Annotated in this window: 112 protein-coding genes (2 of these 112 cut by a window edge); 39 read left to right on the top strand and 73 right to left on the bottom strand. The window is 63.9% G+C overall.

The window, feature by feature from the left end:
* The 4 genes in view from ACUYMZ_RS04120 to ACUYMZ_RS04105 are tightly spaced (at most 34 nt apart) and all read right to left on the bottom strand, a layout consistent with a single transcriptional unit that may run on beyond the window.
* Positions 1-889, bottom strand: the 5' portion of a protein-coding gene (locus ACUYMZ_RS04120) for a putative bifunctional diguanylate cyclase/phosphodiesterase (protein ID WP_481602193.1). The gene continues 551 nt to the left of window position 1, outside the view; only the first 889 of its 1,440 coding nucleotides appear in the window; the start codon lies at positions 887-889; its stop codon lies off the left edge, out of view.
* Positions 886-1,389: a hypothetical protein gene (locus ACUYMZ_RS04115; RefSeq protein WP_481602192.1), complete on the bottom strand. Its 504-nt coding sequence runs from the start codon at positions 1,387-1,389 to the stop codon at positions 886-888. The genes ACUYMZ_RS04120 and ACUYMZ_RS04115 overlap by 4 nt, the downstream gene beginning before the upstream one ends.
* Positions 1,386-2,564, bottom strand: coding sequence for a GGDEF domain-containing protein (locus tag ACUYMZ_RS04110; protein ID WP_426005824.1), 1,179 nt, complete (start codon positions 2,562-2,564; stop codon positions 1,386-1,388). The genes ACUYMZ_RS04115 and ACUYMZ_RS04110 overlap by 4 nt, the downstream gene beginning before the upstream one ends.
* A 34-nt stretch (positions 2,565-2,598) precedes the next feature.
* Positions 2,599-3,033 carry a SipW-dependent-type signal peptide-containing protein gene (locus ACUYMZ_RS04105; RefSeq protein WP_481602191.1) on the bottom strand — a complete coding sequence of 145 codons (435 nt, stop codon included), beginning with the start codon at positions 3,031-3,033 and terminating at the stop codon, positions 2,599-2,601.
* A gap of 132 nt (positions 3,034-3,165) precedes the next feature.
* On the opposite strand from ACUYMZ_RS04105, the gene ACUYMZ_RS04100 reads away from it, so the two are divergent.
* On the top strand, positions 3,166-3,459 hold the full coding sequence (locus ACUYMZ_RS04100) for a DUF503 domain-containing protein (protein ID WP_481602190.1): 294 nt from the start codon (positions 3,166-3,168) through the stop codon (positions 3,457-3,459).
* An 8-nt stretch (positions 3,460-3,467) separates the two neighbouring features.
* Here the strand turns inward: ACUYMZ_RS04100 and ACUYMZ_RS04095 are convergent, their stop codons facing one another.
* Complete coding sequence (locus ACUYMZ_RS04095) at positions 3,468-4,109, bottom strand: GntR family transcriptional regulator (protein WP_426005821.1); 642 nt, start codon at positions 4,107-4,109, stop codon at positions 3,468-3,470.
* Positions 4,110-4,290: 181 nt separating this feature from the next.
* Between ACUYMZ_RS04095 and ACUYMZ_RS04090 the strand changes: the two genes are divergently transcribed.
* The 6 genes from ACUYMZ_RS04090 to ACUYMZ_RS04065 are packed head-to-tail and all read left to right on the top strand — an operon-like array spanning position 4,291 to position 9,509.
* Positions 4,291-5,643 carry an MFS transporter gene (locus tag ACUYMZ_RS04090; protein WP_481602189.1) on the top strand — a complete coding sequence of 451 codons (1,353 nt, stop codon included), beginning with the start codon at positions 4,291-4,293 and terminating at the stop codon, positions 5,641-5,643.
* 11 nt (positions 5,644-5,654) lie between these two features.
* Entirely contained in the window at positions 5,655-6,449 is a 795-nt protein-coding gene (locus tag ACUYMZ_RS04085) for a carbon-nitrogen family hydrolase (protein ID WP_481602188.1), read from the top strand.
* Between the two features lie 10 nt (positions 6,450-6,459).
* Positions 6,460-7,143, top strand: a complete 684-nt coding sequence (locus ACUYMZ_RS04080; protein ID WP_481602187.1) for a DUF2848 family protein — start codon at positions 6,460-6,462, stop codon at positions 7,141-7,143.
* Positions 7,143-8,609, top strand: a complete 1,467-nt coding sequence (locus ACUYMZ_RS04075) for a 4-hydroxyphenylacetate 3-hydroxylase family protein (RefSeq protein WP_481602186.1) — start codon at positions 7,143-7,145, stop codon at positions 8,607-8,609. Before ACUYMZ_RS04080 ends, ACUYMZ_RS04075 begins: the two co-directional genes overlap by 1 nt.
* Before the next feature lie 2 nt (positions 8,610-8,611).
* Entirely contained in the window at positions 8,612-8,983 is a 372-nt protein-coding gene (locus ACUYMZ_RS04070; protein WP_426005815.1) for a cupin domain-containing protein, read from the top strand.
* Position 8,984: 1 nt separating this feature from the next.
* Complete coding sequence (locus ACUYMZ_RS04065) at positions 8,985-9,509, top strand: flavin reductase family protein (protein WP_481602185.1); 525 nt, start codon at positions 8,985-8,987, stop codon at positions 9,507-9,509.
* Between the two features lie 116 nt (positions 9,510-9,625).
* On the opposite strand, the gene ACUYMZ_RS04060 is transcribed toward ACUYMZ_RS04065, so the two are convergent.
* From ACUYMZ_RS04060 to ACUYMZ_RS04010, 11 genes are all read right to left on the bottom strand, one after another.
* The gene (locus ACUYMZ_RS04060) at positions 9,626-9,946 is read right to left on the bottom strand and encodes a putative quinol monooxygenase (RefSeq protein ID WP_481602184.1); all 321 of its coding nucleotides are present in this window, start codon (positions 9,944-9,946) and stop codon (positions 9,626-9,628) included.
* A 138-nt stretch (positions 9,947-10,084) separates the two neighbouring features.
* Positions 10,085-10,978, bottom strand: a complete 894-nt coding sequence (locus ACUYMZ_RS04055; RefSeq protein ID WP_426005811.1) for a carbohydrate ABC transporter permease — start codon at positions 10,976-10,978, stop codon at positions 10,085-10,087.
* Complete coding sequence (locus ACUYMZ_RS04050; RefSeq protein ID WP_426005810.1) at positions 10,978-12,006, bottom strand: carbohydrate ABC transporter permease; 1,029 nt, start codon at positions 12,004-12,006, stop codon at positions 10,978-10,980. Before ACUYMZ_RS04050 ends, ACUYMZ_RS04055 begins: the two co-directional genes overlap by 1 nt.
* Positions 12,003-13,412, bottom strand: coding sequence for an N-acetylglucosamine/diacetylchitobiose ABC transporter substrate-binding protein (ngcE, locus tag ACUYMZ_RS04045; RefSeq protein ID WP_426005809.1), 1,410 nt, complete (start codon positions 13,410-13,412; stop codon positions 12,003-12,005). Before ngcE ends, ACUYMZ_RS04050 begins: the two co-directional genes overlap by 4 nt.
* A 177-nt stretch (positions 13,413-13,589) precedes the next feature.
* Positions 13,590-14,216, bottom strand: coding sequence for a hypothetical protein (locus ACUYMZ_RS04040; RefSeq protein ID WP_481602183.1), 627 nt, complete (start codon positions 14,214-14,216; stop codon positions 13,590-13,592).
* A 95-nt stretch (positions 14,217-14,311) separates the two neighbouring features.
* Entirely contained in the window at positions 14,312-14,722 is a 411-nt protein-coding gene (locus ACUYMZ_RS04035; protein ID WP_481602182.1) for an MmcQ/YjbR family DNA-binding protein, read from the bottom strand.
* A gap of 23 nt (positions 14,723-14,745) precedes the next feature.
* A complete protein-coding gene (locus tag ACUYMZ_RS04030; RefSeq protein WP_481602181.1) occupies positions 14,746-15,546 on the bottom strand; it encodes a polysaccharide deacetylase family protein in 801 nt (266 codons plus the stop codon).
* 150 nt (positions 15,547-15,696) lie between these two features.
* Positions 15,697-16,122 (bottom strand): CoA-binding protein, encoded by a 426-nt coding sequence (locus tag ACUYMZ_RS04025; RefSeq protein ID WP_426005805.1) that lies wholly within the window; start codon positions 16,120-16,122, stop codon positions 15,697-15,699.
* A gap of 10 nt (positions 16,123-16,132) precedes the next feature.
* Complete coding sequence (locus tag ACUYMZ_RS04020; RefSeq protein ID WP_481602180.1) at positions 16,133-17,056, bottom strand: hypothetical protein; 924 nt, start codon at positions 17,054-17,056, stop codon at positions 16,133-16,135.
* On the bottom strand, positions 17,053-17,607 hold the full coding sequence (locus ACUYMZ_RS04015) for an RNA polymerase sigma factor (protein WP_481602179.1): 555 nt from the start codon (positions 17,605-17,607) through the stop codon (positions 17,053-17,055). Before ACUYMZ_RS04015 ends, ACUYMZ_RS04020 begins: the two co-directional genes overlap by 4 nt.
* A 284-nt stretch (positions 17,608-17,891) precedes the next feature.
* The gene (locus ACUYMZ_RS04010) at positions 17,892-19,148 is read right to left on the bottom strand and encodes an alpha-L-fucosidase (protein WP_481602178.1); all 1,257 of its coding nucleotides are present in this window, start codon (positions 19,146-19,148) and stop codon (positions 17,892-17,894) included.
* Between the two features lie 479 nt (positions 19,149-19,627).
* On the opposite strand from ACUYMZ_RS04010, the gene ACUYMZ_RS04005 reads away from it, so the two are divergent.
* The 3 genes from ACUYMZ_RS04005 (at position 19,628) to ACUYMZ_RS03995 (ending at position 23,413) form a co-directional block, all read left to right on the top strand.
* Positions 19,628-20,764, top strand: coding sequence for an AI-2E family transporter (locus ACUYMZ_RS04005; RefSeq protein WP_442423385.1), 1,137 nt, complete (start codon positions 19,628-19,630; stop codon positions 20,762-20,764).
* A gap of 78 nt (positions 20,765-20,842) precedes the next feature.
* The gene (locus tag ACUYMZ_RS04000) at positions 20,843-21,574 is read left to right on the top strand and encodes a hypothetical protein (protein WP_426005799.1); all 732 of its coding nucleotides are present in this window, start codon (positions 20,843-20,845) and stop codon (positions 21,572-21,574) included.
* A 123-nt stretch (positions 21,575-21,697) separates the two neighbouring features.
* A complete protein-coding gene (locus ACUYMZ_RS03995) occupies positions 21,698-23,413 on the top strand; it encodes a PHP domain-containing protein (protein WP_481602177.1) in 1,716 nt (571 codons plus the stop codon).
* On the opposite strand, the gene ACUYMZ_RS03990 is transcribed toward ACUYMZ_RS03995, so the two are convergent.
* The gene (locus ACUYMZ_RS03990) at positions 23,410-23,643 is read right to left on the bottom strand and encodes a DUF6480 family protein (RefSeq protein WP_426005797.1); all 234 of its coding nucleotides are present in this window, start codon (positions 23,641-23,643) and stop codon (positions 23,410-23,412) included. The genes ACUYMZ_RS03995 and ACUYMZ_RS03990 overlap by 4 nt on opposite strands.
* Before the next feature lie 54 nt (positions 23,644-23,697).
* Positions 23,698-24,285 carry a TetR/AcrR family transcriptional regulator gene (locus tag ACUYMZ_RS03985; protein WP_426005795.1) on the bottom strand — a complete coding sequence of 196 codons (588 nt, stop codon included), beginning with the start codon at positions 24,283-24,285 and terminating at the stop codon, positions 23,698-23,700.
* Positions 24,286-24,382: 97 nt separating this feature from the next.
* Here ACUYMZ_RS03985 and ACUYMZ_RS03980 point away from each other — a divergent pair, with 97 nt between their 5' ends.
* Entirely contained in the window at positions 24,383-25,216 is an 834-nt protein-coding gene (locus ACUYMZ_RS03980) for an alpha/beta fold hydrolase (protein WP_481602176.1), read from the top strand.
* A 71-nt stretch (positions 25,217-25,287) separates the two neighbouring features.
* Here the strand turns inward: ACUYMZ_RS03980 and ACUYMZ_RS03975 are convergent, their stop codons facing one another.
* The 4 genes from ACUYMZ_RS03975 to ACUYMZ_RS03960 all read right to left on the bottom strand — a co-directional run bounded on the left by ACUYMZ_RS03975 (position 25,288) and on the right by ACUYMZ_RS03960 (position 29,928).
* A complete protein-coding gene (locus ACUYMZ_RS03975) occupies positions 25,288-26,220 on the bottom strand; it encodes an NADP-dependent oxidoreductase (RefSeq protein ID WP_481602175.1) in 933 nt (310 codons plus the stop codon).
* 29 nt (positions 26,221-26,249) lie between these two features.
* The gene (locus ACUYMZ_RS03970) at positions 26,250-27,770 is read right to left on the bottom strand and encodes an APC family permease (RefSeq protein WP_442423380.1); all 1,521 of its coding nucleotides are present in this window, start codon (positions 27,768-27,770) and stop codon (positions 26,250-26,252) included.
* Between the two features lie 150 nt (positions 27,771-27,920).
* On the bottom strand, positions 27,921-29,414 hold the full coding sequence (locus tag ACUYMZ_RS03965) for an aldehyde dehydrogenase family protein (protein WP_481602174.1): 1,494 nt from the start codon (positions 29,412-29,414) through the stop codon (positions 27,921-27,923).
* Between the two features lie 49 nt (positions 29,415-29,463).
* A complete protein-coding gene (locus tag ACUYMZ_RS03960; RefSeq protein WP_481602173.1) occupies positions 29,464-29,928 on the bottom strand; it encodes a hypothetical protein in 465 nt (154 codons plus the stop codon).
* 130 nt (positions 29,929-30,058) lie between these two features.
* Between ACUYMZ_RS03960 and ACUYMZ_RS03955 the strand changes: the two genes are divergently transcribed.
* On the top strand, positions 30,059-32,050 hold the full coding sequence (locus ACUYMZ_RS03955) for a primary-amine oxidase (protein WP_481602172.1): 1,992 nt from the start codon (positions 30,059-30,061) through the stop codon (positions 32,048-32,050).
* Between the two features lie 102 nt (positions 32,051-32,152).
* The gene (locus ACUYMZ_RS03950) at positions 32,153-32,755 is read left to right on the top strand and encodes a TetR/AcrR family transcriptional regulator (RefSeq protein ID WP_481602171.1); all 603 of its coding nucleotides are present in this window, start codon (positions 32,153-32,155) and stop codon (positions 32,753-32,755) included.
* On the opposite strand, the gene ACUYMZ_RS03945 is transcribed toward ACUYMZ_RS03950, so the two are convergent.
* Positions 32,752-33,666, bottom strand: a complete 915-nt coding sequence (locus ACUYMZ_RS03945) for a LysR substrate-binding domain-containing protein (RefSeq protein WP_481602170.1) — start codon at positions 33,664-33,666, stop codon at positions 32,752-32,754. The genes ACUYMZ_RS03950 and ACUYMZ_RS03945 overlap by 4 nt on opposite strands.
* A 122-nt stretch (positions 33,667-33,788) precedes the next feature.
* Here ACUYMZ_RS03945 and ACUYMZ_RS03940 point away from each other — a divergent pair, with 122 nt between their 5' ends.
* The 5 genes from ACUYMZ_RS03940 (at position 33,789) to ACUYMZ_RS03920 (ending at position 39,337) form a co-directional block, all read left to right on the top strand.
* On the top strand, positions 33,789-34,211 hold the full coding sequence (locus tag ACUYMZ_RS03940) for a RidA family protein (protein ID WP_481602169.1): 423 nt from the start codon (positions 33,789-33,791) through the stop codon (positions 34,209-34,211).
* A complete protein-coding gene (locus ACUYMZ_RS03935; protein ID WP_481602168.1) occupies positions 34,208-34,879 on the top strand; it encodes a DUF1028 domain-containing protein in 672 nt (223 codons plus the stop codon). The genes ACUYMZ_RS03940 and ACUYMZ_RS03935 overlap by 4 nt, the downstream gene beginning before the upstream one ends.
* Complete coding sequence (locus ACUYMZ_RS03930; protein ID WP_481602167.1) at positions 34,869-36,026, top strand: M20 family metallopeptidase; 1,158 nt, start codon at positions 34,869-34,871, stop codon at positions 36,024-36,026. Before ACUYMZ_RS03935 ends, ACUYMZ_RS03930 begins: the two co-directional genes overlap by 11 nt.
* A gap of 60 nt (positions 36,027-36,086) precedes the next feature.
* Complete coding sequence (locus ACUYMZ_RS03925; protein WP_481602166.1) at positions 36,087-37,505, top strand: aspartate ammonia-lyase; 1,419 nt, start codon at positions 36,087-36,089, stop codon at positions 37,503-37,505.
* Between the two features lie 614 nt (positions 37,506-38,119).
* On the top strand, positions 38,120-39,337 hold the full coding sequence (locus tag ACUYMZ_RS03920; protein ID WP_481601688.1) for an IS110 family RNA-guided transposase: 1,218 nt from the start codon (positions 38,120-38,122) through the stop codon (positions 39,335-39,337).
* 128 nt (positions 39,338-39,465) lie between these two features.
* Here the strand turns inward: ACUYMZ_RS03920 and ACUYMZ_RS03915 are convergent, their stop codons facing one another.
* The 6 genes from ACUYMZ_RS03915 to ACUYMZ_RS03890 all read right to left on the bottom strand — a co-directional run bounded on the left by ACUYMZ_RS03915 (position 39,466) and on the right by ACUYMZ_RS03890 (position 46,807).
* On the bottom strand, positions 39,466-40,218 hold the full coding sequence (locus ACUYMZ_RS03915) for a MerR family transcriptional regulator (protein ID WP_481601689.1): 753 nt from the start codon (positions 40,216-40,218) through the stop codon (positions 39,466-39,468).
* A 386-nt stretch (positions 40,219-40,604) separates the two neighbouring features.
* On the bottom strand, positions 40,605-41,564 hold the full coding sequence (locus ACUYMZ_RS03910) for a chymotrypsin family serine protease (protein WP_481602165.1): 960 nt from the start codon (positions 41,562-41,564) through the stop codon (positions 40,605-40,607).
* A 1,483-nt stretch (positions 41,565-43,047) separates the two neighbouring features.
* Entirely contained in the window at positions 43,048-43,194 is a 147-nt protein-coding gene (locus ACUYMZ_RS03905; protein WP_481602164.1) for a hypothetical protein, read from the bottom strand.
* Positions 43,195-43,384: 190 nt separating this feature from the next.
* The gene (locus tag ACUYMZ_RS03900; RefSeq protein WP_481602163.1) at positions 43,385-43,861 is read right to left on the bottom strand and encodes a DUF4192 family protein; all 477 of its coding nucleotides are present in this window, start codon (positions 43,859-43,861) and stop codon (positions 43,385-43,387) included.
* Between the two features lie 222 nt (positions 43,862-44,083).
* Positions 44,084-45,355, bottom strand: coding sequence for a flavin-containing monooxygenase (locus ACUYMZ_RS03895; RefSeq protein ID WP_481602162.1), 1,272 nt, complete (start codon positions 45,353-45,355; stop codon positions 44,084-44,086).
* 153 nt (positions 45,356-45,508) lie between these two features.
* On the bottom strand, positions 45,509-46,807 hold the full coding sequence (locus tag ACUYMZ_RS03890; RefSeq protein WP_481602161.1) for a cation:proton antiporter: 1,299 nt from the start codon (positions 46,805-46,807) through the stop codon (positions 45,509-45,511).
* Between the two features lie 238 nt (positions 46,808-47,045).
* Between ACUYMZ_RS03890 and ACUYMZ_RS03885 the strand changes: the two genes are divergently transcribed.
* Positions 47,046-48,548: an ArnT family glycosyltransferase gene (locus ACUYMZ_RS03885; protein WP_481602160.1), complete on the top strand. Its 1,503-nt coding sequence runs from the start codon at positions 47,046-47,048 to the stop codon at positions 48,546-48,548.
* An 88-nt stretch (positions 48,549-48,636) separates the two neighbouring features.
* Here the strand turns inward: ACUYMZ_RS03885 and ilvD are convergent, their stop codons facing one another.
* Positions 48,637-50,499, bottom strand: a complete 1,863-nt coding sequence (gene ilvD / locus ACUYMZ_RS03880) for a dihydroxy-acid dehydratase (protein ID WP_442423369.1) — start codon at positions 50,497-50,499, stop codon at positions 48,637-48,639.
* Between the two features lie 85 nt (positions 50,500-50,584).
* On the opposite strand from ilvD, the gene ACUYMZ_RS03875 reads away from it, so the two are divergent.
* A complete protein-coding gene (locus ACUYMZ_RS03875; protein WP_481602159.1) occupies positions 50,585-51,421 on the top strand; it encodes a helix-turn-helix transcriptional regulator in 837 nt (278 codons plus the stop codon).
* A gap of 192 nt (positions 51,422-51,613) precedes the next feature.
* Positions 51,614-52,993, top strand: coding sequence for an MFS transporter (locus ACUYMZ_RS03870; RefSeq protein ID WP_481602158.1), 1,380 nt, complete (start codon positions 51,614-51,616; stop codon positions 52,991-52,993).
* Positions 52,994-53,049: 56 nt separating this feature from the next.
* Here ACUYMZ_RS03870 and ACUYMZ_RS03865 read toward each other — a convergent pair whose 3' ends face one another.
* The 5 genes from ACUYMZ_RS03865 to ACUYMZ_RS03845 all read right to left on the bottom strand — a co-directional run bounded on the left by ACUYMZ_RS03865 (position 53,050) and on the right by ACUYMZ_RS03845 (position 58,014).
* Positions 53,050-54,312 (bottom strand): MFS transporter, encoded by a 1,263-nt coding sequence (locus ACUYMZ_RS03865; RefSeq protein ID WP_481602157.1) that lies wholly within the window; start codon positions 54,310-54,312, stop codon positions 53,050-53,052.
* On the bottom strand, positions 54,309-54,683 hold the full coding sequence (locus ACUYMZ_RS03860; protein ID WP_481605807.1) for a MarR family winged helix-turn-helix transcriptional regulator: 375 nt from the start codon (positions 54,681-54,683) through the stop codon (positions 54,309-54,311). The genes ACUYMZ_RS03865 and ACUYMZ_RS03860 overlap by 4 nt, the downstream gene beginning before the upstream one ends.
* Positions 54,684-54,881: 198 nt before the next feature.
* The gene (locus tag ACUYMZ_RS03855) at positions 54,882-55,700 is read right to left on the bottom strand and encodes an SMP-30/gluconolactonase/LRE family protein (protein WP_481605805.1); all 819 of its coding nucleotides are present in this window, start codon (positions 55,698-55,700) and stop codon (positions 54,882-54,884) included.
* The gene (locus ACUYMZ_RS03850) at positions 55,591-57,234 is read right to left on the bottom strand and encodes an MDR family MFS transporter (RefSeq protein ID WP_481602156.1); all 1,644 of its coding nucleotides are present in this window, start codon (positions 57,232-57,234) and stop codon (positions 55,591-55,593) included. Before ACUYMZ_RS03850 ends, ACUYMZ_RS03855 begins: the two co-directional genes overlap by 110 nt.
* Positions 57,235-57,330: 96 nt before the next feature.
* Complete coding sequence (locus ACUYMZ_RS03845; protein WP_481602155.1) at positions 57,331-58,014, bottom strand: HAD hydrolase-like protein; 684 nt, start codon at positions 58,012-58,014, stop codon at positions 57,331-57,333.
* 71 nt (positions 58,015-58,085) lie between these two features.
* Between ACUYMZ_RS03845 and ACUYMZ_RS03840 the strand changes: the two genes are divergently transcribed.
* The gene (locus tag ACUYMZ_RS03840; protein ID WP_426005726.1) at positions 58,086-58,535 is read left to right on the top strand and encodes an Lrp/AsnC family transcriptional regulator; all 450 of its coding nucleotides are present in this window, start codon (positions 58,086-58,088) and stop codon (positions 58,533-58,535) included.
* A gap of 4 nt (positions 58,536-58,539) precedes the next feature.
* Here ACUYMZ_RS03840 and ACUYMZ_RS03835 read toward each other — a convergent pair whose 3' ends face one another.
* From ACUYMZ_RS03835 to ACUYMZ_RS03825, 3 genes are read right to left on the bottom strand one after another with little or no spacing between them, the layout of a single operon-like run.
* Positions 58,540-59,952 carry an aspartate ammonia-lyase gene (locus tag ACUYMZ_RS03835; protein ID WP_481602154.1) on the bottom strand — a complete coding sequence of 471 codons (1,413 nt, stop codon included), beginning with the start codon at positions 59,950-59,952 and terminating at the stop codon, positions 58,540-58,542.
* A 12-nt stretch (positions 59,953-59,964) separates the two neighbouring features.
* On the bottom strand, positions 59,965-61,374 hold the full coding sequence (locus ACUYMZ_RS03830; protein ID WP_481602153.1) for an aldehyde dehydrogenase family protein: 1,410 nt from the start codon (positions 61,372-61,374) through the stop codon (positions 59,965-59,967).
* Positions 61,367-62,413: a homoserine dehydrogenase gene (locus tag ACUYMZ_RS03825; protein WP_481602152.1), complete on the bottom strand. Its 1,047-nt coding sequence runs from the start codon at positions 62,411-62,413 to the stop codon at positions 61,367-61,369. The genes ACUYMZ_RS03830 and ACUYMZ_RS03825 overlap by 8 nt, the downstream gene beginning before the upstream one ends.
* A 279-nt stretch (positions 62,414-62,692) precedes the next feature.
* Here ACUYMZ_RS03825 and ACUYMZ_RS03820 point away from each other — a divergent pair, with 279 nt between their 5' ends.
* The 3 genes from ACUYMZ_RS03820 (at position 62,693) to ACUYMZ_RS03810 (ending at position 66,168) form a co-directional block, all read left to right on the top strand.
* Positions 62,693-64,138 carry an amino acid permease gene (locus tag ACUYMZ_RS03820; RefSeq protein WP_426005721.1) on the top strand — a complete coding sequence of 482 codons (1,446 nt, stop codon included), beginning with the start codon at positions 62,693-62,695 and terminating at the stop codon, positions 64,136-64,138.
* A 70-nt stretch (positions 64,139-64,208) separates the two neighbouring features.
* A complete protein-coding gene (alr, locus tag ACUYMZ_RS03815) occupies positions 64,209-65,363 on the top strand; it encodes an alanine racemase (protein ID WP_481602151.1) in 1,155 nt (384 codons plus the stop codon).
* A 34-nt stretch (positions 65,364-65,397) separates the two neighbouring features.
* On the top strand, positions 65,398-66,168 hold the full coding sequence (locus ACUYMZ_RS03810; protein WP_442423342.1) for an IclR family transcriptional regulator: 771 nt from the start codon (positions 65,398-65,400) through the stop codon (positions 66,166-66,168).
* Here ACUYMZ_RS03810 and ACUYMZ_RS03805 read toward each other — a convergent pair.
* The 9 genes from ACUYMZ_RS03805 to ACUYMZ_RS03765 all read right to left on the bottom strand — a co-directional run bounded on the left by ACUYMZ_RS03805 (position 66,162) and on the right by ACUYMZ_RS03765 (position 72,986).
* A complete protein-coding gene (locus tag ACUYMZ_RS03805; RefSeq protein ID WP_481602150.1) occupies positions 66,162-66,923 on the bottom strand; it encodes an IclR family transcriptional regulator in 762 nt (253 codons plus the stop codon). The two genes, ACUYMZ_RS03810 and ACUYMZ_RS03805, sit on opposite strands and share 7 nt — an antisense overlap.
* A 63-nt stretch (positions 66,924-66,986) precedes the next feature.
* Complete coding sequence (locus tag ACUYMZ_RS03800; protein ID WP_481602149.1) at positions 66,987-67,727, bottom strand: cyclase family protein; 741 nt, start codon at positions 67,725-67,727, stop codon at positions 66,987-66,989.
* The gene (locus ACUYMZ_RS03795) at positions 67,724-68,188 is read right to left on the bottom strand and encodes a hypothetical protein (protein WP_426005713.1); all 465 of its coding nucleotides are present in this window, start codon (positions 68,186-68,188) and stop codon (positions 67,724-67,726) included. The genes ACUYMZ_RS03800 and ACUYMZ_RS03795 overlap by 4 nt, the downstream gene beginning before the upstream one ends.
* A 213-nt stretch (positions 68,189-68,401) precedes the next feature.
* Entirely contained in the window at positions 68,402-69,691 is a 1,290-nt protein-coding gene (locus ACUYMZ_RS03790; protein ID WP_481602148.1) for an adenylosuccinate synthase, read from the bottom strand.
* 242 nt (positions 69,692-69,933) lie between these two features.
* Positions 69,934-70,467, bottom strand: a complete 534-nt coding sequence (locus ACUYMZ_RS03785; RefSeq protein WP_481602147.1) for a hypothetical protein — start codon at positions 70,465-70,467, stop codon at positions 69,934-69,936.
* Positions 70,464-71,165, bottom strand: a complete 702-nt coding sequence (locus tag ACUYMZ_RS03780; protein WP_481602146.1) for a hypothetical protein — start codon at positions 71,163-71,165, stop codon at positions 70,464-70,466. Before ACUYMZ_RS03780 ends, ACUYMZ_RS03785 begins: the two co-directional genes overlap by 4 nt.
* The gene (locus ACUYMZ_RS03775) at positions 71,152-71,700 is read right to left on the bottom strand and encodes a signal peptidase I (protein ID WP_481602145.1); all 549 of its coding nucleotides are present in this window, start codon (positions 71,698-71,700) and stop codon (positions 71,152-71,154) included. The genes ACUYMZ_RS03780 and ACUYMZ_RS03775 overlap by 14 nt, the downstream gene beginning before the upstream one ends.
* Positions 71,697-72,335 carry a SipW-dependent-type signal peptide-containing protein gene (locus ACUYMZ_RS03770; protein ID WP_481602144.1) on the bottom strand — a complete coding sequence of 213 codons (639 nt, stop codon included), beginning with the start codon at positions 72,333-72,335 and terminating at the stop codon, positions 71,697-71,699. Before ACUYMZ_RS03770 ends, ACUYMZ_RS03775 begins: the two co-directional genes overlap by 4 nt.
* A 36-nt stretch (positions 72,336-72,371) precedes the next feature.
* On the bottom strand, positions 72,372-72,986 hold the full coding sequence (locus tag ACUYMZ_RS03765) for a SipW-dependent-type signal peptide-containing protein (protein ID WP_481602143.1): 615 nt from the start codon (positions 72,984-72,986) through the stop codon (positions 72,372-72,374).
* A gap of 237 nt (positions 72,987-73,223) precedes the next feature.
* Here ACUYMZ_RS03765 and ACUYMZ_RS03760 point away from each other — a divergent pair, with 237 nt between their 5' ends.
* Positions 73,224-73,856: a uracil-DNA glycosylase family protein gene (locus ACUYMZ_RS03760; protein WP_426005703.1), complete on the top strand. Its 633-nt coding sequence runs from the start codon at positions 73,224-73,226 to the stop codon at positions 73,854-73,856.
* A 150-nt stretch (positions 73,857-74,006) separates the two neighbouring features.
* Here ACUYMZ_RS03760 and ACUYMZ_RS03755 read toward each other — a convergent pair whose 3' ends face one another.
* Positions 74,007-75,059, bottom strand: coding sequence for an ABC transporter substrate-binding protein (locus ACUYMZ_RS03755; RefSeq protein WP_481602142.1), 1,053 nt, complete (start codon positions 75,057-75,059; stop codon positions 74,007-74,009).
* Between the two features lie 59 nt (positions 75,060-75,118).
* On the opposite strand from ACUYMZ_RS03755, the gene ACUYMZ_RS03750 reads away from it, so the two are divergent.
* The 3 genes from ACUYMZ_RS03750 to ACUYMZ_RS03740 are packed head-to-tail and all read left to right on the top strand — an operon-like array spanning position 75,119 to position 78,122.
* Positions 75,119-76,249, top strand: a complete 1,131-nt coding sequence (locus ACUYMZ_RS03750) for an iron chelate uptake ABC transporter family permease subunit (RefSeq protein WP_481602141.1) — start codon at positions 75,119-75,121, stop codon at positions 76,247-76,249.
* Complete coding sequence (gene fepG, locus ACUYMZ_RS03745) at positions 76,246-77,313, top strand: iron-enterobactin ABC transporter permease (protein ID WP_481602140.1); 1,068 nt, start codon at positions 76,246-76,248, stop codon at positions 77,311-77,313. The genes ACUYMZ_RS03750 and fepG overlap by 4 nt, the downstream gene beginning before the upstream one ends.
* Positions 77,310-78,122: an ABC transporter ATP-binding protein gene (locus tag ACUYMZ_RS03740; protein WP_481602139.1), complete on the top strand. Its 813-nt coding sequence runs from the start codon at positions 77,310-77,312 to the stop codon at positions 78,120-78,122. Before fepG ends, ACUYMZ_RS03740 begins: the two co-directional genes overlap by 4 nt.
* Before the next feature lie 121 nt (positions 78,123-78,243).
* On the opposite strand, the gene ACUYMZ_RS03735 is transcribed toward ACUYMZ_RS03740, so the two are convergent.
* The 5 genes from ACUYMZ_RS03735 to ACUYMZ_RS03715 all read right to left on the bottom strand — a co-directional run bounded on the left by ACUYMZ_RS03735 (position 78,244) and on the right by ACUYMZ_RS03715 (position 82,861).
* Complete coding sequence (locus tag ACUYMZ_RS03735) at positions 78,244-78,666, bottom strand: DUF3151 domain-containing protein (protein ID WP_426005698.1); 423 nt, start codon at positions 78,664-78,666, stop codon at positions 78,244-78,246.
* Complete coding sequence (gene fbaA / locus ACUYMZ_RS03730; RefSeq protein ID WP_144661880.1) at positions 78,666-79,685, bottom strand: class II fructose-bisphosphate aldolase; 1,020 nt, start codon at positions 79,683-79,685, stop codon at positions 78,666-78,668. Before fbaA ends, ACUYMZ_RS03735 begins: the two co-directional genes overlap by 1 nt.
* Before the next feature lie 177 nt (positions 79,686-79,862).
* Positions 79,863-80,795 (bottom strand): hypothetical protein, encoded by a 933-nt coding sequence (locus ACUYMZ_RS03725; protein ID WP_481602138.1) that lies wholly within the window; start codon positions 80,793-80,795, stop codon positions 79,863-79,865.
* 133 nt (positions 80,796-80,928) lie between these two features.
* Positions 80,929-81,639, bottom strand: coding sequence for a TrmH family RNA methyltransferase (locus tag ACUYMZ_RS03720; RefSeq protein WP_481602137.1), 711 nt, complete (start codon positions 81,637-81,639; stop codon positions 80,929-80,931).
* A gap of 22 nt (positions 81,640-81,661) precedes the next feature.
* Entirely contained in the window at positions 81,662-82,861 is a 1,200-nt protein-coding gene (locus ACUYMZ_RS03715) for a hypothetical protein (protein WP_481602136.1), read from the bottom strand.
* Between the two features lie 293 nt (positions 82,862-83,154).
* On the opposite strand from ACUYMZ_RS03715, the gene ACUYMZ_RS03710 reads away from it, so the two are divergent.
* Together ACUYMZ_RS03710 and ACUYMZ_RS03705 are read left to right on the top strand one after the other, a co-directional pair.
* Complete coding sequence (locus tag ACUYMZ_RS03710) at positions 83,155-83,985, top strand: HAD-IIA family hydrolase (protein WP_426005693.1); 831 nt, start codon at positions 83,155-83,157, stop codon at positions 83,983-83,985.
* Positions 83,986-84,002: 17 nt separating this feature from the next.
* Entirely contained in the window at positions 84,003-84,731 is a 729-nt protein-coding gene (locus tag ACUYMZ_RS03705; RefSeq protein WP_481602135.1) for a tyrosine-protein phosphatase, read from the top strand.
* A 21-nt stretch (positions 84,732-84,752) separates the two neighbouring features.
* Here ACUYMZ_RS03705 and ACUYMZ_RS03700 read toward each other — a convergent pair whose 3' ends face one another.
* The 14 genes from ACUYMZ_RS03700 to ACUYMZ_RS03635 form a co-directional block, all read right to left on the bottom strand.
* On the bottom strand, positions 84,753-85,901 hold the full coding sequence (locus tag ACUYMZ_RS03700) for an alpha/beta fold hydrolase (RefSeq protein WP_481602134.1): 1,149 nt from the start codon (positions 85,899-85,901) through the stop codon (positions 84,753-84,755).
* 105 nt (positions 85,902-86,006) lie between these two features.
* Entirely contained in the window at positions 86,007-86,579 is a 573-nt protein-coding gene (pyrE, locus tag ACUYMZ_RS03695) for an orotate phosphoribosyltransferase (RefSeq protein WP_442423330.1), read from the bottom strand.
* A gap of 5 nt (positions 86,580-86,584) precedes the next feature.
* Complete coding sequence (locus tag ACUYMZ_RS03690) at positions 86,585-86,881, bottom strand: hypothetical protein (protein ID WP_481602133.1); 297 nt, start codon at positions 86,879-86,881, stop codon at positions 86,585-86,587.
* A 163-nt stretch (positions 86,882-87,044) separates the two neighbouring features.
* Positions 87,045-88,973 carry a glycoside hydrolase family 3 protein gene (locus ACUYMZ_RS03685; RefSeq protein WP_481602132.1) on the bottom strand — a complete coding sequence of 643 codons (1,929 nt, stop codon included), beginning with the start codon at positions 88,971-88,973 and terminating at the stop codon, positions 87,045-87,047.
* Positions 88,974-89,096: 123 nt separating this feature from the next.
* Positions 89,097-89,372 carry a shikimate kinase gene (locus ACUYMZ_RS03680; RefSeq protein ID WP_481602131.1) on the bottom strand — a complete coding sequence of 92 codons (276 nt, stop codon included), beginning with the start codon at positions 89,370-89,372 and terminating at the stop codon, positions 89,097-89,099.
* Positions 89,362-90,591, bottom strand: a complete 1,230-nt coding sequence (gene manD / locus ACUYMZ_RS03675) for a D-mannonate dehydratase ManD (RefSeq protein WP_481602130.1) — start codon at positions 90,589-90,591, stop codon at positions 89,362-89,364. The genes ACUYMZ_RS03680 and manD overlap by 11 nt, the downstream gene beginning before the upstream one ends.
* A complete protein-coding gene (locus tag ACUYMZ_RS03670) occupies positions 90,588-91,976 on the bottom strand; it encodes a mannitol dehydrogenase family protein (RefSeq protein ID WP_481602129.1) in 1,389 nt (462 codons plus the stop codon). Before ACUYMZ_RS03670 ends, manD begins: the two co-directional genes overlap by 4 nt.
* A complete protein-coding gene (gene uxaC, locus ACUYMZ_RS03665) occupies positions 91,973-93,373 on the bottom strand; it encodes a glucuronate isomerase (RefSeq protein WP_481602128.1) in 1,401 nt (466 codons plus the stop codon). The genes ACUYMZ_RS03670 and uxaC overlap by 4 nt, the downstream gene beginning before the upstream one ends.
* 4 nt (positions 93,374-93,377) lie before the next feature.
* Positions 93,378-94,304, bottom strand: a complete 927-nt coding sequence (locus ACUYMZ_RS03660) for a sugar phosphate isomerase/epimerase family protein (protein WP_481602127.1) — start codon at positions 94,302-94,304, stop codon at positions 93,378-93,380.
* A complete protein-coding gene (locus ACUYMZ_RS03655; RefSeq protein WP_481602126.1) occupies positions 94,301-95,491 on the bottom strand; it encodes a Gfo/Idh/MocA family protein in 1,191 nt (396 codons plus the stop codon). Before ACUYMZ_RS03655 ends, ACUYMZ_RS03660 begins: the two co-directional genes overlap by 4 nt.
* Complete coding sequence (locus ACUYMZ_RS03650; RefSeq protein WP_481602125.1) at positions 95,488-96,336, bottom strand: sugar phosphate isomerase/epimerase family protein; 849 nt, start codon at positions 96,334-96,336, stop codon at positions 95,488-95,490. The genes ACUYMZ_RS03655 and ACUYMZ_RS03650 overlap by 4 nt, the downstream gene beginning before the upstream one ends.
* Positions 96,337-96,338: 2 nt before the next feature.
* Positions 96,339-97,274 carry a carbohydrate ABC transporter permease gene (locus tag ACUYMZ_RS03645; RefSeq protein WP_426005676.1) on the bottom strand — a complete coding sequence of 312 codons (936 nt, stop codon included), beginning with the start codon at positions 97,272-97,274 and terminating at the stop codon, positions 96,339-96,341.
* A complete protein-coding gene (locus tag ACUYMZ_RS03640) occupies positions 97,271-98,332 on the bottom strand; it encodes a carbohydrate ABC transporter permease (protein ID WP_442423323.1) in 1,062 nt (353 codons plus the stop codon). Before ACUYMZ_RS03640 ends, ACUYMZ_RS03645 begins: the two co-directional genes overlap by 4 nt.
* A 12-nt stretch (positions 98,333-98,344) precedes the next feature.
* Complete coding sequence (locus tag ACUYMZ_RS03635; RefSeq protein ID WP_426005674.1) at positions 98,345-99,703, bottom strand: ABC transporter substrate-binding protein; 1,359 nt, start codon at positions 99,701-99,703, stop codon at positions 98,345-98,347.
* A gap of 175 nt (positions 99,704-99,878) precedes the next feature.
* Between ACUYMZ_RS03635 and ACUYMZ_RS03630 the strand changes: the two genes are divergently transcribed.
* The 5 genes from ACUYMZ_RS03630 to ACUYMZ_RS03610 all read left to right on the top strand — a co-directional run bounded on the left by ACUYMZ_RS03630 (position 99,879) and on the right by ACUYMZ_RS03610 (position 104,331).
* Positions 99,879-100,898 carry a LacI family DNA-binding transcriptional regulator gene (locus tag ACUYMZ_RS03630; RefSeq protein ID WP_442423322.1) on the top strand — a complete coding sequence of 340 codons (1,020 nt, stop codon included), beginning with the start codon at positions 99,879-99,881 and terminating at the stop codon, positions 100,896-100,898.
* A 112-nt stretch (positions 100,899-101,010) separates the two neighbouring features.
* A complete protein-coding gene (gene nadE / locus ACUYMZ_RS03625) occupies positions 101,011-101,832 on the top strand; it encodes an ammonia-dependent NAD(+) synthetase (protein WP_442423321.1) in 822 nt (273 codons plus the stop codon).
* A 237-nt stretch (positions 101,833-102,069) separates the two neighbouring features.
* A complete protein-coding gene (locus ACUYMZ_RS03620; protein WP_481602124.1) occupies positions 102,070-102,690 on the top strand; it encodes a PadR family transcriptional regulator in 621 nt (206 codons plus the stop codon).
* A gap of 75 nt (positions 102,691-102,765) precedes the next feature.
* Positions 102,766-103,524 carry a MerR family transcriptional regulator gene (locus ACUYMZ_RS03615; protein WP_481602123.1) on the top strand — a complete coding sequence of 253 codons (759 nt, stop codon included), beginning with the start codon at positions 102,766-102,768 and terminating at the stop codon, positions 103,522-103,524.
* Positions 103,525-103,704: 180 nt separating this feature from the next.
* Positions 103,705-104,331, top strand: coding sequence for an HNH endonuclease family protein (locus ACUYMZ_RS03610; protein ID WP_481602122.1), 627 nt, complete (start codon positions 103,705-103,707; stop codon positions 104,329-104,331).
* Between the two features lie 91 nt (positions 104,332-104,422).
* Here the strand turns inward: ACUYMZ_RS03610 and ACUYMZ_RS03605 are convergent, their stop codons facing one another.
* Positions 104,423-105,649, bottom strand: coding sequence for an acyl-CoA dehydrogenase family protein (locus tag ACUYMZ_RS03605; RefSeq protein WP_481602121.1), 1,227 nt, complete (start codon positions 105,647-105,649; stop codon positions 104,423-104,425).
* A gap of 111 nt (positions 105,650-105,760) precedes the next feature.
* Here ACUYMZ_RS03605 and ACUYMZ_RS03600 point away from each other — a divergent pair, with 111 nt between their 5' ends.
* Both ACUYMZ_RS03600 and ACUYMZ_RS03595 read left to right on the top strand, forming a co-directional pair.
* Entirely contained in the window at positions 105,761-107,479 is a 1,719-nt protein-coding gene (locus ACUYMZ_RS03600; RefSeq protein ID WP_481602120.1) for an AMP-binding protein, read from the top strand.
* A gap of 24 nt (positions 107,480-107,503) precedes the next feature.
* Positions 107,504-108,013 carry a MarR family winged helix-turn-helix transcriptional regulator gene (locus ACUYMZ_RS03595; protein WP_426005665.1) on the top strand — a complete coding sequence of 170 codons (510 nt, stop codon included), beginning with the start codon at positions 107,504-107,506 and terminating at the stop codon, positions 108,011-108,013.
* Here ACUYMZ_RS03595 and ACUYMZ_RS03590 read toward each other — a convergent pair.
* Positions 108,000-108,875 carry a universal stress protein gene (locus ACUYMZ_RS03590; RefSeq protein WP_481602119.1) on the bottom strand — a complete coding sequence of 292 codons (876 nt, stop codon included), beginning with the start codon at positions 108,873-108,875 and terminating at the stop codon, positions 108,000-108,002. The genes ACUYMZ_RS03595 and ACUYMZ_RS03590 overlap by 14 nt on opposite strands.
* Positions 108,876-109,028: 153 nt before the next feature.
* Here ACUYMZ_RS03590 and ACUYMZ_RS03585 point away from each other — a divergent pair, with 153 nt between their 5' ends.
* Complete coding sequence (locus ACUYMZ_RS03585) at positions 109,029-109,688, top strand: TenA family protein (RefSeq protein WP_481602118.1); 660 nt, start codon at positions 109,029-109,031, stop codon at positions 109,686-109,688.
* Between the two features lie 33 nt (positions 109,689-109,721).
* Here ACUYMZ_RS03585 and ACUYMZ_RS03580 read toward each other — a convergent pair whose 3' ends face one another.
* From ACUYMZ_RS03580 to ACUYMZ_RS03565, 4 genes are all read right to left on the bottom strand, one after another.
* Positions 109,722-110,018 carry a hypothetical protein gene (locus ACUYMZ_RS03580; RefSeq protein WP_481602117.1) on the bottom strand — a complete coding sequence of 99 codons (297 nt, stop codon included), beginning with the start codon at positions 110,016-110,018 and terminating at the stop codon, positions 109,722-109,724.
* Positions 110,019-110,112: 94 nt separating this feature from the next.
* A complete protein-coding gene (locus tag ACUYMZ_RS03575; protein ID WP_481602116.1) occupies positions 110,113-110,886 on the bottom strand; it encodes an enoyl-CoA hydratase in 774 nt (257 codons plus the stop codon).
* Positions 110,887-110,910: 24 nt separating this feature from the next.
* Positions 110,911-111,837 (bottom strand): 3-hydroxyisobutyrate dehydrogenase, encoded by a 927-nt coding sequence (gene mmsB, locus ACUYMZ_RS03570; protein WP_481602115.1) that lies wholly within the window; start codon positions 111,835-111,837, stop codon positions 110,911-110,913.
* Between the two features lie 11 nt (positions 111,838-111,848).
* Positions 111,849-112,379, bottom strand: partial view of an enoyl-CoA hydratase/isomerase family protein gene (locus ACUYMZ_RS03565; RefSeq protein WP_481602114.1) — the 3' portion only. The gene runs 546 nt beyond the window's last position; 531 of the gene's 1,077 nt are visible here — the last part of the coding sequence; its start codon lies off the right edge, out of view; the stop codon is at positions 111,849-111,851.

Here is a 112,379-nt window from a genome sequence, read left to right as displayed (position 1 = left end):
GGAGAGTGCGAACGGCTGTCCGAAGAACCCAGCGGCCCAGCTCGGCGATGAGCCCCGTGGATTCGGCGACCGGAATGAACTGGTCCGGCATGATCAGCCCATGCACCGGGTGCTTCCAGCGGACCAGCGCTTCAGTGCCCTGCAGGCGTCCCGTTTCCAGGTCAACGATCGGCTGGTAGTAGAGCACCAACTGGTCCGAACGGATCGCGTCCTGGAGTTCTGTTTCGATCTGGCGCTGCAGCTGGCGTGCGTGGAGCATGGCGGGCTGGAATGCCTTGAGCTTGTTGCGTCCCTCGGCCTTCGATTCCTCCACGGCCATGCCGGCTTCCTGCAGGAGATCGGCGGCCCGGTGATCCGGCTCCGCGACGCGCAAACCCATGCTGGCGCCGCAGCGGAAGCTGCCCTCGCCGACGTCGATGTTTGGTTCCAGCGCCGCCAGGATGCGGTTCCCGACGGCGGTCGCCCGGCTCAGTGGCGTAGCGGGCAGAAGGATCGCGAATTCGTCGCCGCCCAGGCGGGTAACGACGTCGTCCTCCCTCACTGCCGAGCGGATGCGGGCCGCAACGGCGATCAGGATCTGGTCGGCTGCCTCGTGGCCGGCGGCCTTCCGGAGAGACCTGAATCCGTCCAGCTCGAGGAGCAGCAGGGCAGGTGCACCCGCCCCCTCCGAGGCTGCTTCCTTCGCCTTGAGGTACGCGTCCACCAAGGCGAGGCGGTTGCCCAGGCCCGTCAAGGGATCGGTCAGGGATTCCCTGGACTGCTGCTGCCGGCGGGCCTCATGGAGTTCACCCATCAGGGCATGGACCTGCCCCTCCAGCAGACGGATGCGGGAGTCGGCATCAAGGGATCCATGGCCGGTCTGGGAAAGCGCCGGTTCAAAAGTGCTCAAGTAAGTTCCAAGCGTCGCAAGGTGTCGTCCACAACGGTTTTTGGCTTGGCCATGGGGTTGCTGCGCTCGTCCATGAAAAGCCGGTAGGAGGCGACGTCCAGACGCCCGTCCCTCACCACCGATGTCCCCGAACGGTAAACATGGTTCAACCAGGACCCGCCGAGGATCGCTTCGATCCAGGCATCGCATTCGGCCAGGGACAACTGGACACGGCTGCCGGTGCTGCGTCGATGCCCGGCGATGGAAACCGTAATGCAACTGCCAAGGAGGCCTTTGTCAGCGGTGAACCATGCCAGGCCTTCCACGTCCCCCACAATGGTGAGGTTCGCGTTGCCGTCCTCCACCGACTGCACCGGGCCCATCCGGACCGATCGCCGGGCCGCGTTGAGCGCGGTCGGTGTACCGGCCTGGTAGGGCGGGCTGGTGATGTCCTGGCGGAAACTCGCCAGTTCCTGCGTGTGCTGGACCTGGATCCTGGTGGTGAGTTGTGTGGTGGTCATGGTTTTCCCCCGTCGGCGATGGTGGCCGCACCCAGGCGGTCCGCTCCTACAATCCGGTTTCTTCCTTGTGATTTGGCGCTGTACAGGGCGGCATCTGCCACCTCGATCATGACGTTCAGGTCAGCTCCGGCCGGAATGCTGGAGGTGACCCCGTAACTGATGGTGGGGAAGGCGTGTCCTTCCGGCACCTCGGCGGTGGCCATGCGGCGGCTGATTTCCGCGGCGATGTCCTCCGCCCGGTCCTGGGTGGCACCGGGCAGGAACAGGATGAATTCCTCCCCGCCGTACCTGCCGATCAGGTCCGTGGAGCGTACCGAGGCCGTGCAGGCCTCGGCAAAGGCCTTCAGTGCGGCGTCGCCGGCGCGGTGGCCGTGTTCGTCGTTGACCAGCTTGAAGTGGTCCAGGTCCGCCAGGACTACCGCGGCACCTGAATTGGCGGCCCTAAGCCGGTTGAGTTCCGAGCCGGCGAGTTCCAGGAACGTGCCCCGGTTCAGGAGGCCGGTCAGATGGTCCCGGCTGGCCCTCTCGCGCAGGCCCCTGATCAGGTGGTCGCTGCTGAGCGCCGTCATACTGAACGACACCGTCACCAGGAGCACCAGGGACACCAGGCCTGACGGGCCCGGCCCGAACCATGAGGTGAAGAGGTGGCTTCCCGGCCCTTCCAGCGCGTACACGGTCCAGCGGCCGAGGTAATAGGTTGCCAGCAAGCCCGCGGCCACCGACAGCGCCTTGTGCACCTGCGACTGGGCTGCCTCGATGAACCACAGGTCACGCGCCGCCAGCCCGATCCCCAGCGCCATCATGGCCAGGTAGACGAAGCCTCCGGACCATACATTGGACGCCGGGTTTTCCAGCATGGAGGCAACCGCGGTGACGGCTGGGCCCAAGGCCAGCTGCCAGGGAGTGGCTTTGAGGTCGCGCAAGGTCCGGGCGCCGGCAAAGACGCTGAAGGCTCCGGCCACCACCAGGACGTTGCCGGCGGGGTTGGCCCAGATCTGGTGGGGCGTGCCGTTGAGGAGGAAGGCGGCGTTGCCCAGCATGAACTCCAGCAGTGCGACGCTCCACCACCCCGCGTACGGCGAACGGGTGCGGCGGTAGGACAGGCAGAACAGGACCAGCAGTGTCACTGTTACCACGCCAAGGGCAACTCTTACTGAAAACGCATCGAGCACCATTGATCGCTCCTGCCACGTGGTCCCACGCCAATTTCTAACATGTCAGGGCTCCTGTCAACGCAGCGCCTTTCCACGCATTGGACGTGCCGGGAACCTTGTAATATCCGCGGATTTCATAGGTCCAGGTACCAACCAACTGGATTCCGGAGGTATAAGTCCTTCCGGATGATTTGCTGAGGTCACCGGTGAACTCCAGAGCACCGCTGCGGTTGTACAGCTTGATTTCGTGGTAATTGGTGCGCGGCACCTGGTCGAAGGAGTTGACCACTACCGTCGCCTTGAGGCCGAAGGTGGAACGGGTCATGTGCACGTCGGCAGCGGCCGGTGCAGTGATCCGCAGGGCGCTATAGTGCGGCGCTTCGCTCCGGGTGTCCGAGAAGGCGGCAAACGCACCTGCCGGCGCCATCAGGCATGAACCAGCGACGGCGGCAGAGGTCGCCACGGCGCGCCAGGTATGGTTCCTGTTCATGCCGCCCGCCCCCTTAGCTGCTACCGGCTTTGCCCGTGGTTTCAGTGTGGTGGCTGCGGCTCAACCCTGCTGCGGCGTTTCCTCAAGATTCGATCAAGAAAACCCTGCGGCAGGCCGGTTCATAATAGGACCATGTGGATTGGGTGGATCGAATTCGATGTCCTTCTGGGCGACGTCCACAGCCTGAAGGAGAAGCGGTCCCTGGTTCGGCCGCTCGTTGCTGAACTCAAACGCCGTTTTGACGTTTCCGCCGCCGAGACGGGACTGCAGGACCAACACCGCAGGGCGATGATCGGTGCGGCGATGGTGTCTGCCGACCACGCCCACGTCACGGAGGTCCTGGACGCCGTGGAACGCTTGGTGGCGGCGCGTCCCGAGATTGAACTGCTGACTGCGCGGCGGCGGGACCTCCACAGCGAAGACTAGCTGGGCGTTCAGTAACCTATGACGGCCAACCTGGTGGAGTCGAGGTGTGCGTCGATCGCCTGGTGGGCTGCCTCCAGGCTGCGGCTGCGGAGGGCATCCACAATCAACTGGTGTTCCCGGAGGACGTCCCCGGCCCTGTCTGTTCCCCGGGTGACCGCGCGGACACCGATTCTGAGCTGCCGCTGCCGCAGCGATGAGTAGAAGTCCGCCAGGATGGGGTTGCCCCCGGCGCGGACCATCTGCGTATGGAACTCGGTGTCCAGCTCGATGAACCTGGCAGGGTCGTCTTTGGCCTCGTGCTGCTGGTCAATGATGTGCTGGAAACTATCGATCTGCCCCTCGGCCATGCCCTCAAGGGCCAGGACGGCCCACTTTTCCACCACAGACCGTGCCTGGAGGATGGCGCGCACATCCGGGTCCGAGATCGGCGGCACGTAGGCCCCCTTGTGGGGAATCCTCTTGACGAAACCCTCCGCTTCAAGCCTGAGGAGCGCTTCCCTGACAGGCGTGCGGGAAGTGCCGGTCGTTTTCGCCAGGACTGCCTCGTTGAGGAACGTCTCTTCCTCCCGGGGCAAGGCGGCGATGTAGCTTTGCATCCACTGGTAAGCCACGTCGGGCTGCGACTGCGCAGCTGGTGTCATCTGGATCATGGAGAGCCTTTCTCGCGAAGCCCAGTATACGAGTTGCATTCAGCCATACTCGCTATAGACAGGTTGTATACAACTAGTCTACAGTGATGTTCCAGTGATTCAACTCACTGCCCGGAACCCCTCATCTCCGTGGAGACCGGCTCCCCCTGAATGCCGGCCCACCCGCAAAAGGATCCCCACCATGACCGATTTGAAGAAAGCAGAACTGAGGCAGCAAAAGCACTCGAGCCTCCCCGTAGTTGCTGCTTCGAGCCTGGCCGGCACCGCCGTGGAATGGTACGACTTCTTCCTCTACGGCACTGCGGCAGCACTGGTTTTCAACAAGCTCTTTTTCCCCACCGACGATCCCCTGGTAGGCACCATGCTCGCGTTGGGCACGTTCGCCGCCGGCTTCCTGGCCCGGCCCCTGGGCGCCATTGTCCTTGGCCACTTGGGTGACAAACATGGCCGCAGGGCCACGCTGGTTGCAAGCCTCATGCTCATGGGTGTTGCCACCACCCTCATCGCTTTCATTCCCGCCTATGCCGCGATCGGCATCGCGGCGCCCTTGCTGCTCCTGCTCCTGCGCCTCGTCCAAGGGTTTGCGCTGGGTGGCGAGTGGGGCGGCGCGGTCCTCCTTGTCTCCGAGCACAGCAACGACAGTGCACGGCGTGCCTTCTGGTCCTCGTGGCCGAACATGGGCCCGCCACTTGGAAACCTCATGGCCGCAGGTGTCCTGGCCATCCTGGCCGCCACCATGCCGGAAAGTGACTTCCTGGCATGGGGTTGGCGGATCGCTTTCGGTCTCTCCGCGCTGCTGGTAGTCATTGGTTTGGTATTGCGTCTTTACGTCCAGGAGACACCGCTGTTCAAGGAAGCACAGCGGAAGCGCGAAGCCACGGCCGCCAGCGAGCGCAAGATGCCCCTCGCCATCCTGTTCCGCCGGAACTGGCGGGAAATCCTGATCGCCACAGGCAGCCGAATGGGCGAAAACGCGGGCTTCTACATCTACTCGCTGTTCATCATCACCTACGTCACGCAGATCATGGGACTGCAGCGGCAGACGGGCCTCACCGCCGTCATGATCGGCCAGGCCGTCGCAGTCGTCGCCATCCCTGGCTTGGCCCTGTACGCAGACAAAGTCGGGCGCAAGCCCATCATGATCGGGGCTTCCGTAGCCACAGTTATCTGGGCCTTTGCGTTCTTCGCCCTGCTGAACACCGGCCAGGTCTGGGGAATCATCGCCGCTGCCGTCGGAGGCCTGCTGATCTTCGCAGCCTACAGCTCCGTGATCGGCGCCTTCTTCTCCGAACTCTTCCCCACCGATGTGCGGTACAGCGGAACTTCAGTGGCGTACAACCTCGCCTCCCTGATTGCCGGCTCGCTGTCCCCGATCATCGCACTGGCTCTGTACAGCGCCTTTGGCACCGGGTACGCGATCGGCATCTACCTCGCGGCGATGGGCCTGGTCTCCATGGTCTCCGTGATGTTCGCCAAGGAAACCAAGGACCTGCGGCTCAGCGACCTGGACGACCAGCCAAGCAACGCAAAGTAAGGAACCCACGAATGAAAATCGCACTCGTCCAAGTGGCCAGCCCGGACAACGAAAGCCGCGGGGAACGCCTCGAACGGGTCGAAGCCCTGCTCCGGACCATCAAGGGCGCCGAACTGATCGTGCTCCCGGAACTGTGGAGTGCCGGGTACTTTCACTTTGACCAGTACCAGGACCTTGCGGAAACAGTGGCGGGGCCAACGGTTTCCATGTGCTCCCGCGTAGCCAAGGACCTCGGCGTACACCTCCACATCGGAAGCATCGTGGAGGCCGGTGAGGACGGAGAACTCAGCAACACCTCCATCCTGCTGGGACCGGACGGCAGCGTGGTCCACACGTACCGCAAGATCCATGTCTTTGGCTACAAGTCCAAGGAAGCCGCCCTGCTCACAGCGGGGACATCATTGCCCGTGGCGGAACTTCCCTTCGGAACCACTGCCGGCATCACCTGCTATGACCTGCGGTTCCCGGGCCTGTGGATGGAGCTGAGCAACCGTGGCGCCGAGATCGTGATTGTTCCGGCCGCGTGGCCGGCAGCGCGGCGGGAACATTGGCGGCTGCTCACCTCTGCCCGGGCCGTGGAACACCAGATCTTCGTGATCGCCTGCAACGCCACCGGCACCCAGGAAGGCGTCGAGCTCGGTGGCCACAGCCGGGTGGTGGACCCCTCCGGGAACGTCCTGGCTGAGGCCAACGAGGACGAATCGGTGGTTTTGGTGGAGATCGACCCAGCCCAGGTCAGCACTGTCCGCAAGGAATTCCCCGTCATCAACGACCGCCTCGCGGCCTACGACTCTTTGACCCTCTAAGGAGAAACCCATGCAAACCAACAGGCACGTCCCCCTCACCTTCAGGGTGGTGGGAACAGACAAGACGATCACGGTGGCGGACTTCCACGCGGTGGTGGCAGGCTACACCGGCCGCGATCCCGAGGCGGTGCAGCACCACATCGACGAGCTCGCGGCCATCGGGGTCGCTCCGCCGCCCGAGGTTCCCATGTTCTACCGCATGGACGCGGACCTCTTTGAGACCTCGGGTGAGCACGAGGCCTCCGACAATCTCACCTCCGGCGAAATCGAGCCGCTGTACATCCGCCATGAGGGCAAGTTCTACCTCGGCATCGGTTCCGACCACACCGACCGTGACATCGAGGCCGAGGACATCGGCGATTCCAAGCGTGCTTGCCCCAAGCCCGTCGCCGGTGAGGTGCTCGCCGTCGACTCCTTGGAAGAGCTGGACCTGGACCAATGCACGGCCCGCTCCTGGGTGGACGGCGGGCTGTACCAAGAAGGTTCGCTTGCAGGCCTGCGTAAGCCGGCTGACGTCGTCGAACGCCTTCTGGCGCGAACGGACATCGGTGACGCCGACTTCCTGTGCCTTGGGGGCACCCTCCCGCTCCTGAACGGAAAGTTCATTGACGGAACTTCCTGGAAGTTGGAGCTCTCGTTCCCGAATGGGACCACCATTGAACATAACTACAAAATCAAGAAAGGCTCACTCTGATGAGGACCGGAAAGCAGTACCTGAAGTCCCTGAATGACGGCCGGACGGTGATCCTCGACGGCGAGGTTGTCCCGAACGTCCTGGAGCACCCGGCGTTCGCGAAAGTCGCCCACACCATGTCCGAACTGTTCGACATCGCCGCCGACCCGGCCAACGGCATGCAGTTCCACTCGGACGAAATCGACGGTCCCGCAAACCGTACCTTCGCAGCTCCGCGCAGCCAGGAGGAACTTGTCCTGAGGCGCCAGGCCATCGAAAAGTGGGCCAAGCACACCCACGGCTGGGTTGGCCGCAGCCCGGACCACGTTGGCACGTTCTTCGCTGCATTCGGCTCGCACCCGGACGTCTTCGCCAACGAGGAACGCGACTTCGCCGGCAACGTGGAGCGGTACTACAAGAAGGTCCTGGCCGAGAACCTGTACCTTTCCTACGCGATCATTCCCCCGCAGGTCTCCCGGGCAACCACCGCCTCAGGTTGGGAAGGCGACTACCTGCAGGTCGGCGTCGTGCGTGAAACCGAGGAGGGCATAGTTGTCCGCGGTTCGCAGATGCTGGCCACCGGCGCCGCAATCGCCGACGAAGTCTTTGTCACCTGCATCAAGCCGCTCGGACCGGACGATGTGGACTTCGCCGTCAGCTTCGCCATCCCGGTGGCGACCGATGGCCTCAAGCTGTACTGCCGCCGCCCGTTCGCACCGGCTGCCACCAGCGACTTCGACTACCCGCTCACCAGCCACTACGACGAGCCCGATGCCCTGGTGGTGTTCGACGACGTCCTCATCCCGTGGGACCGCGTGTTCATCAACCGGAACATCGATACCCTCCGCCGCCAGTTCTTCGACACCGGCGCCCACGCCCTCGGCAACTGGCAGGCCCAGATCCGGTTCTCCACCAAGCTGAAGTTCATCGCCTCGGTGGCCCGCAAGGTCACGCAGGTCAACGGAACGGACAAGATCCCCGGCGTGCAGGAAAAGCTCGGCGAGCTCGCCGCCATCGTCCAGTCGGTTGAGTCGGCGGTCCTCGCCGCCGAATACACGGCGACAACCGACGACGCCGGGATGCGGGTTCCGGGGAAAGCGGCACTGTACGGGGCCATGGGCCTGCAGTCCGAAACCTACCCCCGCGTGATCTCCATCCTCCGCGACCTGGTGGGTGGCGGCGTACTCCAGCTGCCCTCGAGCGTTGCGGACATGACCAGCAGCGTGACCCGTCCGGACATGGAACGCTACGTCCAGTCCCCCGGTGTTGCCAGCGAGGAACGTGTGAAGCTCTTCAAGCTGGCCTGGGACATCATCGGCTCGGAGTTCGCCGGCCGCCACCAGCAGTACGAGATGTTCTACGCCGGGGCACCGTTCGTGGTCCGTGGCGCCTACACCTACCGGAACTACGGCTACGACGCACTGGTGGCCGAGCTGGATACGTTCCTTGGCTCGTACGGCATCAACTCGCAGACGGAAGGGATCTGACCATGGCCAAGCCGGAATTTGAGTTCACCCCCACGGACTCGGTGGAGTTCGCACCCTGCAACCCCCACATCGAGGGCCTGTCCGAGGCCATCCTCGCCCGGGATTCGGACAACGACAGCGTCACCAGGATCCTGAAGTTCGAACCAGGTACGGACACCTCCCCCAACGGCGTGCTGACCCACGATTTCTGGGAAGAGGTCTTCATTTTCGAAGGTTCGTTCGTGGACCAGCGGCTCGGCAAAACCTTCAAGGCCGGCGACTGGGCCACCCGTCCCCCGGGCATGGAGCACGGCCCGTGGGTTTCCGAGAACGGCGCCAAGATGTTCGAGGTCCGGTACTACACCGATCCGGCGCAAACCGGGCGGAGGAACTGACATGAGCCTCGCACCGCTTTTCACGGTTCCCGATGCCATGGGCATGCGCCGCGCCATGGGCCGCTTCCTCACGGGTGTCGCCGTGGTGACCACCAAGCACGAGGACGAGCTTTACGGGATGACCATCAGCTCGCTGACGTCCATCAGCCTTGAACCGCCCATCCTCATGATTTCGCTGAACTTCGGCACCCGTACCGGCGATGCCCTGATGGAGAGCGGCAAGTTCGCAGTCTCGATTCTCGGGTCCAAGCAGGAGTCGATCGCGCGACGGTTCGCAGTGCGCGGCGGGAACCGCTTCGACGAGGGCGATTTCGACGTCACCGAGAGCGGCTTGCCGGTGATCAAAGGCGCCCTGGCCCAGGCGGACTGCACGGTAGTGCAAAAGTACGACGTCGGCGATCACCAGGTCTTCTTCGGACAGGTCACCACCTGCCGGGACCGGGACGGCGAAGTGCTGGCGTTCAAGGCGGGCCGCTTCGGTTCGTTCAGCGACTTCGGCCACGCCGAGATTCCCTGGATGTTCTAGCGGGCCTCAGTGGCTGCGCCTCCAGCACCAACTTTGGCGCGCGAACGCCCCCGACACGCCCATAGCAAGGCGTGTCGGGGGCGTTTCGCGTTCAAAGTGGGTGGTGGCGGTACAGCCTAGGCGATGGTCAGTTCGCCCATCCGGTCCCAGCCGGTTCCCTCGATCTGGCGGCTGACAATGTACGGAGTCGCTGCCAGCGCCTGGGGCATGTCGGCCATGGCTTTCTTGAAGTGTTCGCTGGTGACATGGGCTTCAGCAGCGTCATCCTGGAAAGCTTCCACCAGGACGAATTCGTTGGGGTCGTCCACGCTGCGGGACCAGTCGAACCAGAGATTGCCCGGTTCCTTGCGGGTGGCTTCGGTAAAGTCGGCCACCAGGTCCAGCCAGCGCTCGGACCATTCGGGCTTGACGGGGAACTTGACCACAATGAAAATCACGGGTTGTCGCCTTTCGTTGAACTGCAGATCCTTCCCATTCTGTCACTGCCGTTAAATGCCCGACGGCGGTCCGCACCTTAAGGTGCCGGCCGCCGTCGAACGCTGTTTTGGCTTGGTTGTGCTACTTCCGGGTCCTGCCTATTTGGAGGTCCCCTGGGACACCGAACCCTGCAGCTGGCGCTGGAAGATCACGTAGACGATCAACACGGGAATCACGGTGACGCTGACCGCGGCAAACAGAGCACCGTAATCAACCGCATACCCCATCTGGCCTGCAAAGGCTGCCAGCTCCTGGGAGAGGACCCTGGGCCCGGCGGCGTTGATGGAGACGGGGATGAGGAACTGGTTCCACAGGCCCAGGAAGTTGAAGATGGCTACCGATGCCAGGCCGGGCTTGGCCATGGGAAGCATCACCTGGAAAAAGGTCCGCCACTCTCCTGCACCGTCCAGGGCCGCGGCTTCGGTGATCTCGTGCGGCAGGGATTTGAAGAACGAGAACAGGAAGAAGACCGTGAAGGGCAGGGCGAACCCGACGTACACGATGATCAGGCCGGGCAACGTGTTGAGCAGGCCCATGTTCCTCAGGACGAAGAACAGGGGAACCATGGCCAGGAAGATCGGGAACGTCAGTCCGGCGAGCATCAGGTAGTAGATGGCACGGCTGCCCGGGAAGGTGTAGCGGGCCAAAACGTAGGCGCACATGGCGCCGAGGACCATCACGATCACCAGGGCCGCCGCGACCACCAGGACGGAATTCAGGAAGGCGCTGCCGATTCCGGCGTCGCTCCATGCCTTGACGTAGTTGTCCAGCCGCCATTGCCCGGGAAGCGCGAAGGGCGAGGCGAAAATCTCGCTGGAGGTTTTGAATGACGACATGAAGGTCCACAGGAGCGGCAGGATCACGATCAGGGTCCACACCGTCAATGCCGTGTGCGAGACGGCACCCACCACTTTGTCGCCGGGACTTGTGGCCGGCGTGCGGGGTTGGAAGTGCAGTGACTTCATCTGCCGGGTTGAAACATCCGTTGCCATTAGAGGCTCACATCCTTATCGCCGCCGGTGAGCTTGTTGACCGCGAATACCAGGCCGGAGAAGATCAGCGTGGCGATCGCCAGGACAACGCCCATGGCACTTGCCAGGCCGAACTGTCCCTTGCTGAAGGCGGTGAAGAACAACTGCTGCGCCATGACCAGGGTTGAGTTGTCCGGGCCGCCGCCGGAGTTGAGGGCTGCCATGTACACGAAGGCGTCCAGGGCCAGGATGCCCATGTAGATGTAGGCCGTCTGGATATTGTCGCGGATCAGCGGGATGGTGATGGACACGGCGGTACGGAACCGTCCGGCGCCGTCGATCCTGGCAGCTTCGAACAATTCGGCGGGAATGCCCTTGATACCGGCCACGAACAGGACCATGTAAAAGCCCACGAAGCCCCACACGATCACGAACATGGTGGCGATCATGGCGGTGTTCTTGTCTCCCAGCCAGGCGAAATCCTTGAACTGGTCAAGGCCCAGTCCGGTCAGGATGCCGTTGAGGAGGCCGCCGGAGGGATCGTAGATCTGGCCCCACATGATGCCGATCGCGATGGCCGGGATGGTGTACGGGAAGAAGGACACCACCCGGTAGAAACTGGAGTTGCGGAGGCCCTTGATCTGGCCTTTGCTGCTGCCGCCCACGGTGACCAGCGACGCGAGCACAAGGCTCAGGACTATGGTGATGACCGGCAGGAAGATGACCAGGAGGATGTTGTTGCCCATGGCCTTCATGAAGATGTCGTCCGTGAAGATCCGGGCGTAGTTCTCCAGGCCGATGAAGTTCTGCGTGGGAGAGAACCCTGACCAGTCCGTGAGCGAGTACCCGAACGCCTGCACGAAGGGCCAGATCACGAACAACAGGTAGATCGCCAGGGGAAGGCCAAGGAAGACAGCGAAGAAGCTGATCTTGTCCCACGTCAGCGGTTTGCGCCGCCGCCTGGTTACCTGCGGTGGCGCCACGGCCGGAACGACGGCGGCCGCGAGGCCGTCGCCGCTCCGGCTCTGTTGAGCTTTCACTACGGTCACTTCACTTCAATCTTCTTGACCGAGCTGTCGTTGCGGACCTTGTCGGTGATCTTCTGCAGCTCCGAGGTCAGCGTTGCGACGTCCGACTTACCGTCCAGGAAGGTGTTCCAGACAACCAGCTGGTCCTTGTTGGTGCCGTACAGGTCGATGAAGTTCCAGGTGTAGATGTCCTCCCCTGCGTCCTTGAGGAGCTTGGTCTGGGACACGAGCGCCGTGGATCCGAAGCCGTCTTCAGGGACCGTGTCCTTGACAATGGTCGGTGCAAGCTTGGTCTTGGCGAAGTTGGTGGCTGCCTCCTTGGAGAGCATGACGCGGAGCAATTCCTTGCCGCCGGCCACGTTCTTGCCTTGTGAGGGAACGATGAAAGGTTCACCGGCCGCGCTGTGCAGTGCGGTGTACGGCATCTTGGGGCTGGCGCTCACGGAGGGCACGGGTGCACCCATCATGTTGAAGCCGGCCTTGGTTTGGTCCTTCATCTCGTTTTCGATCCACGAGCCGGACGGGTAGAACACTGCTTCCTGCGCGTTGCTCCACTGCGCCTGGGCGGCTGTGAACTGCGTGCCGGAGCCACCGGGCTTGAAGAAGCCGGCCTTGACGATCTTGTCCAGTGCAGTGAAGACCGACTGGATGGCCGGGTGGGACCAGCAGTTCTCCTTGAGGTTCTCCAAGGCCAGCCGGACTTCGTCGCCGCCTTCCTTGATGGCCGAAGCAATCGCCATCTCCTGGTAATAGGTGGCGGCCTCCTTGCCCCACACGAACAGATACTTGCCCTTGGCCTTGGCTTGCTCGCCGAGGGCATACATTTCGTCCCACGTCTTGGGAACAGTCCAGCCGTTTTCCTTCAGCAGCGCATCCGAGTACCACACGGCGAAGACGGTGAGCACGTAGTTAAGCGCGGCCAACTTGCCGTCAAAGGTACCCGGGGCGAGGACACCGGTGTACAGGGTGTCCTTGATGACCTTCCCTTCGAGGTTCTTGGCTTCCACCAGGCTGGTCAGGTCCTCGAGCTGGGCAAGGATGGTGCTGAAGCCGATGGCCTTGGCGCCGGAGTTGTCAATCAGGTCCGGTGGATTGCCGCCGACGAAACGCGGCTGCAGTTCCTGGGCGATGTCGGTGGACGGGGCGATCTTGGCGGTGGAACCCGAGTGCGTGGACTCGAAGGTCTTGCCGGCAAACTCGACGTAATCGATCCCGTAGCCACCCTTGAAGATCACGGCATCAACGGTGGACTTGTCGGCCATGCCGAACGGGTTGGTGTCGGAGACAGTTCCCGTCGGCCCTGCAGTGGTACCGCCACCGCCTGCTGCACATGACGCAATGGTTCCGCCCATGGGGACGAGCACCGCGGCAGCGAGTGCTCCGCGGAGGAATCCGCGGCGACCAAGGGACTGGTGCTGAACGTTCATTTCAAAACCCTCCAGTGACTCGTTATGTCGACTGTTGCGGCGGGGCGGCCGGAAAGTCGGACAGTCTGGGTTGGCGGCCCTGCAGTGCCAACCTTCGTGTGACATACTTCACCACGAATGATCGAAAATCAATATTTCCTGGGACTTTCGATCAAGATTTGTCAAAGCGTGATCTTTCTACGGACCCTCCGCCAAGGCCTTCCCGCACTCAGTGATTGCTTCCCGGGCGAGCTCCCTCTGGCGCTCAGTTCCCAGTCTTTCCGCCCATTGTTCGGCCAACTGGAACTCCACCATGGCCTCCGTGAAGCGCCCGTTACCGTGCAGAAACCAGCCCAGCCGCGTGTGCAAAACGATCATCCAGCGCTTGCTCCGATCATCATGCGCGGTGGAGGCGTACTCCAGGGCACTCCGCAGCCACGATTCGGCATGGGCGGCGTCGGCGGAAGACAGGGTATGGAGGGCGTCCACGGCGATGAAATCCTCACCAAGGTGGTCCGCCAGTTCTGCTGCCTGCTCCAGGAGGGGGACCGCCATGGCCGGGTGTCCCCCGGCATTAAGCACACGGCCGCGTTCCAGCAGGATGCGCACGCCGACCGTGGGCTCATCCCCGTCGATACCGTCCAAAAGCGCATCGGCTTCCTCGAAACGGCCCTGCAGGCTGATGGCCCGCCCCAGCTGGGTTGCGAGCTCGGCCCGCTCGTCGGGGTCGTAGACGTCCTCAATCATCGCCGCCCGGAACCGGGCCTCGGACGCAGCCGGATCACCGAAGTTCCAGAGTCGGTCCAATGTTCCCTGATCCAGCATCCACCCGCTCCTGACCAGCCCACGGGCTGCAACGTTGGTTTGCACTATCAATCTAGCCCCATGTCAGCGGCGTGGGGAGAGGGCTGCCGGGCGTGTCAGGAGGGACCGGGATTGGCCAGCCGCGCCCAGCCCAGTTGCTCCTGCTGCCTCCGGCTCAGCGATGCCACCACGAGGTCGTACGAGTCTTCCACGAGGTCATGGATCATGGTGTCGGGGAGGCTCCCGTCCAGCCGGACACCGTTCCAGTGGGTCTTGTTCATGTGCCACGCCCCCGTAATTTCCGGATGCGCCGCCCGCAGTTGTTCAGCGAGCGCAGGTTCGCACTTTAAGCTCACGGTCCAGTTGTCCGGGTCCATGGCGGAAAGGGCGAACATTTTGGCCGGCTGCCTGGCCCCACCGGCGACGGCGGCACGCACCTTGAACACTGATAGTTCCGGGCCGAAGGGGAAGTCTTCGAACGCACCGGGGAAGCCGAGGCAGAGCTCGCGGAGGCCGGGAATGTCCATGGGTTCGAGGGTACGCCGCGCTGCTACGCCGCGCCCAGGAAGTCTTCCAGCAACACCACTTCCAGGCCGGCTGCCAGCTGCGCGGCACGGAAGGCGGCCAGGTCGGCAGCGAATTCGGCACGGAAATGCATGAGCACAATGTCGCCGGGCCGGAGCGAATTTCCCACCTGGTAATCCATCTTGCCGGCGTTGGCTTTGGCTTCCCACGTAACGATCGCCTTCATCCCCGCTGCCGCCACCGCCTGCCGCATGAGAGTCGAGTACGCGCCTCCCGGCGGCCGGAACAGCGTCGGCTTCCGCCCGTAGTGCTGGAGGGCGTACTCCTGCATCCCGGCGATGTCATTGAGCTGCTGCTGGTACCCCCACTGCCGCACCATGTTGATGTTGTGCGAGACCGTGTGGTTTTCCACCAGGCTGCCCTGCGCGTGGAATGCCTTGAAGAAGGCGGGGTTGTCCGCGATCGTGTCCCTGGTCAGGAACAGGGAGGCAGGATAGTCGTATTCGGCCATCAGGCGGATGGATTCCGGGGACTTGATGTTGCCGTCGTCGAGCGTCAGGAAGACCACCGGGTGTTTGGTCTCGATTTTGGTGATGACCGGAGCCAGTCCACCCACCACGGGAGGCAACTGGTAGTCGGGGATGAAAGACCGGCGGATGCGCTTGGTGGCCGTTGGCGCCGGGGTTGCGCCGGGAGTAACCGGCGACGTCGGCACCTCGCCTCCCGCGCCCATGGCACCGTTGGCGGCCGGCACCGCAGGTGGGGTCGCTTCCGCACTGGGCGGCAGCTCCGGCGTCGTGCCCGTACCCGGGCTGCATGCGGTCAATCCAGCCAGGAGGGAAGCGCCGAATGCCCCGACAACCGCCCTTCTGCTGGGTGTGGAAAAGGGCGCGGAAGAATGGTCGCCGCACATGGCCGTCCCCCAAGGCTCAAGGAATGATTCAGCTGCAATGTAGCAGAGGAACCGGCCACGATCTCACAAGCCATAATGCCAGCCTTCGCGTGCCGGGCAGGAGTTGACCACAACGTCCAGGCCCGCATCCTTGGCACGCTGGCAGGCCTCGTCGTCAAAAACCCCCAGCTGCAGCCACACGGCCTTGGCGCCAATGGCAATGGCCTGGTCGATGACCGCCCCCACGCGCTGGGAGTTGACGAAGCAGTCCACGACGTCAATCGGCTGCTTTTCCGGGGGTATCGCGTCGAGCGACGTATATCCCTTCTCGCCGTGCACGTCCTCGCCCTTGAGGTTCACCGGGATGATTTCCATCCCCATGCGGTCACGAACGTAGAGGGAAACATCGTAGGCTGAGCGCCACTCGTTGTTGCTAAGGCCCACAATGGCCCAGACACCCTTGGTTCGCATCAATCGGTCAACCACGGCGGGATCGTTGACGTGCATCATGGGAAAAAGCCTACCCCCGGTGCTTCAACCAGCTTTTCAGCTTGTCCACGAACGACTGGAACTGCTGCTCCGAGCCGTTCCCCGTCAACGGCGGGAGCACCGGGCCTGGTTTGTTGACTGCGCCGGGCTTGTCAGGGGATGCCGTAGGCTTGGCCGCTGCCGCAGGCTTGCCAGGTTTCTGTTGGTCCCGCTGTGCCTGTTCCGGGTTGGCTTGGTGTTGCCCTGCCTGGTCTCGTGCAGCTTGGCCGGGCGGGTTGTGGGCCGTTCCGTTCGGGGCCTGCCGGCCTGCTTGGGTCGGCCCCTGCTCCGCAGCCCCGGCCGAGGCGCCCTGGGCAGGAGTGCCCCCTCCGGCAGTGGACGGCACAGCGTTTCCTGCGGCGTTCCCGGCTGCGTTTCCTCCTGTGTTTCCGGCGGAGTCGTTGACTGGAAGCCCGCTGGATTCAGGTGCCGCCGGGGCTGGCCGGGCCGCAAGGGATTCCGGCGCAGGGGTGGTTGCGGGGGCGGGAGGCAGGGCCGACGGATCCACCCCGGCGCCGGGCTCAGTACTGACCTTCGGGGCGTCCGGGCCGGGCAGTGCCACCGGACCGGTGGACCCTTGCTGGGTAAACGTTCCCACCAAACCCTCAAGGAACGCCGGTGTGCGGCTGAAACCGGACGTTGCAGCAGCCACTCCACTGACACCAAGGCCCATGGCCGCCACTACAGCGGCACTGACCACAACGGTGCGGTGCTTGTTGCGCCAGCGTCGCTTGGAAAGTTGGTCGTGTGGACCGGCCAGCATGGCGGCCAACTCGCCCTGCGGGGTGGGCGCCGGAAGGTGCGCGAAAGAGCCCAGGGACAGGAGTGCCTGGTGGACGTCGCGCGAGCCGGCGAGATCGGCGTCGAGCAAGAGCTCGTCCACGATCCCTTCGCGTTCACTATCCCTGTACGTCATGACGACACGTATTCCTTTACTGCCGAATGCTCACGGAGCGTAATCAGTGCCCGCCGTTGCAGTTGCTTCACTGCGCCGGCGCTTTTCCCCATGATGTCGGCCACCTGCTCCACCGTGAGGCCGGCCACGATCCGGAGGGCGATGACCTCCCGTTGGTCGCTCCCAAGGTGATCCAGGAGTTTCATGACCTCCCGGGGTGCCAGCAGGGCCATGGCTTCCGACTCGGCGGAATCCGACTCGCGGGTGTCGCGTTCGGGCTCGAACTCGTGGTGTTCGGGTGCCCGGTTCTGTTTCCGGTGCTCGTCGACCATCCGGGCATGGGCCACCGAGAAGATGAAGGTCCGCAGCCCGGCTGCGCCACCGCTCAGGTCTTCCAACCGTGGCAGCACCGCCAGGAAAACGTCCTGTGTGACAGCTTCAGGATCGGTCACGCCCTTGGCGGTCAGGTAGCCAAGCACCGGTCCCGCGTAGGACTGGTAGACGGCGCTGAACAGTTCCGAGGTGTTGCCCCTGAGTGCTTGAAGCGCGTCGTCGGTCAAGGCGTCGGTCACAGAAGAGACTTTCGATCGGCGGCAGGTCCGTGGCTTGGAGCCGTGTCGTCCGCCTGTTGCTCGACGGGCGACCCCACCAAGATTATCTGCTCTGCCGGGCCGCCCAAAGGACGGTCGACCATGTCCTGCGGAAAAGCCACCGGGACAAGGAAGAGCCGAGCTGGAACATGATGGGGGACAAATTCCAACTCGGCCCTTTCAAAGAGGTAATCGCCCGGGTACGCCAAAGGGTTACGCGGGATACGGATTTTTTTGAAAACTTTTTCCGGAGGGGGTCCCGGCCACTACCCGGGAGCATCTGTGGGGGCTTCGTATCCTTCTGGAATCCGGGGAACGGAGGCGTCCGGCAACCCCGTAAAAACACGGGCAGCCGCGAGCTTGCCGCCCGGCCCCTCAAGCGCCACGGTCAGGCGCTGCGCGGTGGCAGCGGGGACCTGGTGCAGGCGGCGGATTCCCACCGTCATGCCGGCTGCAACATCAACACCGTCGGCCTGAACACGGTGGCCGGTGATCCTCTGCCCGTCCGCCAGGTCCTCCACGAGCTCAAGGTGCCCGAACGTTACCGCAGCCGGGAAGGTCAGGGTGGCTTCGCCGTCGTGGTTTTCCACCACGGCCTCCACCGGGCCGGAGAGGCGGCGGTCCAGTTCCTGTTTCCACTCGCGCAGCCGGGCCCGGTCCCCGTCGGGGATGAGTCCGCGGCTGTCCGGCGGAAGATTCAGCAAAAGGTTGGCACCCATCCCCACGGAGCGGTAGTAGATGGCCAGGAGGTGTCCGGTGGTTTTGGGCTCGTCGTCAGGATGCCAGAACCAGCCCCGGCGGAGGGAGACATCGCACTCGGGCGGCAAGTACCGGGGCCCTCCCACACCGGAGCTCGAGTCCGTGTACTGGCTGTCCGCCGTCCGCTCGACCACGTAATTGACGGGGTCTTCGGCCAGCCCGTTCTCGTTGCCGACCCAGCGGATGGACGGCCGGCCCATGTTGAAGACCATGGCCTGGGGCTGGTGGCGGCTGACCACCGCCATGATCCGGTCCCAGTCGTATTCACGGCCCACGGAGCCAGCGCCGTCGAACCACAGCTCCATGAGCGGCCCGTACCCGGTGCAGAGCTCGGTGAGCTGCCGGACATAGAAATCGTCATACGCGGCAGGGTCCGCGTAGCAGCCGGCGTTGCGGTCCCATGGCGAGAGGTACAGCCCCAGGCCCACCCCCTGCTCCGCGCACGCATCGGCAACCTCCCGGACGACGTCGCCGGCGCCGTTGCGCCACGGCGAGTGTGCCACCGAGTAGCCTGTGGTGGCCGTGGGCCAGAGGCAGAAGCCGTCGTGGTGCTTTGCCGTCAGGACCAGGTACCTGGCACCCGCTTCCTTGGCGGTGCGGACCCAACTGCCGGCGTCGAGCATTGCCGGGTCGAAGGCGGCCGCCGGGACCGTGCCGTCGCTCCATTCCTTCCCCGCGAAGGTGTTGATGCCGAAGTGGATGAACACGCCGAACCCTAGGTGCTGCCAGTCCAGCTGCGCCGGGGTGGGGAGGGGATGGGGCACTGTGGGCTCCTGCCGTAGGCATTGTTGAACCAAGGCTAGCGGGGCCGGGCCTTCCGTCCCAGCACGGCCAAGGACCCGGCCAAGGGGTTGGCCAAGGACCCGGTCAAGGGGCGGACTCGAGCGGCCCCCTTTACTCGTCAGGGATAGTCAGTAGGCTGAAAACACCATTTCCGAGTTCCAAGGAGAGATCATGACGCTTCCTCCGACTCACGAACCAGAGCCATTCCCGCCGGACCCGGGCCCGGTGCCTCCGCCGCCGGATCCCACAACACCTTTCCCGCCCAGCCCCATTCCGGACCCGAATCCGAGTCCCGGCCCCATGCCGGTGCCCGAGCCCGGGCCCGCCCCTCCCCATCCGGACCCCACCCATAATCCGGACCAGCCACCCATGTAGGCGGGCCATTACTGCTGCGGAAAATAATCAGTAGGCTTATGTTTGATCACTCCGGTCCTCCGATGCGTACGAACAGGAGCTGAATATGGCCCGGCCCCACACATCAACCGCCGTTTCCGTCAGCAAAGACCACAGACCGAATCTCTGGGCCGACGCCCTGGGCCGGACCGCCACCCGCGCAGCACAGATACTGCTGATCCTTACGGTTGCCGTGGTGGTGGTGTTCGCCCTGCTGCAGATCCGGCTCCTGGTCATCCCGGTCCTGATCGCGCTCATCCTGGCGGCAGCGATCGGACCATTCGTCAACATGCTCCGGCGGCGCGGCTGGCGGGGCGGGTTGGCCACGGGCGTGGCCTTCCTTGCCCTGCTGCTGGTGCTCGCCGGAGTCATCACCACCATCGTCCTGTCTGTGCGCAGCCAGTGGGACGAACTCATCAGCCAGGCGTCCGCAGGCCTGGACGAACTGGAAAACTTCCTGCTGACGGGGCCCTTCCCCCTGGACCGGGAGCAGCTCAACCAGGCGAGGGAGTCCGTGGTTGAGTTCGCCCAGAGCAGCCAGGTGCGCTCCGGCGCGGTCACCGGCCTGTCCGTGGTCGCAGAATTCCTCGCCGGTGCCAGCCTCATGGTGGTGATCCTCTTCTTCTTCCTGAAGGACGGCGCCAAGATCTGGAACTTTTTCCTGCGGCCCTTCAAAGGGGCCCGGGAAGCCAAGCTCCGCCGCGTGGGAAAGCGGACCATGGAAGTGCTGGGCGGCTATGTCCGGGGCACGGCGATCGTTGCCCTGGTGGACACGGTGGCGATCGGCGCCGTGCTGCTGATCCTCCAGGTCCCGCTGGCGATCCCATTGGCCATCATCGTCTTCATCGGCGCCTTCATCCCACTGGTCGGTGCAACCGTTGCGGGCGTGCTGGCGGCGTTGGTGGCCCTTGTTGCCAACGGCCCCATAGTCGCCCTGATCGTGGTGGCTGTTGTGATCGCCGTCAACCAACTTGAAGGCGACCTCCTGCAGCCCATCGTGATGGGCAAGTCGCTCCAACTGCACGCGTTGGTCATCCTGATGGCACTGACCGCCGGCACGATCCTCGCCGGCATCATCGGCGCAGTCCTCGCGGTGCCGCTCGCCGCCGTCGCCTGGGCCATCGTCCAGGTATGGACGGCTGAGGATCCCAACCTCGAACCCATGAATCCGGACCTGCCGCCGCCGAACAGCCAACCCACCTAGGACACGGGATCCGGTAGTCTTGTCGCGGTTGGCGAAGCAGGCCAACCACTCCACACAACTTCATCCATTGGGGGAAACATGACCAGGAAAGCACTCTTCGGAGCAGGCGCATCGGCCCTGCTGGTCCTCGCGCTCACCGCTTGCAGCAGCGGTTCAGGCACATCGTCAACCGCAACGTCATCACCGTCGGAAACCGCAACGCCCACTCCCACGGTCGCGAAGCAGTACACGAACGACGAGCTCATGGAACTGGTCAAGCAGATCAAGACTGCCGACGGGGCGGACCTGACGGTGATGAGCAGCGAGGACCTGGCCCAGGAGAACCCCATGAAGGCGCTCCTGAGCATGATGACCATTGAACCGGCCGAATGCGCCGACCTCGCTACGCTGGGTGGATCCGAACCGCTTCCCGGCTCCACCACGGCCGCCGGCGCGGACGTAACCTCCGGGGCTGCAGGAGTCATGTCGGTAGTGACACTGACCTCCGGGGTGGACGCGGACGCCCTGAACAAGAGCGTTGAGGACAGCAGCGCGCACGCAGCCAAGTGCGCCACCATGACCCTGACCATGGCAGGACAGTCCCTCACGGTAGCCACGGAAAAGGTCGATGGCATCAGCAAGGTACCCGGAACCGTAGGCTACAAGACGGCGATGTCACTGCCCGACGGCCAGAAGCAATCCACCTACATGGCTTTCGCCATCAAGGACGGCGTCCTGATCTCGGCCACGGCATCGGGAAAGACAGCCGAAACCGAGGGTGCGGCAGCCGCAGGGGCATTGATGGACCAGGCAGCGGCCCTCATCAAGTAGCCCTCCACCACAAGCACACAGGCGCCTCCCCTGCCGTTCCCACGAGGTTAACCTCCCTGCCATCCTCCTTGCCTACCGTCAACCAGGGCTTGGGGAGAGCAAACGAAACAGAGGGAGGCGCCCATGTGCACCGGAGCAGACACCACACCACCCCCCAGCGACAGCGTGAAGCTGGCTGACCAAGAACTGAAGGCCATGGGGATGAGCCGGCGGCGGATCCTCCAATCGGCCGGAATACTGGCTGCAGGTAGTGCTGCCTCCACCGCTTTTGCCCACGCCGCCGGCGCCAACCCGGGCGGAAATGACCCCCAACTGACGTGGCTGGTGGGCGACCATCATGTGCACACCCAGTACAGCCACGATGCCAAGTACCTGATCAACCAGCAACTGGACGCTGCCCGGCGGTTCGGCGTGGACTGGCTGGCCTTCACGGAGCACAGCAACTTTGGCCATGCCAACAACGGCGGGGCGGTCAACTCCAACAAGGAGATCCAGGCGCAGCGGGCAGCACGTCCGGAACTGCTCATTTTCCAGGGCCTGGAGTGGTATATCCCTGCCGCCGAGCACGCCACCGTCCTGGTGGCGCCGGGTCCCCACGAAGTGGAACTCCTGCGGACCTTCGAACTGGTGTGGGACGGCAAGCTGAACCAATGGGAGAAACCCACACCCGGGACTGCCCAGGCAGAGACCTTTGAGCGCAAGGCGGTGGAAGCCATCGCGTGGCTCGCACAGCAGCGCCGCAGCGGCTACATCGACGACGTCGTGGCCCTGGCCAACCACCCGCTTCGCCTCGGCATCGACTCGCCACACGAACTGCGCGCCTGGCGGGACGCCGCCCGCGACATCATGATCGGCATGGAAGGCGCGCCCGGCGCCCAGGGCTCCGGCGTCAGCACCTTCGCCCGGGCCGGTGACCAGCGCGGCGAATACACCAACAATCCCACGCAGTACAGCTACCCGGGCTACCCCGCAGACGCTTTCCGCCCGTATGGCGGCTTCGACTGGGCCACAGCCACTGTGGGAGGCGTATGGGACTCGATGCTCGCCGAGGGCCTGCCGTTCTGGATCACGTCCAACTCCGACAACCACCTCACGGTCAAGGACACCTGGAAGACCGGACCCTACCCCGCGGAGGAGCCCTACCTCAGCCTGCCCAACGAGTTTGACCGATGGTCAGTAACCGGCAAGCGCCCCGACCCTTACGACACCGGCGAACTCCAGGGTGGCAGCGACTACTGGCCGGGCCAGTTCAGCAGGCTCCACACCGGGGTCACGGACCATTCCTACACGGGCGTGCTCGACGCCATGCGCAGGGGACGGATGTGGGTGGACCACGGTCACCTCCTGCAGGGGCTGGAGGTTCGGGTCCGCGAGGTTCGCGGCAACGGCGGCGGACGCAACGGCGTCACCCTTGGTTCGCGCCTCAGCGTCGGGCGGGGTGCCGACGTCGAAATTTCGATCACTGTCACGACGACGGGCTACCGCAACTCCGCGGGTATCCTCCCCGCACTGGCGCATGTGGATGTGATCGGCGGGCCGGTAACCGGCAGCCCGGCCGACCGGGATGCCATGCGGGCACCGGGAACCACGGTCTGGAACCAGATCGACGTGGCCGGCCGCACCGGAACGTTCACCGTCAAGCACACCATCAGGGATCTGCAGGAGTCCTGCTACTTCCGCCTCCGCGGCAGCGATGGGAACCGCCACGGCGCGGGTTACTACGGCGCTTCCGTGGATCCGGCCGGCCCCCTCAGGCACGGCAACAACCTGGGCGACGCCGATCCGTGGACCGACACGTGGTTCTACGCGAACCCCGTGTTCATCGACGTCCGGAGCTAGTCGAAAAACCCCACGATGTAACCGATGAAGTAGAGCAGGGACAGCAGAACCACCACGCCAATGATGGACATCCAGAGAACCTGGGTGCCTTTCCGCGGCGCACCCTCCTCATGACCCTGGGGTCCGGCGGTGGAAGCTTCACCCGGAGGTGTTTCCCCGGGAGGCACTCCCCCGCCGGGTTCCAGGCCAGTGAGCTTGTCTTCATAGGGATCTGGGTTGGTGCCTGACATCTTCACTCCCTTGATCGCGGATGTTTTCAGCCTAAGCGGCAGTGCTGCCAGGGCCTAGGTATGGACAGTGGTCCTCGAGGATCCCGTACCCAGTGCGGCATCGATCAAAACGGATGCAGCCTCCCGGGCTTGGACTGCGGCTTCAGCGGTGCCTGCGATCGCCGCGGTGGTCTGGGCTCCTTCGGCAAGAATCGCGAGTTGTGCCGCCAGTTGCGCGGGCGCTCCGGCGTCCCGTGCCAGCGCGGCCACGTAGCGCTGGAACGACTCCTTGTGCTTGCGTGCGTAGTCGGCCACTTCGGGACTGACGGCGCCAAGTTCGGCGAAGCTGTTAATGAAACCGCAGCCGCGGAAACTGTCCTGGCGGAACCACACAGCAAGGTAGTCGAAGATGGCCAGAAGGCGCATGCGCGGTGATTCCGCCTGCTCTACGGCAGCGCCCAGGCCTTCGGTCCATGACTGGTGCCGCCGCTCCAGCACTGCCATCACGATGCTGCCCTTGGACGGAAACTCCTGGTACAGCTTTTTCAGGGAAACGCCCGCAGCGGTGCGGAGTTCGTCCATCCCGACAGACTGGATGCCCTTGGCGTTATAAAGATCGTCGGCGGTGGCGACGATGCGGGAGCGGACATCGGAAGAATCCATGGAGCCATTCTACTTGAACAGAGAACGATCGTTCTATAGGATGACTTGCACAGAGGGAGAACGATCGTTCTCCCCGTCGAGACAAGGAGTGGTTTCCATGGGCTTCATCAAGGTCGGCACAGAAAACAGCACGGACATTGAGCTCTACTACGAGGACCACGGAGCGGGCCGGCCCGTAGTCCTGATCCACGGCTACCCGCTGGACGGCGGCTCATGGGAGAAGCAGACCGCTGCCCTCCTGGAGGCGGGCTACCGGGTTGTCACCTATGACCGCCGCGGCTTCGGGAAGTCCAGCAAGCCGACCACCGGCTACGACTACGACACGTTTGCCGGGGACCTCAACACCGTTCTGGAAACCCTGGACCTGCAGGACGCAGTCCTGGTGGGCTTCTCCATGGGAACCGGTGAAGTTGGCCGCTACATCGGAACCTATGGCGAAGCACGCGTGGCCAAAGCGGTGTTCCTGGGGTCCCTGGAGCCTTACCTGCTGCAGACGGACGACAATCCCACCGGCGTTCCGTCCTCCGTCTTCGACGGCATCCGCGACGCCGCCATCGAAGACCGCTACGCCTGGTTCAGCAACTTCTACAAGGACTTCTTCAACACGGACAACTTCCTGGGCAACCGCCTGAGCGAGGAAGCCCTGCGCAACGCGTGGAACGTTGCCGCCGGCTCTTCCTGGTACGCCTCCTTCGCCGTGGTGGACACCTGGCTGACCGACTTCCGTGCGGACATCGAAAAGATCACCGTCCCTGCGTTGATCGTGCACGGAACCGACGACCGGATCCTGCCCATCGATTCCACCGGACGCGAATTCACCAAGCGCCTGCCGTCGGCCGAATACGTGGAAATCGACAACGCCCCGCACGGCATGCTCTGGACGCACGGCTCCGAGATCAACGAAATCCTGCTCCGCTTCCTGGCCAAGTAGTTAAGAACGACGGCGGCAGGTCACCGTTGGTTCCTCATGGAACCGCGGGCGACCTGCCGCCGTCGGGCGTTCTACGCGTGACCGTCGTCCACGGCCACGACGATCTTGCCGCGGGTGTGGCCATCCATGTTGAGGCGGAAGGCCTCAGCTGCCTTGGCCAGCGGGAGGACCTCGGCCACCTCCACGTGGAGGTGTTTTTCGTCCACCAGGTCGGCCAGCTCTTGCAGTTCGGAACCGATGGGCTTCACCCACATCCACGTCCCGCCATGTTGCTCCACGTCACTGTCCGCGATGGAGGCATGCCTGCCGTCCCCACGGATCACCTGGAGGGTGGACTCAAGGTTCCCGCCCACGAAATCGGCCACGGCATCCACGCCATCCGGGCTGAGTGCGAGGACCCGCTCCGCCAGGCCATCGCCGTAGGTGACAGGCTCCGCGCCCAGGGAGCGGAGGAACCCGTGATTCTTGTCGGAAGCGGTGGCAATGACGTTGGCTCCCAGGGCAACTGCGATCTGCACACCCAGCGAGCCGACTCCGCCCGCGCCGCCGTGGATGAGCACGGTGTCCCCGGACTGCACCCCCAACCTGTTGAGGACCTGGAAAGCCGTCAACCCGGCCAGGGGCAGTCCCGCCGAGGCGTTCCAGTCCAGCGAGTGCGGCTTCCTGGCCACCAACCGTTCCGGCAGGGCGATGTACTCCGCGAAGCTGCCGCCATGGACAAAGTCCTTGCGGCCATAAGCGATCACTTCATCCCCGGGCTGGAACTGCGCCGCGTCGATTCCCACCGACTCCACCACCCCTGCAACGTCCCACCCGGGTATCGCAGGGAACTGGATATCCATCAAAGGGTCCAGGTAGCCCGCCATGATCTTCCAGTCCACGGGGTTGACTGCCGCTGCCTTCACTTTGACCAGGACCATGCCTGGGCCAACTTTGGGCATTGGCTGTTCGGTCAGTTCAAGGACGTCAGGGTTTCCGTACCCGTTGTAAGTAATAGCCTTCATGGTTAGCGACAACTGCCTCCGCGGTGGAGCTATTCCGGGATTCCCACCCGGACAGGTTCCGGCGATACAGCCTCGCGGACCTTACGGCCCCGCACGTACCCGGCCACGCCCAAGGCAAGGATGCAGCCCAGGGTGCCGAGGGCGAAGGCCTCGAACGTGAACTGGGAGACACCCCACGTTGCCTCGAAGTCATAGGGAAGCCCGAACACCATGTCCAGGGTTCCGGGGAAGATCGCCACCCATGAGCCGATCAGGATCCAGGCGAAGCACACCGCTCCGAGCACGCGGAAGCCGGCGTCTGAGACAGGAACCTTGAAGGGCCGGTCAGCCGAGGGGTACTTGCTCCGCAGCTTCACGGCGGCCGGGATGGCAAACAGGTAGCTGAGCAGGAAGGTGGAGATTGCGATGGACAGGACCACGCCGAACAGGGCGCTGCTGGTTCCGCTGAGCTGCATGGCGGCGAGCATGAAGAGAGTCGCCACGACTCCGGAGAGGGTATTCACCCTGATCGGAGTGCCCAGTTTCGGGTGGAAGCGGCCGAAGAAACCGCCAAAGAAGGAGCCATCGGCTGCGGCCATGGCCTGCATGCGGTCGCTGATGATCATCCAGGCTGCACCCTGGGAGACCAGGACGAAGCAGAACACGATCGCAGATATCGCGAGCATGGCCTCCGCTGCCGGACCAAAGACCGTGTACACAGTGGCCACGGCGCCGAACAAGCCGCCAATGCCCGTGATCTGGTCCAACGGCACCACCAGGAGGATCGCGAGGACCGGCAGGAGGTAGCTCGCTGCGGCAATCATGGAGGATCGGGCCACGGAGATGGGAACGTCCTTGGCCGGGTTCTTCATTTCGCCCGCGGCGCTGTTGCCCGATTCGAACCCCAGGAACGAGAACAGCAGCAACGGGGTAACCCCGAGGAAACCCGCAAGCGTGGGCGAGAAGAATCCCAGGTCCAGTCCGTTGAAACCGTGCTGCAGCCCGTAGACCAGGGTGACGATGATGAAGAAGGTCAGGAACACGACTTTGAGGATGGCCCCCAGCGACGGGAGCCATTTGCCGTGCTTCAGGCTGATGATCGCGGATGTCACCGTGATCCAGATGAACAGCAGCTTGAAGACGTAGTCGCCCACGCTGCCGGCCTCCACGTGACCCACGTACTCGGACCAGGTTTCCACGGCCACGAACGCCATGGCCCCACCCACCCAGACGGGCTGGGTGACCCAGGTAAAGAGCGAGGTAATGGCCGCCACCATCCGGCCGAACGCCATTTTGGTCCACACGTAGACGCCGCCTTCTTCGGTGAAAGCGCCGCCGGTTTCGGCGAAGATCAACCCGTAGGGAACCATGAACGTGACGGCCAGGATCAGGGTCCAGGTGAACGTTTCGCCGCCGAAACCGGATACCTGCCCCAGCACCTCCACGGAAATGACGGCGGCAACCACCAGCAGGAGGATGTCGAAGCGGCCGAGGGATTTTTGCAGATGTTTGCTCTGCTCCTGGGCAAGCTGTGTCTGCGCCTGCCCTGTGGCGGCTGATGGTTGGTCCATGATGGGGTCCTTTGCTACGGCTTAAGTCTGCTACCGCACTGGAGGCGGTGGAAGCGTTGGAAGGGGATGAGCATCAGCGTAGGCCTGTGTTTCAGATCACGTAAAACACTGAATGCCGATACCCATCCCCGGATTTATTGATGAACCAACTCAGCCGTGCTGGATCCAGGTGGTTTTCGGCGCGGTGTAATTGTCAAAGGCGTAAAGCGAAAGATCACGCCCGAATCCGGACTGCTTGAAACCACCAAAAGGTGTACTGTTCCCCAAGGCATCCACGGTGTTGACGGACACGGTTCCCGCCAGGAGCAGTCCGGCCACCCGGTGCGCCCGCGACAGGTCCGACGTCCAGACGGACGCTGCCAGGCCGTAGTCCGTATCGTTGGCCAGGGCCACGGCTTCATCCTCCGTATCAAACGGGTGCAGCACGGCCACCGGGCCGAAGATCTCCTCCCTGTGGACGTCATGGTCCGCGGCGAGGCCACCGAGCACAGTGGGTTCCAAATACGCGTTGGACCCCTTGATGGTCCGCCGGTCGCCGCCGAACAGGACGCGCCCCTCCGTCCTTCCCCGCTGGATCCATCCTTCGACGTCGTCCGTATGCGAAGAACTGATGAGGGCACCGTTGCCCTCCACTCCGGCCAGCGGATCGGCCGGGCGGTAGTCCGCGGCTGCCTCGGCCAGCAGCCCGGCAAAGTCATCATGGATAGTGCGCTGGACGAGGATCCTGGAGTTTGCCGAACATACCTGCCCCTGGTTGTAGAACGCCCCGAAGGCAGCCTTGGAGGCGGCCGCCGAAAGGTCTGCGGTGTCCGCGAAGATGATGTTGGAACTCTTGCCGCCGGCTTCCAGGCTAAGGCGTTTGAGGTTGCTCCGACCGGAGGCTTCCAAAAGTGTCCGGGAGACCGCGGTGGAACCCGTGAAGGCCAGCGCATCCACGTCCATGTGCATCGCCAGGGCGGCACCTGCCACGCGGCCCGTGCCGGTCACGATGTTGAGCACGCCGTCGGGAAGACCCGCCTCCGCTGCCAGGTCGGCCACCCGGAGGACGCTGAGGGATGTCTGCTCCGCGGGCTTCAGCACCAGGGTGTTGCCGGAGGCTAGTGCCGGAGCAAGCTTCCACATGGCGATCTCCAGCGGAAAGTTCCATGGCACGATCGCCGCAACGACGCCCAACGGTTCACGGGTCACCAGCGCTGTGGCCCCGGGCGGTACGGACGGCAACTCCCCGGATTGCTTGTCTATGGCTTCGGCATACCACCGCAGGGTGGAGATGGCTCCGGGGACATCAACCGTGGTGGTCTGCAGGATGGGTTTGCCGCTGTCCAGTGACTCGAGCAGGGCAAGCTCGTCCGCGTGGTTCTCCATGAGTGCGGCCAAGGCCAGCAGCACGCCTTTCCTGCTTTCCGCGCCGGCCCGCGACCACGCGGGAAAGGCGCGCCGGGCCGCGGCCACGGCAGCATCGACGTCGGAAGCGCCGCAGGACGACAGTTCCGCGAGCACGCGACCGTCGATAGGGCTGGTGGTGGGCCGGGTGCGGTGCCCGCCGGCGGCGGTGCGGCTTCCGGCAATGAAGGCCCTGCCGTCCGGCACCACGCTTTCGGCGCGGACATGCCAGTCAACAGGGGCCTGAATGGTGGTGTTCATGCTGTCTCCAATGCGTTCGGGTGGTGGTTTGGTGGGTGCCAGCCGGCGTTCAGCCCACGACGGCGGGACGGTCGGCGGTTTGTTGGCTCCGCGGCGGCGCGGTCCGGGTCAGGCGCAGGGCTGCGGAGGCAGCAGCCAGGCACAGGATTTCGATGCCCATCACGGAGAGCATGGCCTCTGCGTGCCCGGCCGCGGATCCTGATACCGGAACACCGTGCAGATGGGATGGCCCGGCCGGGAATCCGTTCAGCAGGACCACATGGGCCAGGACCATGGCGGCGCTCATGGCCATGAGGTGTCCTGCCGCCTTCCGCACGCAGAACCGGCCGGGCGCCAGGGAGCGGAAGCAGGCCAGGCACGCAAGGCCCATCGCCGCCATGAGCCAAGCCATGGCTCCCGCAGGTCCGCAGAGCGCTGCAAAGGCGTGCCCTAGTGCGCTTCCCATCGCGGCACCGCCCACCAGGCAGGCGGGCAGGGCCGGGCGTGCCGGGCGGCGGCAGTCGGTATGCTCCATGGGTTTTTCCTCCGTGGGTGGCGCGGTGGTTTTTCTCCGGCCAGCGACTTTACGTGCAGCTTGTGAGGTGGGTAACATCAAAGCGTTGGTTGAACAGTTGTACCATCAAAAATCGACTTCAGGAAGTGTCATGACCCTTCACACCACCTCTTTGGCTTCCCCCCTGCAGGCCTCGCGGCCGCAACACCCCAGGCCGCAGCACCCGCTGGAACAACTCACCGCCGAGGAAATTCAGCAAGCCCGCCGCATCCTGGCCGACGCCGGGCTCGTCGCCGACACCACCCGTTTCGCCTACCTCGGGCTGCTGGAACCACCCAAGTCAGCCCTGCGGGGAAACACCGGGGAAGCCGGACGCACAGTCCGTGCCATGCTCTGGGACGCGACACGTTCCCGGTCCCTCGACGTCCGACTCTCCCTGACCACCGGGCTGGTGCAGGAACAGCGTGAGCTGAATCCCGCCGTCGACGGCCAACTCCCGGTCCTGTTGGAAGAATTTGGCCTGATTGAAGAGATCCTGGCCGCAGATCCGCTGTGGATCGCGGCGCTGGCCAGCCGCAACCTGACTCCGGACCAGGTGCGCGTGGCCCCGCTGTCGGCGGGTGTCTTCGAATATCCCAACGAGGAAGGCAAGCGGCTGCTGCGTGGCCTGGGTTTCCGCCAGGACCACGCGGCCGACCATCCCTGGGCGCACCCGCTGGACGGTTTGGTGGCGTTCGTGGACGTGGAAAACCGCCGGGTGGATCACCTGATCGACGACGGTCCCGTCCCCGTCCCGGAGGTCAACGGCAACTACACCGATCCTGCCATCCATGGCGAACTGCGCAGCGACCTGAAGCCGATCGACATCACCCAGCCGGAGGGACCCAGCTTCACCCTCGAAGGAAACCTGCTGTCCTGGGCCGGATGGGACCTGCGTGTCGGCTTCGATGCCCGGGAAGGACTGGTCCTCCACCAGCTCCACCACACCCTGGACGGCAGGCGCCGCCCCTTGATCCACCGGGCGTCCATCTCCGAGATGGTGGTCCCTTACGGTGATCCCGCTCCGTACCGCAGCTGGCAGAACTACTTTGATTCCGGCGAATACCTGGTGGGCCGGGATGCGAATTCCCTCAAGCTCGGCTGCGATTGCCTGGGCGACATCACGTATATGTCCCCCGTGGTGGCTGACGACTTCGGCAACCCCAGGACCATCCTCAACGGCATCTGCATCCATGAGGAAGACGCCGGGATCCTCTGGAAGCACACGGACGAGTGGGCCGGTTCCAACGAGGTGCGCCGCAACCGCCGCCTGGTGGTTTCCTTCTTCACCACCGTGGGGAACTACGACTACGGCTTCTACTGGTACCTGTACCTGGACGGCACGATCGAATTCGAAGCCAAGGCCACAGGCATCGTGTTCACCGCGGCCCTCCCGGACAGGGAATACGCGTACGCCTCGGAGATCGCCCCGGGCCTGGGCGCGCCCTACCATCAGCACCTCTTCAGCGCACGACTGGATATGGAAATCGACGGCGACGCCAACCGGGTTGAAGAGCTCGACCTGGTGCGGCTCCCCAAAGGCCCGGGCAACCCCCACGGCAACGCCTTCACCCAAAAGCGCACCATCCTGGCCCGCGAGTCCGAGGCAATCCGTGACGCGGACGGGTCCAAAGGCCGCGTCTGGCACATCAGCAACCCAGGATCACTCAACCACCTGGGCCACCCGGTGGGTTACACGCTGTACCCGGAGGGCAACCCCACCCTGGCCATGGCCGATGACTCCTCCATCGCCTCCCGGGCCGCCTTCGCCCGCCACCACCTCTGGGTAACCCGCCACGCCGACGATGAGCTGTACGCCGCGGGAGACTTCGTCAACCAGCACCCCGGGGGCGCAGGACTTCCTGCTTTCGTGGCGCAGGACAGGGATATCGACGGCCAGGACCTGGTGGTGTGGCACTCTTTCGGGCTCACCCACTTCCCCCGTCCGGAGGACTGGCCCATCATGCCCGTTGACACCACCGGCTTCACCCTGAAGCCCCACGGCTTCTTCGACGTCAACCCCACACTGAACGTCCCGCCGTCCACGTCCGCCCACTGCGCCGCCGCTGAACGCAGCGCAGCCACGGACCACTGCGCACACTGACGGGGCTGCGGGGACGTCCACCGGGCGTCCCCGCAGTGGTAGGGTGCACACGGCCCCGCCGCCACCCTGCAACGCCTACCTGCAACACCTACAAGGAGCAGCATGCCCCGCTTGGTCGATCACCACGAACGGCGACGTTCGATCATCGAGACCACATGGCGGCTTATCGCTGACCAAGGCATCGAGAATGCCAGCATGCGCGACATCGCCCGTGAATGCGGGTACGCCGCCCCCGGTGTCCTTGCCCATTATTTCCCCAGCAAGGACGCCCTCCTGTTGGCGTCCTACGAGCTCATCTGCGAGCGCACCAATGAGCGCATCGCCAAGCACACGGCCCTCAAGCGTGGGCTCTCCGCCCTGCGCAGCCTCTGCCTGGAAATCATTCCTGCCGATCCGCTCACCGTGGTGGAGGCGAAGGTGGCTGTCTCGTTCTGGCAGCGCGCCCAAACGGAGGACGCGCTGCGCGCGGTGGGACGCGAGGCGCTGCTGCATTGGCGCGGACTCATCATGGACTTCCTCACCCAGGCAGGGCACGACGGCGAGTGCGCGCCTTTGGTTGATCCGGATGCGGTGGCCGATGAGCTGCTGAATATCATGATGGGCCTGCATGTGACCTCCATGCTGGACCCTGACGCAGTGACCGGTTCACGCCAGCGGCATCTGGTGGAGAGGGCGCTGGCCAGGCTGGGCCGGAAAGAATCCTAGTCCCGGGCGGCTTTCGCTGCGACGATCTGTTGCCGTACCGCCTGTGCCACCGCGCGCACCCGCGCCGTGGGGCGATGGGATTTCAGATGGGCCAGGACCGTCTTCAGTTCCGGCACGTCGTCGCGGATTTCCACGGCAGCCAGCCTGCCGCCGTCGTAGGTCAATGGGTGCTGCGGACGTTGGTGGAGGATCGAATAGCCAAGTCCCCTGGCCACGAACGTGCGGACGGTCTCGTAACTGGCCGAGCGGAACCGGATGTCCGGCTCGCGGCCGCCCAGGCGGGCAATGGAGAGCATCAGGTCGCGTGTGTGCGGGAGATCGAGCAGGACGAATGACTCCTCCGCCAGGGACGACAACTGGATCTTTTTGGACTGCGCCAGCTTGTGCTCCGGGGGCAGGGCAACGTAGGGCCGGACCGTGTCCACCACGGACCGGGATATGGCATCCGGAAGGTCAAGGTCGTAGCAGAGTGCCACGTCGGCCTGGCCCGTCAGCAGCGCGTTGATGCATCCGGCGGTGTCTGTTTCGATGACCTCGGTCTCCAGGGCAGGGTGGTCCTCGCGCAAAGTGGTCAGGACCCCAGGCAGGAGGAACGGCGCCAGGGTGCTGAAGCACGCAATCCTGATCCTGCCTGCGACGCTCTGGTGTTCGCCACGGGCGTGGTCGATGCTCTCTTCCACCTGGGCCAGGATGGCCTGCGCGTCCCGGACGAAGAGCTCGCCCGCAGGCGTCAGGACCAACCCCTTGGAACGCTGCCGGATGAAGAACTGCGTGCCCACATGCCGTTCGAGCTGGGCAATGGCGGCTGAGACAGCAGACTGCGCAACATTCAACCTCAAGGCGGCCCCGGTCATGGACAGTTGCGCCGCCGCTTCCACGAAATAGCGCAACTGGGTAAGCGTGACGTCCATGCATCGAGGATACACCGCACATCAGAAATATCGATGCAATCGTTCTAAAAGAACTGTTAGACAGATTCAACCGCTGACAGGAAGCTGAAAGGTACAAGCTACCTGCCACTGAAAGGCATCCCGTGAAACACCAGCGCATCCGCACCTTCAACACCAAGGACACCTACCCGGAACAGAACCTGGACAACGACCTCTGCCAGGCTGTCGTGGCCAACGGAGTGGTGTATCTCCGCGGGCAGATCGGACAGGACCTGGAAACCCGGGAATCCGTGGGGATCGGCGACGTGGAAGCCCAGACCGAGAAGGCCATGGCCAACATCGACATGCTGCTCAAGGAAGCCGGGAGCAGCCTCGAGGACATCGTCAAAGTGACCGTATACCTCATCGATCCCCGCTACCGGGAGACGGTGTACCGCACCATGGGCCGTTGGCTGAAGGGCGTTTATCCGGTGTCCACGGGAATCGTGGTCCAGGCCCTGGCCCGCCCGGAGTGGCTCGTGGAAATCGACGCCACCGCAGTGCTCTCCACGGAGGGACAGCAGTGACGTTCAGCATCGCCGCCACGGACGGAAAGGGCAGGTTCGGCCTGGCCGTTTCGTCGTCCTCTCCCGCTGTCGCAGCCCGCTGCGCCCACCTGCGCGACGGAGTCGGCGCTGTCAGCTCCCAGAACATCACCGATCCCAGGCTGGGCGTTGCCCTGCTGGACCGGCTCCAGGCCGGCTATTCCGCGCAGGAGGCCCTGACCGCCGTCGTCCATGAATCACCGTCCGTGAACTTCCGGCAACTGGTGGTCCTGGACGCCCACGGCGGATCCGCGGTCTTCAGTGGGTCCGGGACGCTGGGCATCTTCGGGGAAGGACGCGGCGCCCGCAGCGTTGCTGCCGGGAACATGCTGGCGCATCCCCACGTCCCCCAAATACTCTGCGATGCCTTCGAGTCCTCAACCGGGGAACTGGAACTGCGGTTGATGCAGGCACTCCGCGCTGCGGAGGCTGCCGGCGGCGAGGCGGGACCGGTGCGGTCCGCCGGCATGTCCGTAGTGTCCGGACACGGCTGGAGGGACACGGACCTGCGCGTGGACTGGCATGATGACCCGATCGGCGAGCTCGAACGGATCCTGGAGGTCTGGCTGCCGCAGCGGCGCGATTACGTGATCCGCGGGCTCGACCCCGCTTCCTCCGTGAGCTACGGGGTGCCCGGCGATGACCGCTGAGCGGGTTGTGACGGTGACGCCAGCCACGCAACGCGACCGGGTGCTCGGCGTCGTCAGGGCGCAGCAGGCTGCCCTGGTCCAGCTGTCGGAAACGCTGCATGCCAACCCTGAAACGGGCTGGCAGGAACACCGTGCGGCGGAATGGACCGCGGACTACCTGGCATCGCTCGGCTTCGACGTGGAGCGTAGCTACCTGGGATTCCCGACGGCGGTCCGCGCGGTTTTCGGTTCCGGCTCCCGCCGGGTGGGACTCATGGCTGAATACGACGCCCTGCCGGGCCTGGGGCATGCCTGCGGCCACAACATCATCACCGCCATGTCCTGCGGTGCCGCGGCCGCCCTGGCCGGGTTTGCCAAGGAGCACGACCTCACCGTGGAGGTCTATGGCACCCCCGCCGAGGAAGGCGGAGGCGGCAAGATCGAACTGCTCAAGAAGGGCGCCTTCCACGGACTGGACCTTGCCATGATGGCGCACCCCAGTCCCGTGGATTCGGCCGAAGCCCGGCCCTTCGCTGTGGCGCATAACCACGTGGAGTACAAGGGAAAATCGGCCCACGCCGCGGCCTACCCCGAGCAGGGAGTGAATGCCAATGACGCGTTCATCGTCGCCCAGGTGGCACTGGGCCTGCTCCGCCAGCAACTGCCTGCCGGCACGCGGGTGCACGGTGTCCAAACCCGGGGCGGTGCGGCGCCCAATGCGATTCCGGAAAAGACCGAGGGCCGGTGGTATGTGCGGGCAGAATCCCTGGCACAGCTGGGGGCACTGGAGGAACGGGTCAATCAATGCTTTGAAGCAGGCGCCGTGGCGACAGGCTGCGAGCTTTCCATCACACCGGAATCGGAACCATACTCCGAGTTCCGGACGGAAGAGCGTGCCCTGGAGTTGTACAAGGAGCATGCGAATTCCTTGGGTCGCACCTTCGATGCCCCGCCCGGGCAGGCCACCATGAACAGGGCTTCCACGGACATGGGCAATGTGTCCCAGGTGGTTCCCGCCATCCACCCCTACATCGGGCTCGGCTGCTACCCGGCAGCCAACCACCAACCCGAATTTGCCGCGCACTGCGTTGGTGAAGCTGCCAACCGGGCCATCCATGACGGCGCTGCAGCCTTGGCTCTGACGGCATTGGACTTCCTGGCCGGATAGCGCCGGTCCCCCCGTCAGCGAAACCCGTCCATCACAAACAAACGACAACTGAACAGGACCATGACACAACCATCAAACATCCCCGCCCCGGAGTTGCGGCGGGAACATGACAGCCTCGGGGACCGCGATGTCCCCGGGGCTGCTTATTGGGGCATCAGCACCGCCCGGGCCGTGGAGAACTTCCCCGTCAGCGGGCGCACCATCGGCACCCTCCGATCCCTCATTTATGGCCTGGGCGCAGTGAAACTATCGGCCGCCCGGGCCAACGAGGACCTGGGTCTTCTGGAGACCGCCAAGTCCGCGGCCATTCAGCAGGCCGCCCGCGAGGTGATGGACGGGAGGCTCGACCGTGAATTCGTGGTGGATGCCATCCAGGGTGGGGCGGGCACCAGCACCAACATGAACGCCAACGAGGTCATCGCCAACCGCGCGCTGGAGTTGTTGGGCCACACCAAGGGTGACTATTCGGCACTGCACCCGATCGATGACGACAACCGGAGCCAGTCCACCAACGACGCCTACCCCACGGCCATCAAGATCGCCCTGCAGCGTGATCTTGCTGCCCTGTGCACCGAGCACCATCGACTGGTGGGGGCCTTCGAGTCCAAGGCGGCAGAGTTCGCCGGCATCATTAAGGTAGGCAGGACCCAGCTGCAGGACGCCGTGCCCATGTCCCTGGGCCAGGAGTTCGGCGCCTTTGCGGAGACCCTCCGCGAGGACGGGTGCCGGCTGCAGGAACTCCTCCCGCACCTGGCCGAATCGAACCTCGGGGCCACCGCGATCGGGACGGGCATCACCGCTCCCCCCGGGTATCGGGAGGCGGTCATCCGTGAACTGGCGTCCGTGACCGGGCTGCCTCTGGCCCCGGCTGCCAATCTGGTGGAAGCCACCAGCGACACCGGCGTCTTCCTCCTGGTATCCGGCGTCCTCAAGAGGGCTGCGGTGAAGTTGTCCAAGATCTGCAACGACCTGCGCCTGCTCTCCTCGGGCCCCCAGGCAGGTTTTGCCGAGATCTTCCTGCCCGCTGTCCAGGCAGGATCATCCATCATGCCCGGCAAGGTGAATCCCGTCATCCCGGAAATGGTGAACCAGGTGGCGTTCCGGGTGGTCGGTGCCGATGCCACGGTCACCATGGCGGTGGAGGCCGGTCAGCTGCAGCTCAACGCCTTCGAGCCGGTCATCATCGACTCCCTCCTGGAATCCATTGCCTGGCTGGGCGTGGCGTGCAGGCAACTTCGGACACACTGCGTCGACGGAATCACCGCGAACACTGCCATGTTGCAGCACCGCATGCTTGATTCCATCAGCGTGGTCACCGGGCTGGCACCGCTGATCGGTTACGCGGCAGCCGCTGAGCTCGCCAAGGAAGCCCTTGCCACCGGGCGGGGCATTGCCAAGCTGGTGGCTGAGCGTGACCTCCTGGACCAGCACCAGATTAAGGAAGCACTGTCTGCCCGGACGTTGGCAGGCCTGGACTGACCGGAGCTGAGTAAAACAACGGGGACCATGCCTTGGGCATGGTCCCCGACGCTTCTATTTTTCGTCAAGCGTTAGGAATGAGTGTGAGCGCTGACCGGCGGCCTTGCCCCGGACCTGGTTTTGTTGGTGGGTGGGGCGCTCGTGGTGAGTGGCCAGCCCCCATCTCCCCCGTTCGTTGTTTTGGCTGCTGGCGAAGCTGGCGGAGCTGTTTCCGACGGAGGCCTGTCTACCCTTGGGCAAGGGCGGGGAAATTCCTGGAGGGGATAAGCGACGCAGGAGCGCCGGAGGGAAATTCCCGGGACGCAGGCCCCGGAGTTCACGGAGGGGCTAGACAGGCCGGAGCGGGAACGTACAATCCCTTGGGACAGCAGCCAAAACGGTAATACTGGAACAGTCCTTGAGCCGGCGTGACCCAGCCAAAAACTGACGTACCAGGCGGCACTGTCTTCCCGACGATCTGTCCGCCGGCTCAAGGTCCGTTAAAAGGGGTGTCGAGCCAGGCGGACATGACCTCATAGGAGCCTGATACGACCAGTCCCATTACCGTTTTGTCTGCCCACCTGGCCCGCGCCCGATCAATCAGCATTCGACGCGACTGAGGGGCAATTTCCATCTTGGCAAGCCAACCAACAAAAGTCATTGCGGGTATCGACACCCACGCGGACACACACCACGTTGCCGTCATCAACGAACACGGCAAACCCCTCGCGGACAAGGAATTCCTCGCCGTGGGATCCGGATACCGGAAAATCATCGACTTCATCACCTCTTACGGCACAGTCACCGCCGTCGGTGTCGAAGGAACCGGATCGTACGGTGCCGAGCTCGCGCGAACCCTTCGGGGTGAAGGGCTTACCGTGCTGGAGGTAAACCGCCCGAACCGGGCTGCCCGTCGGCTCAAGGGGAAGTCCGACCCGTTGGATGCGTATCAGGCCGCCAAGTCGGTGCTTGAGGGGCGGACGAAGGCGATCCCGAAGGCCAAGGACGGCCCGGTGGAATGCCTGCGGATCGTACGTTCCGGGCGGGCATCAGCCATCAAGGCTCGGACCGCGGCTATCAACCAGATCAAGGCGCTCCTCGTTTCGGCGCCGGACAAAATCCGGGCGAAATACCGAACACTGGCCACCTCCGCGCTGATTCCTGCCCTGCAGCGCACAAGACCTTCAGGCCATATGGCTGACCCGGAGTACGTGACCCTGATGACCCTCAAGGCGTTGGCAGCCCGCTGCCAAGCACTGGGAGCGGAAATTGAGGCTGCTGACGCGGCCCTCAAGGAAATCCTCGATAGCTACGCTCCGCTGCTCTGTGACCTCCCGGGAGTCGGGACTGAAGTAGCCAGCCAGCTTTTGATCACCTTCGGGGACAACCCGGACCGGCTGGGCAGCGAAGCCCAGTTCGCTTCGCTCGTCGGCGTCGCCCCAGTACCAGCCTCATCCGGCAAGACAACCCGCCACCGGCTCAGTAGAGGCGGCGATCGCAGCGCCAACAATGCCTTGCATCAGGTAGTCCTGGTTCGCATGGGCTCGTGCCAGCGGACTAAGGACTACGTGGCCAAACGCACGACCGAGGGCAAGGGAAAACGCGAAATCATGCGCTGCCTCAAACGCTACGCAGCCCGGGAAATTTACCGCCAGATCACCAACCCCCGGCCCGCACCGGACAACTCAGACCTCCGCCGCATGCGGACCGAACTCGGGCTCACCATCACGACCGTAGCCGGCGAACTCGGCCAATGGGTATCCATCCTCTCGCGTCTGGAACGCGGACACATCCGAAACGACGAGCTCGCTGCGACCTACCGACAATGGCTCACCGAGCAAAAAGCAGCCTAGGCCATTAGGCCCAGTAACGCCGAGAGTCGAACACATAACAGGACGTAAGCCATACTCACCCGTCAACCATTTGAATAACAGACAGCTGGATTTCGAGGACGGATGAATGCCAAGCGAGAGTGCCCGCTCTAGCCAGCGTCCCGGACCCGCTGGAGATACGTGACTAATTCCTGGAGCCGGTCCGCGGGCCACGGCAGCCGGGCGCTCAGCTCTGGGCTGTTGTCCTGCCACATGCCCCGCGCAGCAGCCTTGGTCGCGTCATTGCTGTGGAACTGGGAACCGAGGCCATCCCAACGCTTCGCAAAGTCCCGTACCGCGGGGTCGTCCACAGCCGTATTTGCCGACAGATAGCCCAGGCCTTCTTCGACCAGGCTTGCAAACGTGGCCTTGGCATCTTCGACCGCGGCTGGGCCGAGTTCAGCTCGGCGTTGCGCCAGTTCGATGCGCTGTTCCTCGGTGAAGTATTTCTCGTACATGGTCATCCCTTCCAGAATTGATATGAAGTGATCCACGCCCGGCATGGTGCTGCCCATGTTGTCCAGCAAGGTTTGGATCTGGTGCTGAAGACGCAGCGCCTGTTCGGCTTGTTGATGTAGTGCCGACAACTGGGCGGTGAACAATTGCCGCACGGCGCCGACGTCGTTCGGTGATGACGCCAGGACCTCGCGAACCTGATCCAGAGACAGGCCCAGCGCCCGGAGCGCCCTGATGCGGTAGAGGTGGCGGACGTCTTCCTCCGAATACCGCCGGTGCCCGGAGTCGGTTCGCCCTGTCGCGCGTAATAGTCCGATCTGGTCGTAGTGGTGCAAGGTCCGCACAGTGACCCCGCACAACCTGGCCAGTTCGCCAATGCTCCACAACTGCCCGACCGTCTCCAACATGTTTCCCAGCCTAGGACCTGACGCAGCGTCAGGATCAAGCCCCGTGCGCACTGGTCCTGATAGAACCGCCGCCCAATTTGACGCCTATAGGAGCATCGTCGTAGACACACCAGGTGGTGACGGGCAGGAGCCCTGCGAGGGACCGTCACCCCCCAACAGCCGGCCACGAAGTGGACGCCGTCTCCCCGGTTCGCCCCGCGAACCGGCACAAAAGCACCCCATGCTGCCTTCGGCTACAAATCTTTATCCTGCTCCGTCACAACAACGAAAGGGCCTCGTCTGGAGAATCCAGACGAGGCCCTTAATAGTTGCCGCCTCACACAGCACTAAATTGCTGACGGTTAGGTTTTGGTCGTTTGTTCCAGGGCGTGGAACGCGGGATAGAACTACCAGGTCACCAAATTCATGCCCAAATTGTTCGCAATGGTGCGCGTAGAGGTGAACCACACGTAGCGACTGCAGTAGTTCGCTCCGCCGTCTCGCACACTTCCGCAGTTGCCGTAGTTGTACAGAGGGCCGGCGACAGCCTGGATCATGCCTGCGGCGCCGACGCTGCCGTTGCCGTAGGGAACAAGTACGGGTCCGCCGCTGTCGCCCTGGATAGCCGCCCGTTGCCCGTCCACGGTCTGGTAGCCCTCGATTTGAGAGGCATAGCCGTACCCGTCATTCCAGGAAAAGTTGGTGTACAAAACAGAGATATTGCAATGAACACCGGAGTTCCCCCCACTTGTGCAGATCCAGTCGCCCAATGAGAGATCGTGGAAGCCAGCGACTGGCTTGGAATAGCCTGCCGTGTTGTTCCACGCTCCGTCAAACATCCACAGACTCCCACCTTCAGACAGCAGAGCGGCTTGGCCGTCCGGAGAATCCCGCCACTGCATTCCGGCTGAGGAGGCGGAATTGTCGCGAGCGGTCCACCAGCCAGTTCCTTCACAATGGCGAGCAGTATTGGTCCAGTTTCCTGTTCCTGTCGTGGCCTTCAGGGCAAACCCCGTCGAGCAGGATGTGCCGTTGCTGTTGAGTATGTAGGCACCTGAGTTGAAGGGACTGTAGTCGTTCATCCGAGTGGCGGGGCGTGCAGGGACACCATCGATGACCTTGATGGGCAACTTGGTGATATCGCGGGCTAGACCCTCCACCGCCACCCGCTCAGCTGAACCGAGCTGGCCGTTCTCATTCTTGGGTGCGTACCCGCGGATGGCTATTTCACCGGCATCGTCACCGACGCCTCCTATGGAAGATATCTTGAATCCCAGCGGCTCAAAAGCTTTGTCATTCCTTATTAGGGCTTGAGTTGCGGAATCGATTTCAGGAACGGAATATGGACGCTCGGAAAAAGTCACCATGGTGCCTCGCTTCCCTCCTTCGTTGGCGACGGTTTCGCGGAGCGGGGAGGAGCCCTTCCATAAGGCCTTCACGGAAAGGCTTTTAGCGTCATTAACCTGTTCAACGTAGCCAGCATCGTAAATTCCAGGGACCTGGGTGATCCAGTATTTGAACTCTGAGAGTTTTTTCTGGTTCTCCAGGAAATCGAATCCGACGATCTTGGAGTATTCCTCGATGGCCTCCTCGCCCGGAGGTGTGGCCGGGGCGTCCTACGCGGCCGCGGCCGGGCTGACAATGCCAAGCAGCAAGAGGAATGTACCTGCCGCAATGGGTAGCGCTTTCTTCAATGAATCCCCCGTCATAGTAGTAGCCCGATGAGTATCGGCCCATGTTTGATGAATCGTTCCAAGGCGAGATGGATGGGTTGGCCACTTATGTCTTAGCTGCGGATTGGACCTAATGCCTGAGTCAGGAACGGTTCACATCGCGCCGAACGTCAGTGAGTCCTGACCTCTCGTCCATGTCAATACACCATTTGCGTAGTTGAGCTGGACTCCATCCTGAAGGAACTTGAGAGCCCAGGTCTGCTGGTCGCCCTTTGCGGCGTCAACGCATCCGGACGCGCCTACTGCAAGCTTCCCGGAGAGTGTCATGTCAGAGCCGTTGATGGTGACCGGGGTATTCACAGGCCCACACGGAAGAACAGCTGTCAGGTAGGTTTCCTGACCGACTCGATCCAACTGTGCTGTTACGTGCCCTCCGGTCACCCATGAAATCGGCTGGCCGGCAGCAGTACCAGCTGTACTTTTGAACTGCCCGCAGGGGGCATCGGGCAGGAACTTCGCGCACTCACTTGACGGTGACGGCGTTAGGGAGGACTGTCCGGGACCGGCTTCCGGCGTTCCACCAGTTCCACAAGACGTCATGGTCATTGCTGCTAGCCCGACGGCAGCAATACCTACGAGCAATCGATGCTTCCCCATAACTCCCCCAAGCTAAATGTTGATTAGAAGCTGATGTCCACTGGGTAAACATGGACCAGCAGCCTCCTCAGGCCCCACATCGGCGGAGCTTGGATCACTCTCGAACCATACGGTTGTTTTGAATATTTCGCAAGAAGTTTTTTAGCAGGCCTTTGCACTGTAATTCTAAGGGTGCTGAGAATTATCTATTCAGTATGAGTACCTTCAAAATGAGAGAAGGGCTTTTTCGTGGCTTTACTCGTCCTTGTTTCCTTCGAAAGGAACGTCTTTGGTAAGAATCAATTCACGCCTCGCCCGCACTTAGGTCGACGCCCACCCACCACGGTCACAATGCCGGGACCTCCCCATCGTCCATGACATCGGGCTTTCAATTGCTTTGGTCCTGCATCCCGCGGGTTGGTATCGCGTTGCGCGTTGACGCGGGATGGCGGAAGAGCCGGCACCCTGGTGGTTGTCGGCTCTTCCTGCTTTTCCCTCAGCATAAGGAAATTCGTGGGTGCAGCGTCGTCGCTGCAGGGGGTTAGAAGTCTTGTGGGGTTTTCTCCCAGGAGACGTCCACGACGGCGCTGGCCTGGTCAATGGTGAGCATGCTCAGTTCCAAGAGGTCTTCGGCGTGGGTGTTGCCCGAGGATGCGTCGTCTTCGGTGAGGACGTAGTCGTGGCTCATGGGGTGCTGCTCCCTGGCGTTTTGTGGAACCGGTGGTTCTTCCACTGTAGCCCGGCGGCAGGATGGCTGGTGTTTGGTGGGTTACGTCGCCCGCGGCAGCGTTGATCGGCGGCCGGAGGAGCGCCAGCGGGGGAGGCCGCCGACGCGCCGGTGCGGCCGGAACCGTTTGCCGGTCCCGGCCCTCTGCGGGTTAGCGCTTCTTGAACCCGGTGGTCCCATCGGCCGCGACGGGGGCGATCTTGCCGTGGCTGATGAGTTCTTCCATCAGCTCGGCGAGCCGGTACCCGGGCACGTCCTCCAGCGCCGCGTCGAAGTGCTCCGCTGCTACGGATGATTGGCCTTTGAGGTAGTAGGGCCAGCCGATCACCGTCAGCAGCGGCGCCCGGTAGATCTCCGGGGCTGCGGCGATCAATTGCCGGGCCGCTTCCTCGGCGCCGTCCACGCGGGTCCAGTCGGGGCGGATTCCCTCACCGATGAGCAGATAGCCGTTGCTCTCGGCGGTGGTGCGTTCGGGTTCGATCACCGTGCACATCAGCACATCCCGCAGGGTCGGGTACTGGAAGCAGGCCAGCAACTGTACGGTCGATTCCTGGCTGATCCGTCCGCTGCAGGCGATGGTCTCTGCCCAGAGTTCGATGGCATAGATCTCTTCGCTGCACTGCAGCACGTGCCCCACTTCGAGGCAAAACTGCGATGAGCCACAACCACCAAAGGCTGGGCAAGCTTCTGATCAGGCCACCGACGGGGGACAGGTCAACACCGGCCGCTCCACCAGCGCGGACAAATCGGGGGAAACGCACCCCTAAAAGGGGCAATTGTTCTTTCGCACCAACACTGCCAGCCAGTCCCAAACCAAACCACTGCAAGACCCACAGTTGTTTTTTGGGTCCTAGACGCCGGCTACCAGCATCTCCTGCTCGTTGTGGGCCAGGTAGCTGCGCTGGATGGCGATTTGGTCCGCTACATACTTGGCGTCGTGCCACACGCCCCAAATAAAGCTCGATCCACGGCGCGACTGCCACGGCAAGCCGAGGAAGTAGATACCGGGCTCTGTGGAGACACCACGCTGCTGGAGCGGCCTGCCCCTGTCATCAAAGGCATCCACTTCCAGCCAGCTGTAGTCCTGGACGAACCCGGTAGCCCAGATAATCGACGCCACCCCTGCCGCTTCAAGGTCCAGTTCCTGCAGGGGATTCTTAAGGCACTCCGGATCCGGCCGCATCGCGCGGGCCTCAGGTTCCTCGGGGAGGTCCAGGCCGTTACGCTCCACATAGGCATCCGCCTCGTCCAGCAACTGCAGGTAGTGGGCATCACCGTTCGCGACGTTCTTCCGCAGGTCGTCCGCGAAACGCATGGTCCCGCCGTCGTACGCTTCAGTGCGCCCCACCAGGGTGATGCCCTGTTCGGCGAGCTCCCGGAAGTCCACTGTATGGCCGCCGTCAGCGCCGCTGACGGCGATGGTGACATGCTCGGCACCCTGTGGAGGAGTAGAAGCATCCCACAGGCCCAGGACGCCAAGCCACCAGCAGAAATCCCGGCCGCGGTAGCTGCGCGGGGGACGGTCGTGGGGCCCCACCGACAGGTAGACCTGCCGCCCGGAGCGCTGGATTTCCGCCGCGATCTGCACACCGGACGATCCCGCACCGACCACCAGCACCGCACCCTCCGGGAGTTGGTGAGGGTTGCGGTAGGAACTTGAGTGCAGCTGCTGCACCGCCGCAGAGCCAGGCACGACGGCGGGAATCACCGGCCGCTGGAAGGGTCCGGTTGCTGCCACGACGTAACGGGCGTTGTAGCTGCCTTCGCTCGTTTCCACCTGGAATCCGGGGGCACCTGTGTTCCGGCGAACCGACGCAACCTCCACGCCGCAGCGGATCGGCGCGCCGATCTTCTCCGCATAGGCTGCAAAATAGTCGGCAACCTGGTCCTTTGAGGCGAACTCGCCCGGTTGCAGGTTGCTGAACTCCAGCCCGGGGAACCGGTCATGCCACGCGGGGCCGTTTGCCACCAGCGAGTCCCATCGCATGGTCCTCCAGCGTTCGGCAATCCGGTGGCGCTCCAGGACAACGTGATCGATGCCCCGGTCGTTTAAGTGCTCGCTCATGGCCACTCCGGCCTGCCCTGCGCCGACGACGAGGACCTCCACCTCTTGGCTTGTCATGTGATCTCCCTAAATTTAGGCGGAGTGCTGGCGGCACCATTGACCGCGCACCTCCGCGATGCCCATTTCGTGGCGGTTAATTCATTCTCGCCACGCGCAGTGCATCTGCATAGCGCATAAATTCGCGCAACTGCATCTGAATTCTCGATGTATTTAGATCGCCGTGTGCGGCGCCCTGCTTTCGTCGCCATGCTTCCGCCGGGCCTCGTCAGCGCGCAGGCGGTCCAGCCTCTGCATCAGCGGAGCCGTGGTGGCCCCGTGGACCACCACGGACAAAGCAACAACCAACGCAACCAAGGCCCACAAGGCGTGCTGGTCGCCGTCGAAGTTTCCGTGGCTGAGGGCATACGCCACGTAGTACAGCGACCCTATGCCCCGGATGCCAAAGTAGGAGATGGCCAGGCGCTCGCGCGGTCCAGTCTTGCCTCCCATCAACCCCAGCCAACCCGCTGCCGGGCGGACCAGCACCAGGAAGACCAGCGCCACCAGCACTTCCGCCCAGCCGATGCCGTCCAGGACTCCCCGGGCGATCGCGCCACCCAGGAGGACCAGAATCACGATCGTCATCAGCCGCTCAAGCTGTTCCACATAACCGTGAAGCACCTGGTGATAAGAGTGGTGGCGTTCGGCTGCCCTGATGGTCAGGGCGCACACAAAGACAGCGACGAATCCGTAGCCCTCGATCATCTCCGTAGCGCCATAGGCAAGGAACGTGGCGGCCAGCGCCACGAATCCCTCCGAATGCTCGGACAGGCGGAAACTGCGGATCGGGGAGGCAAAGAAGATCCTGCTGAGGACTTTCCCGGTTCCGAAGCCCACCAGCACCCCCGCAACCACGCGCCAGAGGATATCGAGCGCAGCCCACTGACCCACCGCTTCCGGCGTCACTCCCACCAGGCTGATCGCAATGGCCAGGTAGACAAACGGGAAAGCCAGGCCGTCATTGAGCCCCGCCTCCGAGGTGAGCGCAAAACGGACTTCATCCTCGTCTGGATCCGTCTCGGTGTCCGCCGGCTTTCCCACCTGGACTTCGGAGGCGAGCACAGGATCGGTGGGCGACAACGCAGCGCCGATCAGGAGTGCCGAGGCCAGCCCCAGCCCCAGGACCCACAGCCCCAGCATGGTCATCACCACGATGCTCAGGGGCATGACGATCGCCAACAGCCGCCATGTGGTGGACCACCCCCGCCACCGGAAAGGCCGGTCCAGCGCCAACCCCGCACCCATGAGCGAGATGATGACGCAGACCTCGGTCAGATGCATGGTGAAATCGGCGTACTTAACCGGGTCCGGGTCAGGCAGGTCGGGAAGCAGGGCGAATGCCAGAATTCCGCTGCCAAGGAACACCATGGGCATGGACAGCGGCATACGGAGCAGCAGCTTGGGCAACACCGCGGCAGCGAGGACCGCCAGGCCGGCCGCAAAGAACAGGATGCTGGGGGCTTCGAACAAGGGGGCTTCTTCCTGTGGCACCGGCTTGCAGGGCAGTTGGCTCAACCCGCGCCGGTTCCCAGTAGCTTAGCCCCGGCGGCTGAGGCGGTGCTACGGCTGAGTGGGCGGGGTAGTTATTTCATGACGCGATAAATGAAATGTTTTTCGTACTTTTTGTATTTGACGTTCAAAAAGGACAGACGTGCAATTTTCAACTACTTTTGAACATCGCAAGCAATCAATAATTATGGGGGAACACATGCGTCACGGCTGGGTGGTGGGATCCGTGGTCATCCTGGCGATGCTGTTTCGATTCACCGGTGTTCACCGGGCAAACGACGTCTTCATCGACGAAATCACCTATGCCGATCTGGCCGGACAAATAGCGCAGGGAACCGTTCCCTCAATACTCGGAAATCCTTTTTTCCTGCATCCTCCCGGCTCCTACATCCTTAACTCGTGGGTCATCAACATGTTTGGCCTTGAGGGCCACCCTATGGACCTCGCGTTGCAGTTACGATGGGTCAACGCCGTGCTCGGCGCGGTAACCGTCGGGGTCTGTTGTCTTCTGGTCCGACGCCTGGTGGGGGTGCTGCCCGCAGCAGCAGCCGGCATCATCATGGCAAGTGACCCCTTCATCCTCCGCATGGACGGCCGGTTGATGATGGAAACGCCCGCCGGGTTGGCCGTCGTGTCCGGGTGGCTCCTGGTGATAGTGCTGCTGAACCGGAAATGGCGACGACCGCGTCTATGGCTGGAACTCGGCGCGGGGCTGGTTTTCGGACTGGCAATCGTCATCAAGGACATGACGGTGGTGTTCACCCTGGTCCCGCTCCTTGCGGGCGTGTTCTGGAGGAACACCATTCCACCCCTGACGGCCCTGCGCCTGATGGGGTCCGCCAGTCTTCCATATCTGGCGTACATGGGCTGGGTGGCGGCCAACGGGCTGCTTCCGCAGTGGTTCGACCAGAAATCGGTCGGTGTCCTGCGGATCCTGGGGGCCGTCCAGATGACAGGTTTCAACGCCGTTCCGAGTGCGGATCTTGCGGGACGGCTGATCGAAATGACTGGTCGCTTTGGAACGAGCTACCTGCTGCTGGGGCTTTCCATTCTCTCCGGGGCAGTAGCGGCCACCTCAACAGTTGCCACCCGGCGCACCATCGGATTGTTCTCACTGTTTACGGGCTTCATGGGAATCTACTCCGTCTTCTTCGGAGCAGCAGAGGAGCAGTTCGGTTATTGCGTGGTGCTGGCCGCCCTCGTTTCCACGCCCATCGCCGTCGAAATGCTGATGCGGTGGCGCCCAAGGCTCCGGCGGGCCTTCGTCATCGCCACGGTGGCGGTTGTCATTGTTGGGCTCGCTCTGGGGGTACAGGCAAGGACGGTCACCGACGATGGCCTGGTCCGGGCCCGGGAGTGGATGGTCAACAACATCCCGGCCTCAGCGACCGTTGGGCTGACCTCGGTGACCGGCGAATTCGCGCTGCTGCCCCGCGATCACTGGGAAGTCCTGCCCTCGCTGCTCTCGCTCCGGGACAAAGACGCGCAGTATGTCCTCACCCAGGGCAGGCAACTCAGCCAGGGCTATGGCTTCGCAGCCCCTGAACTCCTGGTGTGGCTGGCGGGCAACGCCGAACCCGTCTTCACGTTCACGGGGCCAACCAACGGGGAAACCGTCGTCTGGAAACTGGACCGGGAAAAACTCGAGGACGCTGTGGAGGCAGGCCGGACGCTCCCGCCGGTATCCGGCGGCTACCGGTGATGTGCTCAACAAAGCGGCGGGCCTCCCGTGGTTCCGTTCGGAACCCGGGCGACCCGCCGCCGTCGTGCGTTAACCCGCCGCAGTACCCCTAGAGGTTCTCCACCAGGGAAACATCGCGCACTGCGCCCTTGTCCGCGGAGAGCGCCATGGCGGCGTAGGCCCGAAGAGCCGGGGAAACCTGGCGGTCACGGTTCTTGGGCTTGAAGCCGCCGTTGACCAGGAGCTTCTCGCGGCGCTCAGCCAGGATCTCGTCGGAGACCTGCAACTGGAGCGAGCGCTGCGTGATGTCGATGCTGATGATGTCGCCGTTCTCCACCAGGGCGATGTCGCCCCCGGAAGCAGCTTCCGGGGAGATGTGCCCGATCGACAGTCCGGAGGTGCCGCCGGAGAAGCGGCCATCGGTGATGAGGGCGCACTTCTTGCCCAGGCCGCGGCCTTTGAGGAACGAGGTCGGGTAGAGCATTTCCTGCATGCCCGGACCGCCGCGGGGGCCTTCGTAGCGGATGACCACCACGTCGCCTTCCTTCACGGTCTTGTTCAGGATCAATTCCACGGCCTCGTCCTGCGACTCGCACACGATCGCCGGGCCTTCGAACTTCCAGATGGACTCGTCCACGCCTGCGGTCTTCACCACGGCACCGTCCACGGCGATGTTGCCGCGGAGCACGGCCAGGCCGCCGTCCTTGGAGTAGGCGTGCTCCACCGAGCGGATGCAGCCACCCTCGGCGTCGACGTCCAGGGAGGTCCATTCGTTCGACTGCGAGAACGCCGTGGAGGAACGGACGCCACCGGGGGCAGCGTGCCACAGGGCCTGGGCTTCCTCGGTCGCCTTGCCGCCGCGGATGTCCCAGTCGTCCAGCCAGCCGTCCAGGTCGTTGGAGTGTACGGAGTGGACGTCCTTGTGGAGGAGCCCGCCGCGGTTGAGCTCACCCAGCAGCGCGGGGATGCCGCCGGCGCGGTGCACGTCCTCCATGTAGTAGGTCTTGTCCTTGGCAACGTTCGGGGCCACCTTGGCCAGGCACGGAACCTGGCGGGACTTGGCATCCATCTCGGCCAGGCCATAGTCCACGCCTGCTTCCTGGGCAGCGGCCAGCAGGTGCAGGATGGTGTTCGTGGAACCGCCCATGGAGATGTCCAGGGCCATGGCGTTGTCGAAGGCCTTGGCGGTGGCGATGGAGCGGGGCAGGACCGACTCGTCGTCGCCGTCGTAGTAGCGCTTGACGAGGTCGACGACGGTCGCGCCCGCCTTCTCATACAGCGCCTTGCGGGCGGTGTGGGTTGCAAGAACGGAACCGTTGCCCGGCAGGGACAGGCCGATGGCCTCGGTGAGGCAGTTCATGGAGTTCGCGGTGAACATGCCCGAGCAGGAACCACAGGTGGGGCAGGCGTTCTCTTCGATGAGGTTGATGTCTTCATCGGAGATGGATTCGTCCACGGCATCGGCAATGGCGTTCACCAGGTCCAGGGAGCGTACGGAACCATCGGTCAGGGTCACGCGGCCAGCCTCCATGGGTCCGCCCGAGACGAACACTACAGGGATGTTCAGGCGCAGCGCGGCCATGAGCATGCCGGGGGTGATCTTGTCGCAGTTGGAGATGCAGACCAGGGCATCAGCGCAGTGTGCGTTGACCATGTACTCCACCGAGTCGGCGATCAGGTCGCGGGAGGGCAGGGAGTAAAGCATGCCGGAGTGGCCCATGGCGATGCCGTCGTCCACGGCAATCGTGTTGAACTCACGCGGGACGGCGCCTGCGGCGAGGATCGCATCGGAAACGATCCGGCCCACGGGGGCAAGGTGGGTGTGGCCGGGAACGAACTCCGTGAAGGAGTTGGCTACGGCGATGATCGGCTTGCCGATATCCGAGTTGGCGACGCCGGACGCGCGCAGCAGTGCGCGGGCGCCGGCCATGTTGCGGCCGTGGGTGACAGTTTTAGAGCGTAATGCAGGCATGAGTACCATCCTGCTGTGTTTGTCAGCCCCGCAGAAGACGGCCCTGATACTAGTAGTAGGAGTACCAGAGTAATAGTATTTGTGGGTGCATGATTCGGAGAGACGCAAGGAGCTGGGCCTCTTCCTGAGGGCCCGCCGGGATCAGGCACTCCGCACCGAATACGGCCTTCCGCCGATTTCCCGCAAACGCGAGCGTGGACTCCGGCGCGAGGAAGTCGCCTTCCTCTCCGGTGTGAGCGTCACCTGGTACACCTGGCTTGAGCAAGGCCGTGACATCAGCCCGTCCCGGCAGGTGCTGGAAGCCATCGCACGGGCGTTGCACTTATCCGATACCGGGCTGGCCTACGTGTTGTCCCTGGGTGGTTATGCTTCCTCGGTTTCCACCGCGCCCGTGGCCGGAAGCGCTCCCCCGCACGTCCAGCGCCTCCTGGATGCCCTCGATCCGAACCCCTCCTATGCCCTCTCCCCCGATTGGGGCGTGGCGGGGTGGAACAAGGCGTACGCGGCGCTGTATCCGAACATCGCCACGGTTCCTGCGGGTGACCGGAACCTGTTGTGGCTGGTCTTCACCGATCCGTACGTCCGCGACCTGCTCCCGGACTGGGACGTCACCAGCCGGCGCTTCCTTGCCGAGTTCCGGGCCGAGACCGGCCAACGCCTGGGAGACCCCGACATGAAATTCCAGGTGGAACGCCTCAAGGAAGCCAGCCCGGAATTCCAGGAAAGCTGGGACCAGTACGACATCCTGGGCTTCGAATCCCGCGAGCGCCTCTTTCATCACCCCGCCGTCGGCGTCCTTCACCTGGAGCATCACCAGGTTTCGCCGTCGGACAGGCCGGACCTGCATCTGGTGGTTTACACGCCAGCGCCGGGGAGCGGGGCGGAGGAACAGATCGCGCGGCTGATGGAGTTGGGCGCGTAGCGTTACGCCTCCGACGGCGGGTGGTTGCCTGAGTACCAAGACGCAACCACCCGCCGTCGTGCTGTATGTCCTTTGACGTAGCGCAGGTCACGTTCTATGATTTATGAATCGATTCAAGATGTAACCCTCCTCACGTTGATGTGCGGGGAAAGCTCTTGTTCCTTGCCAATGACGGACAAAGGAGACTCACGAATGAACGTCATGCACCGGAAGGACGTCCAGCCCACCGCAGGGACTGCACCCCACCACAACGGCCCCGGCCGGAAAGATCCCAAAAAAGCCGCGATGAGCGGGTGGATCGGAAGCGCACTGGAGTATTACGACTTCGCGCTGTACTCGCTGGCAGCAACGTTGCTGTTCCCCACGATCTTCTTCCCTGCGGACAACCCGACCGTTGGCATCATTGCCTCCCTCGCCACCTACGCGGTGGGTTACGTCTCCCGGCCCCTGGGCGCCGTGGTGCTTGGCGCCTACGGTGACAAGCATGGCCGCAAGCAGGTCCTTGTGGTTGCGATGCTGCTGATGGGCTTTGCCACGTTTGCCGTGGGCCTGCTGCCCACCTACGGACAGGTGGGCCTCCTGGCTCCGGTCCTGCTGGTGATCCTCCGCCTGGTCCAAGGGTTCGCTGTGGCGGGCGAACTTGGCGGAGCCAGCGCGATGATCGTGGAGCACTCCCCCGACGCCCGCCGCGGCTTCTTCGCGAGCTTCAGCCTGCAAGGGACCCAGGTGGGTTCCATCCTGGCAACAGCGGTCCTGATTCCGCTGGCGTCCCTGCTTCCTGACGAGGACTTCCACTCCTGGGGCTGGCGCATTCCGTTCCTGCTCAGCGCCGTGGTGATCATTGCCGGCTACGTCATCCGCCGCCGGGTCCAGGAACCGCCCGCCTATCTTGCGCAGTCCGAGGCTGCCCACTCCGGTTCCGTACCGGCCAAGCGCCGCTTCCCGTTCGTCGATCTGCTCCGTACCCACCCATGGGTCCTGGTCCGCTGCATCGCCATGACGTTCACCAACGTCATCGGCATGGCCACGCTCATCTTCGGCGTTTCCTTCGCCACCCAAAAGGGCTACGGCATTGGCTTCTCCAGCAGCGAGTTCCTTTGGGTCACCATGGCAGCGAACGTGGCAGCGGTGGTCACCATTCCAGTCTTCGGGGCACTGTCCGACCGCATTGGCCGGCGGACCCTGATGGTGGCCGGCGGCATCGTCGGTGGCCTGCTCACCATGGGCTACCTGTATGCCATCCAGCTGGGCAGCCTGCCGCTGGTGTTTGTGTGCGTGGTGATCGTCCAGGGCATCTTCTTCCAGATGTGGAACGGCACGTTCGCAACGTTCTTCCAGGAGCAGTTCCCCATGCGGATGCGCGTCACTGGCTTCGCAGTTTCCCAAAACATCGGGCTCATGATCGCCTCCTTCTTCCCGAGCCTCTTCACGGCCATCGCTCCGCCGGGCTCGGCGAATATCCCCTTGGTGATCGGCCTGACGACGCTCGGCATTTGCATCGTCTCCGCCGTGGCCACATTGATGTCCCCTGACACGAAAGGCAAGACGCTGGACGAGTTGGAGGCTCGCTAGGGCCTCCAGTCGCCCGGCAATCAGAACGCAAGTGCCGCCGTCGGAGATGAACGGCCTCAGGACGCTTCTGCCGCGCGTTTCCGCTGCCAGGCGCCACGCAGTTGCTGGCGGAAGGTCACGTGGTTGCGCCGGCTGACAAGGACGACGGCGGCCACGCCGGTCACCAGGACGATCGCACCGCCCGCCGCCACCGACCACCGCGCACCGAACTCCGTGCCGATCCAGCCCATCAGTGGCGCACCGATCGCTGTCCCTCCTTGGAGGATCGCAAGGTAGAGGGCCAGCACGCGTCCGCGGAATTGGGGTTCGACAGACAGTTGGATGGTGGTGTTGCAGCTGTTGAGGAACGTGATGGACGCCAACCCCACCGGAATCAGGACAACGGCATAAATCCAGAACGACGGCGCCACGCTCGCCAGCAGCGTGAAGGCGCCAAGGAACAGGGCTCCGCCGAGCATGAAGCGGAGGCGGGGTCCGGAACGCCGGGCTGCGAGCAGCGCACCGGCGAGGGTCCCGACCGCCATGATGGAACCAAGGACGCCGAATTCCTCGGGCCCCATGCCGAACTCGGCCGTCGCCATCAGGGAGTTGGTCACCGGGAAGTTCATCCCGAAGGCGCCGAGGAGCCCCACCATGACCATGATGAGGACCAGGTCAGGGCGCTCACGGACATAGCTGAGACCGTCAATGAACTGGTGTTTGCCCCGGGCAACGGGGGTCGACGGCTCGAGTTGGGAGACCTTGACCCGGACAAGGGAGAGGATGACGGCAACGAAGCTCACTGCATTGAGAAGGAAGACCGGACCCGTACCGATCCAGGCAATGAGCACTCCGGCGATGGCCGGACCCGTGAGCCTCGCACTGTTGAAGGACGCCGAGTTGAGGGCAACGGCATTGGCGATCTTGTCCGGCCCCACAAGTTCGGAAACGAAGGCCTGCCGGGCCGGCGCATCCATGGCGGCAGCGACCCCCAAGGCTGCCGCAGCGATATACACATGCCACAACTGGGCCACCCCAGTAACCACCAGGAGGCCGACGATCAATCCGCAAATGCCCATGGCCGTTTGCGTCCATAGCAGGATCACGCGTTTCCGGTAGCGGTCGGCAAGGACGCCGGCGTAGGGGCCCAGCAACAACATGGGCAGGAACTGCAGTGCGGTGGTGATGCCCACGGCCGTTCCCGAGTGGTTGGTCAGGACAGTCAGGACCAACCAATCCTGGGCCACGCGCTGCATCCACGTGCCGATGTTGGAGACCAGGGCGCCGCCGGCCCACATCCGGTAGTTGCGGCTTTCCAGCGCCTGGAACATGGCGCTCATTTGGCGCTCATTTCCTGCATGATGTGCGCGGCGCGGCTGAGTATCTGCCGGTCCTCATCGCTCAAGCCTGCTACGCGCTGCGCCAACCAGGCGGTCCGTTGGCTGCGTGCCTCGGCCAGGACTTCCTGCCCTGCGGGGGTGATGCTGATCTGGACCTGGCGTCCGTCGCCCGGGTGGGCCTGCCGTGAGGCGAAGCCCTGTTCGGTCAGGGCGTTGACAATGCGGGTCATAGAGGGCGCTTGTACGTGCTCACGTTCGGCGAGTTCCCTGAGGGTCTGCGACCCGTTGTTGAGGTGGGCGAGCACGGTGTACTGGCCGGGGGTTATGACGTCGCCGGTCGCTTCGATGCGCAGGCGGCGGGACGTGCGCATCACCGCGGTGCGGAGGTCGATGGCGAGGATGTCGGGCTGGACGGTTGTTTCCGGGTGTGTTGCTGCGTGGGCCGTGGTCACTATGGAGGCGCCTCCTGAGGTTGGCAAATAGTTAGCAGTGCTAATTAGCTCCGCTAACTATTATGCTCCCTTCCTCAGGAGGCTGTCCATTGAATGTGATGAGGCGGACGCCGAGGCTCAGGCGCCCGCTGCCGTTGTTGTGGTCCGCAGCCGGTACAGCGAGGACGTCGCCGTGATGTACAGGTCATGGCCGTCCGGTCCCCCGAAGCAGACGTTCGACACCTTCTCCGGTATCCCGACGTCCGCCAACAGAGCGCCGTCCGGCGCATAGACCCGGACCGACGCTCCGGCCGAGGTCCACACCCGGCCTTCGACATCCACGCGGAATCCGTCGGACGGTTTGTCCTCTTCCAGCTCAACGAACGTCCGGCCCGGGCCACACTTGCCCTGCTCCACGGGATACACCCAGATGCGATAGGGAACTCCGCGGGCCGGACCGGCCGTGTCAGCGACGTACAACAAGGACCCATCGTGCGAGAAGGCCAGCCCGTTCGGGTACACCAGGTCCGTGACCACCGGCGTCAATTCTTCCGTGGTCGGGTCGAAGCGGAACACGTAGCAGCCACCGTACTCCTGTTCGCCTTCGTGGCCCTCAACCGTGCCGGGAAGGATTCCGTACGGCGGATCCGTGAACCAGACCGTCCCGTCCCCGGCGACCACAACATCGTTGGGCGAGTTGAGCCGCCGCCCGCCGAACGATTCGACGATCGGCGACACCACGCCGTCGTAATCCCGCTCGACCCGCCGCCGCCCGTGGCTGCACTGCACCACGCTTCCGTCGGCGTCCAGCGTGCGCCCGTTGGTGTATTCGACGGCGGTCGCGTACTCACGCGTTTGGCCCGTCTCCGGGCTGTACTCCAGAATCCTGCTGTTGGGGATATCGCTCCAGCGGACTGTTTGGGACTGGGGAATCCAGACTGGTCCCTCGGCCCAGATGGTGCCTTCGAAGACCTTCTCCACCGCGCCCGTGATCAATTCCATGCTGTGACCCTTCCGTTGTGACCTGCGGGATCGAGCCTAATCCTTGCGAACCCACGGTTTCCGCCGAAGGAGCCGACTCGGGCGCGGCCTTCGCGCCGGCTCCGGGCATGGCGACCACCGCTGCCACCGTCAGTACCGCAGCAACCAGCACGGCAAGGAACACGGCCATCGACGCCGACACCGTTGACTGCGGGTCCGGGCCGCCGCTGTTCGCGTAGATCGCGTTGGCAACCGCACCGAACACGGCCACGCCGATGGAGCTGCCGATGGAACGGGAAAAGAGGTTGGTCCCGGTGACGACGCCCCGTTCGTTCCAGTCGACGCTGGACTGGGCTGCTATCAGGGTCGGTGTGGCCACCAGGCCAAGCCCGAGTCCGACGATGAAACAGGCCACGGCCACCAGGAGCACGTTGGGAGTTGACGCCGTCAAGGCAAGAACCGCCGTGCCGATGACCGTGATCGAGATGCCGATCAGGGCCGTGGTGCGGAACCCGATCCGGAGGTAGAACCTGCCGGCCTGCGATGCACTGAGCGGCCAGCCGAGCGTCAACGCGGCCAAGGCCAGGCCCGCCAGGATGGGCGAGGTTTGGATGGCGCCCTCCAGGAAGGTCGGCACGTAGGAGGTAAGTCCGAGCATGACAGCGCCGACGCCAAAGGAGACCAGCGCAGTGGTTGCCAGAAGCCTTCGGGAAACCACCCACGGTGGAAGGACCGGCTCGGCCGCTTTCCGTTCGACCAGCAGGAACGCTCCGAGCAATACCGCGCCGACCGCAAACACCGCGATGCTCATGGCGGAGTCCCATGCCCAAGCGTGGCCGCCCTCCAGCGCACCGAGGATCAGGAGGCTCAGCGACGTGGTGAGCAGGAGTGCACCCAGGTAGTCGATGCGGTGCCTGGTCTTTTGGACGTCCTCGTGGAAGGTGCGGACCAGCATCCAGCCGGCCAGCAGGCACAGCGGAATGTTGATCAGGAAGATCCAACGCCAGATCTCCAGTGAAGCAAAAATACCGCCGAGCGTGGGGCCGACGACCGACGATATGGCCCAGACACTGGCCAGGTAACCCTGCACTTTGGCACGTTCGGCAAGCGTGTAAATGTCGCCGGCGATGGTGATCGATACGGGTTGGACGGCTCCAGCACCCAGCCCCTGCAGCACGCGGAACGCAATGAGGGCCGGCATGCTCCAGGCAAGCCCACACAGGATGGAACCGAGCAGGAACAGCCCGATGCCGCTGAGGATGATCGGCTTGCGTCCCAGGACATCGGAGAGCTTGGCATAAACAGGAACCGAGACGGCCTGCGCCAACAGATAAGCCGAGAAGAGCCACGGGAAGGAAGAGAAGCCGCCGATGTCCTCAACGATCGACGGAACGGCCGTGGCGACGATCGTCGAATCGATCGCCACCAGGCCGGTGGACAGCATCAGGGCAATCAGGATGGGGCCACGTTTGGATCGGAACCCGACGCCGTCTTCAGTCTCAGTAGTCATGTATCCCGTCATCCCGTCGCGTTCGTGCTGTTCCTCCAAAAAGAGGTAACTCCGGAGGTGGCGGAATTAGTCCCGGGCTTGGGGTGGAGCGAGGTCCTATTGGGCAAGCACTATGGGAACTACATCTTTCGGGTGGACTGCCAAGGCAGCGGCACCGGCCAGCTCCTCCTGGGTGCCGTAGCCCCACAGGGCAAAAACTGTCGGGATTCCAAAGGCGGCAGCCCCCTCGACGTCGTGAATCCTGTCTCCCACCATGACAGGCCTGGCCACGTCCACGCCTTGGAACTGAAGTCGCCGCAGGGACGCTTCGATGACGTCCTTCTTGTGTGATCGATCCAGTACGTCTGAGGCTCCGCAGATGTCAACGAAGTGCTGGCCGATCCCCAGCAGGTCAGCCATCCTGAGGGCTTGGTCTTCAATCTTGGAGGTGGCGACAGCCATAGGGAGGCCGCTTGGCAGTTCTTGGAGGAGCTCGTAGACGCCGTCGAAGAGGCGGGCTTGCCGGACTCCCCATTCGGCGTAGTGGGTCCGATAATGCTTGAGGGCCAAGCGCGCCCGCTCTTCGTCCATGCCCGGAAGCGAACGGAACGACTCGATCATCGGCGGACCCACGTAAGACATCAGTTCCTCCGGCCCAGGCGCTTCGGCCCCGACTGCCTTCAGGGCCGCAGCTGCGCTCCCTGTCACTCCTTCGGCGGAATCGACCAAGGTGCCGTCCATGTCGAAAAGGATGCACGTGAGTTCCCCCGCAGTCGGCTCGCGGAGCTGTGGACGTATCATTTCTTCTTGGGCCTTTCGGTCAAGGCAGGTGCTGTACTGTGCGCCTGCATGCTTATTTGTGGATGGGACGCATGGAACGACCAAGCCTGGACGGTATTGACCAAAGCATCCTCGCGGAGTTGACCAGGAACGCCCGGGTTCCCCACGCGGTACTGGCCAGCAAGGTCATGCTGTCAAGGAACGCGGTACGCCAGCGGATCGAAAGAATGGAGCGGCAGGGCTACATCCAGGGCTACACCGTGGTGGCCGGTGGAGATGCCCGGGACTCCGTTTCGGCATTCCTCATGGTTTACCGGAAGGACCGTATGCGTGGAGCTGACGTTTTGGCTGCACTCCGCGCGATCCCCGAGGTAGTCCTTTGCGATGTCCTGAGCGGTGACTTTGACTTGATCGTCCGGCTCGAAGCCCGTTCCTTGGGCCGAATCCAGGAAATCTGGGAGGAGATAGCCGCCATCCCGGGCGTGGCCGATACGGTCACGGCCATGACGCTCTCCAATGTGATCCGCAGAGGTTCCGTTTAGGGCGCTATCTGCCCGGACGCATTCCCGGCCGGAGTCCGGCGGCATCATCGAGGATGGCCTTGGCCGAATCCCCGTCCAACAACCCCATTGAGGTGATTGACTCCAGCACGGGCGCGTTGTCCCTCAAAGCCTGCTTCGCAACCGAGGCTGCAGCTGCGTATCCGAGCGCCGGGATGAAAGCGGTGGCCAAACCGGCCGAGCTCGCCACCTTCGACCGCAGCAGCTCCTCGTCCGCTTCAACGCCCTCGACGCAGTGGGTCCGGAGGATGCGGGCTCCGTTGGTGAGCCAGGACAGTCCCTGAAGCAGTACATGCCCAATCACCGGTTCGAAAGCATTGAGTTGGAGTTGGCCGTTGTCAGCGGCCATGGTGACAGTTGTGTCCGCGCCTGCGACGGCGAAAGCGATCTGGTTAAGGGTCTCCGGGATGACCGGGTTAACCTTGCCTGGCATGATCGATGAGCCAGCTTGCCGCGGCGGCAGCCTCAGCTCACCCAAACCATTTTGTGGTCCGCTGGAGAGCAACCTGAGATCGCTGCTGATTTTGGACAACTTGACCGCGGAGCGCTTCAGCATTCCGGACAAGTGCATGAAGACACCGACATCGGAGGTAGCCTCTACCAGGTTCAGGGCCGGAACCAACGGGTAACCAGTGATCCCTGCCAGTGCGTCCACTACCCGCTCCCGGTAACCGGTTGCGGCGGTGATTCCGGTTCCGACGGCGGTGGCCCCCAGGCTGCATTCAAGGAGGAGACTGGCAGATTCTTCCAGCCGCTGCCGGTCCTCGGCGATGGTTGCTGCGAAGGCTTGGAACTCTTGACCCAGGGTCATGGGAACGGCGTCCTGCAGCTGCGTGCGCCCCATCTTCACAATGTGGGCGAAGGCCGTGCCCTTGCCTTTGAAGGCCCCGACCAGCCGGTCCAGTTCCTCGCACAGGCCTTGCGCTGCTCCTGCCAAGGCCAGTTTGAGGGCCGTGGGGTACACGTCGTTGGTGGACTGGCAACGGTTGACGTGGTCTATGGGATGGAGGAACTGGTAGCTGCCGAGAGGGTGCCCCAAAGTTTCCAGGGCAATGTTTGCGATCACCTCGTTGGCGTTCATGTTGGTGCTGGTGCCGGCGCCTCCCTGGATCACGTCAACGCAGAACTGATCATGGAACCGCCCGGCCTCGATGGCTTCGCAGGCTTTGCCGATGGCCCGGGCTGTGGCGGAATCAATGACGCCAAGTTGGCCGTTGGTGACTGCGGCTGCCCTTTTGACCCTTGCCAGGGCCACGATGAGCCGGGGGTGCTGCGCCAAGGTAGTTCCGCTAATGGGGAAGTTCCACAGGGCCCGGGCCGTGTGGGCGCCCCAATAGGCATCGGCCGGCACCTCGACGCGGCCAAGGGAGTCTTCCTCCACCCGATATTGCTTATGCAAAGTTTCCCTCCCTCAGTTCTTGATGCAGATGACTTTTGGCTGAGTCATATCCTCGTAAGCGAAGCGCACGCCCTCCCGGCCCAAGCTGCCGTACTTGAAACCCCCGAACGGCATTCCGTCGAACCGGTAGTCGGAGGAGTCGTTGATCATCACGCCACCCGCTTGGATCTGTTTGGCCGCTTCCATGGCATTGCCGAGTGAGGACGTGAAGATCCCGGCATGGAGGCTGAAGTCGATCGAGTTGGCAACCTCAACTGCCTCTTGCAGGGAATCCACGGGCCGCAGCATCACGAGGGGTCCGAAGGCTTCTTCCTGCCACATCCGGCTGTCTTCGGGAACTGCCTCAGCTACCGTCGGCTGGACAAGGTTTCCGACGTTCCTGCCACCCGCCAGCAGGACTGCACCGGCGTCAACGGCCAATCGGATTTTGTCCATGAGCGCGCCGGCGGCCGCGGCGGTGATCATCGGCCCGACGTCGGTCTTTCCGTCATTTGGGTCGCCCACCACCAGCGATGCAGTTTCGGCCAGGAACCTGGTCTTGAACTCCTGATAGACGGAACTGTGGACCAGGATGCGCTGCACTCCAACGCAGTTCTGCCCGGCCGCCCAGAACGCTCCGGAAACGCAGGACTCCACGGCTTTCTCCAGGTCGGCGTCGTCCATGACAATGACGGGCGCATTGCCGCCGAGGTCCATGGCCAGCTTCTTGAGCCCGGCGGTCCTTGCGATGTCCTCGCCCGTTGAGAATCCGCCGGTGAAGGACACCATCCGGATGTCCGGCGCGGACAGGATCTTCCGGGCAACCTCGCGTCCACCGTGGACAAGGGTCAGTACGGTGTCCGGAAGTCCGGCTTGGATGAGGGCTTCGGCCAGCAGTTGGGCGGACAGCGGAGTCAACGCCGAAGGTTTAAGTACGACGGCGTTGCCTCCTGCGATTGCCGGCCCCACCTTGTGCGCTACCAGGTTGAGCGGATCGTTGAAGGGCGTGATGGCCAGGATGATTCCCAGGGGTTCACGTGAGAACCACCCGTGGCGGTCCTCGGATCCTTCATAGGCGTCAAAGGGGATGACCTCACCGGCATTCCGGCGGGCCTCCGCGGCTGAGAGCCGCAGGGTGTTCACTGCCCTGAGGACCTCTTTACGTGCCTGGCGGATGGTCTTTCCTGCTTCATCGACTATTGTCCGGGCGAAGATTTCGCTGCGTTCCTCGATGGACTGCGCCGCGCGGTCCAGGATCCTGCCCCGGTCGTTACGGGACAGCGCTGCTGATGCCTCGGCGCCGGCGCGCGCCCCGGCAAGGACATCCTCTACCTCTTCCAGGCTGGTGAGCTTGATGCTGCCAATCCTCCGGTGGTCGTAAGGACTGGTGACATCCTGGACGTCGGTCATGGTTGGAACCTCCGCGATCAAGGTCTCAGACATGGGAATCAACTTTCTTGGCTGCATGCATGGCGATGATGTCGGAGAGCAGGGCATAGGCCGTCTCCATCCGTCCGGCGCCAGGGCCGGAGATCGTTACCGGACCCAACAGGTCCGTGGCGAAGGAAACGGCGTTGGTGGCACCGGAAATACCGGCCAAGCCATGGTCCAAGGGCAGGGCCATCGGTTTGACTGAGGCTGACACTGTGCCGTCGGTATTCCTGCTTGCTGACCCGATCAGTTTCCATCGCCGCCCCTCTGCAGCCGCCTTGGAGATGTCTGACGGGGTTACGGAGGAGATGCCCTCGCGGCTGACGTCTTTGAGCGTGATCCCGGCGCCCAGCAGTTCATTGGCCAGAATCAGTACCTTGAGTTGGACGTCGTATCCTTCGATGTCTGCGGTGGGGTTGGCTTCGGCGTAGCCAAGATCCTGTGCTTCCCGAACGGCGGACTGCAGGTCCAGGCCTGCTTCCATGCGGCCCAGTACGTAGTTGCTGGTGCCGTTCAGGATGCCCTCGAACCCATCGATGGCAAGCCCGGTGAACATCTGCTTTGCGAGCCTGATGACCGGAGTACCGCTCATCACAGCGCCTTCAAACTCGAACCTGGCTCCGTTCGCTTCGGCCAGGCGTGCCAGCTCCGGGCCTTGGAGCGCCACAGGCCCCTTGTTGGTTGTGCAGACACTCTTGCCGGATTCCAGGGCCCAGCGTACGTGGGACACGGCCGGTTCACCGTCTTCCGGGTTGGTGAAGGTGGCTTCGCAGATGATGTCAGCCGTGCAGTTGCGGATCACGGCTTCGTTGTTGGTGTCCCGGGATCCCCCGTGGTCTGCGAATGTTTCAGCAGACGAAAGGTGCAGTGCCATGCCGAGGTCGATACCGCCGGGGACCATCAGCGATCCCAAGCGCAGGTCTGTAATCGCAACAATGCGCAGTCCGAACCCGAGCTCGGCGCGGAGTTCTTCACCGCGTATGTGGACGATTTCCGCAAGGGTGCGGTTGACTCCGCCGAAGCCAATGAGGGCGAGATCGTAGGTGGTCATGGTGCTCCTTCAGGTGGGGTGGCCTTTGATGACTCAATCCTGCGGGGGCCCGGTGTCAGCGCAGCCATGTCATACCGGCAGAGAGCATGGTCATTTTGACCATTCGCCGGACATCAAAGGTCATCCGGGAGATCTATGCGTGCGTTATATGCATTCATAAATGTTTTTAATGACTGCTTTGCGTTCTTTTGTGTTACCTTCATCACTACGGACTCCAGCGGGTGAAATTCGACCCGCCCGGCTCTTCCCCTTCGCATCCGTCACCGACCGGAGAATCACATGGAATCTTCAACACCCCTGCAACTGGACCACCGGCCGGAAGCAGCCGGCGCCGGGCCTGCCCCGAGCGGACTTCGCAGATCAATGGGCACCAGGCACCTGATCATGATCGCAATGGGAGGTGTGATCGGGTCCGGACTCTTCCTGAGTTCCGGCTATACGATCTCCCAAGCCGGTCCGCTGGGCGCAGTCATCGCCTATCTGATTGGTGCGTTCGTCGTATACCTTGTCATGGCGTGCCTCGGCGAACTGGCCATTGCCTATCCCGTATCCGGGGCCTTCCACATCTACGCAGCCCGCTCGATTGGACCGGCCACGGGATTCACCACCGCTTGGCTGTACTGGCTCTGCTGGGCCGTGGCCATCGGTTCGGAGTTCACGGCGTCAGGACTTTTGATGCAGCGCTGGTTCCCGGATGTCGAGGTATGGGTCTGGTGCCTTGTCTTCGCCGCAATCCTCTTCGGCTTCAATGCAATCTCTTCACGGTTCTTCGGGGAGTCCGAGTTCTGGTTCGCCATCATCAAGGTGGGCGCCATTATCGGCCTCATCATCCTCGGCGGCGCGGCCCTCTTTGGCTTTCACCCGTTGTCCGGTTCCGGCAACCATCCCTTCCTCTTTGAGAACTTCAATACTTCAGCCGGTCTCTTCCCCAATGGATTCACTGGCGTCCTGGTTACCGCGCTGGCGGTCTTCTACGCCTTCTCCGGATCTGAACTGATCGGCGTCGCGGCAGGGGAAACGGCCGATCCCGCGCGAAACATTCCCAAGGCAATGCGAAGCACCGTCATTCGTTTGCTGATCTTCTTCGTCGGTGCAATTGCTGTCATTGCGGCAACGGTCCCCTATGACCAGGTGGGTCTGGACGAAAGCCCGTTCGTCACAGTGTTCTCTTCCGTGGGGATTCCCTATGCGGCGGACATCATGAACTTCGTCATCATCACCGCCCTGCTGTCCGCCGGCAACAGCGGCCTGTTCTCCTGTGCCCGCATGCTTTATTCGCTTGCGGACGAAGGCCACGCGCCGAAGGCCTTTAAAAAGCTCACCCGCCGCGGCATTCCCATGATCGCGCTCTCCGTGAGCATGCTGGGCGGCCTCGCATCCCTCATCAGCAGCGTCGCGGCACCTGAAACCGTCTATCTGGCATTGGTGTCCGTGGCGGGTTTTGCCGTTGTTGGCGTATGGATGTCGATTGTGGCTTCCCATTTCTTCCACCGGCGCGCCTTCGTCCGCAACGGCGGAAACGTAGCCGATCTCCCCTATAAGGCGCCATTGTTTCCGTTGGTGCCCATCCTCGCCTTTGTCCTGTGCCTCGTTTCCTTGGTGGGCATCGCCATGGACCCGTCGCAGATAGCAGCGCTGTACTTCGGGGTTCCGTTCGTGGCCGCTTGCTACCTGTTCTTCCGGTTCCGCTACGGCGGCAGGACCCGCAAGCCCCAGCCGGCCTGATTCCGTTATCCATGCTCAGCGGCCGGGCACTGTTTAGCCCGGCCGCTGAGCCGTATTCAAAGGAACCCCCATGTTGCATCCGGTTCCCCCCGAACCCCGCACTGATCATCTGGCCAGCTGGGTGGAAGTAGACGGAGACGCTTTCGAATCCAACGTGCGTGGAGTACAGGCACTCTTGTGTGACCGTGCCAAGGTCTGCGCCGTGATCAAATCTGACGCGTACGGGCACGGGGCGGAGCTGCTGATGCCTTCGCTCGTGCGGACCGGCGTCCCCTGCATTGGTGTCGGCTCCAACCGTGAAGCAGCTATCGCCCGGAGCGTCGGCTTCACCGGCAAGTTGCTCCGTGTCCGCGCCGCCGCACCACAGGAGGTAGCAGCCGCCGTCGGATATGACGTCGAAGAGCTGGTTGCCGACCCTCAAAGCGCGTGGGAAATCAACCGGATTGCAGCTGATTCCGGGCGCGTGGTCCGCATCCATCTGGACATCAACTCATCCGGCATAAGCCGCCACAGCCTTGACGTATCCGGGGCGTTGGGGAGGGCAACAGCAGCGGGAATTTTGAGTCATCGGCACCTGGAACTTGCCGGTATCATGACGCATTTCCCGCTGGACGACGTTGCGGACATCGAAGCAGGTCTGAGCCGTTTCCTGGAGCAGGCCCTGTCGATCCTTAGTGCGGCCCGGATACCACGTGAGCAGATACTGCTGCACGCAGCCAACTCCTTCGCGACGCTCAACGTTCCTGCAACCTGGCTGGACATGGTCCGGACGGGCGCGCTGCTCTACGGCGACTCGGATCCACGGCATCCGGGCTACCGGCGATGCCTGGCCTTCAAAGCCAGAATCGGCTCGGTAAACACTTATCCCGCAGGTAGCAAAGTGGGCTACGGACTCCTTCATACGCTGCGATCCCACGCGCGGCTGGCCACCGTCACCGCCGGCTATGGCGACGGTTACAGGCGGGCGTTGGCCAAGGCAGGGACTGTGCTCGTCCGGGGACAGCGGGTTCCAGTGGTGGACGCGGTCTCCATGAATTCCATGGTGGTGGACGTTTCCGGCGTCACGGACATCAGCCCGGGAGACGAGGTAGTCCTCTTCGGCCGGCAAGGTGGAGAGGAGATCACGGTGAATGAGCTAGAGTCAGCCAACGGCAGCATCCTTGCCGATCTCTACACAGTGTGGGCAGGGGGTTCCCGCGTCCTCGCGCAGGACACGGCCATGTGAGAATGGCTTGAGCATGCTGAAAGGAGCCCGATCCGTGGATGTTCCATCCGAAGCGTCGTCCTTGGCTCAGGGCCTTCGCTTGGTGCGGTTGGTGGCTGACCGGGAAAAACAGGGCAGGCAGTTGCTGGGTGTCTCACAATTGGCCGCGGAACTGGACATGGAACAGAGTCGCGTATCCCGGCTGGCCCAGGAGCTTTGCGACCTCGAGTTGTTGGAGCGGGAGGACCGCGGGCCGTTCAGGGTGGGTCGGCGCTTCTTTTCCCTGGCCGGTTCCCTCAACGGGAACTGGGTCCGGGAATCCAGAGCCGAGTTGGAAGAGCTGGTGTCCGGGTTTGGCCTCCGCGCCCGATTGTCCGTACGGGACGGCGTGCGGGTGCAGCTCCTTCGGGCTTCAATCAATAACGCCGCTCTGGGCGGTTTTGCCAAGCCCGGGATGGTGACACCGGCCTGGTGCACGGGGGCAGGCAGGGCCCTGCTGTGGGATCACGACACCGGCGCCTTGCATTCGTTGCTTAAGGACGTAAATTTCATCGGCGTGGGCGGACCGGCCGCCGCCCACACTCCAGCCGAGGTGCAGGAGCTGATGGAGCGCGACCGGCCGGGAGGATACGTCCTGGCAACCGAAGAATACGAGCACGCTGTGTGGGAACTGGCAGTCCCTGTGCGCTCACCCCGCGGTGACATCCTGGCTGCACTCAGCGTGCTGGGCAGCCTTTCCGGTGCTGAGCTGGACATTGCTGTGGTGGCCGGGGCCCTGCAGGCGGCGGCAAAACGGTTGGGTTCCGCCCAGGGCCAGGTTCACTGAATTCCACCGACCCGGGTTTCAAGCCAGTCGCGCCATGACGCGAGTGCCAGCGCATGCTGTTCCCGTTGGGGTTCCAGCCGCTCTTTCGGGCCCACTATCTGCAGCGCCGCGGCGACGTCGCCTTTGAAGTCGCGGATCGGTGCTGCAAGCGAATAGAGGCCCGGTTCGGCCTCCTCGTCGACGATCGAGTAGCCCCTGCTCCGGGCACTTTCCAGGCGGTGAAGAAAGTCGTCCACCGACGATGGCGTGTTGGGCCCGTGCCGGACGAACTCCACGTTCTGGAAGATCCGCCGCACTTCCTCCGCCGGAGCGTCCCACAGAAGAGCCTGGCCGGCGTCGCTGCAATAGGCAGGATAGGGGCGGCCCAGCCATGAGCCAACAAGGTTGGCGCTTGCAGGTACGTGCTCGGCAATGGTGACTGTGCTGTTTCCGCTGAGAACGCCCAGGAAGCAGGCCTCGGTGGATTCGGCCGCCAGCCCCTCCAACGCCGCCAACCCGTCAGTCCGCAGCCGTTGCTCGGTCACCAGCTGGGCATCGGTGAGGAGCGACCAGTCGAGGCAGTACGCCCGGTCCGCCGTGCGTGCCAGGAACCCTTCCTGGAGTGCACCTTTGAGGCTGCGGGAGACCTGGCTGCGGTCTTTGTCCAGGCGCGCCGCAACTTCGGCGACCGTACCGCCGTCGTACCCTTCGGCTTGCCGCTCGCCAACGGTGAGGACGGCCATCATGCCGCGGCCCATGCTGGAGGTCTTTGACATTTCTCGATTCTAGCCAGTCCCGGGGGCAGGCCGACGCGGGCTTTACGACGGCGGACTGTCACCTTAGTGGACCGCGAACACGCGGGCGGGGAATCCGCTTCCACCGAGCGGCTTGGCCCAGGTGGCCATAACTGCGCCCCCGGACTCCGGCACGCCCTCCAGGTTGGCGAGGAGTTCGATCTGCCACCTGTCCTTGGCCAGAATGTAGGTTTCGAGGCTGAAGTCCTGGCGTGATGTGGCGCTGCCGGGGTCTGTATCGGTCTGTTCGTGCCCGATCGCCGCTACGTTGCGTTCCTCGACCAGCACCTCAAGGACTTCCCGCGACCATCCCGGCGTGTGGCTGATGCCTTCCGGATCACGATTGGCCATTGCCTGGGCATCGGGCCACCGCAGGCTCCAATCCGTGCGGAGCGCAACGAAGGATCCCGCCGGGATCCTGCCGTTGCGTTCCTCCCAGGCGTCGACGTCGGCCAGCGTCGGCGTAGCGTCGTTGTCGGTCGCGGCGCGGCTGCTGATGTCCAGGACCACCAAGGGCAGCACCATCTCCTGGACCGGTAGCTGGTCAAGGGTTCGGCCGCCGCGGATGAAGTGCGACGGCGGATCGACGTGCGTGCCCCACTGGCCGACGATCGAGTACCTGTGCGCGGTGAATCCGTCGCCCTTGTCCATGTCAAAGAGGGCTTCGCGTTGCTCATCGGGAAACGCCGCAAAGTGCGGCTGGCCCGGATGGAAGGCGTGTGTCAGGTCGGTGAAGGTCCTGTTGGCGAGCAGGGGCGCCAATTCCTGCCACAACGGAGCTTTCACGAGGCGATCCTTTCCTGAAGGATGTCCGCGGCCTTGGAGGATACGGCGCCGCCGGTGGAAACGCTGAGCGGCGCGGAGACTTCAATGACGGGAACCTCCCATGGGTGGATTTCCACAATGCGCTGCACCAGTAGCTGGACGGATGGTTCGTCCAAGGCGGCATCGAAGTAGGACGTGAAGACAAAGGTGGGCGAGATGGTCCGCTGGCCGACCTTACCCAGCGTTGGATTTGCGCCCTCTGCCACGGTGAAACCCTCAAAACCCGCCGTGGATTCGAAGACGTGGTGGTAGTTGCCGAACCCGCCGAGCTCAGGGGTGGCCTTCAGTGTGTCCAGGAGGCGAGCGATGCCGGTGTCCGATTCGAGGGCGCTGGATTCGCCTTGCCCCATACGGGTCATCGTCTCAACAGATACAGGCCAATGGATGCGCAGCTTGCGGACGCTTTTGAGTGCAATATTCACGAGGAGGTTCCTTGGTCGGGAGTGGATGCCAGCATCATCGTGCCATACGTCACCGTGCATTACAAGCATGCAAACTTGTGAATAACGCACATATCTATTTTCGTTGTTTCTCAGTCCGAGACGGCTGCCAGTCCAGAAACAACAAACGGCGGGCCGCCTTCAAGGTTCCATTCGAACCCTGGGGCGACCCGCCGTCGTCGTAATTCTGTAAAACTAGCCGTCGATCAAATCATGCACCACGATCGTCTGGTCGCGGTCCGGGCCGACGCCGATCGCCGAGAACCGTGTGCCGGAAAGCTTCTCGAGCGCCAGCACGTAGTTGCGCGCGTTCTCGGGGAGGTCTTCCAGGGTGCGGGCGCCGGTGATGTCCTCGGTCCAGCCGTCGAAGTACTCGAAGATCGGCACGGCGTGGTGGAACTCGGTCTGCGTCATGGGCATTTCATCGTGGCGCACGCCGTCCACGTCATAAGCGACACAGACGGGGATCTGCTCGATGCCCGTCAGCACGTCCAGCTTGGTGACGAAGTAATCCGTGAAGCCGTTGACGCGCGAGGCGTGGCGGGCCAGGACGGCGTCGTACCAACCGCAGCGGCGGGGACGGCCGGTGTTCACGCCGAACTCGCCGCCGGTCTTCTGCAGGTATACGCCCATGTCGTCAAAGAGCTCCGTGGGGAACGGACCGGCGCCAACACGGGTGGTGTAGGCCTTGATAATGCCGATGGACCGCGAGATGCGGGTGGGGCCGATGCCCGAACCGACCGATGCGCCGCCAGCGGTGGGGTTCGAGGAGGTCACGAACGGGTAGGTGCCGTGGTCCACGTCCAGAAACGTGGCCTGGCCGCCTTCCATGAGCACAACCTTGCCCTCGTCCAGGGCGTTGTTGAGGACAAGAGTGCTGTCGATGACCAGCGGGCGCAGGCGCTCGGCGAAGGAGAGGAAGTACTGCACGATCTCTTCCACCACAATGTCGCGACGGTTGTAGACCTTGACCAGGAGCTCGTTCTTCTGGCGCAGCGAGCCTTCCACCTTCTGGCGCAGGATCGATTCGTCGAACACATCCTGGACGCGGATACCCAGGCGGGCCACCTTGTCCATATAGGCCGGGCCAATGCCGCGGCCGGTGGTGCCGATCGCGCGGCTGCCGAGGAAGCGCTCGGTGACCTTGTCCAGGACCTGGTGGTACGGAGCCACCAGGTGGGCGTTGGCGGACACACGGAGGCGGGAGGTATCGGCGCCACGGGCTTCGAGGCCGTCGATCTCCTGGAAGAGCGCCTCAAGGTTCACCACGCAACCGTTGCCGATAATCGGAATGGCGTTAGGGCTCAGGATGCCTGCGGGAAGGAGCTTGAGCTCGTACTTCTCACCGCCGACAACCACGGTGTGCCCGGCGTTGTTGCCGCCGTTGGGCTTGACCACGTAGTCGACGCGGCCACCGAGCAGGTCGGTTGCTTTGCCTTTGCCTTCGTCGCCCCACTGGGCTCCGACGATCACGATAGCGGGCATGGGATCCTCCCCCATTCTTTCGGGCAAGACCCGGCTGGAAAGCCAGGCCTTGGCGCCGTACATGAGAATGCCCCGACGGTACTTGGTACAGCCTGCCGCGGGCGCGGCAGACGCAAGAGTTTCGGGGCTCTTACCAGCCAAGTTTAGCCGATGGCATCTGAAAGTCTGGTGTCAAGGAGCGTTCGACGGCGGTCGCGTGAAGTTTTGTGGGCGGCCCGGTTGCAGCGGGCGCACACGGTGGATCACGTGCCGGGCGGAAGATTCCGGCAGTTGCCCCCAAGCCCGGCGATCAGCCCGGCGTTGCTGGCCACGGACGCGGGCTTTGACGTCCACGACGTTGCCGGGTCCCTGATCACAATGGCGATCTGCAGTTCCGTTCCCAGCCCCAGGAGACCGCCCAAGAGGTTGGTGGGTACGTCCGTAATGTAACCGGCGGCCGCGCTTCCGGTGGTGTTGGTGGTGAGGTTGTATCCGGTGAGCGGTGCGAGCGCGGAGCCCAGTCCGCTGGTGGATGCCTGCACCTCGGCCTGCGACAGGGTGTAGCCGGAGGGCGGGAGCCAGAAGATCCGCACGTAGGCACCCAACCCCAAAACACCCGGATTGTAGGTGCATTGCCCGTTCAGGGTCGGGGCGGGGATTGTCACGGTGCCGAAACTGCCTGATGCGTACGTCCCACGGGCCCACGAAGCCTCCGTGACGGCCGGCGGGTTCGAAGCCGTCAGCATTATGGCTACGGGGAGGGCCACTGCGCCCAGGGCGGCCAGGTACTTCCTCATCCCCGCCCACCCCGCCATCGTGAAGCCGCAAAGCCGCCGCCCACGGCGAGCACACCGAGCAGCAGGAAGCCACCCAGGCGGGCGCCGGTGTCCGCAAGGGATCCCGACGGCGGCTGGCCGGGCTTTGTTGCTGCCGCACTGCCGGGACCATCGCCCGAGCCGAATACCCCGATGACGATGCTGGTCCTGGTCCCTTGCACGTGTTTTGGGGCATCGACCGCGAGCGCTGCTGTCAGGAGGACATAGGTGGTATCAGGTAGCGGGGAGCCGGAAGCGGCCCGCGAAGACTCACCCAGGAGATCCAGGCGCGTCCCCTCGGCCTCCCTCAACGCTGTGGATTCCAGCACAGTGTCTTCTCCAGCACCGCAGGTACTGCCGGCCGGACCGCCCTCGTCCCAGGGCTGGCCGCAGGTCCTCAGGGTGACACTGAGGTAGTCCCGGAGGATCCCGGCCCCGGGTTCCAGCCGCAACTCCAGCGCCGTGGCGGGTTCGCCCCGGACCCCCACCGCCACCGCCCAGTCAGCAGTCCCGCCCGGGGTGAGCCTGTGCACCTTCCCGGCCGGACCGGCGTCGAGCTCCAACCATCCGGAGGGTTCCTCCCGGGCGGGCTGCCGATCGGACGTCAGGGCGTGCGCTGGCGCAGGCTGGAGCATCAGGGCGCAAAGGAACAACAGCCAGCACCGCTTAAGCCGCGACATGCTGCCCACGCCTGCGGCCGCCATGCTTGTTGCCGCCTCTGCCGGGGGTTTCACCACGCGGCCACAGCACCCAGGTGACCAGGCCGGAAACGGCCACAGTTGTTGCCCCGAGCACCACCGGGTTGGCGGCTGCGGCAAGCGGGTACGCGAGCCCCGGGACGGACCACAGGACAACCCGCACCCGTTCCACCACATAAGGCGCAGGGTCCGGAGCGGTATTGGCGTCGCCCTTCATGGTGATGGTGCGGGAGGCACCCTTGGCATCCTCCACGGTCTGCACCCGGTGCGTAATGGGCAGTTTGCCGGGACGGTCAACGGTGACAACGTCGCCCACCCGGATGTCAGCGGCAGGAATTTCCCGCACCAGGGCCAGGGATCCGGCGGGGATGCCCGGGGCCATGGAGCCGGTCTTGAACAAGATGAGCGTGATGTTGAATGCCAGCGCCAGGATCACCGCCACGATGCACACCGCACCGCCGGCAGCGGCGAGGTTCAGCAGCCATTCGCGGACGCGGGACGTGAAAGCGCGGCTCATGGGCTGGAGGTGGCAGTGAACTGCCAGGTTGCGGTGGCCGTTTGTCCCTGCAGGGCGTTGTTGGCGCCAAGGGGCAGGGTCACTTCAAAGCAGAAGTGCGTGGGCGCCCCCGGCAGTGTGGCCGTGGCCGCCTGCAATGGATTGACGACGCCGGCCGCCTGGCCTTGGGTGAACGGCTTGGCTCCGTCGCTGCCCACCACGAACACCGGTGTCCCCGTGAACGCGGTGGCATCGCAGGTGGCTGAACGGACCACGCGGTACCGGAGTGCAGCCCCCAGGTCCGCTGTGCCCGTGCCGCTGCTCGTGACCGTCGGTGCCCCGAGCACCACTTCTCCGCCCACGGACCCGGCCCGGGTACGAATGGCCAAAGGCGCGTAGGCCACCGAGCCCGGGCTCATGGCCGTGGCGTTGAACACCAAGGCGGCACCCGGGGCAGCGTCGTTGGCACTCCATGTCCCGGACGCGTTGTAGGGTTTGCTGGCGTTGGACTCCGTCACAAAGACACTCGCGCCAAAGGTCCCTCCGGCGAAGTCACTGTCGGTCCAGGACGCGAGCGTTACCGAGCCGCCAAGGCCCAGCGCCAGGGCCCCGGCCAGGACCGCACGCAGCCGCAGGTACTTTCCGGGCGGCCTCACCGCCCGGTGCTTCGTGGAGCGTCGCGTGCCCATGGACTACTGGGATTCGGCCGCGAATTCCCAGGTGGTGGAACCGGTCTGGGACTGGACCAGGCCGGAGCCGGCAGTGATCCGGAAGCACAGGTTAACTGCGGCTCCCGCACCGGCACCCCCGCCGTCATCCAGCGCGAAAGTGGTGCTGCCCGGCGTCGTACCCAATCCGGTCCCGGGGTCCACCAAAGTGTCCGTGACCGGTTCGCCGCAACCGAAGGCGTCCGATTGGGTGAGCGAGTATGTCAGGCCGGTCAGTGCGCCGGTGGATGATTCGGTGGAGACCGTCACCGTGGCACCGCTGGTGGTGTCTTCGTCAAGCCGCACCGCGAACGGTGCAGTGACAACATCACCGGGCGCCAGGTTGTTGGGCGCGGCCGTAAAGGAGAGGGTCACCGGCGAGCCAACGGGGTGCTCGGCGAATGCAGTGCCGTCGGTGCTTCCCTCAAGGTTGAAGGACCCCGCTGTGAAGGTGCCCTGGGCGAACTCCGAGTCGTTCCAGGCAGCAAGGGTGATCGCGGCTCCAACTCCCAGGACGAGGCCGCCGGCCAGGATCGCCCGGATCCTGGGTGCCTTCCGTGGACGCTGGGTCGATTCGGGCGAAGAGTCTGGTGCAACCACTGTTTACCCCCAAGGTAGTTGATGATGGTGCCCCTCCATCTTCTGCCGTCGTCAAGCCGGCGGCCCGGGAACTGCACTTAAGGGTTAATCCAGGCCGTTGCAATTGGTCCGGCGAAAACAGAGCCCTCCTTGGTCCGGTAAGGTTAACCAGCCCCCAACTGCACCCTGACGGATCCGCTGCGACATGCCCGCAGCCCTTGTGGTGCGCGCAGTAACACCTAGGAGACTTAACCCCCGATGCAAGACCTGGCGACCGACTCACCCGAACAACTCCTCTGGAACCGCCGTTACGAAGACCACATCGCCGAGGTCAACACATTGTGTGACTCGATCAAGGATCAGAAGCCGGGCAGCGAGGTCCTCTACATCGACCCCGCCCACAGCATGGACGACTGCCGCATCGTGAGCCTCTTCTCCAACCAGCGGGTCACCTCCGGCGAAGGCTTCATCAAGCCCGGTGACGACGAGGCCACCACCCGCATGCTCGGCATGCAGTGGCAGCTGGGCCTCCGCCCGGAGTACGTGATCCCGTGGAACGTTTACCCGTGGATCGAGCCGGCCGGCGAGCCGGGCAAGCTCACCCCCGCCAACATCACCGAAGGCCTCAAGCCGCTCCTGCGCCTCCTGCAGCTCCTGCCGCGCACCTCCGCCCTGGTGGCACACGGCAACGAGGCGCACCGTTTGGCCGACCAGCTCATGAAGTCGGCTCCCGCCAGCATCGCCCGCCGCGGGTTCAAGACGTTCAAGGTACGCTCCCTGGGTGGCCGCTCCTTCGCGGGCACACCCGAGCGCCAGCAGGAATACCTGGACGCCATCCACGGCGCATACGCCGAGGCCATGGCCCGGACCGGCATCCCCCGCAAGGCTTAGTCTTCCCCAACTGGGTAGCAATAGTGCGCGTTTTGAGCGCTCAAAACGCGCACAAATGCGACCTAGTTGGGAGGTAACGCACGACGGCGGCCCCCACCTTTCGCGTGGGGGCCGCCGTTTTGTTGGGGCTTGTTGGGGGGGTGATGGTACTTAGCCGACCAGCAGGGCGCGGAGGTCCTTGAGGATCAGCTGGGCGCCTGTGGGGCCAAGACCGAGGAACCAGACGTCGTCGTTGACGGCCTTCGCGTGGCCCTCCTTGACGGCGGTGAGCTTGGGCCATACGGCGCCCTCCACCACGGACGTTTCACCGGTTGCTGCGGGTTCGCCGTAGCTGCTGTAGAAGATCCAGTCGGCGTCGGCCTGCTCGATGTTTTCGGCCGAGATTTCCGCGGCAAGTTCATCGATATCCTGGTTCTCCGGCCGGGCGAGGCCTGCGTCCTTGAGGATCACGCCGATCAGGGACTTGTTGGCGTACAGGCGGATCTTGCCGGGGAGGAAGCGCACCAAGGAGATCTTGGGGTCGCCCTGGACGTCCTTCTTCAGGGCGTCGGCCTGCTCCTGGTAGTCGTTGAGCGCCTTGACCGCCTTGTCTTCCTCGCCAAGCGCCTTGCCCACCAGGAGGAAGTTCTCCTTCCACGGGAACCCGGGACGGATGCTGAAGACCGTGGGAGCGATCGCAGACAACTGCTTGTAAAGTTTGTCGGCGCGGAGCTGGCTGCCAAGGATCAGATCCGGCTTGAGGGCAGCGATGGCCTCAAGGTTGAGATCCTGGATGGTGCCGATCGAGGCAACGTCCTTGACCTTGTCCGCCAGGTAGCTGGGAACAGGGTTGGCGCCTTCGGTGGTGGCCATGCCCACGGGGGTGATGCCCAGGGACACCACGTCGTCCAGCTCTCCGGTGTCGAGGACCACCACGCGGGCGGGCTTCTTCTCCAGGGTGGTTTCACCGTTGGCGTGCTTCAGGGTGCGGGGGAAAACGCCGGGGGCAGCGTCCGTGCCAAGCTTGGCGGTTTCCTGGTCGGCAGTGGTGAACTTGGAGCCGCCAGTGGCTACATCGGCGTTGCCGGCGGCGGAGCCTGACCCGCCACTGGTGCCGCAGCCTGCCACGAGGCCCATGACCAGGGCGACGCCGGCCACTTTCAGTGCGGCACGGCGCAGACGCGGGGCCTTGCGCGGCTTTATTACAGAATCGTCGTTTTTCACGGAGTAAGGCTAACCTAATTAGGGCACACTTCTGTGACGTTGTGACAACGGTCACGGAAATGCCCTCATCACCGCTTAGCTTTCCGGAATGGTTTTCTGTCGTGTCCCAAGTGACGGCCCCCGTGCCACCACGTGCCCAGCCGCACACCGCCGCCCCGCCGGCCGGCAGCGCGTCCGATCCTTCCGGCGTCGTACGCAAATCAGGCTGGCGCGTCCTGTTCCTGCTGCTGGCAGCGGCAGTCCTGCTGGGTGCTGTGCTCCTGAGCCTGGGCGTGGGAGCCAAGTTCATCCCGGCGGGCACGGTCCTGCAGGCCTTCCTGGACCACCGGGACACCGCAGACCATGCAATCATCCTCCAGAACAGGCTGCCGCGAACCCTCATGGGCCTGGGCGTCGGGGTCGCCCTCGGTGTGGCCGGCGCCCTGATCCAGGCTATGACCCGCAACCCGTTGGCCGATCCCGGAATCCTCGGCGTGAACGCGGGCGCGTCCTTTGCGATCGTGGTGGCCATTGGTGTCTTTGGGATAGCATCCCTCAGCGGATACATCTGGTTCGCCTTTGCCGGGGCCATCCTCACCACCGCCGCGGTGTACCTGATCGGCACCTCCGGCCGGAATGTGGTCAACCCCATCCGCTTGACGCTGGCGGGTGTCGCACTGGGGGCCGTGCTCACGGGTATCGGCTCGGGGCTGACCATGCTGAACCCCAAAGCATTCGACCACCTGCGCTCCTGGAGCATCGGTTCCCTGGACAGCCGCAGCATGGACGCCGTGGCAACCGTTGCCCCGTTCATGGGGATCGGACTCCTGGTGGCTCTCTTCTGTGTCCGCGGGCTCAACGCCGTGGCGCTGGGTGACGACCTCGCGACCTCCTTGGGGGCCAACGTCAACCGGACCCGCATTCTTGGCATCGCAGCCATCACGCTCCTCAGCGGTGCCGCCACTGCCGGCGCCGGAGCCATCGGTTTCGTGGGACTCATGATCCCGCATGTTGCCCGCTGGATCGTTGGCCCCGACCAGCGCTGGATCCTCGCATCCACCGTGCTGCTCTCCCCCATCCTTGTGCTCGTAGCGGACGTGGTGGGCAGAATCGCTGCGCCAGGGGAACTGCAGGTGGGCGTAGTCACGGCGTTCATCGGGGCGCCGGTACTGATCGCACTCGCGCGCCGCAGGAAGGTCAGCGGACTGTGACCCGGCCAAAGACGGTGACGAACCCCATTGATTTCGGCCGGGCTGCCCTGCCGGTCCGCAACCGCGTCTTCAGTGGCCTGGTGGACGTACGCAGCATCCTCGTCTGTATCCTGCTGCTCCTTGCCGCCCTGACCGTTTCCGTCGTGTCCCTGGCCACCGGGGATTATGAGGTCACCGTGCCCCAGGTGCTGCAGGCTTTCACCGGAGACGCTCCCGGACTGGCCCAAACCATCGTCATGGAATGGCGTCTGCCACGGGTGCTGGGCGCGCTTCTGTTCGGTGCGGCGCTGGGGATGGGCGGCGCAATCTTCCAATCCATGACCCGGAACCCGTTGGGCAGCCCGGACATCATCGGCTTCAACACCGGCGCCTATACGGGTGCGCTCGTTGTGATGCTGACTGTGGGCGGCGGGTACCTTGGGGTGGCTGCCGGTGCCTTGGTTGGCGGCATCCTCACCGCGATCGCCGTTTATCTGCTGGCGTATCGGCGCGGTTCACAGGGCTTCCGGCTCATCATCGTGGGCATCGGCATCAGCGCGATGCTCGCGGCCTTCAACCATTGGCTCATCCTGCAAGCCGAGCTTGAAGCGGCCCTCGCCGCCGCCGTCTGGGGAGCCGGGTCCCTCAACGGCATCACGTGGGAGCAAGCGGCGCCTGCCGCCGTCGTTGTTGTTGCGCTCGGGGCAGCCACGCTGGGAGCCGCGCGCCGCATGCAGCTTCTGGAAATGGGCGACGACGCCGCACGCGCCCTGGGCGTCCGGGCCGAGCCAACCCGGCTGCTGCTGCTGGTTCTGGGCGTTGGTCTGACCGCTGCGGTCACTGCCGTTGCGGGGCCCATCGCATTCGTGGCACTCGCCGCACCGCAGCTTGCCCGCCGGCTGGTCCGCAGCGCGGGCATCACCTTGGTCCCGTCCGCGGTGATGGGCGCCTTCCTCCTGGCCGCCAGCGACCTCGCCGCGCAGCGCCTGTTCGCGCCGATTCAGTTGCCCGTGGGCGTGGTGACCGTGTGCATCGGCGGCATCTACCTCGTCTGGCTCCTGGCCAGGGAAGCAAGGAAATCATGAGTATCAGCACCGCCGCTCCGCAGTTGAAAGCCGAATCGCTGACCATCGGCTACGAACAACGCGTTATCTCGGAGGACCTGAACGTACAGATCCCCGAGGGCGCGTTCACGGTGATCGTTGGCCCCAACGCCTGCGGCAAATCCACCCTGCTGCGCGCCCTGGCCCGGCTTATCAAGCCGCGCAGCGGACAGGTGCTCCTGGACGGCAAATCTGTGACCTCGTTGCCCGCCAAGGAACTCGCCCGGCGCCTGGGTTTGCTGCCGCAGTCATCGATCGCGCCTGATGGCATCACGGTGGCCGACCTCGTTGCCCGCGGAAGGTACCCGCACCAGAAACTCCTGCGCCAATGGTCCCAAGCGGACGAAACCGCGGTGGTCGAGGCCATGGAAGCCACCGGCGTTTCCGCCTTGTCCGGACGCCTGGTGGATGAGCTGTCCGGGGGCCAACGGCAGCGGGTCTGGGTGGCCATGGTGCTGGCCCAGGAGACACCGTTGCTGCTGTTGGACGAGCCCACCACCTTCCTCGACATCGCACACCAGATTGAACTGCTGGAGCTCTTCCGCGAGCTCAATCTGGACAAGGGACACACCCTGGTGGCCGTCCTGCACGACCTCAACCACGCCAGCCGCTACGCCGACCACATCATCGCCATGAAGGACGGTGCCGTGGTGGCCGAGGGCGCGCCGGCGTCCGTGATTACCGAATCCTTGGTGGAGGACGTGTTCGGCATGGCGTGCCGGATCATCGACGACCCCGTCACCCACACTCCCCTGGTGGTCCCCCTAGGCCGCCCCCGCCTGCCCAAGTAGGTCGCATTTGTGCGCGTTTTGAAGGCTCAAAACGCGCTCTGCTGCGACCTGGTTGGGGTTAACGGACGACGGCGACCCTCGCCTTTTCGGTGAGGGTCGCCGTCGTTGTTGCTTGAGGCGCTTAGCCCGCTTCGATAGCCGCCTTGGCCTTCGGGTCCGAGTCGTTCAGGAACTTCTCGATCCGCTCCGGCTCCTCAGCCTCGCCAATGGCTGAGGCTGCGCGTCCCAGCGCGTACAGGGCGCGCAGGAAGCCCTGGTTTGGCTCGTGCTCCCACGGGACAGGCCCGACGCCGCGCCAACCGTTCCGGCGCAAAGCGTCCAGGCCGCGGTGGTAACCCACACGGGCGTAGGCGTAGGACTCGATGGTGCGACCCTCGGCCCATGCTTCCTCGGCGAGGATCGCCCACAACAGGGACGACGTGGGGTTCTGCGCCACGAGGTCCAACGCTTCCTTACCGAGGGCGAGGTGCTGGTAGACCTCGGTTTCGGCGGGCAGGAGCGTGGGCTCCGGCCCCATCAGGTTCTTGCGGAATTCGTCGGACATCAGAACGTCTTGCCGGCCGATCCGAGCTGCTGTGCTGCCTCCACAATGCGTGCGGCCATGCCGGCTTCAGCCGAAGCACCCCAGACGCGGGGGTCGTAGGTCTTCTTGTTGCCCAGGCCGCCGTCGACCTTCAGCACGCCGTCGTAGTTGGAGAACATGTGGCCGGCCACCGGGCGGGTGAACGCGTACTGGGTGTCGGTGTCGATGTTCATCTTGATCACGCCGTAGGAAACGGCGTCGGCGATTTCCTGCTCAGTGGAGCCCGAGCCGCCGTGGAAGACGAGGTCGAAGGGGTTGTCCTTGCCGATCTTGGCACCGACCTCAGCCTGGATCTGCTTGAGCAGTTCGGGCTTCAGCTTGACGTTGCCCGGCTTGTACACGCCGTGGACGTTGCCGAAGGTCAGGGCGGTCAGGTAGCGGCCGTTTTCGCCGGCACCCAGGGCCTCGATGGTGGCCAGTGCGTCTGCGGTGGTGGTGTAGAGCTTCTCGTTGATCTCGTTCTCCACGCCGTCTTCTTCACCGCCGACGGTGCCGATCTCAACCTCGAGGATGATCTTGGCAGCCGCCGCGCGCTGCAGCAGTTCACGGCCGATGCGCAGGTTGTCTTCCAGGGTTTCGTGCGAGCCGTCCCACATGTGCGAGTTGAAGATCGGGTCCTTGCCGGCCTTCACGGCTTCCTCGGAAGCCGCCAGCAGCGGGAGAACGAAGCCTTCCAGCTTGTCCTGCGGGCAGTGGTCCGTGTGCAGTGCGATGTTGACGTTGTAGTTCTTGGCGACCTCACGGGCAAACGCGGCGAAGCCGAGGGAACCGGCCACCATGTCCTTGACGGAGGCACCGGACCAGTAGGCTGCGCCACCGGTGGAAACCTGGATGATGCCATCGGATTCGGCCTCGGCGAAACCGCGGATCGCAGCGTTCAGAGTCTGCGACGACGTCACGTTGACCGCGGGGAAGGCGAAGCCGCCAGCCTTTGCGCGGTCGATCATCTCGGAGTAAATCTCTGGGGTTGCAATGGGCATGGTGACTCCTATGCTGAATTCGTCTGTGGGCTGGTGACCCTGGAGTAGACCGCTTACGGCTAGCACCATCCTAGCGACAACCGTCCGGGGCCCGTGTTTCCGGTCACTTGGGCTGGTAACACTGGCGCCGAGATGGCATTTAATGGCAATCCCGTGCGCCGGGATTGCCATTAAATGTCACCTCGGTGACCAACCCCGGCTGACGAGCGCTCGCCGAACCTTATGTACGACGGCGGGCCGCTCACCTTCGAGGTCCCGCTTGGAGATGCGGACTTCCAGCCACCCGAGGGAAAGGGATCTTTCCTGGCGTTCGATGTCCCGGACATGCTGCTCCGTGCCAGCGTGGTGTTGCCCGTCGTATTGGAGTGAGACCTTGAACTCCCGGTACGCTCCATCCGGCCACAGGACTGCCTGCCCGAGGTTGTTGCGCACCACGTGGTTCAGTTCGGGCTCCGGCAGGTTGGAGTTGACGAGTGCCAGGCGCATCCGGGTTTCCGGGGCAGAGTCAGCACCAACCCTGATGAGGTCAAGCGCCGCCCTCGCGGCCCTTACTCCCCGCATGCCCGGGTGGCGGCTTACCATGGCTGCCAGCTCACCAGGGGTGCATACGGCGGTCTTGGGGACGGGAAACTCCGCGCCGTGCGAGCACACCAGGTGGTCACCGGCAGCCACCAGGTCCTCTACGCTCAACAGCGCGGCCAAGTCCAACCACGTGCGGGCAGGCGAGGTGAGCTTGACGCCGTCGTACTCGGTTGTTTCCCCGGGGAGGAAGGTGAGGAGGTGACCCACCACATTGACCCGGCGTGGAACGCTGAACCCCCGGCGTCGGGCAATATGAATGCGCCAGTCCCCCATCCGATGACCGGGCAAGGGAATGCCCCAGACCCGCGCCGCCGACAAGGAAACCAGCACCGAGGTGTCATCCAGGTCTGTGTAGGCGCGCAGGGCTGACGCTCCGGAAGCACCGGACGAGGCCGGGACCCGGATTCCCCTCGATACCAGCACAAGATCCCGGGCATGGGTGCGGGAGCGGGTTACGCCGGCCTTGTCCGATGCGCGCACAGAGAATGAACCTGATGTGAGGTGTTCCGGTAGTTCTTTCCTGCGCATGCCACATTGTTACTGCTCCGCGAGGGACCCGGAGGCGTTATCCACAGCTTCCGCCGCACCCACCCCGCCGAGAAGGCATTTAATGGCAATCCGGGGCGCTGGGATTGTCATTAAGTGCCATCTCGGCGGGGCGCTAGGACACGGGTTGCTTGAACACGTGGCGCCGAACCCAGGCGTGCATTGCGATCGCGGCTGCGGAGGCTGCATTCATGGACCGGGTTGAGCCGAACTGTTCGATGGACAACGTGGCTACAGCGGCGTCGTGGACCTCCGGGGTGAGGCCAGGACCCTCCTGCCCGAACACGAGGACACACTTTTCCGGAAGGTCGTAGGTCTCCAGCGGCACCGAATCCGGGAAGATGTCGATCCCGATCACCGCCAGCCCCTCGCCCTCCGCCCACTGGACAAAATCGTCCACCGTGGGGTGGTGGCGCACGTGCTGGTAGCGGTCGGTGACCATGGCCCCGCGACGGTTCCATCGCCGTCGTCCGATGATGTGGACCTCCTTGGCGAGGAACGCGTTGGCGGTCCGCACCACGGTGCCGATGTTGAGATCGTGCTGCCAGTTTTCAATGGCCACGTGGAATTCGTGGCGCTTGGAATCCAGGTCGGCAACGATCGCCTCGTGCTTCCAGTAGCGGTACTGGTCCACAACGTTTCGGCGGTCACCGTCACGCAGCAGGTCCGGGTCCCAGTGGTCGCCTACCGGCCACTCGCCTTCCCAGGGCCCGACGCCGACCTCCGCCTTCGCTTCTATCTCCCCTTCGGCCGTGGTTCCCGTGGGAGTTTGGTCGCGCGGGTCGGCAGCGTGGGGCAGGGCGGTGTCGGGGGGAAGGTCAGTCACCCCTCAACTTTAGCGGCGCGCCCTAGGTCATCTTCCACTTGTTGATGCGGTACGAGTTGGCCAGCTGCTCGAACAGGCCCGGGTGGGCGTCCCAGTATTCCTTGTGTCCGCTCACGCCAAGCATCTGCGGCGTTCCCCAGGGCGTCACGGAGAACAGGTTGACGGCCTGGATGTGTTCACCGCGCGCGTTGGTGCACGTGAAGCCAACTACCACAGCCGCTCCACGGCGGAATTCCCGGATCTCCGGCATGGTGGTCTTGAAGTCGGACGCGCATTTGTGGCCCACCAGGTTCTGCGGCAGTTCCGTGGCGGTCATGCCCTTGTAGCGGGTTTCGATGTCCTCGATGGCCTTCTTGACGTCCGCAGGTTCCTTGCCGAACTTGCCCTCTTCTGACTCGGCAAAGAACGCGTAGGCGAGCGCAATGCCGTCGCCATCGGTTTCCACTGTGCCTTGGGCTTTTTTCTGGATTTCCTCGCCCGTGGTGGGGTCCTTGGTGATCCCGAAGGACTCATCGTGGGTCCACTCGGCCAGGTACTGGAAGGACGATTCGCCCGTGACCCACTTGCTGAACAAGGGATCGCCGTCCGCAGGGACATTGGACGGTCCCGCGAAGTCCTCCCATACTGCCGGGAGCGGGATGGCACCTTCAGGCACGCCGGACGCCCCGGAGCTCTGTTCCGGGTCAGCGGAAGGTTCGTCGGAGGACCCGGCGGCGTCTTCCGACGGCTGCTCCGAAGCACTTGCCGACGGCACCGGGGTGTCGACGGCGACCGGCTTGGTCACGGAGGGAATCAGCCACGCGAACACCACCACTACGGCAATGATGACGACGACGGCGATCCCGCCGAGGATGAGGAAGAGCGCCTTTTTGTTGTGGTCGCCCGGGGTTTGGGGAGGGTAGGCCTGGGGTGGAAGTCCCTGCGCCGGGAAGGCCTGGGTCGGTTCGCCGGGCTGCGCGGGGAAGGCCTGCGTCGGCTCGCCCGGCTGGTGCTGGGCACCCGGCTGGGGCTGGGCACCCGGCTGGGGCTGGGCCCCGGGCTGGCTGCCCGGCTGCTGCTGGGCTTCCGGCTGGTATAGCGGCTGGGTCTGCTCTGGGTTGTACTGCCTGTATTGTCCTTGCCCGGTGTCGTAGCGGGGCTGCGGAACGCCGTCCGGGTTATAGGCCTGGGGCGCGCCATTGGGATTGTAGGGAGGCTGCGGCGCTCCGTTGTTGTTGCTCAAGACAGGCCCTTTCAGGGTGCTGGAATGCGGCGGCTCGAAAGCAGCCGTGCGGCGTACCGGGGACCTCTTGAAGCCGCAGGCGGCGATGAATCCACCGCGTCGATCCCCCGACCCGCGTTGTCTGCACGCCTGCGCAGCAACCACAGTAGTGCAGCCAGGCAGCGTCCTTGCAAGTCAAAACCGGTTTTCCACATGGGTACCTCTATCCACATACGCCGCCCCCGGGGTGTCTGGCCGCCCGAATAATGAAAGACTGGGACGCAGTGAATGAACAACCCCAGCCGGAGGCAAACATGGCAGAAGAAACCACGCCCCAGACGTCCGAATCCCTGTACCGCAACGGCCATGAAATCGAGTGCTGGCTCACGGACATGGACGGGGTGCTGGTTCACGAAAACCAGGCCATTCCCGGAGCGGCCGAGCTCATCCAGCGCTGGGTTGATACGTCCAAGCGCTTCCTCGTGCTGACCAACAACTCCATCTTCACTCCCCGCGACCTCGCGGCACGCCTGCGCGCGTCAGGCCTGGAGATTCCGGAAGAGAACATCTGGACCTCGGCTCTGGCCACCGCGCAGTTCCTCAAGGACCAGGTAAGCTCCTCGGACTCCGGCAACCGTGCCTACACCATCGGTGAGGCCGGGCTTACCACCGCCCTGCATGAGGCCGGGTTCATCCTCACCGATACGGATCCGGACTTCGTGGTGCTCGGCGAAACCCGTACCTACTCGTTCGAAGCCATCACCATGGCGGTCCGGCACATCCTGGCCGGGGCGCGCTTCATCGCCACCAACCCTGACGCCACGGGCCCCTCCAAGGACGGGCCGCTGCCTGCCACCGGTGCCATAGCGGCCATGATCACCAAGGCCACCGGGCGGGAACCATACATCGTGGGCAAACCTAATCCCATGATGTTCCGTTCCGCCATGAACCAGATCGACGCCCACTCGGAAACCACGGCCATGATCGGCGACCGCATGGACACGGACATCGTTGCGGGCATGGAAGCAGGCCTTCACACCGTCCTGGTCCTCAGCGGCATCACCCAGCGCGAGGAAATCGTGTCCTTCCCGTTCAGGCCCAACCAGATCCTGAACTCCGTGGCGGATCTCAAGAGCCAGATCTAGCGGACCGGTATCAGACCATGGCTGTGCTCAATCTGCGACCCCTGGCCGGTGGCCGGATTCTCAGGGGGAGCCAGCCCTTTGGCCTGGATGCGGCCGGCACGTCGGAGTTCCTGACGGAGCACGGCGTCCAGACGATCATGGACCTGCGCAGTGAACTCGAGCGGTCGTTGGTTCCGTGGCAGGTACCGGGCGAACCCGGCGCGCCCATGCCTGGCCGGCCCAGCCCCGGAAACTCCCAACCCGCCGTCGAGCTGATCCACAATCCTCTGGATCCCAACGCGATTGCGGGTTCGCTGCAAGCCGTGGAAACGCCTGAGGATCTTGGCGACCTCTACCTCGGCTGGATCCGGATCCGACCGGAGTGGGTGGCCGACGCCCTGCGTCCTGCTGCCCATGGGAAGCGGACCCTGATCCACTGCTCGCTGGGCAAAGACCGAACAGGCGTCGTCTCCGCGGTGGCGCTCATGGCGGCGGGCGCCCCGGACGAGGCCGTGGTGAAGGACTATACGGCCACCACGGCCAACCTTCCCACTGTCCTGGAGGTCATGGCAGAAACCTGGCGCCTGCACGTCCCATCGACCCCGGCCCAGTACTTCAGTCCGGACCTCATGATCCTTCAGAGCCCGGAGGCAGCCATCCGGCAGTTCCTGATCGGTTTCGCGCGTGAATTTGGAGACGCGGCGTCGTTCCTGCGGGAGGCGGGCATGACCGCCGTCGAGGTTGAAGCCCTGCGCACTGCGGCCTAGGTTCCGCCCCACTTATCCCATCTAAACGGGCCTGATGATCCGCCCGTTCGGTTCCTCGAACAGGGGCTCCTCCCGCTCCGCCGGCAGCGGATCCAATTGGTTCTGGACGTGCTCCACCAACGGCCGGTACACGTCCGGATTCCACTGCGGGCTGGCGTGGGCCGGCCGCGCACCCTCGGTACTGAGGATCGGTAGCTTCATGTTGTCCGCGAAAACCTTGCTCCACCCTGCACGCGCGGTGAGGTAGTTGACCGTGGCGTCTCCGGAGTTTCCCATGTAGGCCATCTTCGCCGGACCGAGTTTTCCCATGTAGCGGAGAGCATCGAAGTGGTAGATGTAGGCCGACTCCGTTTGGACGAGCACGCTGGACGGCGCGATGGGCGACAATTGCTCTGCGGTTTGGTCGAGGATCTGCCGCCACGAGCGCTCATCCTTATGGACCAGCCGCTCCCCCAACTCGTAGCCGCCCCGCAGGACCGACGGGATGCGGAAGCCATTTTCATAGAGGAACACGACGCCGTCGAACCAGCTCTGGTCCAGCACGTCCGCCCGGCTGAAAGGGCTGGAGTCCAGGACGATCAGCTCGGTCTCCACACCGTGCAGTTCCAGCAAACGGGCAGCAACCTGGGTAGCCAGCATCCCGCCAAAGCTGTGGCCGTAGAAGTACAGCTTTTCCAAACCTAGTTCACGGACATGCAGGACGACTTCGCGCACCACCTCGTCCACATCCAGCCCCAGGTTCGAGTAACCAACAGCAGCCAATCGTCCGCGCTGGTGAAGCGCCGGGCGCAGGGAGTTGAGGATCCACTGGGCCTCTTCCCAACTCGTCTTGTACCCAGGGAAGAGGATCCAGCTGGCCTTCGGGAAGTAAAGGTCGGAGTAGGGATCAGGGACGCGGAGAATCTTCGGTGCGCGGCGTTCGGCCTGGACATGGCGGGTGAAGAGCATGTCCCCGGCCAAGGCGGCGGAGGCCCCGGCGGCCACCAGGAAGTTACGGCGCGACGTCTTTTTCAGCCGGGCAGCGTAAGGCAGGATCCGGGCCCATGAACCCGGATCCTCCGCTGGCTCCGTCCCTGCACCGGGCATGGCGCCCGGGTCAGGCGTGGCGGGCAGCGGGAGGTCTTCTTCCACGTCCGGCGGTGCCGGAAGTTTCCCTACCTGAACGCCCACGCAGCAAGCATAGGCTTCGAAGCCAGTGCCTTACAGCCCTGTGGAAACCGCACCGCCGATGCCCTTAAGATGCTCCCTTGAGGGCACCGGCGAAGCATGAAGTCCTTAGTCGAGGCCCAGCTCGTCCTTGCCGAAAGCAAAGAGGTATGGGACACCCGTTTCGGCTTCGATCTTCTCCTTGGCGCCTGTGTTGCGGTCCACGATCACAGCGACGGCAACTACATTGCCGCCCGCCTTGCGGACACCCTCGACGGCGGTCAGTGCCGACCCGCCCGTGGTGGACGTGTCTTCGAGGACTACAACATTGCGTCCTTCAACCGAGGGGCCCTCAACCTGGCGGCCCATGCCGTACGACTTCTGCGCCTTGCGGACAACGAATGCGTCCACGGCCCGGCCGGCATCGGCGGCAGCGTGCATCACGGCGGTTCCTACGGGGTCGGCCCCCATGGTGAGGCCGCCGGCGCACTCAACCGGGATCCCGGCGTCGTCGATCATGGACAGCATGACCTGGCCCACCAGCTTGGACGCCTCGTGGTGGAGGGTGATGCGACGCAGGTCAATGTAGTAGTCGGCTTCCTTGCCGCTGGACAGGATCACCTTGCCGCGGACCACCGCCAGTTCTTTGATCAGTTCAAGAAGGCGGGCGCGGGCAACTGAGGTGTCAGGCGAGGAAGTCATGGCTCCTATTCTACGGAAGCGTCCGGGCGGCTTCGGGCCGTGCTTGGATTCACGGGGGTGCCGGCTTTGGTCCGTGCCCGCCACCTCCCGCTCTGCCAGAGGATCCCGAAGAGAAGCACTCCTCCAGCCAGCGGCCCGCCGAACCACATCATGGGCCATAGTGTGCCGGCAGGATCGATTTTCTGTTCGTCGATCGCGTACCCGCCGGTCTGCATCGCAACGATCCATGCCAGCATGAGCACACCGCCCACGATGATGGTCGCGGCGGGCGCGGTTCGGTATCTGCCGTTCGACAGTGACATTGTTCGCCCCCGGGTTCCCTGTGAAAGTCAGCTGATTGCTGCATATACCTAGTGTCAGCGGCCTCAGAACATGACGCACGCAAAAGAGCCCGGCACAGCCTCGTGAGCCGTGCCGGGCATCCCGTGCGTCTACCGCTACGAGCCCGCCCCCGGGGTGGGAGGACTACAACCGGGTGTCGAACGAACCGCTGAACACGTTCTCGTTATACGTGCCCTGAAATTCGGACTTCCCCTGGATTTTCTGGATGGTGGCGCGGATTGCCTCGCGGGTACCGGCATGGGCGTGGATGGCGGTTTTGACCATGGGCACGTCGATCAGGTGGTTGGGCTGATTGAGGGAGACAAAGACGGTGGGCACTTCGGTGGCGTACCAGGGAATCTCGGCAGCCATCGGAGATGACCACTTGATGCGGATGGCTGCTTCCTGCGCAAAACCCTTCACATTGGCGAAAACGAAAGCGGCATCGTAACGATCGGCGTAGTCCGCTGTGGCTTCCTCAGACAACACCCGCATGAAGTTCATGCCTGCCTCTCCTGCGGCCTCGCGCTGTTCGGCTGTCTTGAACACGTCCACCGCAAACCCTGCGGCTTCCAGCTCTTCCTTGACGGTGTCCAGATAGGCCAGGGGGTCAGCCCGGGTGAAGTCGGCCCCACCCGAGATCCCATATAAACGGATGCGTTTGTTGGTCTTGGGCGTGATGGGCAGGTTCCCCGCGGTGTCCTTCACCAACGTCACCGTCTTGTCCGCGATCTCCGCCGCAATGGACCGGTGTTCGTCGCTGCCGATAACGGCCAAGGCATCGGCGGAAGGAACCAAGGATTCCCGAGGCTTAACGTGCAGACCCAGGCTGGCCTTCAAACCGAGGATCCTCCGCAAGGCATCGTGCAGGCGCACATCGGAGATGACCCCTGACTTGTAGCCGTCCAGCATGAACTGGAAGTCCTCCTCCGGGTTGCGGAAGAACAGGAACATGTCGCACCCGGCAGCGATGGTGGCCGGGACGAGGTCGCGCCGTTTCATGGCCTGGGTCAGTCCCACCATCAGCGAGGCGTCGGTCAGCACCAGGCCGTTGAAGCCAAGTTCACCCCGGAGCAGGTCCTGCAACAATTCAGGGGCCAGGGTCGCCGGACGGATCTCAGAGTCGGCGAGGCCCGGACGGAAATGACGCGACACCTCAGGCGCACCAATATGCCCCACCATGATCGACTGCACGCCATGCCCGATCATCTCGCGGTACACGTGCCCGTACGTCCGGTCCCATTCCTCGTAACCCAGCGTGTTGTAGGAGGTCACCACGTGCTGGTCGCGCTCGTCGATGCCGTCGCCCGGGAAGTGCTTCATGGCGCACACGGTGGGCGATTCACTGATGCCGTCGAAGTACTCTTTGGCGCGCTCCACCACGATCTCCGGCGTGTTGCCGAAGGCCCGCGTGGAAATGACTGTGTTCCGCCAGTTGTAGTGGATGTCCACGATCGGCGCGAACGCCCAGTTACAGCCCAAGGCAGCGGTTTCGACGCCGGCCACCGCGCCCATGAGTCGGGCAATCGACTTGTCCGGGTGCGAACCGGCCTGCAGGTGCGTGGAGACGAACGTGCCGTCGTCGCAGCTTCCCGCGCCGCCCATCTCGGGATTCGAGGCAACCAGCAGCGGAATACGCGTCCTCGACTGCGCGTACCGGATGTGCTCCTGCACCGCAGCCGACGGACCCGGACGGTACCGCATTCCGCCCACGTGGAAGTTCTCCAGCACGTTGTCCAGGTACTCCGGAGAGTAGTCGTTGTTGTGGTTGATGAAGAGCTGTCCGATCTTCTCCTCGAGAGTCATGGATGCGATGGTGGATTCGACCCAGTTCAGCGCGGCATCGTCGAGACTGAACGGGGCGGCCGTCAAATCCACGAGGTACTGCGGCGCGGACGCTTCGGCCTGGACCTGATGGCCCGAGATAGCCGATACGACGTGCTCCACGATGTCCTCCACGGATTGGTCGATATCCACGATGATTCCAGCTTCATCGTCCTGCAGGGGTTCCAACGTAGCCAGTTGCGAGTCCAGCAGCGACGGCGGCATGAAGTGGCCAGGCCGCGAGGTCATGCGCGCGCTCAACAGCTCCCGCGTGCCGTGCAAGTGGACGAACACCACGGACGGGTCGCCGCTGCGGATGATGTCGCGGTAGCCGCGCTTGAGCGCGCTGCACGCAATGACCAGAGCAGTGTCCTACGCCGGGAACCGCCTCCCGATTTCGGCCAGCCAAGGTGCCCGGACGTCGTCGTTCAGCGGAGTACCCGAGGCCATCTTGTCGATGTTCGCCTGCGGGTGCAGAGAATCGCCGTCGAGGAACCGGGCACCGAGCCGTTCGGCGAGGGCGATCCCCACCGTGCTCTTGCCGCACCCGGCCACACCCATCACCACAAGATGGTGACCGGAAGGACCGGGGAGGGTGCCGCCGTCGTGAGTGCCGCCGTCGTGCTTTGTCCCGGGTTTACCAGTCATGGACGGTGCCGTCCACGAGGCGGTTGTAGGGCAGGTAGGCCTGCTGGTAGGGGTAGGCTGCGGCGGCTTCTTCGTTGAATTCGACGCCGATGCCGGGGTTGTCGCCCGGGTGCAGGTAGCCGTCCGTGAAGGTCATGGACTGTTCGAAGACCTCGTTGGTCTTGTCCGAGTGCTGCATGTATTCCTGGATGCCGTAGTTGTGGATGGCCAGGCCAACGTGCAACTGCGCGGCGAAACCTACCGGGGAGATGTCCGTGGGTCCGTGGAAGCCGGACTTGATCTGGTACTGCGCGGCGAAGTCCATGACCTTCTTCAACGGGCTGATCCCGCCGAAGTGGGTGGATGCGGCACGGACGTAGTCGATCAGCTGTTCCTTGATGAGGGTCTGGTAATCCCACACGGTGTTGAAGATTTCACCGATCGCCAAAGGGGTGGTGGTGTGCTGGCGGACCAGGCGCAGGCCTTCCTGGTTCTCGGCCGGGGTGCAGTCTTCCAGCCAGAAGAGGTCGTAGGGTTCCAGGGCTTTGCCGAGCTTGGCGGCCTGGATAGGGGTCATGCGGTGGTGGCCGTCGTGCAGCAGCGGGATTTCGGGGCCGAACTCGTTGCGCACGGCTTCGAAAACGGTGGGCAGGTGGCGGAGGTAGGCGCGGGTGTCCCAGTCCTCCTCCAGCGGGAAGTTACCGCGCCCGGCGGGTTCGTAGTCGTACCGCTCCCCCGAGGCCTGGGCCTGCGCGGCCACACCGTAGACGGCCTTGATGCCGGGAACAGCGGTCTGGATGCGGATGGACTTGTATCCCAGTTCCAGGTGCTCCCGCACGGAATCGAACAGCGAGGGAATGTCGGAGCCCGAAGCGTGCCCGTAGGCCCGCAGCCCGTTGCGCGAGGCACCGCCCAGGAGCTGATACACCGGCATGCCTGCCATCTTGCCCTTGATATCCCACAACGCCATGTCGACGGCGGCAATCGCCGCCATCGTCACCGGGCCACGGCGCCAGTACGAGGACCGGTAAAGGAACTGCCACGTGTCCTCGATCCGGTGCGGGTCCTTGCCGATCAGCAACTGGGCGACGTGCTCCTTCAAGTACGCGGCGACGGCGAGTTCCCGGCCGTTGAGGGTCGCGTCACCGATGCCGGTCACACCGTCTTCGGTGGTGATCCGCAGGGTAACGAAGTTGCGAGACGGGCTGGTCACGAAGACTTCGGCGGCGATGATTTTCATGATTGTCCTTTCAGTACGGGATCGGCGACGTGGCTGCCCGCGGGTTCAAGAGTGGAATCGTCAGGGACCGCGGCCGCGAGTTCTGCCTGCAGGGCGGTCAGGCTCTCTAGCAAGTCGGTGTCGCGCACCAGGTCCGGGCTGAGCAAGCCCAAGAGGGCTCCAGTCCGCGCAGTGCCGGTGAGCAGGTTCGCCTGTTCGATGGCCTCTGCCTGTGGGTCTTGTCCGCCGGAGTACGCAGCCACGTAGGCGGACCACGCAGCGATCATCCGGGCTGCCCCGCTTCCGTTTCGGCCGGCCGCACGTTCGGCGGCAAGCACGGGAATGGCGCGCATTCCGAGCTTCGTCGTTCCGTCCGCGGCGATTTGGCTGAGGTGGTGGGCGATCCGTGAATTGCCGAAGCGCTCCAACAATGCGGCCCTGTACTCCGTGATGTGCAGGTCCGGGCCGGTCAGGTGTTTCGCTGCTTCGTCCCAGAACTTCTCAACGGCCTCCCTGCAGATGGAATCGGCAAGGGCCTCGGCCACGGTGGTGTGCCCCCGGACCAGGCCTGCGTAGGCCAGGATGGAGTGCGCGCCGTTGAGCAGCCAGAGCTTCCGGTTCTCGTAGGGTTCGATGTCGTCCACGAACACTGCCCCGGCGTCCTCCCACCGGGGCCTCCCGGCAGGGAAATCGCCGGACAGGATCCAGTTGTGGAACGGCTCGGTGACCACGGGCGCCTCGTCCTGGTACCCACAGGAAGAGGCCACCAGGGCGATGTCTTGCGGTGTGGTGCGCGGGGTGATCCGGTCAACGGACGTGCTCACAAAACTGACGTTCGCTTCGATCCACCCCGCCAGGCCGGCATCGAATTCACGTGCCAGGGACAACACACCGTTCCGGGCCACGGTCCCGTTATCGGAGAGGTTGTCGCAACTGACCACAGCGAGCGGCCCGCCCTCGGCGTCCCTGCGGGCGGCGAGGCCCGCGACCAAGCGGCCCATCGGCGTCGTGGGTTCCCCACCGGCGAGCAGAACGGGCACGTCGGCGGCGCCCAGACCGTACGCCGCTTCCGTGATGGTCAGCGTGACGATGGCCGTGGAAGACGCGGCGAGTAGTTCAACCAGGCGGCCAACATCAGCACCATCGACGGCCTCAACAATGCTGCTGACAACCTCGAAGGCATCCCCGGCGTCCGAGCGTTCCACCACCGTGAACAGCCCATCCTGCGCGGCAAGGACAGCAGCGGCGTCGGGGCGGCGGCCGGTAAACGACGCGATCCCCCACTCCCCCGCATCGCCGGCGTGCTGGGTGTACCAGGCCTGGTGCGAGCGGTGGAAGGCACCCAACCCAAGATGGACGATGCGGACCGGAGCGGCCGGAGCCGTCCTGTGCAATAGGGAGCTCACAGCTTGAACACCCTCCGCGGCGACCCGTCAACGACGTCCACAATCAGCTCATGCGCCCGGTCCTCGCTGACGCGGTGCTCGGCCACCAGACGCGCCAGGAACGAGGCCTCGATCCTGCGCGATGCATCATGGCGTGCCGGGATGGAGCAGAAAGCGCGGGTATCGTCGATAAAGCCCGAGGACCTCGAGAAACCGGCCGTCTCGGTCACGGCCGAGCGGAAACGCAGCATGGCGTCCGGGGCATCGAGGAACCACCACGGCGCGCCCAGGTACACGGACGGATAGAAGCCTGCCAGCGGCGCCAATTCACGCGAGAACACGGTCTCGTCCAGGGTGAACAGCACCAAGTGGAAGTCCTTGGCCGTCCCGAAATCCTGCAGCAACGGACGGATCGCCTCGGTGTAATTGACGGCAATCGGGATGTCATGGCCGGTGTCCGCGCCGAAGGCCTCGAACGTAGGCCCGTGGTGGTTGCGGTACGAGCCCGGATGGACGGTCATCACCAGCCCGTCCTCCACCGACATCCGCGCCATCTGGTACATCATGTGCGCCTCGAACGCATCCCGGTCCGCAGCCGTGGCGTTACCCGCGCGCGCCTTCTCGAACAGGGCCCCGGCCTCGGCGGCCTCCAACTTGAGCGTCGCCGGAGTGCGGACGCCATGGTCCGCGGACACAGCGCCATGGTCCACAAAATAACGACGGCGGTTTTCCAGGGCCGCGAGGTAACCGGCGTAACCTGTGCCGCCGTCGGCCGCGGTTTCGATCAGCCGCTCCACGTTCGAGGCCCACGACGGGTGGGCGATGTTGAGGTAGGCATCCGGACGGAACGTCGGCAGGACACGGCCGTTGAAACTGGGATCCTCGGTCAACGCCTTATGGCTGGCAAGGTCATCCAGGGGATCATCCGTGGTGGCCAGGACCTCAATGTTGAAGTCCTTGAACAACTGCCTCGGGCGGAAGCCAGGCTCCACAAGCTTGGCCGAAATCGCGTCATAGCTGGTATCGGCGGACAGCTCGCCCAGGTCCGCACCAAGCTTGAACACCTGCTCGAACTGGGTACGCAGCCAATAACCGGAGGCCGTCCCCTCAAAAAGCGGCCACGCCTCCACGAACCGGCGCCAAACTTCCCGGGAATCCCGGGAGCCGCTTGCACGGAGCTGGTCCATCGGAACACCATCGGCATGAATCAGGCGCGTCACGTAATGGTCCGGGCTCACCAACAGCGCGGCGGGATCCGGAAAGGGCGTGTTCTGCTCAATGACAGCAGCGTCAACGTGGCCGTGCGGAGAGATAATAGGCAGGTCCTGAACCCTGGACAGCAGCGAGCGGGCGATCTCCCGGGTTCCAGGATCCGCGGGAAGGAGCCGGTCAGGGTGGGCTGCAATGGAGGAAGGCATCAGTTCAACCTTTCGCCAGTGAGTCAGCGGCATTGCTCTCGCTGACGGTCAACCCCGCCGCGGAGGCAGCGCGGCGAAGGAAGTCCAGGTTGCCCGCGGTACGCTCTGCCAAAGGCACTTCGGTGGAAAAGTCCTCTACCGTGACCCAACGGTCGTAGCCCACCGATTCGAGTGCCTGGAAATATGCCAGCACGTTGCCTTGTCCTTCTGCGAGCGGCGCCCACTCATGTGCCCATATGGCTGCGCCTGCCGCGTCGCGTTCTTCCGTCCGGACCCAGCGCGCATTCTTCACGTGCACGTGGGCCAGGTAAGGGCCAAGCAGTTCGAGCCCGGGAAGCAGTGATTCCCAGCCCTCTATCAGCAGGTTGCCCAGATCATGGATCACGCCCACATGCTGTGGATCAAGGCCTTCGAGGAGCCTTCGGGCAGACGAAGCGGAGGCCGTCACCGTGCCGTGATGCAGTTCAACGAGTGCTTTGACCCCGTGGTGCGCGGCCCTCCCGGCCACCCATTCGTAGTGCTCCCGCGTTGAGGCGAACAGTTCGGGGTAGGACAGCCCGCTTGGCTCCTGGCCCCCCATGGTGGAGTTGCCCAGAGGAAGGACATTGACCCTGACTTGCCGGGCACCCAAGGCGGCCGTGGCTGCAAGAACCCGTTCCACGCCGTCGTGGTCATCACAACGTGCGTAGCCACCCAGGCCGGAGTATTCCAGCCCGGATTCCTTGGTCAGCCGGGCAATCTCAGGGAGGGTTTCCTCAAGCCCGGTCATGGGCCAGGTGGCTTTGTTGCCGGCCCAGAAGCCGGGTTCCGACGCCTCAGCCTGGTCCGTGACCCGCCACTCGATGCCGTGCCATCCTTGCGCGGCCAGAGTCATGGCCGCTTCCTGCGGAGTCCATTCCGGGGTCGATGCCGTGAAAACCGAGAACTTCATGCCGTGACCTCCTCAAAGTGTCCATTGCCGGTACGCACCTGCACGTCGTTGTACTTTCCTGCCATGACATCGGCGATCAGGACGGGCCTGCCCAACGTGGCTGAAACGTAAAGTGCGCGGACAGTGGCCAGGGCCGTGACGGCGTCAGCAACCGTGACGCCGGGTGCCCTGCGGCTGCGGATGGCATCCACCACGTCGCGGTACTGGCGGATATGTCCAGCCGGGTAAACCGTGGGGTCGAGGTTGGTGGCTACTGGTGGCTCGGCGAAGGTGGCAAGCTCGGACTCGGCCTGGTTGCCGCCGCCGCGGACACCCATCGGGTTCTTGTTTACCTCCTCAGGATCCCCTGCGTGGAAATACTCAAGGTTGTCATTGTCGATGACGGCAGAGCCTGTTGAGCCCATGACCTGGAGCCGCACGGTCAGTCCCGGGTAGGCGGCAGTAGTCGCGTGCAATACCGCGAGCGCGCCCGATTCGAACGTCAAGGTGGCCACTGCGGTGTCCTCCACCTCCACGTCCGTGTGCGCCAGGAGGGCGGTCTTGGCGCTGATCTCCACTGGCTTGCCCAGGAACCACAGGAGGAGATCCACAGTGTGCACGCCCTGGTTCATGACTGCTCCGCCACCGTCCATGGCCCACGTCCCGCGCCATGCCCCGGAATCGTAGTAGCCCTGGCTGCGGAACCAACTCACCGACGCGATTGCCGACGTCAGACGGCCGAACCGGCCAGCACGGCGTGCCCGGTCCACCAGTACCGACGCCGGGTCGAAACGATGTTGGCTGATGACGGTGGCAACGAGGCCCTTTTCCTCCGCGGACCCGGCTGCGGCCAGGATTTCATCTGCTCGATCGAGGTTCACGTCCAGCGGTTTCTCGATGACAACGTGTTTGCCCGCGGCCAGTACCTCCAAGGCCTGCTGGATGTGCAGTCCGCTGGGGGTGGCGATGATGACAAGATCGACGTCGGCAGCGGCAAACGCTTCACGCAGGCTTCCGTAGGTGGCTGGACGGGAGGCACCGCTGTCTTCAATGTGCTGCGCCAGGGCAGTGGCAGCTTCCTCAATCTCGTCAACCAGTGCGGTGACGCGCAGTTCAGGCAATTCGCCGACGGCGGCAGCATGCGTCCTGCCGATGCTGCCGCATCCGGCAATGGCAACGTTAATGGGTTGGTTCGTATCAGTGCTCACTTGGTTTCCACTCCAGCTTCGTTCACTACTTTTGCAAAGGCGCGTGCTGCCATTCCGAACGCAGTAGGCCCGGAGAACCCGCCGAGCCCATGGGCACCGGCGAGGTGCGGTTCCAGGCTGGCAAAGCCCACAAAGCCGTCATCCTTCAGAGCCTGGACAGTACGGAGGAGATCGCCGTCGCCTTCTCCGGCAGGAACCACGACGCCGTCGGCGAACCGTGCGTCCTTTACCTGCAGGTATTCAAGGTGCGGACGGAGCTTGGCATAGCCTTCATCGAACGGTTTGACCCCCACCTGGACAAAGTTGGCGGGGTCCCAGGCCACTTTCAGTGCCGGTGACGCCACTGATTCGATGATGTCCAGCACCCGCTCAGGAGTATCTCCGAAGATGTCCTTCTCGTTCTCGTGCAGCAGCACCACTCCGGCTTCCTCTGCCACGGCTGCCAAAGCCCGCATCCGGTCAATGACGTCGTCGCGGATGCTCTCTACGGCAACGTCGTCGCCGTAGTAGAACGAGAAGATCCGGATATAACGGGCGCCCAGCACCTGGGCGGCGTTGACGGCACGCCGCAGCCGTTCAACCTCGTGGTCCACTGGCAGCGTGACATCCACCTTGCCGATGGGCGACGCAATGGCGGATACCCCCATGCCTGCAGCGTCGAGGAGTTTCCTGAGTTCACCCAACTGCTCCGCAGTGAGTTCCACGATGTTGGTTCCCCATGCACTGCGGACTTCGATGTGGTTTGCACCCAAGGCCTGGAGCACCGCGATCTGCAGCACGGGATCGTCGTCGATTTCGTCTCCGAAGCCCGAGAGCGTCCACTCCACTGTTGCTGAACCGGTCATTGCTACTTGACTCCTCCGGCGGTCAGGCCGCCCACTAGGTAACGTTGGAAAATCAGGTACAGAATCACGACGGGTGCCGCGCACACGAGCGACGCCGCCATCATTTGGCCGTACAGGGGGATGGCTCCACCTTCTTGCGAGGCGCCGAAGATCTGCAAAGCGACTGCCGCGGTCTGGCTGTCCGGCCTGGTCATGACCGAGGCGAACAGAACATCGTTCCAGCCGAGCAGGAAGGCGAAGATTCCCGAGACCACAATTCCGGGCCAGCTGAGAGGCAGGATGATGCGCATCAGCACCCCAAGGTTGCTGGCGCCGTCGATCCTGGCAGCCTCTTCCAGTTCGCGGGGCAGGCCGCGCAGGTAGGTAACCATCACCCACGTCGAGAACGGCATGGCGAACGTCAGGTAGGTGATGAACAGGCCCCATTGCGTTCCGATGACCTGGACTCCCAAATAGCTGGCCGCGGACGAGAAGAGTACGAACACCGGCAAGACCATGAGCGTCCCGGGTACGGACTGGAGTGCAAGCAGGCTTCGCAGGATAGTGAGCCTGCCACGGAACTGGTACCTGACCAGGACGTAGGCGATGGAAACGGACATTGCGGCGGACACCACAGCTGTGGCTCCAGCGACGAGCACACTGTTGGCAAGGCCCTTGGCCAGGCCAACGCTGGACCAGATCTTGGTGTAGTTCTCCAGGGAGAACGTCGAGGGCCAGAACTCACCGTTGGCCACGCCGATGTCCGAGTTCACGGACGCCAGGAAGATATAGGCGACCGGAATCAGCACAATGGCACTCAGGAACGCCAGGATGATGGCCAGCAGGGGGCCCGGAAGGAGTCGGGTTACTTCAAGCTGCCGTTTGGAGCCGGGCCGGAATCCGTTTCCGGACGAACTCCGGTCGGCCGTGCCGCGGACTGAGGTGGTTGGTGCGCTCACTTCTTGCCTCCCGGCGTATCGGCGTCGTCCAACTTGACGGCGCGCAGGTAGATGAACAGCGGAATGGCGATCAGCACAAGGGACACGAATGCCATGGCGGCGCTGAGGCCGAACCGGAAGCTCTGGAAGCTGGTGACGTACGTGAGGATCGGAAGGACTTCGACGTCGGCAGGGGCCGGAACGCCGAACAGCACGAACGGGAGCGTGAAGTTGTTGATGTGGTGCAGCATGCCGATGAGGAAGGCCAGTGCCAGCGGACCCTTCAAGTACGGGAAGATGACGTACCGCAGCTTGTTCCACCACAACGCACCGTCCAGGGCCGAAGCCTCGTGGACCTCGTGGTCCACGGACTGCAAGCCGGAGAGGGCCAGCAGGTAGATGAACGGCCAGGAAGCCCAGATCTGAACCAGGATGAGCGTCCAATACGTTTGCGGGCCGTTGAGCCACAGCCCGCCGTCCATGCCGAAGGCGCCCAGGGCTGAATCCACCACGCCGTCCGGCTGGAACATGGTCCGCCACACCGTGGCAACCACAAAGGATGGGAGGACGTAAGGGATCAGGAAAATCGAACGCACAAGCGCCCTGCCCCTGAACGCGTTCTGCGTCGCGACGGCAGCTGCGATACCCAGTGGCAAAGTGACCAGCATTGCGATCAGCGAATAGCTGACGCTCAGCCATACCGAATGCAGCAGGGGTGAGTCAGTCAGCGCTTCCACAAAGTTGTCGACGCCGATGAACGGTGCGCTGACCCACTTGCGAAGGGTGTACTGGTCCAGGTTGAGGGCCGACATATAGATGCCGAGGAAAAGCGGAACCACGATGATGACGAACATCAGCAGGCCGCCCGGGATCAACATCCACAATGGCCGGTTGCGTTCGCTCATGCCTTTCCGGCGGGAGGGTTTCCTGCCCCGGCCCGCAGGACCCATGGTGCTGGTGCCCGGGGTCGGGGCGGTGCCGCCGTCGGACATTTTTGCTGAGGTGCCGGACCGGACCGGATGCCCTCCGGCAGCCGGGCCGGCAACGGCCTTCATTTCCCTGAAGGAATCAGTGGACATGGGGAACCCTGCCTAGGACTTTGCGGCCCGGTCGAGGGATGCTTGGCCCTTGGACTGGGCGTCCTTGAGCCGGGACTCCAGGGCAGCGCTATCCACGGCGCCGTTGGCCAGGTCCGGAATGGACTGGACGGTGACGTTCAGGAGGCCCAGCTGGATGTCGCCCCAAGCACCGGTAAACGGAGTTGCTTTTGACTTGCCTGCGGCCTCGGCGATGGGCTGAAGCTTGGGATCAGTCAAGGAGGCCAGAGCCTCGGCATTCGCCGGCAGCTCGCCGAAGATCTTCTGGTAGTTCAACTGCTCTTCCTTGGAGGTGATGAGCTCGATGTAAGCGAACGCCAGGTCCTTCTGCTGGGAGTAGTCGGCAACCACGACGTTGTCGCCGGAGAGGATGCTGGCGGCCTTATCGCCGTCGCCCTTGGGTGAGGTCTCACCGGGCGCCGTGGTGGGCATAATCGAGTAGGCGTATTTGCCGGCGATCGGCGACTTGTCCAGGGTGGGAACCGAGCTGGACGTCGTCATCATCAAGTAGCCCGCCTTGCCGGACGCGAAGGCAGCCACCGCGTTGCTGTTGCTCCAGCCGATCGCTGCAGGATCCACGACCTTGTCCTTGGTGAGCCAGCCGAAGTAGGTCTCGTAGGCTTTCTTGACCGTGGGGTCGTCCATCTTCAGCTGGTCGCCGTCCACCAGCGGGTTTCCGGCCTGGACGGACATGGCCCAAATGAACTTCCATGGGTCGAAGTTGTCCTTGTAGCCGGTGGCCAGGCCATACGTGCCGGTGCCGGCGTTGGTCATCTTCTTGGCCTGCTCAGCGAGTTCGTCCCACGTGGTTGCCGGCTTCTCAATGCCGGCCGCCGCAAGGAGGTCCTTGTTGTACGCCATGACGAACGGGCGGCTGACGAACGGAATTCCCGCCATGTGCTCCGCATCCGGTCCGGAGATCCCCAGGGCAGCCTGGTTGAACCTCTCTTTCCCGCCCACCTTTTTCCAATCGTCGTCGGAGAGGGTCACGAAGGCTTTGGTGGCGTAGGCCGTGGGTGTGAAGGTGGTGCCGAGGCTGTAGACATCCGGGCCCTGGCCTGAAACAACAGAAGTCTGGATCCGCGTCAGTTCGTCGTTTGCGGAGGCGAAGGTCTCGAACTCAACCTCGGCGCCCGTCTTGGCCTTGAACTTCGCGGCGATGTCCTTGAACCATTCCTTCTGCTGCTCGGGATACTGGTTGTTGACTCCGGTCAGGACGCTAAGTTTCTTCCCGGTGCCATCTACGGGACCACTTGAAGCGGATGAACTTCCGCCGTCACCTCCGCAGGCTGTCAGAGCGAGTGCGGCTGCTGCGACTACAGCCGCCAGCTTTGCCGATGGTGCAAACCTCATTGTTTCCTCCTTGGTTGGCCAGCCCGCAATGGTGGTCTATGTCACAGGGGCTCGGAGTTGAGTCTAGGAGTTGGCAATCCCTGCGGCAAGCGGTTGCCAAAAGTTGCCAAAACTGCTCAAATGTTGGCAGGACGCGCCCACCGGGATGGGCGGACGCCAGCTGGAAGGAACCGACATGGCAGACTCGACCGTTCGAGGCACGGGTGCTCCTCCCACGATCCGCGACGTCGCCGAACTGGCAGGCGTGGCAACATCGACCGTCTCCAGGGCACTCTCCAACCCGGGGCGTGTGAACCGGATAACCCGGGAACGGATTGAGCAAGCGGCGGCGACCCTGAACTATGTGCCGAGTTCGCAGGCCAGGGGGCTCAGCTCAGGGCGCACCAACGCAATTGCCCTGCTTGTCCCAGACGTAACCAACCCCTTTTATTTCGACATCATCCGCGGCACCCAGAACCAGTTGAAAGCTGCCGGATACACCCAGTTGCTGGTGGACACGGAGGAATCGGCAGAGATGGAGGCAGACACGCTCAAGAAGATGCAGCGGACCGCTGACGGATTTATTCTGGCTGCCTCCAGGCTCACCGATACCCAGTTGGCTGCGGCGGCTTCATCCCAGGCGATTGTCACGATCAACCGTTCGTCCTCCAATGCACCAACCGTCATGATCGATACGCCCGGGGCAATCGTCCAAGCAATCGACCACTTGTCATCCCTCGGCCACACCAACATCTGCTACGTCGGCGGCCCGGCGTCGTCGTGGTCCAACGCCAAGCGATGGAAAACCTTCGAGGACGAAAGCCGCGAACGTGGATTGAACACGTCACGAATCGGCCCCTTTGCTCCCAAGACCACGTCCGGAGCCGCGGCTGCAGACGCAGCTGCGCGGACGGGAGCTACCGCATGCATCGTGTTCAACGACCTCCTGGCCATCGGAATGCTCCAGCGGCTGAGGGAGCGCGGAATCCGGGTTCCCGAGGACATGAGCATCGTGGGCTGCGACGACATCTTCGGCGCCGACTTCTGCAACCCGCCCCTGACGACCATCGCCTCGCCGATTGAGCAGGCAGGCCGGGTGGCTGTCTCCATGCTGCTGGCCCAGCTGGATCCCTTGCATGCTGGTTCAAGCCGGCGGCTTGCAGTCATGCCCACCCACCTCACCGTCCGCCGCTCCACCGGCCCGGCACCCAAGTAGGTCGCAGCAGAGCGCGTTTAGCGGGCTCAAAACGCGCACAACTGCGACTTAGTTGGGCAACGGGAGGCGAAATGGTTGAGCGGTCACAACTGCCCTGACTAGTGTTGACCACATGCGCGAACTCCAGGCCAAGATCATCGAGGAAATGGGCGTCCAGCCCCGGATCACTCCAGCAGAGGAGGTGCGCAAGCGGGTTGCCTTCCTGAAGGACTACCTGAAAGCCACGGGTACCAAGGGCTTCGTCCTGGGCATCTCCGGCGGACTCGACTCCACGCTGGCCGGCAAACTCGCCCAGTTGGCGGTGGAGGAACTGGAAGCCGAGGGCGTCGACGCCAACTTTGTGGCAGTCCGGCTCCCCTACGGTGTCCAGCACGACGAAGACGACGCCCAGGCAGCGCTGGACTTCATCAACGCCAAGACCGAGTGGACCTTCAATATCTCCAATGCCGTGGACGGCTTCGAGGATGAGTTCAAGAAAACCACTGGCGCAGAAATTTCCGACTTCCACAAGGGCAACACCAAGGCCCGCGCCCGCATGATCGCCCAGTACGCCCTGGCGGGCGAGCACAACTACCTGGTGATCGGCACGGACCATGGCGCCGAGTCGGTCACGGGCTTCTTCACCAAATATGGCGACGGCGGTGCAGACATCCTGCCGCTGTTCGGCCTGAACAAACGGCAGAACCGCGAACTCCTGGCGGAACTGGGCGCGTCGGCCCGCCTGTGGCAGAAGGTTCCCACGGCAGACCTCCTGGACGACAAGCCTGGGCGCACGGACGAGGACGAGCTCGGCATTACCTACGACCAGATCGATGATTACCTCGAAGGCCGCGACGTTCCCGACGGCGCCGCCGAGCTCATCGAGCAGAAATACCTCCGGACGCGCCACAAGCGCACGGTACCGGTCACCATCTTCGATACCTGGTGGAAATAGCCACCAGCCTCCCAAAACCGCGACGGCGGGTGCGGACTTAGCGATAAGTCCGCACCCGCCGTCGGGCGTTAACGACCCTCTCTCACCTAAAGCCCTTTCCAGCCGGACCCTCTCTCACCTAAAGCCCTTTCCAGCCGGACCCTCTCTCACCCGTCTTGACGACACGATAGTTACCGATATATCGTTAACTATCGCCGATACTCCATCGGTGAACCCTACCGAAAGGACGATGCTGTTATGAAAGGCATCCACGAACACGAACACCACTCTCCCGAACAAGGTCCGGGCTTCCCCGGCCGCGGACGGTTTGGCCGCGGCCGAGGACGTCGGGGTCCCGGCGGTCACGGCGGCGGATTCGGCCCAGGCTTCGGTCCGGGATTTGGACCCGGCGGCTTCGGTCCCCGCGGCTTTGGTCCCGGCGGACCGCGCCGCAACCGCGGCGACGTCCGCGCGGCAATCCTGTCGCTGCTGGCCGAATCCCCATCGAACGGCTATGGCCTGATCAAGACCATCGCGGAGAAGACCTCCGGCGCGTGGCGTCCCAGCCCGGGATCCGTCTACCCGACCCTGCAGCAGTTGGTCGATGAGGACCTCATCACCGCTACGGGCGAGGGGCGGCGCACCGAGTTCACCCTCACCGAAGCCGGCCGTGAATACGTGGCCGAGCACGAAGAGGAACTCGCCAACGCCTGGAACACGGGCGTGGACGGGACCGACCACGAGTTCCACCAGAGCATCGGGAAACTCATGGGGGCCATCCACCAGTTCCGCGCCACGGCCACCGAGGAACAGCGCAAGGCAGCCATCGAGAAGCTCGATGAAACCCGCCGGGCGCTGTACCTGATCTTGGCCGACTAGTACCGCACTCATCCCCTTGACCTTGACGTAACGTCAACCTCTACTGTCAAAGGACAGGCACGGGACGGAGGACGGATGGACTGGTCAATCCAGGAAATCGCAAGGATGGCAGGAACCACCAGCCGAACGCTGCGTCACTACGACGACATCGGGCTGCTCAAACCAAGCCGGACCGGACATAACGGCTACCGCTATTACGACGGTCCGGCCTTGGTTCAGCTCCAGCGCATTCTCCTGCTGCGGGAGCTCGGGCTCGGGCTGCCGGCGATTGCCGAGGTCCTGGTCCGGGAAACGGACACCGTCAAAGCCCTCAGCGGCCATCTGGAATGGCTCGGGCAGGAACAGGACCGCTTGGCCAGGCAGATCGCTTCCGTGCGGCAAACCATCGAGACAATGAAAGGGGATGGAAAGTACATGGCACAGGACATGTTTGACGGCTTCGACCACACTCAGTACAAGGACGAGGTAGAGGAACGATGGGGCAAGGACGCCTACGCCGCGAGTGACGCGTGGTGGCGTGGCATGAGCCCTGACGAAAAGCAGGAATGGAAGGACCGTTCACAGAAGCTTGGCAGCGACTGGATTGTGGCCGCTTCCTCAGGGGCGTCACCCGACAGCGCGGAGGCCCAGGATCTGGCCCGGCGGCACGTTGAATGGCTGCGCGGCATTCCGGGAACTCCCTCGGCAGCGCCCGGTGGAGATGCGAAGGGGTATGTTGTGGGCCTCGGCGAGATGTATGTTGCTGATCCCCGTTTTGCGGCCAACTACGGAGGGGAATCGGGGGCTGCGTTTGTGCGGGACGCGTTGCGGTTTTACGCGGAGGCGAACCTTTAACGAAGCCCAGCTAATTACAGCCTTGTAATTCGGACGACTAGAATCCCTGGGGGCGTTTTCCCAAAAGCGCCCCCGCCGGCCGTTGACTCGCGGCCTGATGTCATGAAAAGGGGATTATTTTTGCCGGCTTTGCCCACACACGTCCTATCCGGTTGGCGACGCCCAGGCGCCCTTGTCCTGGTGGTATCGCTGGCCTTCTTATTGGGAAGCTGCGCGCCCGGCCCGGTCGAAGCCACTGGCGTTCGTGGAGCCTCACAGGCACTCGATACCCTGACAACCCTCCCTATCAAGGGTCGCGCCCCGAAAACGGGATACGACCGCGACCAGTTCGGGCAAGCCTGGGCGGACGTCGACCGCAATGGATGCGACACCCGGAACGACATCCTCAAACGTGACCTCACAGCCGTCAGCTACGTCAACAGCGTCCCCTGCAAGGTCAAAAGCGGTACCCTCGCCGACCCTTACACGGCCAAGACCATCGCCTTTGTCCGCGGCACCACCACAAGCTCAGCTGTACAAATCGACCATGTGGTGCCCCTCAGCGACGCCTGGCAAAAAGGGGCCCAGCAGCTGAGCTTCGAAAAGCGCACCGCCCTGGCGAACGATCCGCTGAACCTGCAAGCCACCGATGGGCCCACCAACCAGCAAAAGGGCGACGGCGACGCCGCCACCTGGTTGCCGCCCAGCAAAGCCTTCCGCTGCGAATACGTTACGCGGCAGATCTCCGTGAAGGCCGCTTATGGCCTCTGGGTCACGCAGGCTGAACACGACGCCATGGCACGGATCCTCGGAGATTGCCCGGCTTAGGTGACCCGGGAAGTGAAGGGACCACAGCGTGGATCTTTTCACCTAGTCCTCGAAGTGAAAAGATCCTTATTCACACAGCAGCCAAGGCCCCCTAAACAAACGCCGACTTCCCCGTCACAGCCCGGGCCACGATCATCGAGTTGATCTCGTAGCTGCCCTCGTACGTGTAAAGAATCTCCGCGTCGCCGAAGAGCTTGCCCATTTCGTAGTCCGTGGTGATGCCGTTGCCGCCCAGCAGGGAGCGTCCCATTGCCACGGATGAACGGGCCAGGCGGGTGGTGGTCGCTTTGGCCATCGCCGCCTGGACCATCTCCAACTTCCCGGCCTCCTGGATGCGGGCCAGTTCCACCATCAGGGACAGCGATGCGTGGGCGTTCCCCAGGATGTCCGCGAGTTGCTGTTGGACCAACTGGAAGCGCGCCAACTCCCTGCCGAACTGGAAACGGCTCAAGGCATATGACCGGGCGACATCGAAAGCGGCCAACTGGATCCCTGCAGCCTGCCATCCAACCCACGCCCGGGAGTCGCGCAGGAGGTCGTTGGCCCGGGAAAACTCGGTGGCGCCAGGCAGCAGGTTGTCCAGGGGGACGCGGACCTCATCCAAAACAATGTCGGCATTCTGCATGATCCTCAGGCCGATCTTGTGCGAGATCTTGGTGGCGGAATACCCGGGCCGGTCCGTCTCAACGATGAAGCCTTTAACGTGCCCGTCGGCCTCGTCGCGCGCCCAGACCAACGCGAAGTCGGCAATCGTGCCAGCCCCGATCCAGCGCTTGGCACCGTTGATGACCCATTCACCGCCGTCGCGCCGCGCCGTCGTCGAGAGTCCTCCGGCGATGTCGGACCCATGATCCGGTTCGGTCAGCGCAAAGGCGCCCAACTGGGTGAAGGCTTCGAGGCCCGGCAGCCAGCGCTGCTTCTGTTCGGACGAGCCCAGTTCATGGATCATCCCGACGATGAGTTCATTGTGGATCCCCACCAAGGCCGAGAGCGAAACATCGGCCCGGGCGACCTCTGTGTACATGAGACCTTTAAACAGCTTCGACGAACCATCCGTCTGCAGCCTGCCAAGCCCGAACTTGGCCATGTCGGCGAGCAGGCCATAAGGGAATTCTTCCCTGTTCCAGTAGTCGATACTGGCGGCCCGCACGTGCGATTGGAGGAACTTGCGCACTTCAACGTAGCGCGCGTGTTCCCCGGCAGGGAGCAGGTCCACTACGTGCATCAGGTCCGCCTCCGGGTAAGGAGGGAGGACATTTTTGCTGCTTGCCCCGTTGGCGGCTCCGCTTGTGGCAGTGCCGGCTTTTTCGTCGAGCATGTGACCCCTTCGTCATGTCCCGCGCAGGCTCTTCCAAACCCTTGGATGTCCTAGTATATTGCAAGGTGATGTGGATCACTAGGGCGGCGATGCCCCAGCGAAAGGCGGACTATGACAGTCACTGACGACTTCCGTGCGGCCCGCGACCGCTTGCTCGAGCTTCGGGAGGACTATCGGCAGGCCCACAGCGAATTCCAGTGGCCTCGCTTCGAACACTTCAACTTCGCCCTGGACTGGTTCGACCACCTCGCAGCAAACCCGGCGCGAATGAACCAACCCGCACTGGTCATCGTGGAGCAGGACGGCAGCTCCACGCGCCGCAGCTACCAGGAACTGTCACAGCGTTCCTCGCAGCTGGCCAACTGGTTGCGGGACCAGGGCGTCCGCCGTGGCGACCATATGATCATCATGCTCGGCAACCAGGTGGAACTGTGGGAGCTCATGCTGGCCGGCATCAAACTCGGCATCGTCATGATCCCCACCACCACCCTCATGGGCGCCCGCGATCTGCAGGACCGGGTGGAGCGTGGCGGCGCCTCGTGGGTCGCCGTCGGCAGCGCCAACATCGGCAAGTTCGACGACGTCGAGGGCACCTACACGCTGATTGAAGTCGGCCAGGAAGCCACCAGCAAAGCGGCAAAACAGTATAAAGATTCTTACGACGCCGGCACTGACTTCACGCCCGACGCCCCCACCCGCGCGGATGAGACGCTGCTGCTCTATTTCACCTCCGGCACAACGTCGCGGGCCAAGCTCGTGGAGCACACGCATACCTCCTACCCCGTAGGCCACCTGTCCACGATGTACTGGATCGGCGTGGAACCCGGCGATGTCCACCTCAATGTCGCCTCCCCTGGCTGGGCCAAGCACGCGTGGTCCAACGTCTTCACGCCGTGGATCGCCGAGGCCTGCGTCTTCATCTACAACTACGAGCGGTTCGACGCGAAAGCCCTCATGGAACAGATGGACCGCGAAGGCGTCACGAGCTTCTGCGCCCCGCCCACCGTGTGGCGCATGCTCATCCAGGCAGACCTGACGCAGCTTAATAATCCGCCGCGGAAGGTGGTCTCCGCGGGCGAGCCCCTGAACGCCGAAGTGATCGGCCAGGTCGAGGAAGCCTGGGGCGTCACCATCCGTGACGGCTTCGGTCAAACGGAAACCACCGTCCAAATCGCCAACACTCCGGCCCAGCCGGTCAAGATCGGTTCCATGGGACGCCCCCTCCCCGGGTACGACGTCGTCCTGGTGGACCCGGTCACCGGCCAGGAAGCCGACGACGGCGAACTCTGCTTGCGCTTGGACCCACGGCCCGTGGGGCTCATGAAGGGCTACTTCGGCGATGAGGCGAAAACGGCGGAAGCCTTCCGCGACGGCTACTACCACACCGGCGACATGGCCAGCAGGGACGTTGACGGTGTCATCACGTACGTAGGCCGGGACGATGACGTCTTCAAGTCCTCGGACTACCGTTTGTCGCCCTTCGAACTCGAAAGCGTCCTGATCGAACACCCCGCAGTGGCGGAGGCCGCCGTCGTACCTTCTCCCGACGCGGTCAAGCTGTCGGTGCCCAAGGCATTCGTGGTGCTGTCCGCCGGCTATGAACCCGGCCCGGCGGTCGCCGAGGACATCCTCCGGTACGCCCGGGAACACCTGGCACCCTTCAAACGGATCCGCAGGATCGAATTCGGGGAACTGCCCAAGACCATTTCCGGCAAGATCCGCCGGGTCGAACTGCGCGGAACCGAGGTGGCCCGCCACGGTGCCGGCCCGCTTCCGGCGGGCCTCGGCGTCGAATACACGGAGGAAGAGTTTCCGAATCTGAAAGACTAGGCACCCACCACGGAAAGGACGTACATGGGCACCCCGCTCCCCCGCGACCCCATCGCCGACGCCCAACGCAACTGGGAACGGCATGGGTGGGGCGATGTCGCGGCTCCCATGGCAGCCATCACCGCAATCATGCGGACCCAGCAGATCCTGCTGGCCCGCATCGAGACGGTGCTCAAGCCGTTCGGCCTGACGTTCGCACGGTATGAACTTCTGGCCCTGCTGAGCTTCGCCCGCAGCGGTGCGCTGCCCATGAACAAGGCGAGCGCCCTGCTGCAGGTGCATCCCACGTCGGTGACCAACGCGGTCGACCGCTTGGAAAAAGCCGCGCTGGTGGCCAGGTCACCCCACCCTACAGACGGCCGCACCACGCTGATCGAACTCACCCCGGAGGGCCGCACCCTCGCAAAAAAGGCGACGGCGGCGCTCAACACCGAGGTTTTCGGCAAGTCGGGATTCAAGGACGACGACGTCGATCACCTCATCCGCGTCCTCGGCGCCTTCCGCAGGGATGCCGGAGACTTCACCGGGGAGTAGCGCTGGGCGGCTCGGCGCTGCGGCGGGATACCAGGACGGGACCGGCGGCGTGATGCATGACTGCATGCGCGGTTGACCCTATGGTTCCTTTGATGAGTCCGTGCCCTTTGGTGCCGACCACGACGATCCGGGCGTCCTTCGCGGCCTCGAGGATCGCCCGCGGCGTCGAGTGGTCGACCAACAACTGTCCGGAAACCTCCACGTGCGGCACCTCCCGGCGTGCCTTGAGTACTGCTGCGTCGATGAGTGCTTCCGCTGCCGGGTAGGCGTCCACGGGGTCCCGCAACCGCCGGTAGCCGGACGGCTCGTGAACGACGTGGACGATCTTTAGGGTGGCGCTTTCGGCTTCCGCCATGGCGCACGCGTCCTCGAGGGCCGTCGGTGAACCTGCATCATCGATCGCCACCACTACGGGGCCATCAGGATGCTCAACGGATCGGATGACCGCCACCGGGCAGGAGGCGGTGGCCGCCATCTCCAAGCTGACGGATCCGATGAGCAAACCCATGAACCCGCCGATTCCCCGGCTGCCCAGGACCAGCATGTCCGCGTCGGCTGACATCCTGGCCAAATGGTCCCTCGGCAAGCCATGGAGCAGCGTGGTGTTCACCTCCAGTGCGGGCGCCGCGTCTTTTGCGAGCTCCCGGCCCTCCTGCAGGACAAGCTCGGCCGCCCGCTCAAGTCCGCTGTCGGCCACACCGGGGACCGGAGCGAGATCGGGGGCGACCAGAATCCATAGGGAGCAGTGCACCAGATGCAGTGGACGCTTCCGCAGCAGCGCTTGGTTGGCAGCCCAGGACACGGCCAGCTTCGCTTCTGTGGAACCGTCATATCCAACGACGATGGGTCCGGACTCCGTCATGGGCCCGAGCTTACGCGGGCACGGAGACAGGAACCAGTGCCGGTTGGCCTCGCAACTTCTTCGCGTCTCCTAGGTCAGGGCCACCCTGCGCCCTGTCCGTCTCTTATGCTGGTTCAGTCCCCCTACGCCGACCACCATGAGGAGCACCCAGCCGTGGGCTTTGCCGAAGACCTAAGGACCAGCTGCGCCGCTGACTGGGAAGCCGCCATGCATCACGCCTTTGTGGACAAGCTGCTGGATGGCAGCCTTTCGGACCACCACCTGCGCCACTACCTGGTGCAGGACTACCAGTTCTGCGATGCCTTCACTGCGCTGCTGGGCCAAGCTGTGGCGTCGGCCCCTGCCCTTCCGTCGCGGCTGGTGTTTGCCGGCATTCTGGGCGCCTTCGCCTCGGATGAGAACACGTACTTCCAGGACTGTTTCGATGAACTCGACGTGCCTGCCCATGACCGTACCGCTCCGGTCCTTGGCCCGGCAACGGCCCAGTTCGACGCACTGATGAGAAGTGCCCTGGCAACGCGCTCGTATCCGGATGTGCTGGCGGTGCTCCTGGTGGCCGAGTGGCTCTACGGTGACTGGGCTGCACGGGCCGGAGACCCCGCGAACTGGCCTGTGCAGGCCAAGCATTCCGAATGGATCCGGCTCCACAACAATCCCGGGTACAACGCCTGGGTGGATTGGCTGCGGGCAGAGTTCAATGCCGTGGAACCGGGTGATCCGGCGGTTCGCGATCGGGTGGCGGCAACGTTCCGCGAAGCCGTCCGCCTGGAGCGGGCGTTCTTCGACGCCGCGCTGGCGCCGGCAGCTGTTTAGTGCTGCCGGCGTCCGGGCCGCTCCTTGCCAGAGCTACGCGTAGGTTGCCGTGAAGGCGAAAATGAGTGCAGAAACCAAGGACAGGACGCCGATCCCGTAGCCGACGGCCAGCGCGCCCACGGCAAGGGGCCGGCCGCGCTCACCGCGCTCCTGGATCTGGTTGAGTGCCACATGGCCTGCACCCACCACGAATACGGCAATGACTGCCATGCCCGCGAAGAACAAGCCCACCAGGGCCAGGACCGCCATTGCCGCTGCGACGATCGCAAGACGATTGACTTGCTGGGCCGAAACTTCGACCTGACCGGCCGGAACACTCTCCGTTGACATGTTCTCTCCCCCTTTGTCGGTGGCCTTGAGTCTATCCGCCCCGGGGACGGATTCCGTGCAGGAACTACCGGGACAGGAACTACCGGGACAGGAATTACCGGTGCTTGAAGGCGGGCTCGCGTTTCTCCATGAACGCCGCCATTCCTTCCTTTTGGTCCTCGGTGGCGAAGAGTGAGTGGAACACCCGGCGTTCGAAGACCACGCCTTGGGCGAGGCCCATCTCGAACGCGGCATTGACGGCTTCCTTCGCCACCATGGCTGCGGGTTTGGACTTCGAAGCAATGACTTCCGCTGCCTTCAACGCTTCGTCCACAACTTCCGCGGCGGGCACCACCCGGGAGACCAGGCCCGAACGCTCAGCCTCCTCCGCGTCCATGAAACGCCCGGTCAGGACCATGTCCATCGCCTTGGCCTTGCCCACAGCCCGGGTGAGCCGCTGGGAACCGCCCATGCCCGGGATCACACCCAGGTTGATCTCGGGCTGCCCGAATTTGGCGTTGTCGCCGGCGATGATGACATCGGCCATCATGGCCAACTCGCACCCTCCGCCCAACGCAAACCCGGAGACCGCCGCAATGATGGGTATGCGCAGGCGCGTCAGGTCCTCCCAATGGCGGAACCAGTCGGCCACGTACATCTCCATGTAACTGTTGGAGGACATCTCCTTGATATCGGCACCGGCGGCGAACGCCTTCGCGGACCCCGTGATCACCACGGCCCCAACGCCGGGGTCACGGTCCATGTCCGTCACCGCCGCAACGAGCTCATTCATGAGCGCCGTGTTCAAGGCGTTCAAAGCCGACGGCCTGTTCAGCGTCACCAGGCCAACCCGGCCCCGGCGCTCCACCAGGATGTTCTCGAACGTCATACTCTCCCTCTCAGCAACCAAAACTTACGAAGACTTGTCGCGGATGTCGGTAATGATGCCGGAGAAGTCCCGCGCGGCGCCCTCTCCGGCAGCAAAGGCATCGTAGATCCTGGACGCCAGCGGCCCCATCTCCGCTGCGACACCCGTACTTTCCAACGCATTCACTGCCAAGCGCAGGTCCTTGGCCATCAAAGCGCCGGCAAAACCGGGTTGGTAGTCACGGTTGGCCGGACTCGTAGGCACGGGACCGGGAACCGGACAGTTGGTGGTCAACGCCCAGCACTGCCCGGACGCATTGGACGCAACATCGAACAGCGCCTGATGGGTAAGGCCCAGTTTCTCGCCCAGGACAAAGGCCTCGGCAACAGCGATCATGGACACCCCCAGGATCATGTTGTTGCACACCTTCGCGGCTTGGCCGGCTCCGTGGTCGCCGCAGTGGACGATCCTCTTGCCCATGTGTTCCAGGAGCGGCCTGACGGCGTCGAAATCCCCGGACAGCGCTCCCACCATGAAGGTCAGGGTTCCGGCCTCGGCGCCCACTACCCCACCGGACACGGGAGCATCCACAGACCGGTGCCCCGCAGCGACGGCCAGGGACGCTGCCTCGCGGGCCTCGTCCACGTTGATGGTGGAACAGTCGAGGAAGAGGGTGTCCGGCTGTGCAGCCGCAAGGAGCCCTGGACCCTCGACGCCCCGGTACGCGTCCAGCACATGCTTGCCGCTGGGCAACATGGTCAACACCACGCCCGCGTCCCGCACGGCATCGACCGCCGATTCCGCCATGGGGATCCCATGGTCCTTGGCCGCTTCCACGGCGGCCGGCACAGGGTCGTAGCCGATCACCTCATGCCCTGCCTTGATCAGGTTGGCCGCCATGGGACCGCCCATGTGGCCGAGGCCCAGGAAAGCGATGAGTCCCGTGGCCGACCTCGCTGCATTCTCTGTCATGATCGTCTCCCTCAACTCGACTGGACTGGACTTGGCGCAAGCCCCAGTTCACGGTCGCCAAGCGGCGCGAAATAGCCCTCGACGTCGGACGCCGCCACCTCGGCGAGGGTGGCCGGCTTCCATTGCGGATTGCGGTCCTTGTCCACCACCTGGGCACGGATCCCTTCCCGGAAGTCCGGACCCGAGAGGCAGCGGAGACCCACCCTGTACTCCTGGTCCAGGGCTTCTTCGAGGGAGAGCCCCCGCACACGCCGCAACGATTCCAGGGCGACCTTGACCGACGTCGGGGATTTCCCCTCGATCGTGTCCGCGGCTTCGGCCGCGTCCCCACCGGCACTGCGCAGGCGGTGCACGATCTCCTCGGCGTCGCCGCCTGCGTAGCAGGCATCGATCCAGTCCCGTTGCGCCTCCAGGGGTGAGTCCGGCGCGGCTTGGGCAAAGCGCCCGACGGCGGCGTCCGCCGTCGAGCTTTCCAGCGCTTGGGCAAGTGCCGGAAGGCTTCCGGACGGCACGAAGTGGTCCGCAAGTCCGAGGAACAGTGC

It is taken from the genome of Arthrobacter sp. T572, assembly GCF_056780115.1.
The sequence above is the reverse complement of the archived record's forward strand: the minus strand, read 5'-3'. Positions and strand labels throughout refer to the sequence as shown.

Coding starts and splice junctions, on each gene's coding strand:
- ACUYMZ_RS04085 (WP_481602188.1), top strand. CDS start 5,655: ATGAAAATCGCACTCGTCCAAGTGGCCAGCCCGGACAACGAAAGCCGC.
- ACUYMZ_RS03635 (WP_426005674.1), bottom strand. CDS start 99,703: ATGAGGTTTGCACCATCGGCAAAGCTGGCGGCTGTAGTCGCAGCAGCC.
- ACUYMZ_RS03990 (WP_426005797.1), bottom strand. CDS start 23,643: ATGTCAGGCACCAACCCAGATCCCTATGAAGACAAGCTCACTGGCCTG.
- ACUYMZ_RS03885 (WP_481602160.1), top strand. CDS start 47,046: ATGCGTCACGGCTGGGTGGTGGGATCCGTGGTCATCCTGGCGATGCTG.
- ACUYMZ_RS03845 (WP_481602155.1), bottom strand. CDS start 58,014: ATGATACGTCCACAGCTCCGCGAGCCGACTGCGGGGGAACTCACGTGC.
- ACUYMZ_RS04080 (WP_481602187.1), top strand. CDS start 6,460: ATGCAAACCAACAGGCACGTCCCCCTCACCTTCAGGGTGGTGGGAACA.
- ACUYMZ_RS03735 (WP_426005698.1), bottom strand. CDS start 78,666: ATGTCCGACGAATTCCGCAAGAACCTGATGGGGCCGGAGCCCACGCTC.
- ACUYMZ_RS03820 (WP_426005721.1), top strand. CDS start 62,693: ATGGAATCTTCAACACCCCTGCAACTGGACCACCGGCCGGAAGCAGCC.
- ACUYMZ_RS03850 (WP_481602156.1), bottom strand. CDS start 57,234: ATGACTACTGAGACTGAAGACGGCGTCGGGTTCCGATCCAAACGTGGC.
- ACUYMZ_RS04035 (WP_481602182.1), bottom strand. CDS start 14,722: ATGGACATTCCCGGCCTCCGCGAGCTCTGCCTCGGCTTCCCCGGTGCG.
- ACUYMZ_RS03905 (WP_481602164.1), bottom strand. CDS start 43,194: ATGAGCCACGACTACGTCCTCACCGAAGACGACGCATCCTCGGGCAAC.
- ACUYMZ_RS04065 (WP_481602185.1), top strand. CDS start 8,985: ATGAGCCTCGCACCGCTTTTCACGGTTCCCGATGCCATGGGCATGCGC.
- ACUYMZ_RS03915 (WP_481601689.1), bottom strand. CDS start 40,218: ATGTTGGAGACGGTCGGGCAGTTGTGGAGCATTGGCGAACTGGCCAGG.
- ACUYMZ_RS03870 (WP_481602158.1), top strand. CDS start 51,614: ATGAACGTCATGCACCGGAAGGACGTCCAGCCCACCGCAGGGACTGCA.
- ACUYMZ_RS03590 (WP_481602119.1), bottom strand. CDS start 108,875: ATGACGGAGTCCGGACCCATCGTCGTTGGATATGACGGTTCCACAGAA.
- ACUYMZ_RS03580 (WP_481602117.1), bottom strand. CDS start 110,018: ATGTCAACGGAGAGTGTTCCGGCCGGTCAGGTCGAAGTTTCGGCCCAG.
- ACUYMZ_RS03685 (WP_481602132.1), bottom strand. CDS start 88,973: ATGACCTCGCGGCCTGGCCACTTCATGCCGCCGTCGCTGCTGGACTCG.
- ACUYMZ_RS04090 (WP_481602189.1), top strand. CDS start 4,291: ATGACCGATTTGAAGAAAGCAGAACTGAGGCAGCAAAAGCACTCGAGC.
- ACUYMZ_RS03600 (WP_481602120.1), top strand. CDS start 105,761: ATGACAGTCACTGACGACTTCCGTGCGGCCCGCGACCGCTTGCTCGAG.
- ACUYMZ_RS04110 (WP_426005824.1), bottom strand. CDS start 2,564: ATGGTGCTCGATGCGTTTTCAGTAAGAGTTGCCCTTGGCGTGGTAACA.
- ACUYMZ_RS03840 (WP_426005726.1), top strand. CDS start 58,086: ATGGAACGACCAAGCCTGGACGGTATTGACCAAAGCATCCTCGCGGAG.
- ACUYMZ_RS03960 (WP_481602173.1), bottom strand. CDS start 29,928: ATGGAGCATACCGACTGCCGCCGCCCGGCACGCCCGGCCCTGCCCGCC.
- ACUYMZ_RS03750 (WP_481602141.1), top strand. CDS start 75,119: ATGCCCTCATCACCGCTTAGCTTTCCGGAATGGTTTTCTGTCGTGTCC.
- mmsB (WP_481602115.1), bottom strand. CDS start 111,837: ATGACAGAGAATGCAGCGAGGTCGGCCACGGGACTCATCGCTTTCCTG.
- ACUYMZ_RS03690 (WP_481602133.1), bottom strand. CDS start 86,881: ATGTCACTGTCGAACGGCAGATACCGAACCGCGCCCGCCGCGACCATC.
- ACUYMZ_RS03760 (WP_426005703.1), top strand. CDS start 73,224: ATGCAAGACCTGGCGACCGACTCACCCGAACAACTCCTCTGGAACCGC.
- alr (WP_481602151.1), top strand. CDS start 64,209: ATGTTGCATCCGGTTCCCCCCGAACCCCGCACTGATCATCTGGCCAGC.
- ACUYMZ_RS03640 (WP_442423323.1), bottom strand. CDS start 98,332: ATGTCCACTGATTCCTTCAGGGAAATGAAGGCCGTTGCCGGCCCGGCT.
- ACUYMZ_RS03710 (WP_426005693.1), top strand. CDS start 83,155: ATGGCAGAAGAAACCACGCCCCAGACGTCCGAATCCCTGTACCGCAAC.
- ACUYMZ_RS03860 (WP_481605807.1), bottom strand. CDS start 54,683: ATGCGCACGTCCCGCCGCCTGCGCATCGAAGCGACCGGCGACGTCATA.
- ACUYMZ_RS03970 (WP_442423380.1), bottom strand. CDS start 27,770: ATGGACCAACCATCAGCCGCCACAGGGCAGGCGCAGACACAGCTTGCC.
- ACUYMZ_RS03980 (WP_481602176.1), top strand. CDS start 24,383: ATGGGCTTCATCAAGGTCGGCACAGAAAACAGCACGGACATTGAGCTC.
- ACUYMZ_RS03995 (WP_481602177.1), top strand. CDS start 21,698: ATGTGCACCGGAGCAGACACCACACCACCCCCCAGCGACAGCGTGAAG.
- ACUYMZ_RS03650 (WP_481602125.1), bottom strand. CDS start 96,336: ATGACCGGTTCAGCAACAGTGGAGTGGACGCTCTCGGGCTTCGGAGAC.
- ACUYMZ_RS03925 (WP_481602166.1), top strand. CDS start 36,087: ATGACACAACCATCAAACATCCCCGCCCCGGAGTTGCGGCGGGAACAT.
- ACUYMZ_RS04075 (WP_481602186.1), top strand. CDS start 7,143: ATGAGGACCGGAAAGCAGTACCTGAAGTCCCTGAATGACGGCCGGACG.
- ACUYMZ_RS04040 (WP_481602183.1), bottom strand. CDS start 14,216: ATGCTGGATCAGGGAACATTGGACCGACTCTGGAACTTCGGTGATCCG.
- ACUYMZ_RS03785 (WP_481602147.1), bottom strand. CDS start 70,467: ATGAGGAAGTACCTGGCCGCCCTGGGCGCAGTGGCCCTCCCCGTAGCC.
- ACUYMZ_RS03930 (WP_481602167.1), top strand. CDS start 34,869: ATGACCGCTGAGCGGGTTGTGACGGTGACGCCAGCCACGCAACGCGAC.
- ACUYMZ_RS03975 (WP_481602175.1), bottom strand. CDS start 26,220: ATGAAGGCTATTACTTACAACGGGTACGGAAACCCTGACGTCCTTGAA.
- ACUYMZ_RS03945 (WP_481602170.1), bottom strand. CDS start 33,666: ATGGACGTCACGCTTACCCAGTTGCGCTATTTCGTGGAAGCGGCGGCG.
- ACUYMZ_RS03705 (WP_481602135.1), top strand. CDS start 84,003: ATGGCTGTGCTCAATCTGCGACCCCTGGCCGGTGGCCGGATTCTCAGG.
- ACUYMZ_RS03595 (WP_426005665.1), top strand. CDS start 107,504: ATGGGCACCCCGCTCCCCCGCGACCCCATCGCCGACGCCCAACGCAAC.
- ACUYMZ_RS03615 (WP_481602123.1), top strand. CDS start 102,766: ATGGACTGGTCAATCCAGGAAATCGCAAGGATGGCAGGAACCACCAGC.
- ACUYMZ_RS03865 (WP_481602157.1), bottom strand. CDS start 54,312: ATGAGCGCCATGTTCCAGGCGCTGGAAAGCCGCAACTACCGGATGTGG.
- ACUYMZ_RS04115 (WP_481602192.1), bottom strand. CDS start 1,389: ATGACCACCACACAACTCACCACCAGGATCCAGGTCCAGCACACGCAG.
- ACUYMZ_RS03910 (WP_481602165.1), bottom strand. CDS start 41,564: ATGGTGACTTTTTCCGAGCGTCCATATTCCGTTCCTGAAATCGATTCC.
- ngcE (WP_426005809.1), bottom strand. CDS start 13,412: ATGAACGTTCAGCACCAGTCCCTTGGTCGCCGCGGATTCCTCCGCGGA.
- ACUYMZ_RS03950 (WP_481602171.1), top strand. CDS start 32,153: ATGCCCCGCTTGGTCGATCACCACGAACGGCGACGTTCGATCATCGAG.
- ACUYMZ_RS03630 (WP_442423322.1), top strand. CDS start 99,879: ATGGCAGACTCGACCGTTCGAGGCACGGGTGCTCCTCCCACGATCCGC.
- ACUYMZ_RS03965 (WP_481602174.1), bottom strand. CDS start 29,414: ATGAACACCACCATTCAGGCCCCTGTTGACTGGCATGTCCGCGCCGAA.
- ACUYMZ_RS04055 (WP_426005811.1), bottom strand. CDS start 10,978: ATGGCAACGGATGTTTCAACCCGGCAGATGAAGTCACTGCACTTCCAA.
- ACUYMZ_RS04020 (WP_481602180.1), bottom strand. CDS start 17,056: ATGACGTACAGGGATAGTGAACGCGAAGGGATCGTGGACGAGCTCTTG.
- ACUYMZ_RS03790 (WP_481602148.1), bottom strand. CDS start 69,691: ATGCCCGCTATCGTGATCGTCGGAGCCCAGTGGGGCGACGAAGGCAAA.
- ACUYMZ_RS03805 (WP_481602150.1), bottom strand. CDS start 66,923: ATGTCAAAGACCTCCAGCATGGGCCGCGGCATGATGGCCGTCCTCACC.
- ACUYMZ_RS03955 (WP_481602172.1), top strand. CDS start 30,059: ATGACCCTTCACACCACCTCTTTGGCTTCCCCCCTGCAGGCCTCGCGG.
- ACUYMZ_RS04105 (WP_481602191.1), bottom strand. CDS start 3,033: ATGAACAGGAACCATACCTGGCGCGCCGTGGCGACCTCTGCCGCCGTC.
- ACUYMZ_RS04100 (WP_481602190.1), top strand. CDS start 3,166: ATGTGGATTGGGTGGATCGAATTCGATGTCCTTCTGGGCGACGTCCAC.
- ACUYMZ_RS04095 (WP_426005821.1), bottom strand. CDS start 4,109: ATGATCCAGATGACACCAGCTGCGCAGTCGCAGCCCGACGTGGCTTAC.
- ACUYMZ_RS03825 (WP_481602152.1), bottom strand. CDS start 62,413: ATGACCACCTACGATCTCGCCCTCATTGGCTTCGGCGGAGTCAACCGC.
- fbaA (WP_144661880.1), bottom strand. CDS start 79,685: ATGCCCATTGCAACCCCAGAGATTTACTCCGAGATGATCGACCGCGCA.
- ACUYMZ_RS03775 (WP_481602145.1), bottom strand. CDS start 71,700: ATGAGCCGCGCTTTCACGTCCCGCGTCCGCGAATGGCTGCTGAACCTC.
- ACUYMZ_RS03830 (WP_481602153.1), bottom strand. CDS start 61,374: ATGTCTGAGACCTTGATCGCGGAGGTTCCAACCATGACCGACGTCCAG.
- ACUYMZ_RS04070 (WP_426005815.1), top strand. CDS start 8,612: ATGGCCAAGCCGGAATTTGAGTTCACCCCCACGGACTCGGTGGAGTTC.
- uxaC (WP_481602128.1), bottom strand. CDS start 93,373: ATGCCTTCCTCCATTGCAGCCCACCCTGACCGGCTCCTTCCCGCGGAT.
- ACUYMZ_RS03740 (WP_481602139.1), top strand. CDS start 77,310: ATGAGTATCAGCACCGCCGCTCCGCAGTTGAAAGCCGAATCGCTGACC.
- ACUYMZ_RS03895 (WP_481602162.1), bottom strand. CDS start 45,355: ATGACAAGCCAAGAGGTGGAGGTCCTCGTCGTCGGCGCAGGGCAGGCC.
- ACUYMZ_RS03575 (WP_481602116.1), bottom strand. CDS start 110,886: ATGACGTTCGAGAACATCCTGGTGGAGCGCCGGGGCCGGGTTGGCCTG.
- ACUYMZ_RS03680 (WP_481602131.1), bottom strand. CDS start 89,372: ATGACTGGTAAACCCGGGACAAAGCACGACGGCGGCACTCACGACGGC.
- ACUYMZ_RS04025 (WP_426005805.1), bottom strand. CDS start 16,122: ATGATGCACGTCAACGATCCCGCCGTGGTTGACCGATTGATGCGAACC.
- ACUYMZ_RS03620 (WP_481602124.1), top strand. CDS start 102,070: ATGAAAGGCATCCACGAACACGAACACCACTCTCCCGAACAAGGTCCG.
- ilvD (WP_442423369.1), bottom strand. CDS start 50,499: ATGCCTGCATTACGCTCTAAAACTGTCACCCACGGCCGCAACATGGCC.
- ACUYMZ_RS03985 (WP_426005795.1), bottom strand. CDS start 24,285: ATGGATTCTTCCGATGTCCGCTCCCGCATCGTCGCCACCGCCGACGAT.
- ACUYMZ_RS03660 (WP_481602127.1), bottom strand. CDS start 94,304: ATGAAGTTCTCGGTTTTCACGGCATCGACCCCGGAATGGACTCCGCAG.
- pyrE (WP_442423330.1), bottom strand. CDS start 86,579: ATGACTTCCTCGCCTGACACCTCAGTTGCCCGCGCCCGCCTTCTTGAA.
- nadE (WP_442423321.1), top strand. CDS start 101,011: ATGCGCGAACTCCAGGCCAAGATCATCGAGGAAATGGGCGTCCAGCCC.
- ACUYMZ_RS03605 (WP_481602121.1), bottom strand. CDS start 105,649: ATGCTCGACGAAAAAGCCGGCACTGCCACAAGCGGAGCCGCCAACGGG.
- ACUYMZ_RS03780 (WP_481602146.1), bottom strand. CDS start 71,165: ATGTCGCGGCTTAAGCGGTGCTGGCTGTTGTTCCTTTGCGCCCTGATG.
- ACUYMZ_RS03725 (WP_481602138.1), bottom strand. CDS start 80,795: ATGCGCAGGAAAGAACTACCGGAACACCTCACATCAGGTTCATTCTCT.
- manD (WP_481602130.1), bottom strand. CDS start 90,591: ATGAAAATCATCGCCGCCGAAGTCTTCGTGACCAGCCCGTCTCGCAAC.
- ACUYMZ_RS04005 (WP_442423385.1), top strand. CDS start 19,628: ATGGCCCGGCCCCACACATCAACCGCCGTTTCCGTCAGCAAAGACCAC.
- ACUYMZ_RS04000 (WP_426005799.1), top strand. CDS start 20,843: ATGACCAGGAAAGCACTCTTCGGAGCAGGCGCATCGGCCCTGCTGGTC.